We start from the raw sequence: 109,364 nt of genomic DNA on the forward strand, positions 1-109,364 counted from the left end.
AGGGGGAGAAGCTGCCGTCGATGCGGCCCAGCCGGATGAGGCCGCGTGACCATCGGTATCCGGCATGGAAGAAGGCAAGATTGCCCCAGGGGGCATAATAGCAAAGATCTCCCGGCTGCTCGTTGCCGAATGGGCCGCTGCCGTCTTCGATGAGCTTGCGCGGCAGGACGCTGATCTTCTCGTTGTCGGCATAGTTGTCGATGGTCAGGTCGCGAAGCGGCAACATGGATGCGAAGTCGCGGGCGGACGGATTGTCCTCCAGCGTTGCTGTCATCACCTGTTCGCCGAATGCGATGCGCACCTTCATGGCGATTGCTCCCTGTGCCCTTGTTTGCCTCATGTGCGCGAGTGGCGCGGTCGCTGCCATAACCAACGCCGCCCGCAGGGCTGCCCGGCGCGTGAGGTGGCGCAATGTCATGCTGCATTCCTTTCATGATCATGCGCGGCGGCGGCTGCGGCAATGGCCGAGCCGAGCAGCAGGATGGCCGCGAGCGCGAAGGCGCTCCACCATCCGAGCGCATCGAACAGCAGGCCACCGACTGCGGCACCGAGCGTGATGGCGAGCTGGATGATGGCGACCTGCAGGCCGCCACCGGCTTCGGCATCGTCACGCAGGGTTCGGCTCAACCAGGTGCCCCAGCCAACGGGCGCGGCGGTGCCGAAGAAGCCCCAGCCGGTCAGCAGGGCCGCAACCGCGATGGAGGAAGAGCCGAAAGCCACCATCCCCGCCGCCAGGAGCGCCATGACGAGCGGGATGGCGATGACGAGGCTGTAGAGCCGCCTTGTCAGCAGATGGCCGATGGTCCAGGTGCCGGCAACGCCTGCCAGCCCCATGACAAGCAGAAGCAAGGAGAGCGCCGAAACGCTGACGCCGGTGACGATTTCGAGGAAGGGGCGCAGATAGGTGAAGAGGGCGAACTGGCCCATGAAGAGCAGGAAGATCGAAGCCATGCCGAGCGCCACCTGCCGGCGCTTGAGGAGCGTGAAGACATTGCCCGGCCGCTTGCGGCCTCGCGGTGGCAAGGAGGGCATACCGATCCATTGCCAGACGAGGGCCAGCAAGGCTAGCGGCACGACGAGGAAGAAGGCGCCACGCCAGCCGACAAGGTCGCCGAGCAGGCTGCCGAGCGGCGCTGAAATGGTGGCGGCGATAGCATTGCCGGCATTGATCATCGCCAATCCTTTGGGAACGGCCTGTTCCGGCACCAGCCGCATGACGATGGCGGTCGACATCGACCAGAAGCCGCCGATGGCGATGCCGAGCAAGGCGCGGCCGATCATCAGCACCGCATAGGTGGGCGCGACGGTGACGATCAGGCCGGAAAGGACCAGCAGCAGCGAGAAGGCAAGCAGCACGTGCTTGCGGTCGATGTGCTTGACCAGATCGGCGACGAACAGGCTGGTGACGACGGCGAAAAAGCCGGAAACCGATATCGCCTGGCCGGCTCGGCCTTCGGTAATGCCGAGATCACCGGCAATCGGCGTCAGCAGGCTGACGGGCATGAATTCGGAAGCGATGAGGACGGCGACGCACAGCGCCATCGAAAACACCGCCCCCCATGCCGCCTGGGGCTTCAAGAGGTGATCGTCATAGATTGCTTCCATCGGCATCTGTCTTCCACGGGATATCGGGCTGGCGTGAAACCACGCAGCGTTTGTCGCCGGGAGAGTTAGCATCGTATGATTGTCAGAATTAGCGGTGTTAATTCGCTTGAACTTATCGACTGAGGCCATAAATCGGGTTAGGCATGCGCCTTCATCGGGAGCTTCTGATGCGCGAGAATTTCAACGATCTTCTGTGGTTTCTGGTGGTGGCCGAGGAGCGCAGCTTCACGAAAGCCGCGGCCAAGATCGGCATCACCCAGTCGACGTTGAGCCATACGATCAAGCGGCTGGAAACCCGGATGGGGCTGCGGCTTCTGGCGCGCACGACGCGCAGCGTTTCCACGACGGAAGCCGGGGAACGGCTGCGCCAGTCGCTGGCTCCGCGCATCGCCGAAATCGAAACCGACATCGCGGCGCTGACCGCCTTTCGCGACAAGCCCTCCGGAACGGTGCGTCTTACCCTTTCCGACCATGCGCATGACTATCTCGTCTGGCCGAAGTTGCGGACGGTTCTTGCCGATTATCCCGATCTCAAGGTCGAGTTCAGTCGCGACAACGGTTTCCGCAACATCGTCGAGGACGGTTTCGATGCAGGTGTGCGGCTCGGCGAGACCGTCGAGAAGGACATGGTGGCGGTGCGCATCGGTCCAGATTGGCGGCTGGTTGCCGTCGGTGCGCCGGCCTATTTTGCGGCGCGCGGCCTTCCGCAGACGCCGCAGGATCTGGTGCAGCATACGTGCATCTGCCTGCGCCTGACCACGGCCGGGGGTCTCTATGCCTGGGAATTCCAGAGGGATGGGCGCGATATCCGCATGCGCGTCGATGGCCAGCTCACCTTCAACTCGACCCTTCCCATGGTCGAAGCCGCCATCGCCGGTTACGGCATCGCCTATGTGCCGGAAGATATCGTGGCCGAGCATATCACGGCCGGCCGTTTGCTGACCGTTCTGGACGACTGGTCGCCACCCTTTGCCGGGTACTATCTCTACTATCCGAGCCGGCGGCAGAATGCCCCGGCTTTCAGAATCGTGCTCGATGCGTTGCGAGACCGTGAGATGCGACGCTAGCTTCCCGGATATATTGTTTCCAGGCGTCGGCCGCACCTCGCATCACGATATGTTTCAATGGGGAACGAGGGGGCCGCGTGCCAGTTAGCCTTTCGCACATCAGGAACCAAGGAGAAGCATGATGCCGAACCAAGGCGGAACGCACGAACAGCATGTGAAGGCTGGTCAACAGAGCCACAAGAAGGGTGACCAGACACGCGAGGCGTCCGACAAGCGCGATCAAGACGACAGCGGTCGCGGCGCGAAGGGCAATTTTGCGCAGGACCGCGAAAAGGCCTCGGAAGCCGGTCGCAAGGGTGGCAAGCATTAATCCAGGGGCAGCCCGCCGCCATGTGCGGCGGTCTTTCCATCGTCGCAATCCTTCAAGACGGGCGCCATCGCCGTGCCAGCACGGCTGTGTCGCAAAGCCGGCGCTATGCCCTTTGCCCGGCCATCGGGACTTCAACCCCGCATCTTCGTCGGAATTTCTTGATCTGGAACGGGCGTCACGTCCGGAGCCTCTTCCGGAACCACGTCCGGCCCCGGCTCTTCGATCGGGCGCTCGGGCACATCGGGCAGGGAATCCGGTGGTTGTTCCTCTGGAACTTCCACCGGCCGCTTCGGATCTTTCGGATCATCGATCATTCGGGTCTCCCTGACGTGGCTCGAACTGCCGTTTGAATGTCGCACCGCCGGCCATGACGTGAACCCTTCGGCTGTTGACGGAGCGGCTTTCGGTTGGCGGCTTTTGTTCGCATGCTCAGCTTGCCTCGCCGGGATAGGGCTGCGCCTTGAAAAGGCGGGCGGCGTGCACCGTGTTGCGCGCGACGAGGTCGAGCGTGGCGCGCACGACCTCGGGTATGTCCTTCAGATCGACGAAATTGACCGAGCCCATCGCTTCGCCGACCCAATAGGTCACGGCATTGGCGGGAATGGTGAAGCCGACATCGTTCAGCGCCTGGAAAAGCTCGGCCGAGACGTGATGCGCGCCATCCTCGTTGCCGACCACGGCGACGGCGGCGACCCGGCCGTAGGACACCATGCGGCCCTCATCGTCCTTTTCTTCCAGAAAGGCGTCCATGCGTTCCAAGGCGCGCTTGCAGACGCTTGACGGCTGGCCCATCCAGATCGGCGTTCCCATGATGAGGATGTCGGCATCGAGGATCTTGCGGCGGATGCCGGGCCAGTCGTCGCCGTTGCCTTCGTCCGAGGTAACGCCGGGCTTGATATCGTAATCGGCCAGTTGCAGAAAGTCGGTGCTGACTCCAAGCGGTTCCATCGCAGCGGCGAGCAGCTTCAGCATGCGATCGGTAGAGGATGAATCCTCGGCACGCCTTGTCTTGAGAGTGCAGTTAAGCGCCAGCGCTGTCAGGGTCATGGTCGTCTCACACGGTTGGTGTCGCATGCCCAACCGCTTCACCTGCCGATTGTTCCCGCGCCCATACACCTGCGGGAGCGCGCCGCCGCATATTCTTCGGCCGGCGGCGAGCAGGACTATCGCGGTGCGGGATCCCGGCTTGCGTTGCGCGCGGCGAAGTAAGCGGCGAGCGCCGCAATGTCCTCATCCTCGAGATTGGCGGCGGCCTGCGTCATCAAAGCCCTGAAAGGGCCGCCGCCGCGCGTCTTTCCGACAAAAAGCCGCAACTGATTGGCGAGGTAGGCTTCAGCCTGGCCGGAAAGATGCGGATAGGCGGGATTTGCATCGGCCTTGTCGTGACAGGAGAGACAGGCCGGGATGCGTCGCTCGGGATCGCCTTTCACGGCGAGCGTTTCACCACGCCGGGCGAGGGGACTTTGCACCGTCGACGGGAGGATTGCCGCCGACAGGTTCGCGAAGTGGCGGGCGAGCTTTCGACGTTCAACCCCGCTCAAACCCTGAATTGCCACGGCCATCGTGCCGCTCGGCCGGGTTCCGCTCCCGTAGGCCTCGAGGGCCTGCTCGAGATAGCGTGCCGATTGCCCGGCCAGACCCGGAACGAGGCTCTCGACATCAAGGCGCGCCGGCATATGGCAACCATTGCAGGTTTCAAGCACCTCGTCCGTTGCCGTCGATTGCGTGGCCGCATAACCCGCCAGGGCGCGGTAGCCCTTCGCATCGAGATCGCGGTAGCGGCGCAGGAACGCGACCATGGCCCAGGCTTCGTCCTCGCGATCGGCTACCGGCCAGGCTGGCATGCCGGTAAACCGGATGCCATGCTGCACGATCTGGAAAAGCTCGGCGTCCGTCCAGGTGGCGATCTTGTCTTTCAGGTCTGGCGGCGCGGGCAGCATCCGGCCGACGCTTTCGGGCCGGGCCAGGGCCGGTGAACCGTGGCAGATGGCGCAGCCCGCCTCGAAATGACCCGCCGCCATCGGCAGCATGCCCTCGGTGAAGACTGGCGCCTTCGCGCCGAGCGCGGCGGTGCGCACCGACGACCGCATGACCCAATGCAGAAACCAGTCGGTCGCCTTCCAGTGGCCGGTGCTGGCACTGACACCGATAAGCCCCGACCAGGCGAGAAGAAATGCGCCCAGCACCCCGGCAAGAAGAAGGCCGACAAAATGTTTCCAGCCGATCAGCATCGTCGCTTCTCCACGGCAAGCCCATCGCCGTCGCGCAGGACACCGGCAAGAAGCAGGACACCGCCGAGAAGATAGACGATCGATCCGACCATCAGCATGACGACACCGCCGATCTGCTGGTCGGCGGCCGCTGGCAGGGATATGCCGAAACAGGTCACCTCGCCGCCGCCGTAGAGCGGGCGTGGCGCGAGCGCCAGCAGAACGCCGAGCAGCGTCATATGCATGGAGGTGAACAGCAGGCCGATCGTCCCGGCAAGGCGGCCCTCGTTCGGGCGGAAGCAGGCCTGCCAGAGCAGGATGCCGGCAACCAGGAAACTCGCCTGTTCGACGAGGGAGAGGGCTATGCTCGCCTCGGCGATGGCTCTCAGCGCCGGCAGGTGCCAGAACCAGACGACCGCAAGTTCGACGAGCGAGGCCAGCATGGGTGTCATTCCGACCCTGTCCGGCAGGTCGAACACCGTACCGCGCAGGCCATAGGCGATGAGCGGCGCTGCAATCGCGACGATCCCCATATGGACGATCATGTGGGCCGTGAACGAACCGCCACCGAAGCTCATGAGCAGGATCGCGCCGAGCGCCGCGAGCAGGAGGAAACCGAGGATGCGGGCAAGACGCTTCATGGCTGGCAAGCCCCGATGAACACGAGCGGCACGGCGACGAAGAGCACCGCCACGAAGCTGAGGCCGGAGAGGAGGAGGGTCGCGAAACCCTGGAAGAGCAGGCGGTCCCTGCGTGTCGGCTCGTCATGCGGCGGATCGCCGGAGCCGAAGCCCCATTGCCGCCAGGCGAGATAGGCCGAGAGCGCAATGCCGGTGAGGGCGGCGACGGTGATCATGCCGAGGACAAGGCGCGTCGTCCCGAGGGAGGCGGCGGCGTCCGCCTTTGCGCAATGGACGGCGGCGGTGATGTAGCAGGCGAGGAAATGCAGCGCCCAGATGGTCGGTGCGGTAAAGAGGGTCCAGAGACTTTCGATTTCCTTCGGGATCAGGCGCATGGGCGTCACCTCAATTCCGGAAAGAGGCCGAGGACGCCGAAGGACGTGACCGCCGTGACGACGAGGAAATGCCAGTAGAGCACGACATTGCGCAGGTCCATGTCATGGTGGCCGTCCATCCGGCCGGCAAGGCTGCGCGCCAGACAATAGAGTTGCATGACGATACCGACGCCGCCATGCACCACAGTCCAGAGCGTGACGACCCAGACGATGGCGGGGTAGACATGGACGGTCGGGTCCATGCCGGCAAAATACGGTCCGGCGAGACCGGCGCACCCAGCCATGAGCGTCAGCAGCAGGGAGGCGAGGAGCGACAGGCGGGTGAGCGATGAGCGGTCGCGTCCATTGGCCCGTCGCGCCAGCAGCATGGCGAACCAGGCCAGCGTGAAGAGACCGGCGGCAGCCAGAGGCCAGACCATGCCGGGGCCGGCCTGGCCGCCGGTGAAATCGTCATGGATGGTCCAGTAGAAGAAGTAGCCGAACATCAGGCTTGCATAGGCGGTGCCGTCGCCGGCCATGGTGATGAACATCGCCCACCAGCCGACCGACTGTGGCCCGGAGCTGTAGAGCGGCAGCGTCTTGCCGAGGCCGACATCGCGCATTTCTTCCCGGGGTATGACGGCGGTGCCCGTCCAGAGCCAGGCGACGATGGCGGCAAGCGTCATCACGGCGGAGGCGGCCGTCATGATCCACCAATGGAAGGTGAGCGCGATGAAGACGCCGCCGAGCGAGAACGCGGCGAGGATGCTCAGAACGGACGTCCCGCCGACACGCAGGCATTGAATGGGCTCGGCATCGAGTACGGAGGTGATGAGCGTTTCGCGCGCGCCGTCCTTCGTATCGGGCAGATAGTAGCGGCCGGCCTTGATGCCATCGGTGAGGCCCGGCTGGTCCCAGATCGGATAGCGGCTCTCGATGATGGGGATGGAGCGTACGCCCCACTTCTCCTCCGGTTCGCTGATCCATTCCAGCGTGCCGGCGTTCCACGGATTCTGCTCGCCTTTCGGCTGGCGATGCTTGGGTCTCAGCACGTCGACGACCACAATGGCGATGCCGGCGGCGAAGACGAAGGCACCGATGGTGGAGATGAGGTTGAACCAGTCCCAGCCGATATCGGCGGGATAGGTGAAGACCCGCCGCGGCATGCCGCGCAGCCCCGCGAGGTGCATCGGGAAGAAGGCGATGTTGAAGCCGGAGAACATCAGCCAGAAGGCGATCTTGCCGAAGCGGTCGGAGAGTTTGCGCGCGTTGAGCAGCGGATAATAGTAGTAGATGCCGGCGACGACAGGGAAAAGCATGCCGCCGATCAGCACGTAATGCAGATGGGCGACGACGAAATAGGTGTCGTGTGCCTGCCAGTCGAAGGGGACGAGCGCCACCATGACGCCCGTCAGACCTCCGATGACGAAGATCGCAAGCCCGCCCGCGCCGAACAGCATGGGCACGGAAAAGATGACGCGGCCGGCAAGCATGGTTGCGATGAAGACGAAGATCTGCACGCCGGTCGGGATCGCCACGGCCTCGGAGGCGGCCGAGAAGAAGGCGAGGGAAATCTGCGGCAGACCTGTCGTGAACATGTGGTGCACCCACAGGCCGAAGCTGAGAAAGCCGGTGCCGACGGCGGCAAGCACGATCCAGGAATAGCCGACGATGGGGCGCTGCGCGAAGGTCGGCACGATCATCGCCATCAGCGCGATGGCCGGCAGGAAGATGATGTAGACCTCCGGGTGGCCGAAGATCCAGAAGAGATGCTGCCAGAGCAGCGGATCGCCGCCGCGTGCCGCGTCGAAGAACGGCCAGCCGAACATCCGCTCCATTTCGAACAGGATGTCGCCGGCGATCAGCGGCGGAAAGGCGAAGAGGATCATGCCCGCGACGATGAGAAGATACCAGGCGAAGAGCGGCATCATGTTGATGCGCATGCCGGGCGCGCGGCACTTCATGATGCCGACGATCAATTCCACCGCGGCGGCGATGGAGGCGACCTCGATGAAGGACAGACCGAGCAGCCAGATATCGGCGCCGATGCCCGAATATTCCTTGTCGGTGGCGAGCGGCGGATACATGAACCACCCCGTATTGGGGGCCGCGCCGAAGAAGATGGAGCCGCAGACGAACACGCCGCCGAGCGCGAAGCTCCAGAATCCGAAGGCGGAAAGGCGAGGAAAGGGAAGTTCCCGCGCGCCGAGCATCGAGGGCAGGAGGAAGATCGCCACCGCCTCGAAGATCGGCACGGCGAACAGGAACATCATGACGGTGCCGTGCAGCGTGAAGGCCTGGTTGAAGGTATCGGCCGAGAGGAAATCGTTATCGGGAACGGCGAGCTGCACGCGCACCAGAAGGGCCAGCACTCCGGCAAACAGCATGAAGAGGAAGGCGGCCGAGCCGTACCACAGCCCGATCTCGGTATTGTTGACCGAGGTCCAGTAGCGCCAGCCGGAGGGCGTGCGCCAGACGTCGCGGAGTTCGGCCTCCTGCGCCTTGCGCTCTTCGACGGAAAGCTCGGCCGCGTCGGTCATTTGAGCCCCGCAAGATAGTCGGCGATAGCAGCGATCTCCCTTTCGGCAAGCATGTCGAAGGCCGGCATTTTCGCGCCGGGCTTGACGGCGCCCGGATTGCGAATGAAGCGCGTGACGTTTTCGGCCGTGTTGGCAAGTGCGCCGGCGCCGACCGTCTGACGCTGGCCGAAGAGGGTCAGATCCGGGCCCAGGCTTGCGGCCGGTGTCGTTCCTCGTATGCCATGACAGCCGGCACAGCCGTGGAACGCAAAAAGCCGCTCGCCTTCGCGCCCGCCGGCGCCGTTGCCGAGCGCCTGCGCGCGCCGCCACGCCAGGTAGTCGGCAGGCTCCATGACAATGACCGAAAAGGCCATCAGCGCGTGAGACGTGCCGCAGAATTCGGCGCAGGGCGCGCGGTAGACACCCGTCCTTGTCGGCAGCAAGGACGATATGTTCGTGCGGCCCGGGATCATGTCCATCTTCCCGCCGAGCACCGGAATCCAGAAGGAATGAATGACATCGGCCGCCTTGAGCGCGAAGGCGGTCCGCTCGCCCGCAGGAAGACGCAATTCGTTCGCCGTCTCGAAGGCGGGTGTGCCGTCGGCGGCCGGATAGCGGATACGCCACCAGAATTGTTCGCCGGTCACCTCGATCATGCCCTGTTCCGGCGCCTGCTGCGCGAACCACGGGCGGATCACCGGCATCAGCCACACGGCATAGGTAAGGAGCGCCAGCAACACGGCGACGGGAAAGGCGACGCCGCCGAGCAGGATCAACCGGCCTGCCTGCTCCTCGGTCCATGGCGTTTCCCGGCGTCTCGCCGCGTGAAGAAGCAAGCCGACGACCGCGAACCACACCAATGCGCCGCCAAGCACCATGACGAGAAGAAGCTGGTCGATCGCAGCCGCCTCCTCACCGGCGGGAGCAAGTGCCGACTGAATGCCGGAACAGCCGCTCAACGGCACCAGCAATATGGGGATGGCGCGCCGGGAAATTGCTCTCGCTCCTGTGGATCTCCTCAAGCGATATGGCCCGCTTTTGTGGGCCGGCAAGGGTGCATCGGCGATCCTGTCGTGCGGCGATCGCGCCTTGAGCGAAATCCCTCCAGGGTCCTGGTCGCGGAACATTCCATCGGCTGGCGCGTAAGGTGAGAGTCCCAACGCAAGAGATCCAGACCGCAACAGATCCAAACCCATGGCTTTTGAGAACACAGCGCCCGTGACCCCCTGCCTGATGCGCGCCGCCTACCGGTTCTTCGCGTCTTTTCCCGTCGCCTGCTTCTTCCTGACCGTTCTGACGGACGTGACCTATTGGCAGACGACGAATTTGCTGTGGCTCCATTTTTCCGAATGGCTGCTTCTTGCCGGGCTTGTCTTCGGCTGTTTCGCCTTCGTCATTGCCATCTTCGTTCTCGTCTTCTGGAAGGAAGGTCCGTCATGGGCCGCGCTCCTCGGCGGGGTCTTCGTGCTTGCGGCGGCGGCGTTGAACAGCTTCATCCACACGGCCGACGGATGGACGGCCGTCGTCCCCTACGGCCTGGCGACATCGATCGCGACCGTGGTGGCAATGCTGGCGACCGCCTGGTTGGGCCGTAAGGAGGTTCGTCATGTCTAGGCGCGCAGTTCTCCTCGCGGCGCTTGTGCTTGCCGGATGCGGCGGCAGCGACGATTTCGATGCCGCGCACCAGACAGGCCCCGACCCGGTGCTGCCGGAACCGTCGCAAAGCCTGTGGCCGGACCTGAAGGTGGCGTCGGTCGTCGGATGGAAGGACGGGGAGACGCCGGACGTGCCGGAAGGCCTCACTGTTACGGCCTATGCCAGGGACCTCGCCAATCCGCGCACCGTGCACACGCTTCCCAACGGCGACGTTCTGGTCGTGCAATCGAAAGCGCCCGAGGGCAAGCCGTTGAACCGGCCCAAGGATATCATCCGCGGCTGGATCATGGCGATGGCGGCCGGCGGCGGCGGAGGGAGCGGCGAGACGAACCGCATCACGCTTTTGCGCGATACGAATCGTGACGGCGTGGTCGACGAGCGCCGCGATCTCCTGGCGGACTTGAATTCGCCGTTCGGCGTCGCGTGGCATGACGGCACGCTCTATGTCGCGGCGGCCGACGCCGTCCTTGCCTATCCCTACGACCTCGGCGGCGGCGCGATCACGGCAAAGCCGAAGGTTTTGACGCCGCTTCCCGGCGGGCCGATCAATCATCATTGGACGAAGGATCTCGCCCTCAGTCCCGACGCACGCTTCCTCTTCGTGTCCGTCGGCTCGAATTCCAATGCGGGCGAGCGAGGCATCGAGGCCGAGAAGGGGCGCGCCGCCATCTGGCAGGTCGACCGGCAGACCGGCGCCGCCAAGGTCTTCGCCTCCGGGCTGCGCAATCCCAACGGTCTCAATTTTCACCCGCAGACAGGAGCGCTCTGGACGGTCGTCAATGAGCGCGACGAGCTCGGCCCCGATCTCGTTCCCGACTATCTCACCTCGGTGAAAGAGGGCGGCTTCTACGGCTGGCCGTGGAGCTATTACGGCCAGCATGTCGACCCGCGCGTTTATCCGCAGCGCCCGGACATGGTCGAGCGGGCGATCGTGCCGGACTATGCGCTTTCCAGCCATGTCGCGGCCCTCGGCCTTGCCTTCACCAACGATTCCGCCATGCCGGCGCCTCTGCGCGACGGGGCCTTTGTCGGCAATCGCGGCAGCTGGAATCGCAATGCATTCAACGGCTACAAGGTCATCTTCGTCCCCTTCACCAACGGGCGTCCGTCAGGCGCCGCCCAGGATGTCGTCACCGGTTTCCTGGCAGGAGACGAGGCCCGCGGCCGGCCGGTCGGCCTTGCCATGGACGGAACGGGAGCCCTGCTCATCGCCGACGATGCCGGCAACACCGTCTGGCGCGTCGCAGCCGCCGACGGTTCCACGACGGCGCAGCCGCTTTCGACGGACAGGGTTTCGGCCACCACCGACAATGACGGAACGTCCGCCAAACCGCCGGAGGGCGAGCCTCGCGAAGCCTCTCCCGACGACGGATCCTCAACGCCCGCCCAGACCGATATCGCCCCCGCGGTTTCGCCGGAAGACGGACAGTAGGCGGCACATTCGACAGGAGCGCACAATGTTCATCGTTCTGGGAGCGACGGGCCATATCGGGTCCGAGCTCGTCCAAAACCTCGATGCGGCCGGCAAGAAGGTCATCGCGGTCGTGCACGACGCCGGCAAGGCCGGGGACATTCGCACCGCGAGTGTCGAGCCGGTCGTTCTCGATGTCAGCGATTCCGCACGGTTGCACGATCTCTTTCGACAGGGCCACCGCGCCTTTCTGCTGAACCCGCCGGCCGACCCGGGCGGCGACACGGATGCCGTGGAAACGGCGACCGCGCGCGCCATCACGGAGGCCCTGCATGGTTCGGACCTCGAAAAGATCGTCGTCGCCTCGACCTATGGCGCTCAACCGGGGCAGGGCATCGGCGACCTGTCCGTGCTCTTCGACTTCGAGCGGCAAGCCGAGGCAAGCGGCATTCCCACCGCGATAAACCGTGCGGCCTATTACTACACCAATTTCGACATGCTGCTCGCGTCAGCAAGGGAGGGTGTGCTGCAGACACCCTTTCCGCGCGACATGCGCCTGCCGATGGTTTCGCCCGTGGACATCGCCAAAGCGGCGGCCAGCCGGCTTCTCTCCGAGCCCGTTGACGTCGGCATACACTATGTCGAAGGGCCGCACCGATACACGTTCGAGGATGTCGCAGTTGCCTTCTCGGCTGTCCTTGGTCGTCCGGTCCGGCTGGAGACCATCCCACGCGAGAAATGGGAGGAAAGCTTTCGCGCCGCAGGTTTCTCGTCCGAGGCGGCCCGCGCCTATGCGCGGATGACCGCAACGACGGTCGATGGTCCCCAAGCGCCGGCCGATCCCTGGCGCGGTGACGTCACGCTTCTGGACCATCTCGGAAATTTGAGCGGCACGTAGCCAGCCCGGCTTTCGGCACCCCGCCATCAAAGCACGTTCGTCCGGGAACTTCTGAGGCGAATGCGGGTTCTCACAAGGTCGAGATAGGGAGGCTATTATGAAAAAGATCATGCTTATCGCCTGCGTCGGGTTATCGCTCGCCGCCTGCACGGCAACAGAACGAGGGGCCGGTGTCGGTGCCGCGACGGGCGCCGTGGTCGGCGGCGTTGCGACGGGCAACGTCCGTGGCGCAGCCGTTGGAGCGGCGGTCGGCGGCGTCGCCGGGGCGCTGATCGGCAATGTCGCGGATCAGCCCGGACGCTGCTACTACAGGGACCAGTACGGCAACAGATACGTCGACCGTTGCTAGCCCGAACCTGAGGGCATAGGCCCCGGCTGCCGTGCCGGGGTCAGGCCTGTATGTCGACCTATGCCGTTTTACCTCTTTCCGTCATCACAATCGATCGGCGCGGCCCCTCGGTTTCAGGTGCGCGCCCCGAGGGAACATCTCCAGCGGCACCGAGTTCGACACTCAAACCCGTCTAGATGGAGACCGAGATGCCCGAGACCGATGCGCGCCGTCCTCTGCCGCCGCAACCGGCGCAGGAGCAATCCCCACCCGGTTTGACAGGCGCGATGAAACCGCTTCCGGACCACGGCGAGGAGACCTATGTCGGGGCGGAACGACTGAAAGGGAAGGTGGCGCTGATCACCGGCGCCGATTCCGGCATTGGCCGGGCCGTCGCCATCGCCTTTGCGCGCGAAGGGGCCGACATCGCGATTTCCTATTTGAGCGAAGACCAGGACGCCAATGAGACCGCGCGCTGGGTTGAGCAAGCGGGACGCAAGGCCGTCGTCCTTCCCGGCGATATAACAAGCGAGGACCATTGCCGTCATCTCGTGCGGCAGTGTCTCGAGAACTTCGGCCAGCTCGACATTCTCGTGAACAATGCCGCCTTTCAACGCACCTACGCGGATATCGGCGATATCAGCACGGAGGAATGGGACCGGACATTCCGGACCAATATCTATGCGCCGTTCTTCCTGGCCCGCGCGGCCATTCCAACCATGAAGCCCGGCAGCGCCATCATCAACACGACCTCGATCCAGTCGCGTCAGCCTTCGCCCCATCTTCTTGCCTATGCGGCGACGAAGGGCGCGATTTCGAACTTCACTGCGGGCCTGGCCGAAATGGTCGCGGACAAGGGCATCCGTGTGAACGCCGTCGCGCCGGGGCCGATCTGGACACCCCTTATTCCCTCCACTATGCCGCCCGACAAAACGAAGGATTTCGGCAAGCAATCCCTCATCGGCCGCGCCGGCCAGCCGGCCGAACTGGCGGGAGCGTTCGTTCTGCTTGCCTCCGACCTCGGCAGCTACATGACCGGTGCGGTGATCCCCGTAACGGGCGGCGAGATCATGATCTGAGAAGAAGAGATGACCGATATACGCAAACACGGTTTCGAGAGCGATGCGCAATGGCGCGAATATCTGCAGGAGATCGAGGAGACGGCGCGGCCCGTCGGCGTTCCGCCGGCGAGCGATCAGGGGGTGCTCGATGATCTGGCGGCGCTACGCGCCGAAGTCGCGGCCTTGCGCCAACGGATAAGAATCCGGCATCATCGTGAACGGATGGCGCGGTGGCAACGCATCGTCGGTGCGACGGCCTTTCTTTTGCTTGTCGCCGCCGCCGGCAGATGAGAAGAGCCCCGGCAAGGCCGGGGCTTGCTTTTCGCTTTCAGGGAAGCTTGACCGAAGGTTCCCGCGCCCAGACCCGCAACGTGCCGAGGCTTTTCAGGAAACGCGCGACCGCGTCGGGTCCATCGATTTCAACCGTTCCCTCGTCCAGCATGTCGGCGGCGCCGGCCTTTTCCAGAAGCGCAAAGGCGGGTTTGGTATAGCCGATGAACTTGCAATGGGCGAAGGCATCCGCAACGAAATCGCGCGCGGCCGCTTCCTTGAGGAGATCGCTTGCGCCTTCCTCCGATGCCAGCACAACCACCGCGTCGTAGAGGACGGAAGGACCGCCGTCGATCATCTGCTGAGCGGCGAGCGGCTTGCCGCCGGACAGGGTCACGCCGCCGACCTTCGGGGCAATGACCTCGATCACGGCTTTCTCCTTCTCGATGCCCGCCGCAAGAGCCTTGAAGAGCGTGCTGTCCGCGCCGTCGGTGATGAGCACGCCGAGCTTGCGCCCCTCGAAGCGTTTCGGTCCGCGTTCGATGATGCTGAGAGCCGGAGATGGTTCGAGATCCTGGCGCGTTTCCACCGCCGCATCGGCCGGTTTCGGCATGGCGTTGATGCCGAGAGCGATCGCGACCTTGTTCGCCAGCGTCTCGTCGATGTTGAGGAGATGGGAGACCATGCGTTCGCGGATAACGGGGGTTTCCACCTTGCTCAGCTCGAAGGTCAAGGCCATGGCGATATGGCGCTGTTCGGGTGGCGTCTGGCTGATATAGAACTGGCGCGCCTGGCTGTAATGATCGGCAAAGCTCTCCGGCCGCAGGCGCACCTTTTCGCCGCTCTCCTCCGACTTGAAATGCCGGTATCCCGCGAGAGGCGCTTCGCGCGGTCCTTCGCCCCAGGAGTTCGGCTGATAGTTCACGCGGCCTGACGGATTGCGCATCGCCATATGGCCGTCCTGCTGGAAATGCGCGAAGGGACACTTCGGCGCGTTGATCGGCAGGTGGGTGAAATTCGTGCTGCCGAGACGCTTTATCTGCGTGTCGAGATAGGAGAAGTTGCGGCCTTGAAGCAAGGGGTCGTTGCTGAAGTCGATACCGGGCGGCACGTTCTGTGTCATGAAGGCGACCTGCTCGGTTTCGGCGAAGAAATTGTCCGGCATGCGATCGAGAACGAGGCGGCCGACGGGTGTCGGGGGGAGCACCTCCTCCGGAATGATCTTGGTCGGATCCAGCACGTCGAAGTCGAAACTGTCGGCGAAATCCTGATCGAAGAGTTGAACCTGCAATTCCCATTCCGGGAAATTGCCGGACTGGATGGCCTGCCAGAGATCGCGGCGGTGAAAGTCGGGATCCGCGCCGTTGATCTTCACGGCCTCGTTCCAGGCGACGGATTGCAGGCCGAGCTTCGGCTTCCAGTGGAACTTCACGAAGGTCGACTCGTCCCTTGCATTGACGAAGCGGAACGTATGCACCCCGAACCCTTCCATGAAACGGAAGGAGCGCGGGATGGCGCGGTCCGACATGACCCACATGATCATGTGCATGCTCTCGGGCGTCAGGCTGATGAAGTCCCAGAAATTGTCATGCGCGGACTGGGCCTGCGGAAAGGCACGGTCCGGCTCGGGCTTCACGGCGTGAATGATGTCGGGGAACTTGATGGCATCCTGAATGAAGAAAACCGGGATGTTGTTGCCGACGAGGTCCCAGTTGCCTTCCTTCGTATAGATCTTCACGGCAAATCCACGCACGTCACGGGCAAGGTCGAACGAGCCCTTGCTGCCGGCGACGGTGGAGAAACGCACGAAGGCGGGTGTCTTCTCGCCGGCGCGCTGGAAAAGGTCGGCGCGTGTATAGGCCGCGAGCGATTCATAGGTCTCGAAATAGCCATGGGCGCCATAGCCGCGAGCATGCACAACCCGCTCGGGGATGCGTTCGTGGTCGAAGTGGAAGATCTTTTCGCGAAAGTGGAAGTCTTCGATGAGGGCTGGTCCACGTGCTCCGACGCGCAGTGTGTTCTGATCGTCCGCGACGGGTGCGCCTTGTGCCGTCGTCAGGACGGAGTGACCGTCTTCGGCAATCTGATGCAGTTCGCCGCCGGCGCCGCGCTGGAGTTTTTGATCGTGCACGGAAGCCTCTTCCATCCTGGTGATGGGGCTCGCTTTCTTGGCCATGGAAATCTCCTGGGAAGTGTTGCACTCCCCTAACCGGAAACCTCCTGCCTTGTTCCCAGGCGGGCCTGCCGTCCGTGTGCCGGAGCAGTCGAGCAGGCCGGCATCGCGTGAAATGCGATACCGGCCTCGTGTTCTATCGGTTCTTATCGGAGCGTTTGCCTTCAGCCGAAGTCGTCGGCTCCACATGCTGCTTCACTGTGGATGTATTCGTGGCCGAGACGGGATCTGAAGCAGGAAACGTGTCCTCCAACCCCTTTTGAAGCTTGCCCTTGGCATCGGCGCCTGCCTGACGCGCCTGTTCCTCATGCAGGGACCGTACGGCCGGCGATTCAGTTCGGTGTCCCATATTTCCTGTCTCCTTCGTTCCGCGGACGCTTGGTTTCGTTGGCTTCAGGATGTGTGCCGTCGGAAACGCTGCCGGGATGGGGGTCCGAGACATCGCGATCCGATGCCTGAGACTTCGATGCTGGGGAGGAGGGCGCCTTTTGACGGCCAGCCGTTTTGTCGGCGTTTCCTGGGTCGTTTTTCATGGTTGCCGCCTCATGACCGGTCGGGCTGTTCGTCGTCGAAACCGACGTCCCAGTCCTTTTGCCGCTTCTTGCCCGGTGGTGTTCGGTTTGCCGTGGCATCCTCGGAGCCGGTGATGACGGTCGGCTTTGCGCTGGCGACACCGTCGGCCTTGCGGTCAGCCTGGGACGGGGCGAACGCTCCGGTCTTTTCGCGCTTATTCTCCATCGCGGCGTTCCTTCACTTTCAAGGCGTCGGACGGGCGATTGCGTTCCGGATCATTGTTCGTTTCGCCGGCGGCGTCACGCGCGCGGTCGGGATCGTCCCTGGCCGGAAGATAGCCGCGAGGCCGGCTCTCTTCAGGGCCTTCCCAGCGGGGGGATTGGTCGGTCGTGCCGGGTGCGCCGTCCCGGGGTTTGTCGATACCCATGTCGGATCTCCTTTCGAGACCCTAACCCGTCCGCCCCCCGCGATGTTCCATCATCCCGCCGGGACGGGAAGCGCGCGCTTGTGAGCGCTCGACCTGTAGGCCGCGAGGATCCGCTCGGCCGCTGCCGGCGCGATGGACCGCCCCTCCAGGAAGTCGTCGATCTGGTCATAGGTCACGCCGTAGACGTCTTCGTCGGGTCGCAGCGGTGCATCGGATTCGAGATCGGCCGTCGGCACTTTCCAGACGAGGTGGTCCGGTGCACCGAGCGCGGCGGCCACGGCGCGGACCCGTCTCTTGTTGAGGCCGGCAAGCGGAAGGACATCGGCGGCGCCGTCACCGAACTTGGTGTAGAAGCCCATAAGCGCCTCGGCGGCGTGATCGGTTCCGATGACGATGCCGGATGCGGTTCCGGCAATCGCATATTGCGCCACCATTCTCTGGCGTGCCTTCACGTTTCCGAGGATGAAGTGATGGCGCGGGCCCGGATCGATGCCGCCGGCAAGGACGGCGGCCATCAGGCTGTCGGCCGCCGGCTTGATGTCCACCGTGAGAACGCGATCGGGGTCGATGGCGGCGACCGCGGCGGCCGCGTCGTGTTCGTCCGCCTGGACCCCATAGGGCAGGCGAACAGCAATGAAGGTGGCGGCGTGCCCGTCCTCGCGAAGCTCCCGCACGGCGCGCTGGGCCAGGAGGCCGGCTGTGAGGGAATCGACGCCGCCACTGATGCCCAGCACATAGGCCGCCTGGCGGCTCTCGAGGAGATAGGTTTTCAGAAACGTGACACGTTTGTTGATTTCATGCATGGCATCGAAATCGGGTTGAACCCCGAGAGCCCTGATGATCGCAGACTGTTCCATCACTTCCCATCTCTCCATGACGTCTGTTTGGACATTGCCTATCCTCCCGTTTTGGAATGGGGCGCTGCAACTGGTTTCGACTCCGGCGAGCCGCGAAAGCGCAGAAAAATCGAGAGGACCACGAGAACGGCTGTGGACAGGAACTCCGATTGCCAGTTCTGGAAGGATTCGAACCAGAACTCTGCGCTTCCGGCATGCTGCCAGATCGTCGGCGGAGGAGTGCCGTGGCTCAGCGCCGCGACGGCCTCGGCGGCCGCGCTGTGCTGAAGGTGAAGCGCAAAACTCAGAAGGAAGAGGACAAAAAGGGCGATTCCGAGGGAATAGGCATAGAGGCTGGCCGAAAGGCCCCCGAGCCGGACGGGCAGCGGCGCATCCGGGTCGCCGCGATGGGAGGCAGGATCCTCGTCCTGTTCCGCGCTGGCGTCCGGATCCCTGGATTCGGCCGAACCCCGCTGGAAGAGGAAAGCCGTCAGCGCGACATAGGCCGACATCTGCAGAAATTCGCTTTCCCAGTTTTCGAAGAGGGCGGACAGGAAATGCCCGCTGGTCAGGTAAGCTGTCAGGGACACGGCGGGCTGGTGGTGTTGCACCAATTCGTCATTGTAGACGGAGATCCCCGTCATCAGCATACCCGTCAGGGTCACAATCGTGGCGACAATCAGCACGATCGTCAGACCGTTATCTCTCAAAACCTTCATTTTCCGAAACTCCGCACACGGTCCCGCCCGTCAGAAACCCGTCGTAACGGGCAATGTTCCCAGGGCTATGTGTCGGGAAACGCAGTGAAACCGTAGCCGTCGACAGGGCGTGGAACATCGGGCCGATGCGGAAGTTGTTGCTCCACGCGCAAGACGCGTTCACGACATGAAGGAGATTTCAAAATGGGTCGCGGTATTCTTCTCTGGCTCCTGGGCATTCCCCTGCCGATCGTCATCCTGCTTGTCCTGTTCATGCGATAGGAGGCGGGGATGGCTAGTTACACGACGGGCGTTTCCGACGTCGGCATCGAATCCAATGTTCCCGCCCTGGCATGGGGACCCGTCATCGGCGGCGCGATCGCAGCCTCGGCGATAACGCTCATTCTCCTCCTGCTCGGTTCCGGCGTCGGGCTCACCATGGTCTCGCCCTGGTCTGGGGAGAGCGCTTCGTTCACGACGGTCAGCGTGACCGCCGCCATCTGGTTCGTCATCGTTCAGTGGCTGTCCTCGGCGCTCGGGGGCTATCTCACCGGACGGTTGCGCACGAAATGGGCGGGTGTTCATACCGATGAAGTGTTCTTCCGGGACACCGCGCACGGGTTTATGAGTTGGGCGCTGGCGACTGTCGTCGTGGCCGGGCTTGCAGGATCGGCCTTCACTTCGCTGGTCGGAAGCGGCGTGCAGGCGGCTTCGTCCGTTGCTGCGACGGCGACCGTCGGCGCCACGGCGGCCGCAGCCGGTAGCGACGAGGCTCCCGATCTTGCAACGGGGTACTTTACGGACCTGCTTCTTCGCCCCCAGGACGCGGCAGCAAGGGCGCAGTCGGACGACGCGGCCGCTACCGCCGAAGTGTCGCGTATCCTGATGCAGGGCGCGGCCAACGGAGAAGTTCCGGAAGCCGATCGCGCCTATGTCGCGACCATCGTCGCTTCCCGCGCCGGCATTCCCCAGGAAGAGGCCCGGGCGCGCGTGGACCAGGTGCTTCAGCAGATCGAGGACGCGAAGAATGCAGCCCTTCAGGCCGCCGATGAGGCGCGGAAATCGGCCGCCACGGTTGCGTTGCTCGGTGCGCTGTCCTTGCTGGTCGGCGCGTTCATCGCGTCCGCCGCGGCCGCACTCGGTGGCCGGCAACGCGACGATGACGAAGCGGCCCTGATCGTGCGCGCGTGAGCGCCAACCGGCTGAGCCAGTACGCCCGGCTTCGCCTTTTTAAGGAAACAACAGGCGCTGTCGGCGCCTGTTGTCGTCATGTCCATGACCTGGCGCGCGGGCATGTCCGGCTCCGAATGCGCAGGGGCTCTAAGGAACATCGTCAGGGGTCTCCGGTTAGCGCATGCGCGATTTCGTAACCGGAATTCTTCAAATGCGCGACAACGCGCTTCGCGTTTCGCACCCCGCAAAAACGGCCCATATGCAGGGCAGGGCGCAGAATGCTCTCAGGCAACTGGGGCCGGGCCTAGTCACAGGCGCGGCCAATGACGATCCTAGCGTTATTGCAAGTCTCCGTGTTCCCGTCGCGAACCCGGGATCGGGGGCATTGTTCCTGTCACGCGCGCTGCTTCCGCCGCGCCTCTCATTCTCACCGTCTGGCAGGCGTCGTCGCTCATCCGATCCCGTCTGTGCTTCATGTTCGATCCTCCTCGAACTGCTCGGCTCCCTGGATCGGGGAGAGCCATGCTTCGCGGCGCTTGATCCAAAGTTCGTAGGTTGGGAGAAGAGGTGTTGGCGCATGGTCGAGAATTCCAAGCTTGATCTCCGCCTCGTGCTCGTCCACGGAGAACAACCGCGATCCGCATCGCGGGCAAAATCGGCGGCCTTGGAACTCGGCCGTTTCGCCTGAAAATCGGAAGCGGCTTGCGGGCCATATGCCATAGAAGGTGAAAGCGGAGCCGCTTTCCTTCCGGCAATCCATGCAATGGCAGATGCCTATGCGAAGTGGGTCGCCATGGACCGATAGCCGGACCTGTTGACAAAGACATTGCCCGGACAAAGTCGTCATCGGTATCTCCTCCGCGGTAGCACCGTCTCGCGCACGTCGCGGTCGTTCACGAGGCATCGATTTATGTGCGATGGGCCCGGCCGGTGGATCTTTGCCGCCGATCGAGCGCTGTGGTCAGCGCCGCGACGATCTCTTCATCGCGAAATGGCTTCTGGATGACGGCGAGAGCACCGTCAAAGCCGTCCTGGAGCGCGCTGGCGTCTCCTGTCACGAAAATCACGTCGATGCCGAACCTGTCGACCAAGCGGCGGGCAAGCAAACGCCCGCTGTTGCCGTCGGCAAGCCCCAGATCGACCAGCGCGATGTCCGCGCTGGGAGCATATGCGAGCGCCTGTTCGACGGTTGAAACCGGTCCCAGCCGTTCGTGTCCCTGCTCCTCGACAATGGCCTCCAGGAGAGAGGCGATGAGAAATTCATCTTCAACGATCAGAACGCGCATGGTTCGGCCTCCTTCAGGGGCAATCTAGGTCGCGGACAGGGCCGGTCAACGGTTGAGCCGGATGGCGCATATCCCGCACGTCCCGGCTCCCGGCTGGCCGGATATCGAGCGAGAACGCCCGGTGATCCGGTCAGTCGGAGCGATGGTCCAGGATGGCGCGAACCTTTCTCGCCAGTTCCTCGACAGTGAAAGGCTTCGAGAGGAGTTGCGTATGCGGGTCGAGGACCCCGTTGTGGACGATGGCGTTTCGCGTGTACCCGGTCGTGTAGAGAACCGGAACGGCAAGGCCTTTCTGGCGCAGACGGTCGACCAGTTCCCGGCCGGACATGCCTGGCATGACGACGTCGGTGAAGAGGAGCGAAATGGGCTGACCTTCCTCGATGAGGCGCAGCGCATGTGCCGCATCGACCGCTTCAACGACGGTGTATCCCAGCTCCCGCAGCGCATCCGTCGAGATCGCGCGGACGCGCGGGTCATCCTCAACGACCATGACCACCTCGTTGGCGTAACCGGGCAGCGGTTGCTGCGTCCGGTCCTGCTCAACGATGTGCGCGGCAACGCCGTGGTGTCGCGGCAGATAGACTTTCATCGTGGTGCCGACGCCGGGCTCGGAGTAAATCTTGACCTCTCCGCCGGACTGACGCACGAAACCATAGACCTGGCTGAGGCCGAGGCCTGTGCCTTTTCCGACGTCCTTCGTGGTGAAGAACGGATCGAAGGCCTGGGCCATCACGGTTTCGTTCATGCCAACGCCGGTGTCGGTAACCGCAATCAGAACGAACTGCCCGCTTTGCAGGCCCGCTTCCTTCGCGTAGCGGTCGTCGACATAGGCATTCGACGTCTCGATCGTCAGCCGGCCCCCGGTGGGCATGGCGTCGCGCGCATTGACGCACAGATTGAGGATCGTGCTTTCCAGTTGGGCAGCATCCGCATTGATCTGCCAAACGCCCGCAGCCAGCACCGTTTCCAGTGCAATCGTCTCGCCGAGCGTTCTTGCAAGCAGATCGCTCATCCCCCCAACCATGCGATTGGGATCGAGCGGCTGGGGAGACAGGGGTTGCCGTCGCGAAAAGGCGAGGAGCCGTTGTGTGAGGGTTGCGGCGCGGTGCGCCGCCTCCGCGGCTCCGTCCACGAACCGGCCGACATCCGTATCGCCGCGCGCAAGGCGCCGTTGCAACATGCCCAGTCCGCCGATGATGACGGCCAGCATGTTGTTGAAGTCGTGGGCGATGCCGCCGGTGAGCTGGCCAACAGCTTCCATCTTCTGGGCCTGGCGCAACTGTGCCTCTGCTCTCGCACGCTCGGCCACCTCCTCGGCCACCCTCTGTTCGAGGGTGGCGTTCAGCAGCGTAAGCTCTTCCTCCGCACGCCGACGCTGTGCGAGTTCGACCTGGGCGGCCTGGAACAGTCGCGCATTGTCGATTGCGGTGGCCGCATGACCCGCGATGCCCAACAGAGCGGTCTCGTGTTCCCTGGCAAAGCGGCCCGTTTCCTTGTGGCCGAAGAACAGGCCGCCGAGCACCTCGCCTGACCGCGAGATGACGGGGACGGCAAGGTAGGATCGGACGGGCAAATGCCCGGCCGGCATACCCTTGCGAGGGCTGTTCCGCCCATAACGCGGGTCCTGCAAGATGTCGTCCGAGCGCACGACGCCCTCGCCGAGGAACGTGGGCTTGAAGACGTCGGTTGCCCTTGGCATCGGATAGTTTTCGAAAGCGCTGCGCGGCGCACCCGACAGCGAATAGAGCATGTAGCTCCCGCCCTCGTTATCGAGCACGTTGTAGAAGAAAGCCCCGAACTCGGCGCCGGAAAGTTCCACGCCTGTGTCGGTCACCGTCTGCACGATCTTCTCGAGATCCAGCTCGGCCGCAATGGCGGCGCCGGTGTCGTTCATGATCTTCAGATGGCGCTCGGCCTTCTTCTGCGCGGTGATGTCGCGAACCGTGCCGACGAAGCGAACGTCGCCGTCCCGGGCGGTGACGACGTCACCGTTCGCGGCTATCCAGCGTTCGATATGGTCGTGAAGTCCGATGGTCCTGTATTCGATGTTGAACGGCTGGGATGCGGCACCGGATACCGCGTCGAGGACCGCCGCATTCGCTCGTTCGCGGTCGTCAGGATGAAGCCCGGCGAGGAAGCTGGTTTCGTAGGAAATCTCGGCGTCCGGCGGCAATCCGAACAGCGCCTTGCAGCGCGTATCCCATGTCAGCCGCCTCGAGGCGACGTCATAGTCCCAGATCCCGATCGATGCGGCATCGGTGGCGAGCTTCAGGCGTTCGGCCGCTTCGTCCGCCGTTTGCCCGGCGCGGACTCGTTCGATATGGGCCCAGGAGCGCTCCGTCACCTCCGTGAGGATCGCGAGCTCCGAAAGCGTCCAGCTATGGGGCTCCTTGTGGTGAATCGCCATCAAAGCCGTCAGGCGGCCGAGCTTGACGAGCGGCATGCAGATCGTGGCGGCAATGCCGATTGCCTGAAACGTCGCGGCTGCTTCGGCCGGCAGTTCGACGCGATTGTCATTGATGACAAGCGGCCTGCCGGCATGAAGGTCATCGACGGCCCGCGTGCCGAAGGCTGCAAGACTGTAGTATCCCCTGATGCTGGGGGATCCTTGCGCGCTCCAATCGCCCCGGATTGTGAAGTGATCCTGATCGGGTTCCATGTCCGCATAGGCGCAGACGGAAACAGCCAGATATTCGCCCAGCATGCTCGTGGTGATCGCCAGGATTTCGTCGGCGTCGGCACTCGAGGCCGTCGCCTTCGTCAGCCTGTCGAGAAAACGCAGCCGCGCCTCGCTGTCTACGAGGCGCCGCATGTCCGCAGACAGCGTGGTACCGGAAAGCGGATGGTCGTCATCGATATGCACCTGGAAGAACCTCGCCGCCTGTTGATGATGCGACCATACGATATGCACGCGCATGCGCACTGAAAAAGCGCGCCCGATCCGTCCGACCAGGCGGCTGCAGCATCAGGCGCTCATGCGGGGCGGTATTGGCGGTCCGGAGCGATGCCACGCCGGGGGCATGGATTCGACGGCCATGCCCGCCTCCAGGCAAGCGGCAACGAAGGCCTCCCGGGCGACAGCGACGGGGACCTGGCGCGCGAGTGCGCCACGGCACTTTTCGCAGGCGCGTTCATAGCGCTCACCATGGCGAAGCGGCCATTCGTTTTCCAGAAAATCGAGGGTGTCGTTCACGCTGTCGAAGGTGCGGCCAAGACCGCTGGACAGGCGTACATGCAGGGGCGTGGAAAAGAATATGTCAGCCGGCATCGAAATCCTCCTTTCAAGAGCCATCTGGCGCGTTTCGATATGGGCTTCACCTGGAATGTTTCAAGGGCGCGGCGAAGCTTCGATCCGCCGCGCGATGGCGCCCCAAATCGATGCTTCGGGCGCCCCTTGAGAATCCGGCGGTTCCGTACGATGCCGATCACTTCTCAGGGAGCGCGCGATATGGCCACCACTTTCAGACCGAGCCGGGATCGGTTTCGGTGTCGCCGGTTTTTGCGTCCATCACATCGTCCCGGTTAAGATGGAGCGCATCGCCCGGCGCGCCCTCCCGATCGTATTTCCGACTGGCGATGGTTTCCAGCAGCGCACGGTTTCGCTTGAGCAAGCCGACCGGGCTGCCCGGCGCGGTGTCGAGCATTTGCAGCGTGCTGGCATAGACGTAGATGTCGATGATGGTTCCTTCGGGTGTCAGCATCGGCCAGAACAACCCGAGTTCCTTCGGTACCGAAGCACCGTCTTTCCTTTTGAGAGGCATTTCGTTTCCTGCTTGCATTGCCGTCTGTCGACGAGACAAGGATCAGCGGGGGCTGTCCAGGTCTCGCCGGCTCATCCGTTTGAAACCAGATGAACGGCGGCGATTTGGAGCGCTGAGACCGGAAGTCAACCGATCCGTCGGCAATTCCCGGCGCCCAGGCATTGTTATGCTGTGGACAAGCGCCGATCCTCGCCTTCTGGCGCTTCGCGCCGGATGACAGCGCCGGATGACAGGGGGAGGATCGGCCGTTAGCGAGGAGAATCACAATGACAACGACCAACGAGATTGCCGAGAAAATCGCCGCCGATCATGGGATCACCAAAGCGCAGAGCAAGACCATCGTCGAGGCGGTGCTTGCCCAGATCACCGCAGCGGCTGTCGCCGGCGCGGAAACGTCGCTTCCCGGCTTTGGCAAGTTCAAGGTGAAAGACGTGCCCGCGCGTGAGGCCAGAAACCCTGCGACCGGCGCAACGATCAAGGTGGCGGCGGCGAAGAAGGTGACATTTACGCCGGCGAAGTCCCTCAAGGACATGCTCAACAAATAGCCATCGCGGACCCTTGCCGCGCTTGAGCCGCCTTTCTCCGACAGGATGGGTGAGATCATGAGCGACGATGACCGGATCGACGATGACAGGATTGACGATGACAGGGACGGCGCCGCGCGCGCCGCCGTCTCGTTTCCGTTCGATCGGATGACCGTTCAGCGGTTCCGGCAGACGTTTCCCCGGGCACGCTGGAGCGACCGGCAGCGGGCCTGGATTGTGCCGGGCAAGACCGCGCGCAGGCGTATCGACCGCTGGCTGGCGCTGGAAGAGGCGCGCGTCGATCCCTTTGCCGCGGACAAGGGCAGGGATGCCTATGCGTTCGAACCGATCCTCAGCCCCTATCTCAACGTCGACGACGATGGCTTCCGCATAAAGACGCCCTATTCGCGAAAGCTGGTTGAGGAGATCCGTCAAATTCCGTTCGCGCGCTGGGACGGCGACAGCAAGGTCTGGCGGATCCCGTTTGCGTCCTATGACGCGCTGGTCGACCATTGGCAGACCATAGAGGCCGAAGCTCGGTACAGCGAACCGCACGAGCGGGCGAGACGCGCCGCCGCGCGCAAGGGCACGGACGAGGAGAGAGCAACGCGGCGTCGCGTGGCTGAGCGCCGGCGCCGCCGCCTTCCGCTTCCCGTTGGCGATCTCCCGCCGACGGATCGGCCCATTGCCACGGCAGCTTATGGCATCCTTGTTCTGGACGAGATCACGGGGGAGGTCGTCGAGACGGAAGACCTTGCCGATCTTTACCCCGATCTCGTCGGTGACCATGTCTGGGGGATATGGCGCACGCCCTCCCTGGAGGAGTTGGTACAGACCTGGCCATCGAGAGTGGCAGACGGAGACCCACAACGTCAGCGCGGCTGGTGGCTGCCGACGCTGGAAGAGTTGCGTGAAGCGCGCCGAACCGCGCGCTCGCGGGAGCAAAGAGCCGCGCGATTGTCATCGCCTTGATGGGCCCCGGGCCCTTGCCAAAGACGTGACAAGCAAGGGCTCTCCCGACGTCTCGTTACCGTTTGGCCTGCGCGGCGAGGCTTAACGTCCCTTTTCGTTTTGGGATTTCGCCATGCTTGCGTGGCGGTGCACCAGTTTCCAGCCATCATCCGTTCGGCGGAAGACTTCGGTAATGCGCAGTTTCATATCCTGCTGCTTGCCATTCAGCTCGACGCTTGCGTGCTGATAGCCGGTCCAGAAGGCGAGATCTCCGGACGCGCCGTGGTCTCTGACGTCGAAATGCGTCTTGCCGTTCGGTCCGAAGGCGCGTGCACCTTCGATATTGACTCTGAGCACATTCTCTGCCCCCTCGGTCAACCCGCCGCCGGGATCGAAGAAGGTCGCAGGCCCCGATCTCTGCGAGATCGCTTCCAGGGGCCGGGCGTTTCCCGTCGTGTAGGCACCTGCGGCGGCCTCGCGCGTCCGCATGAAAGTGTCGAAGTCATCCTGCATGGTCGGTCTCCTTTCGAGGGGACAACCATGCGCGGATGGACAAGTTCCAGACAGGGCCACTGTCCTTGGCCGCCGTCCGCGCCTCCCTGGAATTACAGGCAGGCGAACCCGTCAGGCCGATGAATGAAGCGATGTGCCAAGACCGGCTCTGTGTTGCCGCAGGCTTTAGCCTGGCAGACGCTTCCTGTTCGACAGTTTCCGGGCCGGTCCTTCATACGGCCGTTACGCGCAAATGATTGATCTGCACGCGGGCCGAGAGCCGGGCAATGAGAACAGCCAGGGGAACCGCTCCTTGGAAACGTCATCTGACATGAAAGCCGGAACCTAAATAAGCATGGCGGCATTTATGTGCAGGAGGAAAGGCAATGCAATCTCGCTTGCTCATGGATTGGCCGGCAGGTGTCGCCATCAACCTCGATACGATCGGTGGACCCTTCATCGTGGAATCGACGCGCGAGGCGGCAATCCTGCTGATGGATCATTGGCCCGTTGAGCAGGGGCGTGCATTCCTTCACGCCCTGGATCTGTGCGCGGAGGCGCTGGAGGACGAAGCGCCGGCGAACGAGGCGCGCCTTGCCTTTGTTGCGGCAGCAGAGGAAGCTCACATTCTGGTGCGGCTCCACTGATTGCGCGGCCATCGCTGCGTATCGCTGCCGTCGTTTGGGCAAAAGGCGTGGGATGACCGGCGCGGAACCCGGGAGAAATTGCCGCCGCTCACCACTTGTGATCGGGATCGGTCAGAAAGGGCGGGATCTCGGCGTCGTCTCCCGCTGCAGCCTGCAACAGTTCGATGCAGCGTCTACGCTCGTCTTCTATGCCCTCGATGATCATCAGGACAGGGTCTTTCTGGCCGCTGGCAAGGTGGCGCGCAGCAATGCTCCACGCCATGCGCTCCGTGCTTGATGCAAAAATACCCGACCGATTCTCCAAGGGTTCCTCCGTACCATGATGTGGCCGCGTAAGATGCCTTGGGGTCCTTGTGCGAAAGTTGCCTGCGTCATCCGTCGGCAGGGGCGCACGCCGACATCCCACTCCTTCGGCCATTGCGCAATCCGGTCCGCGGGTTCCGTGAGAGAGGCAGGCCCAGCCAAATGACGAAGGGCGCTCGACCCTTTCGGGGAGCGCCCTTCCAACCCGGACGACTACGAACGCGCGACGGAGCACCATCGCTGCAGGCAGTCATCGATGACGGGCAGTGAGCGATAAATGGGGAGAGGGCATCGGGAATGCAAGATCGTCCATGTTCTCTCGTCTTTGAACGGGGAGATCTGTCTGAACAGGCAAACCCAGGCACGCATCGCAAATGCCGCAGCCGTCATCGTCCATCGGCTGATCCGCTCGTTCGCAGCAAAGGCAAATGACCGGACAGTCCTTGCGCCTGTCCGGCACAAGGATTTCCATGGCATCATCCGATACGACATTGATGACGAATTCCTTCATCGGCCGGTTCTCCGTTGACCCCCGCGTGAAGAGATAAGAGCCGCGGTGCGCTTTGCAATGGCGACCCTTGCGGAGGGCGCGGAACGGAATCTGTGGCGCGGGCGCGCACGCTTGATCGGGCGCGGCGGCCTTGCTGCACCGATCCGGCATAAGAGAGTGGCAACGGTGATGGCGGCCAATCCGTTTGGACTTGCCGTTTCCTCGCAGCAGAATTTCGCCTTAGGCGCGGTTCTCGCCGTTTCAAAGGCGGGGCGCTAAGACATGCTTGGGGAGTGGTTTGTCTCCCGCAGTTGCCGCACGGGAGATCGCATGCCGAGAGGGTCTCCGGCATGGCAAGAGAGGCAGACGTTCAGCTGGCTCTTCAACGCTCCAATGGCGGTGAGCCGGCAAGTCTACCCTTGAATTCGTGGGCGGCGGCGGCAAGTTGCCACCGCACGCCAGATCGCCTGATTAGATCGCGCGAACGTTTTCGGCCTTCGACTTGCCGGTCTTGCGGTCCTGGCCGAGGTCATAGCTGACCTTCGAGCCGTCCCGCAGGGGACCACCCGACTGAACACCCGAGACATGGACGAAGACATCCTGCCCGCCATCGTCGGGCGTGATGAACCCAAAACCCTTGTCCTGATTGAAAAACTTTACGGTGCCCGTCGCCATGTGATCCTCGTGAATAGAGCGGCACTGTGCCGCCGGCGGGAGCATATTCGTCGTGAAGCGTGTGCGCAACCGGGCATTTGCGCCGAAATGGGCCGATGACCAGCAAATTTCCACGAATTTCCTTCTCGAAACGCCGGCGCGTTGCCGAAAATATGATGTCCTCGGCGCGGCCACCATGATACGAGGCCTCCAAACAACGTAACGAGACATCCCGATGCTTCCCTGGCTCCACCTTGATCGCGCGACCATTCCCGGCGATGGCGGAGAGCTGCGCCTGAAGCAGCGCGGGAGCGAATTCTCCATCATGCTCGGTTCGACGGAGCTCATGAACAGCCGGTTGAGCGGCTCGGAAGAGGCGCTGGCGACCTTGAGCTGCGAGCGGATCGCAGGCCGGAAAAGTCCGAGCATGCTCATCGGCGGCCTCGGCATGGGGTTTACCCTGCGGGCCGCTCTCGGCGCGCTGCCTGACGATGCCCGTGTCGTCGTTGCCGAACTCGTTCCGGCGGTCGTCGAATGGGGGCGCGGACCTTTGGCGGACCTTCACGGCGGGACCCTCGACGACCCGCGCGTCGAGATCCATGTCGGCGACGTCGGTGCGCTCATCCGATCGAGGAAGGCCGCCTATGATGCGATCCTGCTCGATGTCGACAACGGCCCCGATGGACTGACGCGCGCGTCCAACGACGGCTTATACAGCCACGACGGGCTTCGGGCCGCCAAGTCCGCACTGCGCCCAAATGGCGTGCTTGCCGTCTGGTCCTCCGCACCGGACCGTGGCTTCACGCGTCGATTGCACGAGACCGGTTTTGCCACGGACGAAATCAGCGTGCGCGCCAGCAGCAGGAACAGCGGCGCCCGTCATGTCTTGTGGATGGCGACCAGGCGCTGACGGTATGCCATGACATCAACATCGAGATCGCTCCGAGTTGCCGCGACCTGCCCATCACCCGGACAATCCGGTCAGACCTCGGATCTGACCCTACCACACGCATCAATCCTGTTCCCGCTGCGCGGGACATTACTGGAAGACGACACCTGCCGATGAACGCGACGACTGCAACTGCCTCCGAAGGAGGCGATCGTGAAAAAGCCTGGCTGAAGATCATCTCCGTCTATCGCCAGCCCCATACCGGCCGAAGCGCGTTCGAGCTCGCCGTCACGCTGGTCCCGTTTGCCCTGCTGTGGGCCGGCGCCTGGGCCTCGATGCGTTTCGGCTTCTGGCCGGGCATGATCCTCATCGTCCCGGCAGCGGGATTTCTTCTGCGTCTCTTCATGCTGCAGCACGACTGCGGCCATGGCTCCTTCTTCGGCCGGCGCCGCCTGGATGACTGGACGGGACGGGCAATCGGCGTTCTGACATTGACGCCCTATGATTACTGGCGCCGTGCGCATGCCGAGCATCATGCTTCGGCCGGCAATCTCGACGAACGGGGCGTCGGCGACATCACGACGCTCACCGTCGCGGAATATGCGATGTCGACGCCCTGGCAGCGGTTCGGCTACCGCTTCTACCGCCATCCGCTCGTCATGTTCGGCATCGGTCCCGCCTGGGTCTTTCTCTTCAAGCAGAGATTGCCGTTCGGCATGATGCGGTCCGGCGCGCTGCCATGGGTCTCGACCATGGCGACGAATGCCGCCATTGCGGTCCTCGCCGTCCTGCTCGTCTGGCTGGTCGGTCTTGTTCCGTTTCTCACGATCCATCTGCCGATCGTGCTTCTCGCCGGCACGGCGGGCGTCTGGCTGTTTTATGTCCAGCACCAGTTCGAGGACACACATTGGTCGAAGCCGCCGGAATGGACGTTCCAGTATGCGGCCATGCACGGCGCCTCGCACTACGATCTGCCCGCTCCCCTGCGCTGGATAACCGGCAATATCGGGATGCACCATATCCACCATCTCTCGAGCCGTGTTCCTTTCTACAGGCTTCCGGAGGTTCTGCGCGACTACCCCGAACTGGCGGACCTGGGCCGGATCACGATCCGGCAGAGCCTTGGCTGCGTGAAGCTCATTCTCTGGGATGAAGCGTCACAACAACTGGTGTCGCTGCGGGAAGCTGCGAAGCGTGCACCGTTTACGGCCAGCGCAAGCGAACCTGATGGGCAAGTCTCCTATAGCTGACCGGCGTGCCGGGCGCGGTGTCTTGCTCGACAGGCCGCCGGGAAAGAGCCACAACCGGACAACCACGAAGGAATCGACAATGGCAACGACACCCCGAAGACCTGCCAATCCAAAGGACGCCGCCGAGGCGCTGTTCAAGCCGATGAAGAAAGCGGCCGCGCCGGCGGTCGAACGGCGCGCGATCCCGAACGTCAAGGAACTCGTCTCGTTGAAAATCGATAGCGATGTCCTGGCGCATTTTCAGGCGGACGGACCCGGATGGCAGGATCGCATCAACGATGTCCTGCGGGCCGCGATGAAGCAGTCGCTCTGATTTTTGCCTTGTGATGCCATGATCGCCCGTGCCCAGCGGCATGAGCCGGCGAAGCCGCTGGTATTCGAGTGCCAGGATCGCGGTCATTGCAGACGCCAGGCCACAGAAACGGCGCCTTTGCTGGGGATGTTTTGCGCTCACGAGGGAGACGCAAGATGAAAAGCTACCTTCCGTACATCATCGGCGCCTTCGCCGGAGTGCTGATAGCGATTGTCCTCTCGAACCTGCTCGATCTCACGGGGACACCTCAACTGGCGCTGTTTGCAGGTTTGCCTGTCCTGGGTGGCGCTTTGTCGGAACGTTTCGCCCAGCGTTCCGCGGGAAAATCCTGACCTTCAGACCGGGACACCCCTCGCAGCGTGTCGGAGCGGAAGTCCCATGCCCTCAGCGGCAGCGACCTTTCCAGTCCAACGGTTAAGTGCGGGAGACGTGGCCTGACGATACAAGATTTTCAGATATTCCTTCCATTTTTTCCAAAACCAAAAATATTTTCAGCGAATTTCCGTTGATTTTTCAGCGGATTCTTTCGGCTTTTCCGTTATTGTTTTTGATGTCTGGGGCGATTTTCCTTGTATTCGCGCGAGAAAAACATATCTTTCACCCATCGAACCTTGTTTGCGACCTTTGTCTCTGCCTTTTCGGCCCGGTCAGATTTCCTATCATCGTCGATTTACACGCGCTCATTTCGGGCGTTTTTCTCCATGCGATTGAAAGGATATCGTTATGAATTCAGGCACAGTTAAGTGGTTCAACAGCACCAAGGGTTTCGGCTTCATTCAGCCTGACGACGGTTCGACCGACGTCTTCGTGCATGTCTCCGCCGTCGAGCGGGCAGGCATGGGCGCGCTGAACGAAGGACAGAAGGTCAGCTATGACATCGTCCGTGACCGCAAGTCCGGCAAGAATGCGGCTGACAACCTGCGCGCCGCCTAAGGAATAATCGCTCATTCCCGCTGACCACGGATGTACTGGCAGCGGTGAAGGCGAGCGATGGGAGAGGTCGGGTTAGCGCCCGGCCTTTTTGTTTCCGTCAACAGGGCGTCGAACCAGGGAGTTCACCATGAACCGAGCAGTCTACGCCGTCGGCGACACGGTCAGGCTCAAGCCGAACATCTTGCGCACAGACGCGGATTCGACGTGTCGGATTGTCGGTGTTCTGCCGTCCGACCACGGTGAAGTTCAATACCGTGTTCGCATCGGCAATGAGATGTTCGAACGCCGGATTCTCGCCAGCGACATCGATATGTCAGACGTTAAAGTGCCTCAACCCGTCGGCAAAGCGCCATCGAGCGCTGGTCGTAACGAACCGTGGTTGAAGCCGTCCAGCATTCGCATCAAGAGATAATTTAACGCGGCTTGCACGCCGCCATGAAGGGACAGATTTTGCAAGTTCTCGTTCGGGACAACAATGTCGATCAGGCTCTCCGAGTTCTCAAGAAAAAGATGCAGCGCGAAGGGCTGTTCCGGGAGATGAAAGCGCGCAGCGCTTATGAAAAACCTTCGGAGAAGAGGGCCCGCGAGAAGGCTGACGCCATTCGGCGCGCCCGTAAACTCGCGCGCAAGAAAGCCCAACGGGAGGGGTTGATCGCGGCACCCAAGAAGAAGCCCGCTTTCGGCGGCGGCCGGTAAGGACAAGAGCAACCGAGGGCGACCCGATGACGGCGACAAAGCAGAATTTTTTCAAGCCGACGAAGGTCAGCGCGGAACAGAAGGCAGCGGATACGAACTCCGCTGCGCGCGGCATTATCGAGCAGGAAGCGACCCTCCGGGACAAGAAAACCGAGAGGCTTCGTGCCCTGCGCCTTGCGAAGGAAGCGGCCGATCCCGCGCCGCTTCCGAAAAAGCGGACGAAAAAGACAGACTAGGGCGCTTGGCACGGGCGTCAGTCCTGCGGATCGTCGATGCGAAGAAGATCCGTTTGCCGGGGCCTGCGCGGTGAAAACCAGGCAACGAATGTTGCCGTTAATCGCTATCTGCCGAGCCGCTGCAGCCGTCCCATCAACCGTGCGCTCGATGCCGTGACACGTGGCCGAGACCGGCTTGTGATCGGGCGACGGGTAAGCACCGGAATTTCCATCGAACCGTTTCTCCCGGCGCTCTTTGGTGTATCGTCATTCTGTGCTAAAACAGCTTCTTCTAAACAGAATGGCTTGCTGAGGATCGTGCCGCATGCGCGGCGAAGGAGGCAGTGATGTTGGAAGCAAAGGTCGTTGACGCTGCAACCATAAAGAACGCCATAGAGACACGCGACGGGCGCGCCTTGGCGGCATTTTACGCCGAAGACGCGTCGATACGCATTATCGACAAGCAAAATCCGCCCAGTCGGCCACGGGAACTGGCGGGAAAGACTGCAATCTCGGCTTTTTGGGACGATGTCTGCAGCCGGGATATGGAGCACAAGGTCGATGCGACCGTCGACAGCGGCAATCGCATCGCCCTTACCGAGACATGCGCCTATCCGGACGGCACCCGTGTGTTCTGTGCCGCCATGATCGATATCGCCGACGGACATATCGTTCGTCAGACGATGATCCAGGCATGGGACGAATAGGACGGCAACAGACCCGCCGGCCAAACGCGAAAATGCGTATGGATGACAGGACCCGCGCCTATTGCCGGTGCAGCACGATCTTGCTCGTCACGATGGCCTTGCCAGACGCGGGGTCTTTGTCCGTCGTCGTCAGCGTAAGGCCGCGAGAACCTGATTTCGTCAGGGATAGCTGGGCGTTGCGGTCGCCGTTGATGTCCTTTGCCCATCGGATTGCAAGGTTCAAGGCATTGCCGCTTCGCTTGCCCGAGAGCGTTGCCGGCCCGGAGCCGGCGCCGATATACGTGCCCTTGTAGGAACCGCCACGGCGCGTAAGGTCGGCATCAACCGACCGTGAGACGACGACGAGGCCCCGGCACGTCCCATTGAGCGAAAGCGAGTCAGCGGTTGCCGTGGATTGAAAGCGGCAGGTCACGTTGATCGGACCGCGATTGGTGCGCAGCCTCACCTGCCCCTTGCCTTCGTACTGTCCTTCCAGCGACGTGAGAAACTGTTCTTCGCTGGCTGTTGCCGGGTGAGCCTGCGTAAGCGCCAGGCCGCCGGCCAGAATGGCGAGAGAGATGCATTTCATGATCCGCTCCTTCGACATGATGGAGCGGTAAGGCGCCGGAGGGGAGGGAAGTTCCGTCGCGCGCGCCGCAGAAGTGCGCGCCGCTCCCTCCAACGCCAGCGTTTTGTCGGCAATGCATCAACACGCTGTGTCGGTCCGGCCTGGGGTTCCGCGCGTTGCCTGGCCAGCGCGAAGGACGGCCATGGCCGTGCCGTCCTCCGCAGGTTGGCATTTCATCCAATCCTTTATCAGCGCGGGACATGGCTCGAGCCTTGACCATCCAGTTAGCCCTCCCGATTGCGCCGATCAAACAAATGCTTGCCGGCGGGTGGCATCGGGTTTGTCCGTTCCACCGGGTGGCGTTCGCCCGTTCGCGGCCTCTTGTTTCCACCGTCCGGAACGCCATATTGCGGCTGAGATGAATGGAGACGCAGGCATGAGCGGTGGTGAGATCAAGCGGCCTGAAGAGGTTGTTGGTTACTGGTGCGAGACGCTGACGGCGAAGGACTGGTGGCAGTCGACACCGGCCCTCGACACGCATGTCCATGAGCGGTTTGCCGCGACGCATCTTGCGCTTTCGCGCCATATCGGCCCGGAATGGCGGGCAACGCCCGAGGCGCGGCTGGCGGCGATCATCGTGCTCGATCAGTTTCCCCGCAACATGTACCGCGCGTCGCCCATGGCCTTCGCGACCGACTGGATTGCGCGGCAGGAGGCGCGGCTGGCGCTGGAGGCGGGGGCGGACAAGCTGGTGGACTATGGTCGGCGGCACTTCTTCTACATGCCGTTCGAGCATTCGGAGGATCTTGCGGATCAGGATCTCTCCGTTTCCCTCTTCGAAGCGCATGGGGACGAGATGTATCTGGACTATGCCGTCCGTCACCGGGACGTCATCGCGGATTACGGTCGCTTCCCCCATCGCAATGCCTATCTCGGCCGCCCCTCGACGCCGGCGGAAGAAGCCTATCTTGCCGAACCGGGCGCCGGATTCTAGGGGCGTCCGGCTTTCAGCGGGTGCTGGTTCGAACGACGATTGATCCAGCGACTGGCAATTCGGTTTAAAATGGCCGCAATCATGGCTAGAAGAGTGCGGAATCGCCTGGTGGCGGTGCGTCTGTTTCTGTTCAGCGAGGCTGGCCTTTGCCGATCTTCCGTCTTCTCTCGGTCTTCTTCACGGTTCTCCTGCTCGCAGCCTCGCCGGTGCTCGCCCAGGCGGAGACGGCGCCGGCTTCCGAAACCACGACGCAGTTGCAGCAGGCCAATGCCGACCTCGACCGGGCGGGCGGGCAGCTCAATGCGATCCGCGAGCAGGTGGACAAATACAAGGACGACGATGCCCGCCTTGTCGACCTGAAGGTGCAGGCCGAAGCGTTGAACCGGTCGATCCTTGCCATCTCCGTTGCGACCCGGCCGCGGCTCGACGCCATCAAGGCGCGTCAGACCGAATTGGGCGACCCGCCGGCAGACGGTGCGCCGCCGGAGGCGGACGTGGTCGTCCAGGAGCGCAAGAAGCTCGCCACGGAGCGTAACGAGATCAACGCGCTGACCGGAGAGGCGGAAAATCTCTCCATCGAGGCGACGAAGCTTTCCAATCGCGTCACGGAAATCCGGCGGCAGCTCTTCACCGATGCGATCCTGAAGCGCACCGAGATCACCCCCGAGCTCTTCACGGAGGCGAGCGGCGCTATCGCCAAGGAAACGCAGACGCTGGGCCGCACCGTGACGGCGTGGCTGCAGTTCGTCTGGAAGTTCAAGCGCATGCAGCTTCTGGGCGCTGTCGCACTGTCGCTGATGGCGGCGCTCGTGCTGCTCTCCGGCAGCTACCGGCTGTTCTCTCCCTATATCACCCGCGTCGCGCAGCAGGAAAAACCGCACTATATCACGCGCCTCTCGGTCGCCTTCTGGTCGACGATCCTGCCGACCATGGCGGCGGCCGCCTTTGCCGGCGCGAGCTATTTCTTCCTCGACGCGTTCAAGGTGCTGCGCACGGATATCGCACCCATCGTGGCCATTGCGCTCGGCGTCGTCGTGGCGGTGTCCTTCGTGGCGCAGCTTGCCAATGCGGTGCTGTCGCCCGCTGACGGGCATTGGCGGCTGGTGCGCGTGTCGGATCGCGGCGCGCGGCGCCTGTGGCTGCTGATCGTCAGCATGGCCATGGTCAATGCCGCGGACTATTTCCTCGGCACGATCAGCGAGGTGCTCGGCTCACCGGTCGTTCTGACCGTGGTCAAGAGCTTCTGTGCCTCGATCATCATCGGCGTCCTGCTTGTCATTACCGCTTTCATCAAGCCGGTCCTGCATCAGGGCGAGTTGCCGGATGCGCCGGGCCGCCCCTGGCCGCGCTCGATCTTCGTGCTTCTGATCCTCACCGGCCTCGGCCTCATCTTCGCGTCCCTGCTCGGCTATGTCGGCATGGCGCGGTTCGTCGCCACGCAGATTGTCGTGACAGGCGCGGCGATCGTGACGATGTATATCGGCTTCCTCTCGGGACGCGCGGTCTCGGCGACGAACGCTTTTGCGGAAACAGGGGTCGGCAAGCGGCTGGAGGCCCGGTTCGGCCTCAGCCAGGTGACGCTCGATCAGGTGGGCCTTGCAGCCGGTCTTGCGATCTATCTCCTGATTTTCGTCTGCTTCGTGCCGCTCATCCTGATGCAATGGGGCTTCCAGTTCGCCGAGATCGAATCCTGGGCGTATCGCATCTTCACGGAAATCCGCATCGGCAGCATCACCATTTCGCTGGTCGGCATCCTCGCCGGCGTCGCGCTCTTCGCCCTCGGTCTCGTCGTCACGCGCTGGTTCCAGAAATGGGTGGACGGCAATGTGCTGGCGCGCAGCCAGGTCGATGCGGGTGTGCGCAACTCCGTGCGCACGGCGGTAGGCTATGCGGGCGTGGCGCTTGCCGGCCTCGTCGGCATTTCGGCGGCGGGCATCAATCTTTCCAGCCTCGCGCTTGTCGCCGGTGCCCTCTCGCTCGGTATCGGTTTCGGCCTCCAGAACATCGTGTCGAACTTCGTTTCGGGCCTCATCCTGCTTGCCGAGCGGCCGTTCAAGGTGGGCGACTGGGTGGTGGCGGGGACGACAGAAGGCTTCGTGCGCCGGATCTCTGTGCGTGCCACGGAGATCGAGACCTTCCAGCGCCAGACGGTGATCGTGCCGAACTCCGTGCTCATCAACGGCCAGGTCGGCAACTGGACCCATCGCAACAAGCTCGGCCGCGTCGAGATCGCGATCAGCGTGCATGCCAGCAACGATCCGCTGCAGGTTCGCGACATCCTCACCGAAGTGGTGCGCGGCCAGCAGGGGCTGTTGCGCAATCCCGAGCCGACCGTGGTCTTCCAGGCCTTCTCGTCGACGACGCTCGACTTCGAGATCCGCGCCTTCCTTGCCGATATCCTGAACGGCACGGGCGTGAAATCGGAACTGCGCGCCGCCATTCTGGAACGCTTCCGTGCCGAGGAGATCGCCATCGGAGCGCCCGCGGCGGCCGAGGTGCCGATCAAGATCTCGCCCGAGGGCGCAGAACTGCTCACCGTTCTTCTCGAACAGGCGACGGAAAAGGTGCGCCCGAAAGCGCCGCGCAAGCGCGGCAAGCCGGACGAAGACACGCCCGAGACCTGACGGCCCGCCAGGTTTCCGGCACATGAATGCCGCATTCACGCTGCATTCAGCCGCCCCCTCATAAAACACATGCAAATCCCATCGGGGAACGGTAGTGTTCCACCAGGGCTTTGAAGAGGGCGGCGCTGCGGCGCCGGGTGAAGATGAAGCGAATGATCATGATGCTTCTCGTGTCGGCTGCGGTGTCCGCTCCGGCCATGGCTGCCTCGGTGACCAACAAGGACGCCGACACGCAGGTTCTCGTCATCGTCGAGGGCGGCAACCGCGCCGAAGTCGCACTGGAGCCGGGCTCGACCGAGACCATCTGCCCCTCCGGCTGTTTCGTCACCCTGCCGAATGGCGACCGTATCGCCCTGAACGGCGGCGAAGAGGTCGAAATCGAAGGCGGTGCCGCCTCGGTCAAGTAAGCTTCCGACGAATGCCGGCGCGGCAAGAAAAGCCGCGTCGTTTGACTTTCGTCGCAAGGTTGCCGGCCACGGCCCGGCAATTGTTGCTGCCCGCGTTTTCATGCCCTCTAAATTTAACGCTTTTGCAAAGGGTTGTGGCTACCCCTTAACTTTGGGGAAAGTTCATACCACGAAGGCATATCATGGCGTTTATCGGCATTTCCGGGATGCAGTATTCCGGCGCGTCTCTCTCGCATCACCGTATTCTTGTTGCCGAAGACTCCAATGTCTTCACCTCCATGATCTCCAAGCGGCTGAAGGAGCTTTTCGACCTCGATGTCGAGATTTGCCGCAGCTTCGAGGAACTTGAACTTGCCTATGACAAGTCAAGCGAGAAGATCACGCTGGCGATCTCCAACATCAACCTGCCGGGCGCGGAAAACGGCGAGGCGCTGAACTATCTCGTCGACCTCTCCATTCCGACGATCGTCTTTACCGGCACGTTCCAGCAGACGACGCGCGACCAGCTGCTCTCCAAGGAGATCGTCGACTATATCCTCAAGGACAATGTCTTCGCGGTCGACATGCTGGCGGAATCGGTCTGCCGCTTCCTCACCAACCATCAGCACCATGTCCTGATCGTCGATGACAGCGCGACGGCGCGGGCCCTGCTTTCCACGCGTCTCAAGCGCTATAATTTCCGCGTCAGTGTCGCCGAGAACGGCTCGAGCGCGCTCGCGCTGCTGAAGGATCATCCGGATATCGGCCTGATGATCACCGACTACAACATGCCTGACATCGACGGCTTCGAGCTGACGCGGCGCATCCGCGGCACGCGCGGCTCGCACCAGCTACGCATCATCGGCGTGTCCTCCTCCACCGACCGCCTGCTCTCGGCGCGGTTCCTCAAGGCCGGCGGCAACGATTTCATCATGCGGCCGTTCATCGACGAGGAGTTCTACTGCCGCGTGAACCAGAACCTCGACACGCTGACCCAGATCCGCACGGCCCAGCAGCGCCTGAGCGCCTGAGGCGGCGCGCGGACGATCCACCCAGTTCTGTCCCTTACGTTACGTGAGATATTTCCCGGAGAATTAACCACTTGGTAAAACCGGTGGTTTGTAATGCGCGCAAACGGGAACTTCATCTAGGGTACTGGACGACGTGGGAGTGGATACCAATCCGCAGCGAGGGCCTGCATTCCTGCGCCATTCCGGCCAGCAGGTTTTGCTCGTGGAAGACTCGCGCATGTTTTCCACGGCGCTCAAGTACCGTCTGGAAAAAGAGCTCGGCGTCACCGTCACCCATTGCCCCAGCATGGCGGCGGTGCGGGCGATCTTCCAGGCCGATGCGCCGGAATTCTCGCTCGCCGTTCTCGATCTCAATCTGCCGGATGCGCCCAATTGCGAGGCGCTCGACTATGTGATCTCCAAGGGCATCGCGCCGCTGGTGTTCACCGGCTCGTTCAGCGATGCCACGCGCGACCATATCCTGGCGAAGAACGTGCTGGATTACGTCGTCAAGGACAGCCCGGCCGCCATGCAGCAGCTCGTGCTTGCCGTCGACCGCATCCTGACGAGCGGCAAGACCCAGGTGCTCGTCGTCGATTCCGATCCGGAAAGCCTGCAGCAGCAGATCAATCTCATCGCCAAGCAGCGTTTCCAGATCATCGCGGTGGAAAGCGGCGCGGCGGCGCTCGATGCCCTCGACAGCCATGCCGGGATCGACATGGTCGTCGCCGACCTCGATCTTGCCGACATGGACGGCTTTGCGCTGCTGTCCGAAATCCGCCAGCGGCATGGCGACGACACGGTGCGCGTCGTCGGTCTTTCGACCTCGGACGACCGCATGGTGGCCGCCCGCTTCCTGCGGGCCGGCGGAGACGAATACATTCAGAAACCCTTCCTCGTCGAAGAGTTCAACAGCCGGATCTTCCACGTCGCGGCGATCCAGAAGCGCGTGCAGTCGCTGCACCGCATTGCCGCGCGGGACTACCTTACCGACATCTACAATCGCCGCTACTTCTTCGAGACGGGGCCGCGACTGGTGGATCAGGCGCTGCGCCGCGGGGAGGCCATGTCGATCGCCATCCTCGACATCGACCATTTCAAGCGTCTCAACGACACCTACGGCCATGAGGTCGGCGACGTCGTGCTGAAGGCCGTTTCCCGGCGTCTCAAGCACCGGGTGGATGGACGTCATCTGCTCGCGCGCCTCGGCGGCGAGGAATTCGGCATCATCTTCAACGGCCTGGCGCTGGACGATGCGCTGGATTACTGCGAGCGGCTGCGCGAAGATCTCGCGGCCCATCCGATCAATGCGGACGGAGAGGCGCTGACCATCACCGTTTCCGCGGGCCTTGCCGCCATTTCGGAGCGGGAAACCTTCGACAATTATCTCAATGCCGCCGACCAGTTCCTCTACATGGCCAAACATGCCGGCCGGAACCGCGTCTTCTCCGAGCTGTCGCTGGTGAGCGCGCTGGCAAGCTAGGGGTATTACTCGACGCCGAAGCGATGTCGCTTCGGCTGGATATGCTCAAAAAGCCCCGCCGGCGACGGCGGGGCTTTCGTCTCGAGGGTTGTCAGCGGGCGATGGCCGAAAGCGTCAGCTTGCGCTCTGCGCGTTCCTGCTGGGGCGAACGGTTGTAGAGTTCGCGGTAGCACTTGGAGAAGTGCGAGGCGGACACGAAGCCGCAGGCGACGGCCACTTCCACGACCGGCATGGAAGACTGCACCAGCAGGTGCCGCGCGCGGTCGAGGCGGATTTCGAGATAGTAGCGGGCAGGCGAGCGGCCCATCTCCTGGCGGAACAGGCGCTCGATCTGGCGGCGCGAGAGATCGGCGCTGTCGGCGATCTCCAGAAGCGACAGCGGCTCTGCGAGGTTCTTTTCCATGAGTTCGATGATCGACAGAACCTTGGCGTTCTGCACGCCAAGGCGCGCGCGCAGCGGCAGGCGCTGGCGGTCGTGCGGCCCGCGCACGCGGTCGGTGAGAGCCTGTTCGCAGACGCGGTTGACGAGGTTTTCGCCGAAATCCTGGTCGATGAGGTTCAGCATCATGTCGAGCGAGGCGGTGCCGCCGGCACAGGTATAGATGTTGCTGTCGATTTCGTAGAGATCGGCATAAACGTCGGCCTGCGGGAAGGCCTCGGCAAAGCCCGGCAGGTTTTCCCAGTGGATGGCGCAGCGCTTGCCGGACAGGAGGCCCGCCTGGGCGAGCACATGGGCGCCCGTACAGAGCGAGCCGACCGCGATGCCGCGGTTATAGACTTCGCGCAGCCAGGCGTTGACCGACTTGTTGGAGAAATCCTCGACATAGATGCCGGAACAGACCAGCACCATGGAGGGACGGTTCTCGCCGCCGAGATACTTGCGCTCGTCGGCGAGCGAGGAGTTGACCTCGATGCCGATGCCGCTGGAGGAAAGCACCTGCTGGCCGTCCGTGGAGGCGAGGCGCCAGGTATAGGCTTCATAGCCGAGCATGCGGTTGGCGATGCGCAGCGTCTCGATGGCCGCCGAAAAGGGCAGCATGGAGAAGTTGGGCACGAGGAAGAAGACCAGAGAACGCTTCTTGACGTTTTGCTTGTTCATCGGGATGTCCATGCTGAGGGGGCGGATGTCGCAATCGTCGCAGGCGAAACGGCCGTCGCGCTAGCATTTTTGCGACGGAGAAAAGGATGGTTGCGACTGATGTATCGGATGCATCGTTGAAATGTCAGGGCCTTGCGGCGGAATTGCGGCTGGCCCACCTTCCTTGCACATTTGCGACCTTGCCGGCGGCAGCGTCAGATTGCGACAGCCGCATTCCGACACGCGTTCCGGTTTGACAAGGCGCTTCGGTCCCGCCAAAACGAACCGACTTGCGGGGAGGACGGCCATGCTGCCAGACGGATACTCTGACGTGCCGGCGGGAAAGCTCGCCGCCGTGGTCACCTGCCTGGAGATGCGGGCGGCGCCGGCGCCGCGTGGCGATCCCGCACAACCCGGCATCACGCTGGAACGCATCGAGCGGCCGGACATCACCTGGTATCGCGATCTCTACAGGCGCATCGGCGCCGACTGGCTCTGGTCGTCTCGCCTTTCTCCCGCCGACGAAGACCTTGCGGCGATTCTCCACCACCCGGATGTCGAGGTTTACGCGGTGATGGCGAATGGGCGCGGCGAGGGGCTCCTGGAACTCGACTTCCGTGCGGCGGGCGCCTGCGAACTCGCGTTTTTCGGCCTGACGACGGCGATCATCGGCAACGGGACGGGGCGGTGGTTGATGAACCGGGCGATTGCGCGCGCCTGGTCGCGGGAGGGTTCGGCCATCGGGCGCTTCTGGGTGCATACCTGCACGCTGGATTCGCCGCAGGCGCTCGGCTTCTACCTGCGCTCGGGCTTTGTGCCGGTGGAGCGTCAGGTCGAGGTTTTCGACGATCCGAGGCTGACGGGCGTGCTGCCGGAAACGGCCGCGCCGCATATTCCCATTCTGAGGCCCTAAAAGAAAACCGCCGGAGAGACTTTGAAGGTCAGCTCCGGCGGTGTCTGGCGTCGTCGTCTTTCGGCGGATTGCCGTTACAGGCGTCCGTCATCGCGTCGTCTTGTCGAACGAGCGGAAACCGATGTCCTTGCGCTGGTCGTAGGACAGGCTTTCGATTTCGCGTTCGACGCGGTAGCGGCGCCAAGCGGCGGCGATCCGCAGGGAGAGTTCACGCAGGATATGCGACAGGCTACCGGCATCGCGGGTGCTTGCTGCACGCCGGACCGGACGATGTTCCAATGCAATTGCCATTTCCAGGGTTCCTTTCGAGCTTGGGAGGAATCGAAAGGTCGCGACCTTGATCGTGACTATCTCGCACCCTCACGCATCAATCAAACGAATATATTTGATTGGATTGATCAGTTGTCTTCATGCTTCATAAGAGCAGGCCAGTTGATGTCCTGCTGCAGATAGTCCGGCAGTTGGGACAATTCTTCGGCCGTGTGGCGAACCGTGACGCGCCGCCGATGGGCTTCGATAGCGTCGCCCACGAAGCGCCGTATTGCGTAGTAGAATCCGTTTCCGCGGGCGAGAACGGCGAGATCGGCGCCGGTTTTGAACGATTTTAGCGTGTTCATGGCGTTTTTCCTTCCATTCGATTGCTTTGCAGATTGACTATCCGCCCATCTCGGTTTTCAATCAAACGAAATGAAGTGACGCTTTACTTCAGAATTTCTGATCCATGGAGGCAGGCAATGAATCTGCTGATGCGCCAGACGCTCCCCTTGCTGGAGCTCGATATCCTGAAAACATTCGTGGCGATTGCCGAGACCGGCAACTTCACCACGGCCGCCGAGACGGTCCATCGCACGCCGTCGGCCGTGTCCATGCAGATCAAGAAGCTGGAGGAGCTTCTGGGCTGCACGCTGTTCCGGCGCGATGCGCGCTCGGTGGTGCTGACCCATCATGGCGAGGTTCTGTTGTCCTATGCGCGACGGCTGATCGCGCTCAGCAACGAGGCGGTGTCGCGCTTCATGATGCCGGAAATGAACGGCGTCGTGCGACTCGGCGCGCCTGACGATGTCGGCGAACTCATCCTGCCGGAAGTGCTGCGCCGGTTTGCCGAGACCTATCCGTCAATCGCCGTCAATGTCTCCATCGAGAACAGCGCGAACCTGCGCCGTGCGGTCGCCGAACGCCGGCTGGATCTCGCGATCTTCAACGCGACGGACGGCACGATCCCTGTTCCCGGCGAAATCCTGCTCAAGGAGCAGCTCGTCTGGGCCGGCAAGAATTGCGGCACGGCGCACCTGAAAAACCCGCTGCCGGTCTCGGTGTGGGAAGAGGGCTGCATCTGGCGCGCCCGCGCGCTGGAGGAGCTGAGCCGGTCGGGCCGCGATTTCCGCGTCGCCTATTTCTGCGCCCATCATATGGGCCAGCGCGCGGCCATCCGCGCCGACCTTGCCGTCGCGCCGCTCGCCCGCTTCCTCGTCGGCGACGACATGGTGGCGCTCGGGGAGAAGGACGGCCTGCCGGATCTTGGCAGCTACCTTATCGGCCTTGTCGTCAGCGAGGAGGCGGAAACGCCGGCGCAGGCCGTCGCCGACTATATCCGCGCGGCCTTCGCCCGCATGGAGCGCCGGCCGATGGATATGCTGCAGGTCGCCTGCTGAGCAGGCGCCCCACTTATTCGTAGGTGTAGGAAGCGCACATTTCCGCATCGCTCTCCGGCGCATCCTCCGTCGAGAAGACGGCGACGACCGTTGCACTGTTGTCGCTCGTCGCCCAGGAGGCGACATAGGTCACCGGTGCGCCGCAGAGGTGGTTGCCGTTGAGCAGCACCGGGTCCTTCGGCTCGGCGACGCTGTAGACCGATGCGCCGGTGACGCGATTGCCGTCCACCACGAACGTATCGCCGATCAGCTGGTCGAAGGTAATCTGCTCGCCGTTCTCGAACGTGATGCCGAAATCGTCGAATTCGATGTCGCCGGTGATCGACATCGCCGTGTTGCTGATGGCCGCGTAGGTATCGGCGAAGGCCGGCGCGGCGAGGCCGAGGGAAAGGGCGAGAGCGAGAAGACGAAGCATGGAGAGATCCTTAGAGTTTGTCAGGGAAAAATGGGAACCGGTTTTCCCGAAAAGACAAACGAAAACAGAAGAATTTGGAGCATGTCTGGTTCAATCTGAACCTGACATGCTCTAGTAGCGGCGGCAGCTCATCGTACGGCTGCTTTCCGACGAGGAGAAGTCCAGCGCATCCGATGTGATCTGTGAAAGCGTGATATAGACCTCGTCGGAGAGGAAGAGCGTGTAGGACCCGTCCGAGCCTTCCTGGACCTCCTGCACGTCGAAACTCTCGTCGCCGATGCTGTAGACCGTCGAGGTGAAGACGAAGGGCGCGCCGTCGCATTCCCATTCGCCTGTGAAGGGATAGTCTTCCTCAGCCCGGGCATTGCCGCTGACGGCAAGAAGCAGGAGGCTGGCGGCGGCGAGGCGGGCAAGCGGCATGGCGGGGCTTTCCGATCCGGGAGAGAGGGGCTGCACGATCGATGGAATCGACGTGCGAGGTCCATATCCTATTCTCCCAGCATGCCGATAAACCGCCGGAAACAAAGCAGAATTCGTGAGGGTGGTTTACGGACATGGTAACCGCGGCCGAGGGCCGCGGCTATAATACCTATTCGCGGCTGCGCCGGCGGCGACGACCGCCCCCTTCGCCGCCGCCGTCATCGGCAAGCACCTTGCGCTCCGGCAGCGCGACGACCTTCGCCAGTTCCGGGAAGGCGTCCACCTTGTTCGGCATCGCCATGGCGTTGACGAAGAGCTGCTGGAAGTTCGGCTCGAGCGCGGTCTCGATCTTCTCGATGCGGGCGACGGTCTTCTCGATTTCGCGGCGGTGGTCGCGGTTGAGCAGCGCCATCAGCGCGCCGGTTCCGGCGGCATTGCCGACGGCCTTCACTTCGGCAAGATCGCAGTCCGGGATGAGGCCGAGCACCATGGCGTATTTCGGATCGATGAAGGAGCCGAAGGCGCCCGCGAAGCGGATCGTATCGACATGTTCGACGCCCTGCTTTTCCATCAGGAGCTTGATGCCGGCATAAAGCGCGGACTTGGCGAGCTGGATGGCGCGGATGTCGTTCTGCGTCACCGTGATGCGCGGTTCGCCGTCATGCAGCAGATAGGAGAAGGTGCGGCCGTTCTGCAGGATGCGCGCGCTGCGCTCGCCCATCGAGCCGTCGACCACGCCGTCCTCGGAGATGATGCCGGAGAGGTACATTTCCGCGACCACCTCGATGATGGCCGAACCGCAGATGCCGGTGACGCCGACGCTGGCGGCCGCTTCCGCGAAACCGTCCTCGTCGGACCACTTGTCGACGCCGATGACGCGGAAGCGCGGCTCCAGCGTGGCGGGATCGATGCGCACGCGCTCGATGGCGCCGGGGGCGGCGCGCTGGCCGGAGGAAATCTCCGCGCCTTCGAAGGCGGGACCGGTCGGCGAGGAGGCCGCCACGACGCGGTCCTTGTTGCCGAGCACGATTTCCGCGTTGGTGCCGACGTCGACGAGCAGCATCATGCGATCCTGCCGGTAGGGGCCTTCCGCCAGCGTCGCGCCCGCCGCATCCGCGCCGACATGGCCGGCGATGCAGGGCAGCGTATAGAGCCGCGCACCGCGGTTCACGTCGATGTCGAGCTCATGCGCCCAATATTGCAGCGCGCCGGAGACGGCGAGCGCAAAGGGCGCCTGGCCGAGTTCAGTCGGATCGATGCCGAGGAAGAGATGGTGCATGATGGGATTGGCGACGAACACCATGTCGAGAATGTCGTGCCGGTCGACCTCGCCCTCGGCGCAGACCTTGCCGATCAGGCCGTTGACCGCCTCGCGCACCGCCTTGGTCATGGCTTCCCGGCCGTCCGGGTTCATCATGACGTAGGAGACGCGGCTCATCAGGTCCTCGCCGAAGCGGATCTGCGGGTTCGACGTGCCCGAAGAGGCGACGATGCGGCCGGACAGCAGCGAGACGAGATGCATGGCGATGGTCGTCGAGCCGATATCGCAGGCAATGCCGTAGGCCTCGTTCTTGAGGCCGGGCCAGAGACCGACGATGAAGGGGCGCGAGGAATCCATGTCGCGGTGGATGGCGGCGGTCACGCCCCAGTTGCCCTTGCGCAGGATCGACTGCACCTGCGGGATGAGGTGCGGGGCGATGAGCAGGTCCTTCCAGCCCCAGTCCTTTTCCAGCATCACCTTCAGCCGGTCGAGATCGCCGAGGGGCTTGTGCATGTCGGGCTCGTCCACCTCGACATAGCAGAGCTGGATGGCGGCGTTGCGCTCGATGACGCGGTCCGTCGCGGCCTTGCGGACGACCTGCGCATTGATGACCGTATCCTGCGGCACGTCGACGACGAGGTCGCCGAGAATGAGCGCGGAGCAGGAGAGGCGGCGCCCGTCCGGCAGGCCACGGATCTTTTCGTAGCGCTCTTCCTTCGGGCCCTTTTCCGAGATGTGGTCGAGCGAGGAGATGATCTTGTGCTTGGCGAAGTTGCCTTCCTGCACCTCGATCTGACAGCGCCCGCAAGTGGCGCGCCCGCCGCAGACGCTTTCGACATAGACACCGAGCTTGCGTGCGGCTTCGAGCACGGGCGTTCCCACCGGGAAACGGCCGCGCTTGCCCGAGGGCATGAAGAGGACCAGCGGTTCCTTTGCCGAAGCTTCCGTCATATTGGTCTCCCTCTCGCCTTCAATGCGCATCGCTCGTACTCTCTCTTGCGGATAAATCCCCGCACCTAGCCCTTCTTGCCGGCGAGGCGGCGCACATTGCGGCGCACGCGTTTGCCGTAGGGCTTCAATGCGGCTTCGGAAACGGCGCGGGCCGTGGTCTCGGGCGTTGCCGCCGTCATCATGGCCTTTGCCAAAGCAAAATTGGCTGCCATGGCGCTTTCCGCCGCGGCAGCCATCTTCTCGGTGACCATTCGGGTCATTTCGGCGGTGTTCTGCGTCGAACCCGTCAGCGTCGCCATGCCCATCTCGTGGCAGCGCATGGCGATCACGAGGGGCGCCTCCAGCCAGAGGCTGAAGGCGTCGCGACGAAGCTGACGCCCGCCGGCCACGTTATTCGCGTGCCGCGCCGGCGCCGGCGCGGGCTGCACGACCACCGCGGCGACCACCACCGGCAGCCGGGGCTGCGGCGGCGGCAGCCGTCGCGCCGCCTTCGGCGGGCTTGTGGTCGCGGTAGGTCATGATCCAGTTGGTGCAGTTCGCGTCCGCGCCGTTCAGGACGTTGGCGGCGCGCACGGCTTCCATTTCCTGCGGGCGGCAGGGGTTCATGATGGCGGACGTCATGCCGGCGCCGATGACCATCGGGATGAAGCCGGCATTGATGCCGTGGCGGTGCGGCAGGCCGAAGGAGATGTTCGACAGGCCGCAGGTCGTGTTGACCTTGAGTTCGTTGCGCAGGCGATAGAGAAGCTGGAAGACCTGGCGGCCGGCGTCGCCCAGCGCGCCGATCGGCATGACGAGCGGGTCGACGACGATGTCGTGCGGCTTGATGCCATGGTCCATGGCGCGCTCGACGATCTTCTTGGCGACGGCGAAGCGCACGTCCGGATCCATGGAGATGCCGGTCTCGTCGTTGGAGATGGCGACGACCGGAACGTCGTACTTCTTGACGAGCGGCAGGATGGCCTCGAGCTTTTCTTCCTCACCCGTGACGGAGTTCACCAGCGGGCGGCCCTTGGCGACCTTCAGGCCGGCCTCGATGGCGGCGGTGACGGAGGAGTCGATCGCGAGCGGGATGTCGACGAGGCCCTGGACGATCTCCAGCGTCTGGACGAGCAGGCCCGGTTCGGTCTCGTTCGGGTTGACCGAGGTCACGCCCGCATTGATGTCGAGCATCGTGGCGCCGGCGGCGACCTGTTCCAGTGCGTCCTTGATGACGGTCTCGAAGTTGCCGGCCTGCATTTCCGCGGCCAGCTTCTTGCGGCCGGTCGGGTTGATGCGTTCGCCGATAACGCAGAAGGGCTGGTCGAAACCGATGACGATTTCGCGGGTGGCCGAGGCGACGATGGTGCGTGTCATGAAGGATCCTCTGGGGCAGGGCGCTGGTTCTGGTCTAGCGCGCGATTTCCGGTGTTACAAGCGGCAAGCCGGCGTCAGGCCGGCGCGCCTTCAATGGGGGTGATGGGCGGCTTTTTCCGCCATTTGCTGCTGGTCCTGCTCCTGGCCGTTGCGCGCCGCCTCGATGCGCTCGGCAACGAGCTGGTCCACAGGGTTCGGCTCGCGCTTCCAGGGCTGGCGGCCCTTGAGGACGCCGGAATCATGCACCATTTCCGCGACATATTCTTCCTGGCGGTAGGCCATGACGTGAATGCCGGAAACGCCCTCGATCTCCTTCACCTCGTTGATGATGTCGATGCAGAGCTGCTTGCCTTCCTTCTTCTGGTCCTGGGCGCCTTCCAGGCGCTTGATGACCGCGTCGGGAATGTGGATGCCGGGCACGTTGGAACGGATCCACTTGGCCGTCTTGGCGGAGGCCATCGGGCCGACGCCGACGAGGATGTAGCACTTCTCGTGCAGGCCGAGGTCGCGCACCTTCTTCATGTATTCCCGGAACATCGGCACGTCGAAGCAGTACTGGCTCTGCACGAACTGCGCGCCGGCCTCGATCTTCTTGGCAAGGCGATAGGGGCGGAAGTCGTAGGGCGGGGCGAAGGGGTTGATCGCCGCACCGAGGAAGACCTTCGGCGGCGTCGTCAGCTTGCGGCCCGACAGGAACTTGGAATTGTCGCGCATGATGCGCACGGTTTCGAGCAGCGACATGCAGTCGAGGTCGAAGACCGGCTTTGCGCCCGGTTGATCGCCGGCCTGCACGCCGTCGCCGGTGAGGCACATGATGTTGCACACGCCCATGGCGGCCGCACCCAGGACGTCGCCCTGGATGGCGATGCGGTTCTTGTCGCGGCAGGCGATCTGCATGATCGGCGCATAGCCCATGCGGGTCAGCAGCGCGCAGATGCCGACGGAGGACATGTGGCAGTTGGCGCCGGAGGCGTCGACCGCGTTGATGCCGTCCACCCAGCCGTCGAAGATCGCGGCGCGCTCGTAGACGTCTTCCGGGTTGGCGCTGTCAGGCGGGTTGAGTTCCGTCGTGACGGCGAATTCGCCGCGGCGCAGGACGCGCTCCAGGCGGCCGAGCGAGGAGTGGCCGGGAAGCGGATCGAGCGGCAGGTGGACGCCGAGCGGGTTTTCGTCGAGATGCGCCATGCGTCAAGCATCCTTTCCGGCGGAGGCGGCGGCTTCCTTGGCCGCGGCGGCTTCGGCCGTCACGCGCAGCCAGGAGGAGGTTTCCCGCAGTGACTGGTTCACCGGCTTCTGCACGTTCATGATGGCGTTCCCGTTGGACATGTTCTGCGAGCCCTTCCACGCCTGGACCCAGACGCAGGGCATGTCCGGTTCCACTTCGCAATTGCCGTTGGCGCGCACGCCGCCGCAGGGGCCGTTGCGAAGCTGCTTGGGACAGTTCATCGGGCAGGACATGCCCGTGGAGGACAGCGCGCACTGGCCGCACATGCGACAGTCGAAGAGAAAGCCCTTCACATGACGCTCGACGAAGGTGATCGGCCGCTCCACGCGCTGGTAGCCGAAGAGCTTCCAGACCGGGTGCAGCAGCAGGAAGGCCTCGGCGAAGCGATTGTAGAACCACTCGAAGAAGCGCGAATTGCGCACGGCCCATAGGCGGATGGTGTATTTGTGGCGCGAGCGGCGGCTCGGAGAGACGCCGGCCGGCGTGAAGGCGCCGGTGGCGGCCTTCTTGGCGGGCGCGGCATTGCCGGGTTTCTGGACGGCGTCAGCCATTGTCGCGGCCTCCGGCCTTCACGAGGGCGACGAGGCGTTCGCGGTCATAGGCGGCTTCCAGTTCGGCGGCGGCCCTGTCGGCTTCCGCCTCGAGGTCGTCGGAGACCGGCACCGGATCGGCCTTGCGCCACTCGGCGAGATAGTCGTCCGTCTCGGCGGCGCCGGTGCGCATGGCGCACATGTCGATCGCTTCGGTAAAGCGCAGCGACAGCTCCCGCTTGGCGTTCGTACGGCCCTTCTTGATGATGACCTGGGCGGGAATGTCCCGCCAGTAGACGATGATGCGGTCTGCCATGTCAAAATTCTCCTCGCCCTGACAATGCTTTCTGGCCGCGTCGCGGGCTTCACTCGCCACGACTGCCCCATGCTCAAAAACGACGCGGGATTTTCCGTCCCCGGGGATTTACCAGATGCCGCGGGTCACGCCGTTCCAGAGCCAGGTCCAGATCGGCGGATGATACCATTGCCGCGAGGGCCCGGCTATTTTCAAAGGCTTGAGGTTGCCGGTAACGGCATCCCGCAGGCTTTCGACGATGATGCCGGTCGCCGCCGCCGTCTGGAGTAGCGGATAGGTGTGCATCGTGTCGCGTTTGGATGGTTTCAGTCTTATCTGGTGAAGCACGCCGCCCGTATCGACGCCGGCATCGACGAGGTGCACCGTCGTGCCGAAATTCGCCTCGTCCGCCAGGACGCGCGACCAGTAGCCGCCCTGCAGGCCGCGATATTGCGGATTGATGCCGGCATGGAGGTTGAGCACCGGGCAGGCGACCGCCGCGAGCGTTTCGGCCTTCAGCATGCGCGTGCTGACGAGGAGAAGGGCGGCAGGCCTGATCTCGCCCATCACCGTCACGAATTCCGCGCTGTTGGCGGAGGGAACGGCGATACGGCGAATTGTCGAATCTCTCCGGTCGTTTGCGCCGAACTCCTCAAGGATTTCCGCAATGCGCGCCGTGGTGAAGCGCTTGCCGTATTTCGAGACCACCATGGTCGCTAGCTGCCCCAAGGCCTGCAGCCAGCCGAGCTTCTTCGCCCGACGCCGGATGAAGAGCTTCTTCGATTCGGGCTGTTCCTCGATGACCACGAGATCCGGAAAGGCGGCCTTGACGGCATTGACGACGATTTCGGGATTCTGGCCGGGCTGGATCAGCATGGCGATAGTCGGAGACGTCATTGCGTGGCCCTGTCCGTTCGCGTTCGCCCCGGCCACCTGTTTCTCCCGGAAGCGGAGAAAACGGGCGTGGGGCATTCGAGCCGCACTGTTACGCAAGACGCTTATCGCCGCCTTAAGGCAGCGCGAAAATCCAGCGGAAAGGGATGATTATGCCTTCAGCAGTTCCGCCGTCAGGTCGCCATAGCCGGTGAAACGGTATTCATAGGCAAGACCGAGATAATCCGCCGCTTCCCTGGCCTTCTGTTGCAGGCCCTCATCCTCGACCTGCGAGAGATAGACGAGCTTGGTGTAGTTGCCGAAATACATGTCCTTGAGCTGCGGATGCCGGTCGAGGCCGAGAGGCTCGATGACGAAGGCGCGGAACTGGCGGGCGAGAAAATCGGTGAGGAAGAAGGAGGTGACGTCGTCGTCCTTCGCCGCGAAGGCCTCGTTGCCGGCGAAGAAGGAATAACAGTGCGGCCCGGCGATGCGCTCGACGCCCTCGCGCTCGCAGAGCCGGTCGAGCAGGCCGCCCGTGCCGCAATCCGCATAGCCGACGAAGATGCGCGTGAACCCTTCCGCCCGTGCTTCGGCAATCGCCTGCTCGACGCCGGGCGCGATCTTTTCGGGATGGGCGTGCCAGATGGCGGGAAGACAGAGGAGGTCAATGTGTTCCAGCCCGTTCGCCTGGCGAATGGCGAGGACTTCGCGTGCAATGGCGCCGCAGGCGATGATGCGGACTTTTTCCGCGTTCGCGCGTTCCCCTTTGGGACTTGCTGCTCTAACTTCCGAATCGATGTCATTCATGAGGAGGATCCTGTCATGACCGCGAAACATATTGCCCGTCTCGGCGTCATGCTTGCCGCGCTCGTCGTGCTGAGCGCCTGCGGAAACACCATTCGCGGCGTAGGCCGGGATACGGCCAATGCCGTGGACGCAACCCAGGACGCCGGACGTCGGGTCGCACGGTCCGTCAACTGACAGATCATAGTCGAAGGGCGCCGGTGCAAGACCGGCGCCCTTCTTAATTTCAGCCGGCAAGCATGTTGTGCTTGCGCTTCATGAATTCCTTGGCCGTTTCCACCGCCACGGCCGCGTCGCGGCAGTAGGCATCGGCGCCGACGGCCTTGCCGAATTCCTCGTTCAGCGGCGCGCCGCCGACGAGAACGACGTAGTCGTCGCGCAGGCCCTTTTCCTTCATCGTGTCGATGACGACCTTCATGTAGGGCATGGTGGTCGTCAGCAGGGCGGACATGCCGAGAATGTCGGGCTGTTCGCGCTCGATGGCTTCGAGGTAGTTCTCGACCGGGTTGTTGATGCCGAGGTCGATGACGTCGAAACCAGCGCCTTCCATCATCATGCCGACGAGGTTCTTGCCGATGTCGTGGATGTCGCCCTTGACGGTGCCGATGACCATCTTGCCCTGCTTCGGCGCGCCGGTGGCGGCAAGCAGCGGACGCAGGATCGCCATGCCGGCCTTCATCGCATTGGCCGAAAGCAGAACTTCCGGAACGAAGAGAATGCCGTCGCGGAAGTCGACGCCGACGATGCGCATGCCTTCGACGAGAGCCTGGGTGAGAACGTCATAGGGTGCCCAGCCGCGCTCGAGCAGGATGTTCGTGCCCTCTTCGATCTCTTCCTTGAGGCCGTCGTAGAGGTCGTCGTGCATCTGCTGCACAAGCTCTTCGTCGGAGAGATCGGCGAGAATGATTTCGTCGTCAGACATGTTGGTTCCTCGTCTCCATTGGCACTGCGGTCGCAGGTTCGTCGTACAAGGAATATCCTTCCTCTTGCGCGAACCTGATTTTGAAAGCGACGTCGCATACAGCGAAAAGCGACCCGCCGAACGCTTGTTTCCTCCTTACTCCGTAAAGCCGTGAATTGACAGTGCAAACAGGAGAAGAGCGCTACGATGTCCGTCGCAATCCCGCTATAGTCCTTGCGGCATCGGTATCCAGCGTGCGCCACCGCTTGGCGCATTGAGAACCGCCCTCTACCGGCGGCTTGCTAGCATAGGAAAAGAGGCGTGTTCGGGCGCCGTAAGAACAAGACGAAAAGGGGCCCTCGGGCACCGGAACTAACCAAGGAAAGACGGATCATGAGCGACGATATCCAGCAGGTGGCAGGCGAAGGCGGTGGTCGCCGTTCGCGTGAGGGTCGCGGCGCGGCCGCACGGCGCGCATCGCGCACCGGGGGCGGTCCGGGCCCGTCGCTGCCCTACATCACCCGCAAGATCAAGGAATACGAGGTCCTCGACGAAGAAGGCCTGTCGCTGATCGAGCGCAATGCCGACCGGGTTCTGGAAGAGATCGGCATCGAATTCCGCGAAGACCCGGAAGCCCTTGCCCTGTGGAAGGAAGCCGGCGCGGACGTGCGCGGCGAGCGCGTGCATTTCCCCAAGGGACTTTGCCGCGAACTGCTGAAGACCGCCCCGTCCGAGTTCACCTGGCATGCCCGCAATCCCGAGCGCAGCGTGCATATCGGCGGCAAGGCCACCGTCTTCGTGCCGGTCTACGGCCCGCCCTTCGTGCGCGACCTCGACGGCAACCGCCGCTATGCGACGATCGAGGACTTCCGCAATTTCGTGAAGCTCGCCTATATGGCGCCTTCCATGCATTCCTCGGGCGGCACGGTCTGCGAGCCGGTGGACGTTCCGGTGAACAAGCGTCACCTGGACATGGTCTACACCCACCTGAAATATTCCGACAAGCCGTTCATGGGTTCCGTCACCGCGCCGGAACGCGCGGAAGACTCCATCGCCATGGCAAAGATCGTGTTCGGCGACGAATTCGTCGAAAACAACACGGTCATGATGAACCTGATCAACGCCAACTCGCCGATGGTCTTCGACGAGACCATGGTGGGCGCGCTCAAGGTCTATGCCCGCCATAACCAGGCCTGCGTCGTCTCGCCGTTCATCCTGTCGGGCGCCATGAGCCCGGTCACGGTCGCCGGCACGCTGACGCAGATTCTCGCCGAAGTTCTCGCCGGCGCCTCCTTCACCCAGCTCATCCGCAAGGGTGCGCCGGTTCTGTTCGGCACCTTCGCGGCCTCGATCTCCATGCAGTCGGGCGCGCCGACCTTCGGTTCGCCGGAGCCCTCCCTCGTCTCCTACGGCGCGGCCCAGCTCGCCCGCCGTCTCGGCATCCCGTTCCGTACCGGCGGTTCGCTCTGTGGTTCGAAGATCCCGGACGCGCAGGCCGCCCACGAATCGGCCAACACGCTGAACATGACGCTGCTCGCCGGCACCAACTTCGTGCTGCACGCCGCCGGCTGGCTGGAAGGCGGCCTCGTCGCCTCCTACGAGAAGTTCATGATCGACCAGGACCAGCTCGGCATGCAGCAGAAGTTCGCCGAGGGCATCGACCTCTCGGAGAATGCCCAGGCGCTCGACGCCATCCGCGAAGTCGGCCCTGGCAGCCACTATCTCGGCTGCGCCCATACCCAGGCCAACTTCCAGACCGCCTTCTACCGCTCGCCGCTCGCCGACAACAACTCGTTCGAGCAGTGGGAAATCGAAGGCCAGAAGCGCATCGAGGACCGCGCCAACGCGCTTTGCCGCACCTGGCTGGAAAGCTACGAGGCACCCTATCTCGATCCGTCCATCGACGACGCCCTGCTCGCCTTCATCAAGGGGCGCAAGGACTCGATGCCGGACGCCTTCACCTGAAAGGGTCCCGATCGCGCCAGGGAGCAAGGCGGAGCGACGCGGGTGGCGGACATGATTCAGAAGGAAGTCTGGCGCCCGCATTATGAACTCAAGGGGGACGTGACCAAGTGAGGCCGCGTCGCCCCGCGTTTGAAGAAATCCGTGCGGCTCTTGAGCCGCACGGTCTTTTTTTGCGCGGCTTCGTGAATTTCTCCGAGGGCGAAGCCGCCCCGCTTCTGGCGGACGGTCGTCCTGCCGCCAGCGTCCTTCTCGTCGGCAATATCGGCAGCGCCTTCTGGCCGGCCTTCACCCGCTGGCGTGCGGCGCAGCCGGATCGCGGCGGCACCGACCCGCTCGACACTTGGTCGAAGACTGTTCTCCGCCCGATTGCGGACGCGCAGACCGCCACCGCCTGGTTCCCTTCCGACCCGCCCTGGCAGCCCTTCCAGCAATGGGCCATGCGCGCGGAAGGCCTGAAAGCCTCGCCGCTCGGCATCCTCATCCATCCCGTCTACGGTCTTTGGCACGGCTATCGCGGCGCGCTCGGTTTTGCGGAGAGGATCGATGCGGCGCTCCCGGACATGCAACCGCATCCCTGTAACCGCTGTCCCGACAAGCCATGCCTGACGGCCTGTCCGGCGGCGGCGGTGCGCGCGGAGGCCTTCGATGCCGCCGCCTGCCGCGCCCATCTGCGCATGCCCGAAGGGCAGGGCGGCTGCATGGCCTCCGGCTGTCTTGCCCGCGCCGCCTGTCCCGTTGGCACCGCCTACCGCTATAACGACGCCCAGCTCCGCTTTCACATGGCTGCCCTGTCGCTTTGACCTTTCCGTGGGAATCGCTGCTAAATTCGCCGCATTGCGCGTGGAGCCAAGGGGCATGCGGCCTTTTCTGTTTTTCCCAATCCTGTTTTTCGCCTTTGCCTTGCGGAGCGTTGCCATGGCCGAACCGCCGAAATGCGCCGAGATCGAGCATCTGTCGGGCCGCTACACCGTCTGCACCTTCGATCCGGGCAAGGAGACGATCCGGCTCTATGGCGCGAAGACGCTCGGCACGGCCGGCGCGACCTACGATCAGCTCAACACCCATCTGCTGCGCAACGGCCAGCACATGTCCTTCGCCATGAACGGCGGTATGTACCATCCCGACTACGGGCCGGTGGGGCTTCTGGTGGAAGAGGGCAGGCAAACGGGCGTGCTCAACAGGGGCGATGCGTTCGGCAATTTCTTCATGAAGCCGAACGGGGTGTTCTGGGTGGGGGACGGCAAGGCAGGCGTGATGGAGACGGAGGCCTATGCGAAGGCCGGTCTTGCGCCCGTCGCGGCGACGCAGTCCGGGCCGATGCTCGTCATCGACGGGACGATCCATCCGCGCTTCCTGCCCGACGCCACCAGCCTGCAGATCCGCAATGGCGTCGGCATCCTGCCGGACGGGCGCGTCGCCTTCGCGATTTCCAACGATCCGGTTCGTTTCCACGATTTCGCGACGCTTTTCCGCGACCGGCTGCAATGCCGCAATGCGCTCTTTCTCGACGGCAGCATTTCCAGCCTCTATTCCCCGGAAATCCGGCGCCATGACCGGGACGCCGTCATGGGCACGATCATCGCCGTCGTGAAAAATCTGCCCTGGTGAGAAATTTTTTCAACCGTCACCAAAGGATCGCCGCCTGACGCACGTCTGAAGGGATAGTGCACGCAATCGGGATGGACCCGTGGAAACAGAACTCGTCGAGAAGGCGGCTTTGGGAGACCGGCAGGCATTCGCCGCGCTGGTCGAAAGCCGCTATGATTTCATTCATGCCGTTGCCTGGCGATGGTGTGGCGACCGGCAGGATGCCGAGGACGTGGCGCAGGAGGTGTGCATACGCCTTGCCGGCGCCATCCGCGGTTTCAAGGGCGCGAGCCGCTTCGGCACCTGGCTCTATACGGTGACGCTGAATGCCGCCCGCGACCAGATGCGCAAACGCCGCCGGGCCGAATGGCGCGATGCGGCCTATCTGCGCGAGAAGGCGGTGCTGGAAGGCACGGCCGGCGAGGAGAACAACGAAGAGCTTTGGCAGGCCGTGCGCCAGCTTCCGGACAAGCAGCGCGACGCGGTGCTGCTGATCTACGGCGAAGGCCTCAGCCATGCCGCCGCCGCCGAGGTGCTCGGCTGCGCCGAAACGACGATTTCCTGGCATGTGCACGAGGCCCGCAAGCGCCTGAAGGTGCTGCTGCGCGATGCCGCCGCGTGACGGAAGGATAGACCGATGACCGATCTCGACCTCGAAAAACTCGCCCGCCGCGCGGCCCCGGCCGCCGACGCCTCGGCGCGCGCCCAGGCGCTTGCCGCCGCCATGCAGACCTTCGACGATGCGGAAAAAAATGTGGATGCACCCCAAGGTTCGACCGATGGCGGGCGTCGAAGCTCCATCTTCAACTGGATATGGAGTCCCATCATGAACCGCAGACTTCTCGCCGGCTCGGCCCTTGCCACGCTGCTCGTCGTGCCCGTCGCCGGCCTCGTCACCTATGAACTGGTGCGCAACGGCACGGTGCCGCTGACAAGCGAAACGCAGGTCGTGGCAAAGCCCTCCGAGCAGCAGGACCGGCGTGCCGGCGGCCAGGATGAAAAGAAGAAGGAGGCGGCCAATACGGGTGAGCTCGCCGCGCTTCAGGAGGCCGAGCAGGCGCGGGCGCGGCAATCGGCGGAAGCTGCCGCCAGCGCCAAGGCCGCCGCAGACAGCGAACAGAACGCGCTGGCCGCCGAGCCGCTTGCCGAGATCCGGGCGGACGACGCCCTTGCCGCCGCGCCGGACGCATTCTCGCTCGGCGGCGCCGTCGCGACGGAGGAGCTGAGCCGCGCCGTCGTGCAGCCTTCGGGCGTTGCCGACAGCCTTGCGATGCCGGTGCCGGAAGAGGACCGCGAGCGCTTTGCCTCCGCCGATCCGAACCCCGTGAAGAGCGTCGCCACCGATCCGGTCTCGACCTTCTCGGCCGATGTCGACACGGCCTCCTATTCCTATGTGCGCCGGTCGCTGCTCGGCGGCAGCCTGCCGGATGCGGAGGCGGTGCGGGTCGAGGAGATGGTCAACTACTTCCCCTATGACTGGAAGGGGCCGGAGACGGCGGAGAAGCCGTTCAACGCCACCGTCACCGTCATGCCGACGCCGTGGAACAAGGACACGGAGCTTCTGCATATCGGCATCAAGGGTTTCGACAAGGTGCCGGCGCAGCAGCCTTCGGCCAACCTCGTCTTCCTTATCGACGTCTCCGGCTCGATGGACGAGGCCGACAAGCTGCCGCTCCTGAAAAGCGCCTTCCGGCTCTTGGTCGGCAAGCTGAAGGATACGGACACGGTGTCCATCGTCACCTATGCCGGCGAGGCCGGCGTGGTGCTGGAGCCGACGCAGGCGAAGGAACGGGAAAAGATTCTCGACGCCATCGACAATCTCCAGCCCGGTGGCTCGACGGCCGGGGCGGAGGGCATCGAGACGGCCTACAAGCTGGCGCAGAAGGCGTTCAAGACGGATGGCGTCAACCGCGTCATGCTGGCGACGGACGGCGATTTCAATGTCGGCCCGGCCAGCGACGAGGATCTCAAGCGCATCATCGAGGAGCGCCGCAAGAGCGGCATCTTCCTCTCGGTGCTCGGCTTCGGTCGCGGCGACTACAATGACGGCATGATGCAGACGCTGGCGCAGAACGGCAACGGCACGGCCGCCTATATCGATACGCTCGCCGAGGCGCAGAAGGCGCTGGTGGAGGAGGCGGGCGCCTCGCTCTTCCCCATCGCCAAGGACGTGAAGTTTCAGATCGAGTTCAATCCGGAGCGCATCGCCGAGTACCGCCTGATCGGCTACGAGACCCGCATTCTCAACCGCGAGGATTTCAACAACGACAAGGTGGATGCCGGCGATATCGGGTCCGGCCATCGCGTTACCGCCATCTACGAGGTGACGCCGAAGGGCAGCCCCGCGGTGCTGAACGATCCGCTGCGCTACGGCAAGGGCGAAGCGGCCGAGGCCGCGGCGACGGGCAGTTCGGAACTCGCCTTCCTCAAGATGCGCTGGAAGAAGCCGGATGGCGACACGAGCGAGCTCGTGACGATGCCGGTGACGGACGCCAATGCGGTTGCCGATGTGGATGCGGCGTCCAATGACATCCGCTTCTCCGTCGCCGTCGCGGCCTTCGGGCAGAAGCTCAAGGGTGTTTCCGCCTTGCAGGATTATGCCTACGGCTCGATCCTCGGCCTTGCGGAAGCCACCAGGGGCAACGATCCCTTCGGCTACCGGGCGGAGTTCCTGAAGCTCGTTCAACTGGCCGGCGGGCTTTCGGGCGGGAAGTGAGGCGATTGCGCCTCATGGGCCCCATTGTTGACCCTTCTCCCCGTGCGCGGGGAGAAGGGTTCACGCCGCCGGCTTCTCCCATCCTTTGCCGAAAGAAGCCAATGCGTCATCCGCTTCGCCCTGTCGGCGAAGCGTCGGGGGCGGCAGCCGGATGAGGGGCGCGGTCCAGCGCCTTTCCTTCGTTCGGGGCAGCGCCTCGCAGAAAGGCCTGCCCGCCTCGACGAGGTCGAGCCCCGCATCGCGCAGCAGCCGCCTGTCCTTGCGTGCGACAAGCATCTGCAGGGCTGCCCGCTCCGCCCGCTTTTGTCGATAACGCTTCATCCTCTCCAGCACTCTTGTGAAAATACCCATGGCCGTCGCCTTTCATGCCTTTTGCACAGCCAAGCAAAGCTCTAGACATTTCACAAACGAATAGCGATGATGGCAGGCATCAGAAAAAGCGATGACGCCATGTATCCGCCGCTTGAAAGCGATCTCCTTCGAATCTTCGTGGCCGTAGCGCAGGCCGGCAACGTCACGCATGCGGGTGAAAAGCTCGGGCGGACGCAATCGGCCGTCAGCATGCAGGTGCGCAAGCTGGAGGAGGCGGTGGGCATGGCGCTGTTCGAGCGCGGTCCGCGCGGGGTCGCCTTGACGGTGGAGGGCATGCGGCTTCTGCCTTATGCGCGGCGCATCGTGGGGCTGGTCGACGAGACGACCGCCGCCATGCGCACCTTGCCGCTGGATGGCCCGGTGCGGGTGGGCATTCCGGAGGAATACAATCAGACGGTCCTTCCCAATGCGCTCGCCGCTTTCGCCGAGACCCATCCGGGCGCGGAGGTGACGGTGTTCTGCGGTTATACGGCCCAGCAGATGGAAGCCCTGGAAGCGGACGAACTCGACCTTGCGATCATCTTCGAGTGGGATGGCGGGATTTCCGGCGAGCTCCTGGCGATCGACCCGACAGTATGGGCGACGTCCGTGACGCACAATCTGCATCTGGAACGCCCGGTGCCGGTGGCGTTTTACCGCCGGTCGGTCTGGTGCCGGGAATTTGCCCAGCGCTCGCTGGAGCGCCATGCGATACCCTACCGCGTCGCCTTTACCAGCGACACCAGCGGCGGGCTGCGCTCGGCGGTCGCAAGCGGGCTCGCCATCGCGCCGCTTGCCCGCAGCAACATTCCGCCCGGCGCCCGGGAACTGACGGCCGCCGACGGGTTCTCGCTGGTCGATTCCTCGCGTGTCGTGCTCAAGCGCAATCCGCGCCGGGGCGGGCCGGCGATCGAGGGCATGGCGGATATGATCCGAAAATCCTTCGGGCCGCTGATCCTTCCGGACGATCAGGCCTTCGGATAGGCCCGTTCGAGACCGCCGGAGCGGACAAGACCGGTGCGGAACGCGCCATAGGCGGCGTGCTGGCTGGAGCGGGCGGTTTCCATGAGGCGCATCTGCAACCGCTTGGGCGCGGCATTACCGAGCCATTCGCCGAGCTTTTCCAGCTTCAGCGTGTTGAGGAAGCTGGCGCCGGCGGCGCGGTTCAGTGCAAGGTCCAGGCCTTCCATCAGGTTCTCGTCCTGCTGTGGATTTTCCATCAGCAGACCGAGATAGGCCTGATCCGCCTCGCCGAGCGCGGCAAGCTTGTCGGCCACGGTGTCCCGGTCCGGAAAGGCTGCAAGTTCGGCGCTCATGTCGTCCCCCAGAGAATCGCGTTTCCTTTGGATAGGATGCCCGGCAGGGGCTCGCAAGCGTGCGGTTCTTGTTTAGATTTAAAATCCAATATTGACAAAATGTCCATATTTGGATTGTGTGCCGGCATGTTCGATCCTGCAAATGCCGACATGCTGCTCCGTCAGCACGCTGCGACGGCGGCGGCCATCTCGACCCTGCTTTACCCCCATGCCGAAATCGTTCTGCACGATCTCGAAACGGGGCTGATCGCCGGCATCTGGAACGCCTTTTCCGGCCGCAAGCCGGGCATGGAATCGCTCGTCGAAGACGAACTCGATGAGGCCGGAGAGGGCGGCGTCTACGGCCCCTACGAGAAGACCGGCGAGGACGGACGGCGGCTGAAATCCGTGACGGCGGTGCTTCGGGACGGGCAGGGCCAGGCGGTCGGGCTTTTCTGCATCAACATGGACGTCTCGCATTTCGATGCCGCGGCGAAGGTTCTGGCCGCCTTCACCGGCGCGCCGGCGCCCCGGCCGCCGTCGCTCTTTACCGGCGACTGGCGTGAAGAGATCAACACGGCGCTGCACGATTGGCTGCGCGCCCATGGGCTCGCGCTGACAGCGCTTCGCAAGGGCGACCGGGTGGCGCTCGTCGCCGCGCTGGATGCGCGCGGCCTCTTCCAGACCCGCAACGCCGCCGATCATCTCGCCGGTCTCATCGGCGCCTCGCGCGCCTCGATCTACAATTATCTCGCCGATGCCCGGCGCCAGAACCAGAAGGACAAGACCTCGTGACCACGCTGCCGGATTTCCGCCTCGAAACCCATTTCTCGCGCTGGGAGTTCAAGGCGCGTCACCATATGACGGCGAGCGATGCCGAGACGATGACCATGTCCGAGCTTCTCGCCCTGGCGGGCCCCGAGGATCGCGAGGCCTGGGAGCGCGTTTCCCTCGGCTATACCGAGACCTGGGGCGCGCCGGCGCTGCGCGAAACCATCGCCTCGACCTACGACACCCTGTCGGGTGCGGCTATCCTCACCTTCGCCGGGGCGGAGGAGGGGCTTTACTGCGCCATGCTGGCGCTGCTCGCGCCTGGCGACCATGCCATCGTCACCGTGCCGAACTACCAGTCGATGGAGACCATGCCCGTCACCATCGCGGGCAATGTCACGGGCGTCGCGCTGCGCCCGGAAAACCGCTGGCAGCTCGATCTCGATGACGTGCGCACGGCCCTCCGGCCGGAAACGAAGGTGATCGCCGTCAATTTCCCGAACAACCCGACCGGCGCCATCGCCGATCAGGATATCTTCCGCGGCCTCGTCGACCTTTGCGCCGAGCGCGGCATCCATCTCTTTTCCGACGAGGTCTATCGCGGGCTGGAGATCGATGCGGCAAGGCGGCTGCCGCAGGCGGCGGATCTGTTCGACAAGGGCGTTTCCCTGAACGTGATGTCCAAGGCCTACGGTCTGCCGGGTCTGCGCATCGGCTGGATCGCCAGCCGCGACCATGCGCTGCTCGAACGCATGGAGAAGATGAAGCACTATCTTTCCATCTGCAATGCGCGGCCCTCCGAGGTCCTGGCCGGCATCGCCATCAAGGCCCGCGAGACGATTTTCGCCCGCAATCGCGCGCTCTGCGCGGAGAATGCGGAAAAGCTCGGCGCCTTCTTTGCCGATTACCCGCACCTTTACGACTGGCGCGCGCCGGACGGCGGCTGCGTCGCCTTCACGCGCTATCTCGGCAAGGACGGCGTCGAGGAACATTGCCGCCGGCTGGTGGAGGAAAAGGGGGTGTTGCTCCTTCCCTCCGGCCTCTTCGTCTCGGATCTCCTGCCGGTGCCGACGGACCGGTTCCGTGTCGGCATCGGGCGCCGCAACATCGATGCGGGGCTTGCCGCCTGGCGGGCCTTCCTGGCGGACGGCTGAGCGTTCAGGCCGTCTTGCGGGTAAGCTTTTCGCGCAGGCTGTCGAGATCGTCCACGAACCAGATGGAGCGGCCCTTGTTCGTCTCCCGCACGAAATCGCGCAGCGCCTTGCTGCCTTCCAGCAGCGAGGCGATATCGCCGACGATGGCGCAACGCAGGTGATAGTTGACGAACTTCTGGAAGACGGTGCCGGCGAGGCGCGTCTCCAGCCGCAGGAAGTCCGCCCCGAGACGTTCGACCGGGATGACGACGAGGTCCGCTTCGACCGAGAAGGCGTCGCCGATGACGTCGTTGCCATCGGCTTCCGTTGCGATCGACGGCCCCTGCGGGGGCAGCAGCAGCACCTTCAGGCCTGCGATCTCGGTCTTTTCCATCGGGTCTTCTCCTCTTGTGGCGCCAGAGCGTTTCCAGTGAAATCCGGTGCATCGGAAATCCGCTCGCTTTTTGTTCTTGCCGCACCATCCGACGCCGAAGTGGTGCGGCTTCGGCTGGAAATGCTTCTAGTTCCCTTGCAGGACGTCGGTCGCCTTGTGGCCGTCATCGACGCCGTCGATCAGCATGACGTCGCCGTCCGAATTGCGGGTCCGCAGCGGCAGGATGGCGCGGTAGGCGGGCGAATCGTACCAATCCTCCGCAGCCTTGCGGTCGGGAAACGACAGCATGATGATGTCGCTCGAAAATGTCCCTTCCAGCACGCGCCTGTTGCCGGCGCCATGCAGCACGAACCTGCCGCCAAAAGGCGCCATTGTCGCGTCGATGGCCTCCAGATAGGCGACGATATCCGCTCCCATGGTGACGTTGCGAAGGTGGGCGAGGGCGTAGGTGGTCATCGGGTTTCTCCCTGTCGCGATTGCATTGACCGAAACCTACCGTTGCCCGCGCGGTGGATCGATTACCTTGCAGGTAAGGCCGGCGCCTACGCAGACAGAAAAGCCGCCCGCGGCGCTGGCCGGGGCGGCTGATTTTTTCGCCGTGATGGCGGGGTGTCAGCTCCGGCGGCGGCTGCCGCGCTCGCGGGCGGGGGCTGCGGCGCTTTCGTCGGCGGTCTTGTTGCGCAGCGGGCCGATCTTTTCGATGATCGTTTCGAGCGTCGGGCGCTCGCGCTTTTCGTGGGCGTCCAGCGCCACGCGCATGGCGGCGAGGTGCTCGCAGGACGTGCCGCAGCAGCCGCCGATGATGCGCGCGCCGGCATCGCGGGCGAGGCGGGCATATTCGGCCATCAGCGGCGGCGTGCCGGAATAATAGATTTCCGCGCCACGATATTCCGGGATGCCGCAATTGCCCTTGACCACGACGGTCGCGGACGGGTCTGCGCCGGTCATGTCGAGCAGCGAGGAGAGGATGTCGGACGCGCCGACGCCGCAATTCGCGCCGACCACGAGCGGGCCTGCGCCGATATCGCCGGCAACGCCGTGGATGTCGCGCGGATGCAGGCCCATCATGGTCTTGCCGGCGGTGTCGAACGAGCCGGTATAGACGAAGGGCATGGCAAGCCTGGTGGCGGCTTCCGCGGCGGCGCGGATTTCCTCCGGCGAGGACATGGTCTCGATCCAGGCGACATCGGCGCCGCCGGCCTTCAGGCCTTCGATCTGCTCGGCGAAAGCGGCAACGGCGTCGTCATAGGTGAGTGCGCCGAGCGGGACCAGCAGTTCGCCCGTCGGGCCGACCGAACCGGCGACGATGACCTTGCGCGGCGCCTTGTCGGCGACGGCGCGGGCGATCTCGGCCGCCTTCTTGTTGAGGTCGAAGACGCGATCCTGCGCATGGTGCAGCTTCAGCCGGTGGCGGGTGCCGCCGAACGTGTTGGTGAGGATGATGTCTGCGCCGGCATCGACGAAGTCCTGGTGCAGCTTCGTGATGTTCTCCGGCTTCGCCTCGTTCCACAGTTCCGGCGCTTCGCCGGCTTCCAGGCCCATGGCGAAGAGCGAGGTGCCGGTTGCGCCATCGGCAAGCAGGAAGGGCTTTTCGGCAAGAAGCTGGGCAAGCGGGTTCGTCGCGGTCATGGATCCATCCTTTGTTTGACACATCATATAAAGATTTCTTTATGTGATTGCAACGATGCTTTGCCTGCAAAAGAAAAGGGCGCCCGAAAGGCGCCCTCGCTGTCGGTTGGCAGGAGAAGGTTCAGGCTGCCTTCGCCTCATGGCTGGTATGCGTCACCATGGCGGAGATGATGGCGCTGAGGCTGAGCGCGCCGATCGGCCGGCCGGCCTCGTCCACCACATGGGCGAGCGTCTGGTTGGCGGCCGTCATGGCGCGGGCGGCCATTTCGAGCACCGTGCCGGTGGCGATCGGCATTCCCTCGGGGTTGCCGGAAAGCGGCGCCATGATCGTCTCGACATTCACCACGCGGCCACGGTTCACCTCCTTGACGAAGGCGGTGATGTATTCATCGGCCGGATTGAGCACGATTTCCTGGCCCGTGCCCTGCTGCACCACCATGCCGTCGCGCAGGATGGCGATCTTGTCGCCGAGGCGCAGCGCCTCGTCGAGGTCGTGCGTGATGAAGACGACGGTCTTCTTCAGCTCTTTCTGGAGATCGAGCAGCACGGTCTGCATGTCGACGCGGATCAGCGGGTCGAGCGCCGAATAGGCTTCGTCCATCAGAAGGATGTCGGCATCGTTGGTGAGCGCCCGGGCGAGGCCCACGCGCTGCTGCATGCCGCCCGAAAGCTGGTTCGGATAGTGGTTCTCGAAGCCTTCGAGGCCGACGCGGGCAATCCACTGCTTGGCGCGCTTTTCCCGCTCCGCCTGAGCGACCCCCTGGATTTCGAGGCCATAGACGGTGTTTTCCAGAACCGTGCGATGCGGCAGCAGCGCGAATTTCTGGAACACCATCGCCGTCTTGTGGCGGCGGAATTCACGCAGGTCGTTCTCGTTCATCCGACAGACGTCGACGCCGTCATAGAGCACCTCGCCGGCGGTCGGGTCGATCAGCCGGTTGATGTGGCGGATCAGCGTCGACTTGCCGGAGCCGGACAGGCCCATCACCACCATGATGCCGCCGGCGGGCATGGAGATGTTGATGTCGCGCAGACCCAGCACATGGCCATATTTCTGGTTCAGTTCGGCCTTGCCCAGGCCGTTCTTGACCGCATCGACATAGTCGCCGCCGCGGGGACCGAAGATCTTGTAGAGATTGCGGACCTCGATTGCATGACTAACCATGAATTACCTCCGAATGCTTCTGCAGCCGCCTGCCATATGCCTGGCTGGTGCGGTCGAAAATGATGGCGATGGCCACGAGCGCGAACCCGTTGAGGAACCCGACCGTGAAGAACTGGTTGTTGATGGCCTGGAGCACGTTCTTGCCGAGCCCGCCAACGCCGACCATCGAGGCGACCACGACCATCGCCAGCGACATCATGATCGTCTGGTTGATGCCGGCCATGATGGTGGGCAGCGCCAGCGGCATCTGCACGTTCTTCAGCTTCTGCCAGCCGGAGGAGCCGAAGGCGTCGGCTGCTTCCAGCACCTCCTTGTCGACGAGGCGGATGCCGAGATTGGTGAGGCGGATCATCGGCGGGACGGCATAGATGACGACCGCGATGAGGCCCGGCACCTTGCCGATGCCGAAGATCATGACGACGGGAATGAGATAGACGAAGCTCGGCATCGTCTGCATCACGTCGAGGATCGGGTTGACGAAGGACTGCACCCGGTCGGACCGGGCCATGAGAATGCCGATCGGAATGCCGATCACGATCGCGATCAGAGTACAGACCGTCACCATGGCGAGCGTCACCATGGTGTCGTTCCAAAGGCCCATGAGACCGATGGCGAACATGGAGACGGCGGTGCCGATGGTGATCCTGATGTTGCGGCTGCCGAAATAGACGATCGCCAGCATGAGGATCAGGATGATCGGCCAGGGCGAACTGACGAACAGCCGTTCGAGATAGTTCAGAAACCATTGCAATGGCTGCACCATTGCATCGATGGCATTCACATAACTTCTGACGAGGCTCTTGAAGCCGTCGTCGATGGTCTTTCGCGCCGCGCGGACGCTGACGTCACTGAAGGCTGGAAACTTGCAAAGAAAGACCGGCAACAATTCGCATAGGCCTGCCATCCTCATCCCCTCTTTCTACCGGAAGTTATTGTTCTGCATCGCAATATAATTGTGTTGCATTGCGAAGCGGAACGGTGCGCACAGGGATATTCTTGTTCTGGTTTCCCGGCTTGCAGTTCGTCATCGCACGAACTGCAGCTTGATACTGTGCTGTTTGCGACCTCTGCAGTTTCTTGGATGGCGTCGGGCGGCGCCCGCGCCTCGTTCAGGTCGCAAGAGGTGCCGGCAGCCGGGGAGGGCTGCCGGCCCTGTTCCTGTCAGAGAGCGGCCTTGACCTTCTCGGCGACCTCGGGGCTGACCCACTTGGTCCACATGTCCGGATAGGTTTCGAGGAAGTGCTTTGCCGCGTCCTCGTTCGTGCCCTGGTTCTCGTCCATCCAGGCGAGGACCTTGCCGACCGTGCCGTTGTCCCACTGGCGGGTCTTCATGTAGTCCATGGCGACGCCGGCCTTTTCGGAGAAGGCCTTGGTCACGACGGTGAAGACGTCGGAGGTCGGATAGGAATTGACCTTCGGGGTCGGGCAGTCCGGCACCGCGGTGCAGGCATCCCAGTCGGCCTTGTCGTGGTCAACGCCGAAGGACAGCTTGGTCATCTCGTACTTGCCGAGAATGGCGGTCGGCGCCCAGTAGTAGCCGAGCCAGCCGCTCTTCTTTTCGAAAGCGTTGGCGATCGAGCCGTCGAGGCCGGCCGCCGATCCCGTGTCGACGAGCGTGAAGCCGGACTTGTCGGCATCGAGCGCGCGATAGAGGTTGTCCGTCGAGACCTGGCAGTTCCAGCCCGATGGGCAGTTGTGTACGGCGCCCTTGGATGCGTCTTCCGGCGCGGGGAAGAGTTCGGGATGCTTCAGCGCGTCCTGCACCGTCTTGATGTCGGGATGCGCGTCGGCGAGGAACTTCGGAATCCACCAGCCTTCGACGCCGCCTTCCGACAGGAGAGGCGCGAGCTGGATGAGGCGGCCTTCGGCAATCGCCGCGTCGAGCGGCGTGCGCACGGCGTTCACCCACATTTCGGGCGCCACGTCCGGCTCGCCCTTTTCGTTCATGGAGGTGAAGGTCGGCATGGTGTCGCCCGTCACCAGCGTGACGGTGCAGCCATAGCCGTTTTCGAGGATGAGCTTGTCGACATGCGCGGCGACGCCGGCCGAAGCCCAGTTCATTTCGGCGATCGAGACTTCCCCGCATTCTGCCGCCTGGGCAGAACCGGCAAAGCCATAGAGGCCGGCGGCGAGGATGGTGGAAGCAAGGAGCTTCTTCATAAGGTTAAGACCTCCCAAGTCTTGAGATGCAGCGTTCACCCCGGAAGGCAGCGCAGGTTACTGCGTTATCCCGGCTGCCCGAAAGTTTTGCGACAGACATGGAGGTTCGATGCCAGGTGAGGCGAGCCAATCCCCCTGCTGCAGTAGCGCCGAGTCCCTTTTTCTTGCTTGCCGACGGAACCCTGTCGCCGGCAGCATGTGTTCGTGCGCTACATAAGCAAGCCTACGGGTTCCTATTGAGAAATCAACCTCCTGCGCGGCCGAAGGGGTGTTCGCGGGCACTTGCCGGCGGGCAAACGTCTGGAAATCCGGCTATCCTGCGGTAGAAATTTTGGGCGTTTGCTCGCATCAGGGCAAATGTCCGTGCCGTGGTTCGACCGCTGTGGCGCCATGGTCGCCGAAAGCGGACATATCCTGTTCCGAATGCGTCGATTTCGCCGTCAGAAAAATAATCCAGATTTTTTCCAAAAAAATTCGCGATTCATCTTTGCTTAAGCTCCCGATAACGGTCCGGTAAGGATGTGCCGCTATTGCTTTTGTCACGGCGGGGGACACCGCCGCCCGCTCCGGAAAGGTATTGCGTACCGGGGTGCCTGGGCTCCGACGTGTTTTTGTCGGACGCCGCCATGCGTATTTTGGCAAGCCGTGCATCACCGCAAGGGATGCACGGCTTTCGCCGTTTCAGGGCCCGGAAAGACAACGAAGAAATAGACAATAAAAAACGTCGCCTCCCGGAGAGAGGCGACGCTTGATGCGGGCAGGACCTGACGTCTCGCCCGAAAGATCAGCCGACGTTGCGCGTGCGGATGAAGCCGAGCGGGCCGAGCGGGGCGTCCATGACGACGTTGCGCACGCGGGACTGGCTCTTGGGGGCTTCGCCGTTCCAGGCGATCTGTACGAAGTTCGGCTTGCTGAAGATGAACAGCATGGTCTTTGTCCTTGAAACCCGAAGCCACGCGCCTCGGCTGTGTGATGGTGTTGATATAGGCTTCTTCACCGCAAAAACCATGGTCGTTCACGGCGCAATATGTCGCAAAAGGAATAGCATGACAGCCATGCCGTTCTTGCATGGCGGCGTGTTGCCAAAAAGCCGGGCGGCCGCGCAGGAATTGCGGCAAGATTGCGGTAAATCAGGGCTTTTCGGCGGCAGACGGGAATGCTAGGAGGGCCACATGACCAGAACGATCATGCTGCAGGGCACCGGCTCGGATGTCGGAAAAACGGTATTGGTGGCGGGCCTCTGCCGCATCGCGGCCAATCGCGGGCTGAAGGTGCGTCCCTTCAAGCCGCAGAACATGTCGAACAATGCCGCCGTTTCCGCCGATGGCGGGGAGATCGGCCGCGCCCAGTGGCTGCAGTCTCTCGCCGCCCGGGTGCCGTCCTCGGTGCATATGAACCCGGTGCTGCTGAAGCCGCAATCGGATGTCGGCAGCCAGATCATCGTTCAGGGAAAGGTCTTCGGCCAGGCCAAGGGACGGGACTACCAGGCGCTCAAGCCGAAATTGATGGGGGCGGTGCTGGAAAGCTTCGCGACCGTCTCCGACGGCGCCGATCTCGTCGTCGTCGAAGGGGCGGGCTCTCCGGCGGAAATCAACCTCAGGGCCGGCGACATCGCCAATATGGGTTTTGCGACGCGCGCGGGCGTGCCCGTCGTGCTTGTCGGCGATATCGACCGCGGCGGTGTCATCGCCTCGCTGGTCGGCACCCATGCCATCCTGCCGGAAGAAGACCGGCGCATGGTCACGGGCTATCTCATCAACAAGTTTCGCGGCGACGTCACCCTGTTCGACAGCGGAATTTCAGAAATCGGCCGCTTCACCGGCTGGCCCTGTTTCGGCGTCGTGCCGTGGCTGAAGCAGGCCGCCCGGCTGCCGGCGGAGGATTCCGTCGTGCTCGAGCGACTTGCCAAAGGCGGCGGCGGGGCGCTGAAGGTCGCCGTGCCGGTGCTGCCGCGCATCGCCAATTTCGACGATCTCGATCCGTTGAAGGCCGAGCCGCAGGTCGACCTCGTCTTCGTCAGGGCCGGCGAACCCTTGCCGGCGGACGCAGGTCTTGTCGTGCTGCCCGGCTCGAAGTCCACGATCTCGGACCTCAGGGATTTCCGCGCCGCCGGCTGGGATCGCGACCTTGCGCTCCACATGCGCCGCGGCGGCCGGGTCATCGGCATCTGCGGCGGCTACCAGATGCTCGGGCGGCGCGTTACCGATCCGCTCGGCATCGAAGGCAGCGAGCGGGCGGTGGACGGTCTCGGCCTGCTCGAGGTGGAGACGGAAATGGCGCCGGAAAAGACCGTGCGCAACAGCGTGGCCCGTTCCCTGCAATATGATGTGCCGCTGGAGGGCTATGAAATCCATCTGGGGCGCACCACGGGGCCGGATGCGATGCGCCCCGCCGTCACGATCGATGGCCGGGCCGACGGCGCGGTCTCGGCCGATGGCCGCGTGATGGGCACCTATCTGCACGGCCTGCTTTCGAGCGATGCCTACCGGGCGCGGCTGCTTGCCGATTTCGGCATTGCGGGCGGCGGCTTCGATTATCGCGCCAGCGTCGATGCGGCGCTGGACGGGGTTGCGGCGGAGCTGGAGGCGGTGCTGGATCGCCGCTGGCTCGACGGCCTTTTAGGTGCTTCTGATTAAACCGGCCTCCTGAAACGTACAGCCATCGGGTTCCTTCGCCGCCGATCTGCCGCACCAAAGTTGCGCCAGAATTCGGTGCGAGGAGTGACGGAAATCCGCCCGCTCGCCGGGCGCTGACGCCTTCGCGCGATCCGAAAGGGTGAAATACATGGGTTCTGGACCTCTCGCACGATCCGTTCTGGCCAGCCTGGTCGGGCTGTCGCTCGCCGGCCTTCCGGCGGCCAGCTTCGCCCAGACGGCCAAGGAAGCCACCAGCGCGGGAAAGCGCTGGGAGGAAGAATTCTCCCTCTGGCAGAAAGTCTCCTCCGGCAGCGATGTCGCGCAGTATGAAGGCTATCTGAAGCAATATCCCAACGGCACCTTCGCCTCGATGGCGCGCCTGCGCATCGCCGAACTGCAAGCCGCCGGCAAGACGAAATCGGCGACGGCCTCCACGGATGACGCGGCCGCCAAGGCCAAGGCGGAAGAAGCGGCAGCCGCCGAGACGAAAAAAGCCGAGGAAGAGGCGAAGGCCGCGGCGGAAGCCAGGAAGGCGGAGGAGGCGCGAAAGGCCGCCGAGGCGAAAAAGGCCGAAGAGGCGCAGAAGGCCGCCGAAGCGGAAAAGGCCAAGGCCGCGGCGGAAGCCGCGCGGCTGAAGGCCGAAGCGGATGCGAAGAAGGCCGAGGAAGAGGCTGCCGCGCGCAAGCTTGCTGCGGAAAAGGCGGCGGCGGAAGAAAAGGCGAAAGCCGAGGCGGCCGCCGCGGAAAAGGCCAGGGCCGAAGCCGCTGCGGCGGAAAAGGCGAAGGCCGAGGAAGCGGCTCGCCTCAAAGCGGAGGCGGACAAGAAGCAGGCCGCCGAGGCGGCGCGCCTGAAGGCTGAAGCCGATGCCGCCGCCGAAAAGGCCAAGGCGGAGGAAGCCGCCCGCCTGAAGGCGGAGACCGACCGCAAGAAGGCCGAGGAAGCGGCCGCCGCCGAGAAGGCGCGCGCCGAGCAGGAGGCGCTTGCCCGCCGCGAAGCTGAAGCCAAGCGTATCGAGGCGGAGAAGGCCGCTGCTGCCGAGAAGGCGCGGATAGAAGAGGAAGCCGCCGCGGCCCGCAAGCTCGCCGAGGAAAAGGCTGCGGAAGTCGAGCGGCTGAAGGCCGAGGCCGCCAAGGCTGCGGCGGATGCCGAGGCGAAGGCCTCGGAAGCCGCCCGTCTGGCCAAGGAAGCGGAGAAGCGTGCGCAAGAGGCTGAAGCCGCCAAGAAGCAGGCCGGCGAAGCCGTCACCGCGTCGGGCGAGGCCCAGGGCACGGTGAAGGACAATCGCGGCCTTGCCGTCGACGGGACCGTCGTGGACAAGCAGGAGGAAGAGACCTTCCAGAAGGCGGTGCTCGCCGGCTCGGAGAAGGCCTACCGCGCCTATATCGCCCAGTATCCGAACGGCCGGTACGTCAAGGAGGCCCGCACACGTCTCGCCGCCCTTGCCACCGTCGCCAAGCCGAAGCAGGAAACCGATGCTGAAGCGGAAGCGGAAACGCCGGCCACGGCCGAAACCGAACGCAAGACTGCCGAAGAGCCGGTCGTCGATCCGCGCGAAGCCTATCTCGGCCGCGTCATGCGGGCCGAGGCGCAGCGCTGGCTGAGCATGCTCGGCTTCAACACCTATGGCGCGGACGGCGTCTTCGGCCCGCGCACCCGCTCGGCGATCGCCGCCTGGCAGGGATCGTCCGGGTACCGCGCCGACGGCTATCTCTCGCGCCAGCAATACCGCGCGTTGCGGGATGCCGCGCAATATGCCGAGGCCCGTCAGCATCGCCAGCGCCGCTACGAGCGTGACTACGACGTGCTTGAGGGTCCCGTCGACGGCTATTACGACGGCCCGTACTATCGCGACGAGAACTATTACAACGGCCAGGGCGGTGTGGTGATCATTCCCGGCTATTGAGCCGGGTCATTGCGATTGCGACGGCTGGACGACGGTTTCAGCACAGGTGATGGCGCTGCCGGTCGATTGACTTGTCGGGGGCAGAAGCATAATCATCCCTAGTATTGGATGGTTCCTTGGTCCGGAAACGGACTGGGGAGTAAATGGGAATGTGACGCGGTGGACCCAATTAGGGCGCTGCAATCACGGCCGACCCCGCGACTGTAGAGTAGCGAGGGACGCCCATCCGGCAGGAGGAAGGCTTGGGAGGAGGCAATCGTGCCGCAACCCGCAGGCTGACAACCGGCCGGAAAAGCCACTGGGTGGCATTGCGATAAACCAAGGCCGGACGCCTCTCGATCTACGAATCGTCCACCTTTCGCAATGCCGCGGCCCGGGAAGGCGAGGGCGACCCGCAGGTGCCGAGCACCGGACGCTGCGAGCCAGGAGACCTGCCAACCGATGAGGGCATATCGCCCGACCTGGGGAGGTTTCCCCACTGCCTGCACGGAGGTTGTCATGGCTGTTTCCGCTACGTCTTCTGTTACCCTTTCCGCCAACGATCGTCTCGTCGCCGGCGTTTTCGCTCTCCTCATCGGCGCCTTCCTCGTGTTCGGCGCTGGTCTTGCGAATTCGGCCGTCCTGCACGACACGGCACACGATACGCGTCACTCCTACGGCTTCCCCTGCCACTAAGGAGCTCCTGACATGATCGTTCGTTATCTCCTGGCCGCCCTGGTGGCCGGGCTGTTCTCCGGCGTGCTCATGACAGCCGCCCAGGAGGCCCGAGTCGTGCCGTTGATTCTGCACGCCGAAGAGTTCGAAGGCGAAGCCGCGCCGGCAGGCGAGGGCACCACGCCCGCGACCGACGACGCCGCGCAGACGCAGGAGCATTCCTCGCTCGGCGCCGCCATCCTTAACGTCGCCGCCTATCTGTCGCCGGTTTCCGTGGCCTATGCCCATGAGGGCGAGAATCACGAAGAGGGTGGCATCATGTTCGGCATGAGCCGCTTCTCCGGCACGCTCATGGCCAATCTCGTGACGGGCGCCGGCTTCGCGCTGCTGCTCGCCGGTTTCAGCCTCGTTTCGGGCCATCCGATCACGGTTGCGAACGGGGCGCTGTGGGGCGCTGCGGGCTGGCTTGCCGTACATATGCTGCCGGCCATCGGCCTGCCGCCGGAACTGCCGGGCTTCCCGGCCGCCGATCTCACCCAGCGCCAGATCTGGTGGGTCGCGACCGTCGCCCTGTCGGCCGGGGGCCTCTATCTCCTGGTCCTCAAGCCGAATATCGTCGCCAAGATCGCCGGCATCGTGCTGATTGCCGCGCCCCAGGTCTATGGTGCGCCGCAGCCGAGCGACATTTCCAGCAACGTTCCTGCCGTTCTCGGCGCGGAATTTGCCGTCGCCGCGCTTGCCACGACGCTGTTCTTCTGGATCGTGCTCGGCCTTTCGCTGGGTTTTGCCAACGAGAAGATCGCCAAGGCTGCCTGATATGATCACGACATCGCCCGGAGCCGTCCTGGTTCTGGGCGGTGCGCGTTCCGGAAAATCCGCTTTCGCCGAGGGGCTGGTCGCCGAGACCGGCCTTTCGCGTCATTACATCGCCACCGGCCGGGCCTGGGACGAGGAGATGCGACAGCGCATCGCCAAACACCGGGAGGATCGCGGAAAAGGCTGGGAAACGCACGAGGAACCGCTTGCGCTGGCCGAACGCATCGCCGATGTGGCACGCGAGGACCGCGCGGTCCTGATCGATTGCCTGACGCTCTGGGTCACGAACCTGATGCTGGAGGAGCGCGACATCGCGCGGGAATTCGAGGGTCTCTTGCGGGCCATCAAGGACGCCCCCGGCCGTCTGGTCTTCGTGTCGAACGAGGTCGGCCTCGGCATCGTGCCGGAAAATCGCATGGCGCGCGAATTTCGCGACCATGCCGGGCGGCTGCACCAGAAGGTGGCGGCCCTCGTACCGGAAGTCTATTTTATCGCGGCCGGACTGCCGCTGAAAATGAAGGGTTGAGCCATGCTGCAACAGAAAATCCCCGCCACCGTCATCACCGGCTTCCTCGGTGCGGGCAAGACGACGATGATCCGCAACCTGCTGCAGAACGCCGGCGGCAAGCGCATCGCGCTCATCATCAACGAATTCGGCGACCTCGGCGTCGATGGCGACGTGCTGAAGGGCTGCGGCGCGGAAGCCTGCAGCGAGGACGATATCATCGAGCTCACCAACGGCTGCATCTGCTGCACCGTCGCCGACGATTTCATTCCGACCATGTCGAAACTCCTGGAGCGGGAGAACCGTCCGGACCATATCGTCATCGAGACCTCCGGCCTTGCCCTGCCGCAGCCGCTCGTCGCCGCCTTCAACTGGCCGGAAATCAAGACGCAGGTGACGGTCGATGGCGTCATCACCGTGGTGGACAGCGCCGCCGTCGCCGCCGGCCGCTTTGCCGACGACCATGACAAGGTGGACGCGCTGCGCGTCGAGGACGAGAACCTCGACCATCAAAGCCCCCTGGAGGAACTGTTCGAGGACCAGCTCACCGCCGCCGACCTCATCGTTCTCAACAAGACCGACCTTATCGACGCCGCCGGCCTTCAGACCGTGCGCGACGAGGTTGCTTCCCGCATCGCCCGCAAGCCGTCGATGATCGAGGCGAAGAACGGCGAAGTCGCCGCCGCCGTGCTGCTCGGCCTCGGCGTCGGCACCGAGGACGACATCGCCAACCGCAAGTCGCATCACGAACTGGAGCATGAAAACGGCGAAGAGCACGATCACGACGAGTTCGACAGCTTCGTCGTCGAACTGCCTGCCGTCGCCGATCCGGCCGCCTTCATCGAGCGCCTGAAGGGCGTCATCGCCGCGCATGACGTGCTGCGCCTGAAGGGTTTCGCCGACGTGCCCGGCAAGCCGCTGCGCCTGCTCATCCAGGCCGTCGGCACCCGCATCGATCACTATTTCGAGCGCGCCTGGGCGGCCGGCGAAACGCGCGGCACCCGCCTCGTCGTCATCGGCCTGCACGACATGGACGAAGCGGCCGTGCGCGCCGCCATCGCAGCGGCCGTGTGATTTCGGCATGAGCATGCGGCGGTTCTTCTCTTCGGGGCATCGTGCGGGGCTGGGGCATTCCCGCTCCACCGGCACGGCACGCCATGAAAGGGGAGGCGCTGCATGCATCTCCTGCTAGCCCAGAAGGGCACCATCGCCGACGGCAAGGAGGCGATCGACCTCGGCCAGACGCCGGGCGACGTGCTGTTTCTCTCGGCTGCCGACACGGAACTTGCCGCCATCGCCGCCGCGCACCGCGCGCGCGGCGCGAAGACGCGCCTGCGCCTTGCCAGCCTTGCCACCCTGTCGCATCCGATGTCGGTCGATACCTATGTCGAGCGCACGGTTCGCCACGCCAGGCTCATCGTCATTCGCGCCCTCGGCGGTGCGAGCTACTTCCGCTACGTGCTGGAGGCCCTGCTGGCGACGGCGGCGACAAACGGCATCATGCTCGTGGCGCTTCCCGGCGACGACCGTCCGGACGAGGGCCTTCTGCCGTTCAACCGCATCGACGCGCAAGACCGCGAGCGTCTCTGGGCCTATCTCAACGAAGGCGGGGCGGAAAACGCCGACCGCTTCCTTGCCCATGCCGATGCGCTGGTCTTCGGCGGCGAAAAGCCGGCGGCCGCGACGCCGCTGGACAAGGCCGGCATCTGGTGGCCGGGGCGCGGCGTCATCGATATCGAGACATGGCGGCAGCTGGCAGAAGAGGCCGTTCCAGCCGCGCAATCCCCAACCGCCGCCCTCTGCTTCTATCGCGCCTATGTCCAGAGCGGCGAGACGCGCCCCGTCGAAATGCTGATCGAGGCGCTGGCCGCCGAGGGCGTGCGCGCCCTGCCGCTCTTCGTCTCCAGCCTCAAGGACCCGGCCTCCATCGAGATCGTGCGCGCCGCCTTCGCAGACATCTGGCCCGAGGTCGTGCTGAATGCCACGAGCTTTGCCGTCTCGGCGCCTGGCGCCGGCCGCAAGCCGACCGTGCTGGACGAAACCGGGGCGCCGGTGCTGCAGATCATCTTCTCCGGCACCTCGCGCGAGGCCTGGGCGGCGTCGGGCCAGGGGCTGACGGCGCGCGACCTCGGCATGAACGTCTCCCTGCCGGAAGTCGACGGGCGCGTGCTTGCCCGCGCCGTCTCCTTCAAGGCCGCCGCGCGCTATGACGAGGGCGTGGAGACGAACATCGTCAGCCTCGATCCCGTCGAGGACCGTATCCGCTTTTCCGCGCGCCTTGCCGGCGGCTGGGCGCGGCTTCGCCGTGCGTCCCCGGTCGAGCGACGCATCGCCGTCGTCATGGCGAACTATCCGAACCGTGATGGCCGCCTCGGCAACGGCGTCGGCCTCGACACGCCGGCCGGCACGATGGAAGTCCTGCGCGCCATGGCGGCGGAGAACTATCGTGTCTGCGACCTGCCGGAGGACGGCGACGCGCTGATCGCTCATCTGATGGCCGGTCCGACCAATGCCGCAAACGACGGCCGGGAAATCCGCGAGACGCTTTCCCTCAAGGATTACAAGGCCTTCTTCTCTACGCTTCCGAAGGCGATTCAGGATGAGGTGACGGCACGCTGGGGCAGGCCGGAAGACGATCCCTTCGTCGCGGGCGATGTCTTCGCCCTGCCGCTCGCCCGTTTCGGCGAGACGCTGGTCGGCATCCAGCCGGCGCGCGGCTACAATATCGATCCGAAGGACACCTACCATTCGCCGGACCTCGTGCCGCCGCACGGCTATCTTGCCTTCTACGCCTTCCTCCGTGCGCATTACGGCGCCCATGCCATCGTGCATATGGGCAAGCATGGCAATCTCGAATGGCTGCCGGGCAAGGCGCTGGCCCTGTCGGAAACCTGCTATCCCGAAGCCGTGTTCGGCCCCGTGCCGCACCTCTATCCCTTCATCGTCAACGATCCGGGCGAGGGCACGCAGGCCAAGCGCCGCTCTGCCGCCGTCATCATCGACCACCTGACGCCGCCCTTGACGCGCGCCGAGACCTACGGCCCGCTGAAGGACCTCGAAGCGCTGGTCGACGAATATTACGATGCCTCCGGCGGTGACCCGCGTCGCATCAAGCTGCTGTCGAAGCAGATCCTCGATCTCGTGCGCGATATCGGCCTCGACCGGGACGCGGGCATCGCCAAGTCCGACGGCGAGGAAACGGCGCTGCAGAAGCTCGACGCCTATCTCTGCGACCTCAAGGAAATGCAGATCCGCGACGGCCTGCATGTCTTCGGCGTCTCGCCCGAGGGCCGGCTTCTCACCGACCTGACGCTGGCCCTGGCGCGCGTGCCGCGCGGCCTTGGCGAAGGCGGCGAGGCGAGCCTGCAGCGGGCGATTGCACTGGACGTGCTGGGAAGCGATGGCCGCTCCTCTGCCCTGCCGCTCTCCCCCCCTGAGGGGGAGATGGCCGGCAGGCCGGAGGAGAGGAGCACACGGTTCGTCTTCGACCCGCTCGACTGCATTGCCTCCGATCCCTGGACCGGCCCGTGTCCGGACATTCTCGCCACGCAGTCCGAAGCGCCCTGGCGCAGCAAGGGCGATACGGTGGAGCGCATCGAGCTTCTGGCGGCACGGCTGGTGGATGGCTCGCTCGCCTGCCCGGAAAGCTGGCAGCGGACGCGCGTCGTGCTCGATACGATCGACACGACCATTCGCCCCGCCATCGCCGCCTGCGGTCCGGCGGAGATCGCGGCGCTGATGCGCGGCCTCGACGGGCGCTTCATCGAACCCGGCCCCTCCGGCGCGCCGACGCGCGGGCGGCCGGACGTGCTGCCGACCGGGCGCAACTTCTATTCCGTCGACAGCCGCGCCGTGCCGACCCCGGCGGCCTGGGAACTCGGCAGGAAATCCGCCGAACTGCTCGTCACCCGCTATGCGCAGGATCACGGCGAATGGCCGACCTCCTTCGGCATCACCGCCTGGGGCACGTCCAACATGCGCACCGGCGGCGACGATATCGCCCAGGCCATGGCGCTGATCGGCGTCAAGCCGACCTGGGACATGGCGTCCCGCCGCGTCACCGGCTTCGAGATCATTCCGCCCGCCGTGCTGCGCCATCCCCGCGTCGACGTCACGCTCCGGATCTCCGGCTTCTTCCGCGATGCCTTCCCCGAACAGATCGCGCTGTTCGACCGTGCCGTGCGGGCCGTCGGCGCGCTTGACGAGGACGATGCGGACAATCCCATCGCCGCCCGCATGCGGGCCGAAGCACGGGCGCTTGCCGCCAAAGGCGCTTCCGAGGAGGACGCGGCCCGGCAGGCCGGTTTCCGCATCTTCGGCGCGAAATCCGGCGGCTATGGCGCGGGCCTGCAGACGATGATGGACGAGGGCCTGTGGAACGAGCGCGGCGATCTTGCCGAGGCCTGGCTTGCCTGGGGCGCGCATGCCTATGACGGGGCGGGCGACGGCGTGCCGATGCGCGAGCGGCTCGAGGCACGCATGAAGAGCCTTCAGGCCGTGGTGCAGAACCAGGACAGCCGCGAGCACGACCTGCTCGATAGCGACGAATATTACCAGTTCGAGGGCGGCATGGCCGCCGCCGCCGAGCACCTTTCCGGCAAGCAGCCCGTCGTCTATCACAACGACCTGTCGCGGCCGGAAAAGCCGGTCGTGCGCACGCTCGAAGACGAGATCGGCCGCGTCGTGCGCGCCCGCGTCGTCAATCCGAAATGGATCGAGGGCGTCATGCGGCACGGCTACAAGGGCGCCTTCGAGATCGCCGCGACGGTCGATTTCATGTTCGCCTTCGCCGCGACGACCGGGGCGGTAAAGGACCATCACTTCGAGGCGGCCTACCAGGCCTATGTGCTGGATGAGCGGGTGCGCGATTTCCTGCGCGAGAAGAACCCCGCCGCGCTGGCCGAGATGGCCGCGCGTTTCGCCGAAGCCATCGACCGGCGCCTCTGGACGCCGCGCTCGAATTCCGCGCGCTATGAACTGGACATGCTGGGCGCCCGCAAGGCGTCCTGAACGGGAAGGAAACGACGATGACCGAGAACCATGACGAAACCGCCGGCATGAGCGAAGCCGAGCTTGCCCGCCATTCGGAGAAGATGGCCAAGAAGAAGCAGGCACGCGAGAAGATCATGGCGACGAAGACCGACGAGAAGGGCCTCGTCATCGTCCATACCGGCAAGGGCAAGGGCAAGTCGACCGCCGGCTTCGGAATGATCTTCCGCCACATCGCGCACAAGAAGCCCTGCGCCGTCGTTCAGTTCATCAAGGGCGCGATGGTGACGGGCGAGCGCGACCTCATCGAGGCGCATTTCGCCGATCTCTGCCAGTTCTTCACGCTTGGCGAGGGGTTCACCTGGGAAACGCAGGACCGCGCCCGCGACGTGGCGATGGCGCAGAAGGCCTGGGAAAAGGCGAAGGACCTGATCCGCGACGAGCGCAACTCCATGGTGCTGCTCGACGAGATCAACATCGCGCTGCGCTACGACTATATCGACGTGCAGGAGGTCATCGATTTCCTGAGGAACGAAAAGCCCTACATGACCCATGTCGTGCTGACCGGCCGCAACGCCAAGGAAGAGCTGATCGAGATCGCCGACCTTGCCACCGAGATGGAACTGCTGAAGCACCCGTTCCGCTCGGGCATCAAGGCGCAGCAGGGCGTGGAATACTGAGAGGCTGTTCTTTCATCCGCTGACGGCCCTTTCTCCCCGCAGGCGCGGGGAGGATTGCGGCGGGCCGGCGAGGGGCACCTGCCTCCTACCAGCCGAGCCAGACGCGGATCGGATGGCTCGGATCCGCCATCAGGCGAATGGCAAGCGCGATCGAGGTGATCACGAGCAGCGGCTTGATGAGCTTCGCGCCGCTCTTCATCGCCACGCGCGAGCCGGCCTGCGCGCCGAGGAACTGGCCGACGCCCATGGCGAGGCCCACCTTCCACAGAATGACACCGTAGAACACGAAGACGACGAAGGCGCCGACATTGGAGCCGAAGTTGAGGAACTTCGTGTGCGCCGTCGCCTTGAGGATGCCGAAGCCGGCAAGCGTCACGAAGGCCAGCATGAAGAACGAGCCCGTGCCCGGGCCGAACACGCCGTCATAGAGGCCGATCATGGGAACCAAGGTGACGGTGAACAGGAACGTGCTCATGCGGCGGTGTTTGTCGACATCGCCGATATTCGGCTTCAGCCCGAAATAGAGCGCGATCGCCACCAGCAGGAAGGGCAGCATGATCTTCAGCACGTCGCCGGGAACGACCGTCGCCAGAAAGGCGCCGATCACCGAGCCGCCGGCGGCCAGCAGGGCCATCGGCAATTGTTCGCGCAGGTTCACATGGCCGGCGCGCGCATAGGCCAGCGTCGCCGAGCCGGAGCCGAAGAGCGATTGCAGTTTGTTCGTGCCGAGCGTTTCCAGGGGTGGAATGCCGGCGAGCAGCATGGCGGGAATGGTGATCATGCCGCCGCCGCCCGCAATCGAATCGATGAAGCTGGCAACAAAGGCGGTGAGGAACAGCAGGAACAGGACGTGAAAGGCGATATCGGCCAAGGCGGGACTCGGGGAAAGCAAGAAAGGAAAGCATGTCGTTCTGTCAGACTGTGCGACAAAAGCAAAGCCCGCGCCCTTGCGCGCAAAGCGCAACGCAGATCAAACAGGGATCGTGCCGCCGTCTAGGATGCGGCGGCAGAACGAGAGGTGCCAGATGGTGGACAGGACCGTGACGGACAGGACAGCGGCGGAGCAGGCGGGTTTCGATCCCGGCCTCGAGCGGAAGCTTTGCGCGGGCATCGAGGCTGGCCTTCTGCGCGATGTGCACTGTGTGCTCGTCAGCCGTGGCGGCCGGCTTGTCCTGGAGCATTATCGCGAAGCGCCGGACGAAAGCTGGGGCGCGTCGCTCGGCACGGTGGCCTTCGACACCGAGACCTTGCATGACCTGCGTTCCGTCACGAAAAGCGTCACCAGCCTGCTCTATGGTATCGCGCTCGACCGCGGCCTCGTGCCGCCGCCCGAAGCATCGCTCCTGGCGCAGTTTCTCGAATATCCGGATCTTGCGGCAGAGCCGGCGCGAGCCAAGCTGACCATCGGCCATGCGCTCACCATGACGCTGGGCCTCGAATGGGACGAATATCGGTCCTATGCCGATCCGCTGAACAGCGAGATCGCCATGGAGAACGCACCGGACCGCTACCGCTTCGCGCTCGAGCAGCCCATCGTCGCGGAACCGGGCACGCGCTGGGTCTATTCGGGCGGTGCGACGGCGCTGGTGGGGGCGATCATCGAGCGCGGCACCGGCCGGCGCATCGAGGATTTTGCTCGCGAGGCGCTGTTCGAACCGCTCGGCATCAAGACTTTCGAATGGCTGCGCGGATCGGACGGCGTGTCCTCGCCGGCTTCCGGCCTGCGCCTGACCGCCCCCGATCTTCTGCGGATCGGCCGGCTGGTGCTGGAAGGCGGCCTCAGCGAAGGGCGGCAGGTCGTTTCGCCGCAATGGATTGCGTCCACCCGCGCACCGCTGGTCTCGACCGATGACGGGCTCGGCTACGGTTATTTCTGGTTCCATGGCGAGGCGCCGGCGCTCGGCGCGGCGCGGCCCTGGCTTGCCGGTTTCGGCAATGGCGGCCAGCGGCTCTGGCTGCTGCCGGACCTCGATATCGCCTGCGTCATCTTTTCCGGCAACTACAATGCCCCGGACGCCTGGGTCTCGCCGACGCGCATCTGGCGCGAGATCGTGCTGGCCAATCTCGTCGCTGCGTGAGGCGTGCCGCATCCGGCGCGTTCCATGCCGCAATCCGGTTTGACCGGCCTCTCCCCCTCCGGTACTAAGGGCAAGCGACGGTGCCCGCGAGCGGGCCGAGCGGTGTCCGGTGCGGCCGACCCAGAGGGGCTTCATCCGGAACCGTCGGAAACGGCAAGGCCGGGCCTTTCGCGTGGAATTTTCGAGAGACTCCCATGCGCGCTGAGGCCCCATCCCCCGATACCGGACGACGATCGCTCGTCATCGGTCTCGGCTGCGAGCGCGGCACGCCGGCTGCCGAACTCCTCGATCTCGCCCTCTCCATCGTTGTCGATCCGCGGCAAGTCGCCTTTGTCGCGACGCTGGACATGCGTGCGCAAGAGCCGGCCATGCATGCCGTCGCGCGGCATTTCGCCGTGCCGCTCGTGACGTTCCCGGCCGCGCGGCTGGAGGCCGAGACGCCGCGTCTTGCCAATCCCTCCGATCTCGTCTTCGCCCATACCGGCTGCCACGGCGTTGCCGAGGCCGCCGCGCTGGCGCAGGCGGGCGCGGGCGGACGGCTGATCGTCGAGAAGACGAAATCCGCCCATGCCACCGTGGCCATGGCGGAATCTTTTCAAAGCCTTGCCGCCCTTTCTTCCGAAGGCGATTCCGCGTCTTCGCATACTGATTCAAGCCGGGAGCACGCCTGATGCACGCCCTGTTCTCCGCCCTTCCGTCCATGGAAAAAGGCACTGTCTGGCTTGTCGGCGCAGGGCCGGGCGATCCGGGTCTCCTCACGCTGCACGCCGCCAATGCGCTGCAGCAGGCCGACGTGATCGTGCATGACGCACTGGTCAATGCCGATTGCCTGTCGCTTGCGCGGCCGGGCGCGGTGCTGGAATTTGCCGGCAAGCGCGGCGGCAAGCCGTCGCACAAGCAGCGCGACATCTCGCTGCGGCTGGTGGAGCTTGCCCGTGCTGGCCACCGCGTGCTGCGGCTGAAGGGCGGCGATCCCTTCGTCTTCGGCCGCGGCGGCGAGGAGGCGCTGACGCTGATCGAGCACGGCATTCCCTTCCGCATCGTGCCGGGCATCACCGCCGGCATCGGCGGGTTGGCCTATGCCGGCATCCCCGTGACGCATCGCGAGGTCAACCACGCCGTCACCTTCCTCACCGGTCATGATTCCTCCGGCCTCGTGCCGGACCGCATCCACTGGGAAGGTATCGCCAAGGGCTCGCCCGTCATCGTCATGTATATGGCGATGAAGCATATCGGCCAGATCGCCGCCAATCTCATCGCGGGTGGCCGCTCCCCGGACGAGCCCGTCGCCTTCGTCTGTAATGCCGCAACGCCCGATCAGTCGGTGCTGGAAACGACGCTGTCGCGCGCCGAGGCCGATGTCGAGGCCGCCGGCATCGAGCCGCCCGCCATCGTCGTCGTCGGCGAGGTGGTGCGCCTGCGCGCTTCGCTCGACTGGCTGGGCGCGCTGAAGGACGGCCGCAGGCTTGTCCCTGATCCCTTCGGCCCGCGCGAGCGGAAGGATCCGGCATGAGCGGACTGCTCATCGCCGCGCCGTCCTCCGGCTCGGGCAAGACGACGGTGACGCTCGGCCTTGCGCGCGCATTGGCCGACGCCGGCGTGGCGCTCGTCTCGGGCAAGGCAGGCCCCGATTATATCGATCCGGCCTTCCATGCCGCCGCCAGCCGAAAGCCCTGCCTCAACTACGATCCCTGGGCGATGCGCCCGGAACTGATCCGCGCCAATGCCGCGTTGCAGGCAGAGGCCGGGGACTTCCTTCTGGTGGAGGCCATGATGGGCCTCTTCGACGGCGCGGCCGACGGCACCGGCGCGCCGGCCGACCTTGCCGCGACGCTCGGCCTGCCGGTGGTTCTGGTGGTCGATTGCAGCCGCATGTCGCAGTCCGTCGCCGCGCTGGTGAAGGGCTACACGGATTTCCGCGGGGATATTCACGTGGCCGGCGTCATCCTCAACAAGGTCGGCAGCGACCGGCATGAGGCCATGCTGTGCACCGCCCTGGCGGCGAGCGGCATCGAGATTCTCGGCGTGCTGCGCAGCGATTCGATGCTCGCCCTGCCGGAGCGCCATCTCGGCCTCGTGCAGGCCGGCGAACATGGTACGCTGGAGACCTTCATCGCCCACGCGGCGGAGGTCGTGACGCGCTGCTGTGCGCTCGACCGCCTGATCGCTGTCGCCGGGACGCGTCCTGCCTTGCCGTCCATGCCGCCCGCATCGCGCCTGTCGCCGCTCGGCCAGCGCATCGCCATTGCGCGGGATCAGGCCTTCGCCTTCACCTACGAGCATCTGATGGCCGGCTGGCGGGCGGCGGGTGCTGAGCTTTCGTTCTTCTCGCCGCTGGCGGACGAGGCGCCGTCCGCGGATGCCGATGCCGTCTACCTGCCCGGCGGCTATCCCGAGCTGCATGCCGCGACCCTTGCCAATGCCGGCCGTTTCCGCCTAGGCATGCAGGATGCGGCGCGCCGGGGGGCACGCATCTATGGCGAATGCGGGGGCTACATGACTCTGGGGGACGGTCTGGTTGCGGCGGATGGATCCCGTTACGGCATGCTCGGTCTCCTGCCGCTCGTTACCAGCTTCGCCGCCCGCCGCCGCCATCTCGGTTATCGCCGCGTCATGCCGCTGGCGGGGTCCGGCTTTGCAACGCCGATGACGGCGCATGAATTCCACTACTCCACGGTCATGGAGGAGGGGGCGGCGGACCGCCTCTTCGCCGTCACGGATGCGATGGGCGAGGACCTCGGCGAGGCCGGGCTGCGCCGGGGCGTGGTCAGCGGCTCCTACATGCACCTCATCGACCTTGCGCCGGAGGCGGCATGAGCGCGCCGCGCATCGTCCATGGCGGCGGCATCGCCGCCGCTGCCGCGCGCTTCGGTGGCCGGCCTGAGGATTGGCTGGACCTTTCCACCGGCATCAATCCCAATCCCGTCGCCATTCCCGCGGTCGATATCGCTGCCTGGCATCGCCTGCCGGACCGGCACCGGCAGGATGCCGCCCGGGCGGCTGCCGCGCGGTATTACAACACGCCGAAGGCCTTGCCGCTGCCCGTTCCCGGCACGCAGTCCGTCATCCAGCTCCTGCCGCGTCTCGTCGCTGCCGGTCGCCGCGCTGCTGTGCTCGTTCCGACCTATGGTGAATATGCCCGGGTGCTTGGCAATGCCGACATCGCGGTGGATCGCATCGACAGTCTTGACGGCGTCACCGAGGCCCATGGCCTCGTCGTCGTCGTCAACCCGAACAATCCCGACGGCCGTCTGTTCTCGCGGGATGACCTGCTCGCCCTTCACGCCCGCGTTCACGCACAGGGCGGTCTCCTCGTCGTCGACGAGGCCTTCGGCGACATGCGCCCGGACGGCTGCATTGCGCCGCTCGCCGGCGATGGCATGCCCGGCCTGCTCGTCTTCCGCTCCTTCGGCAAGTTCTTCGGCCTTGCCGGCCTGCGTCTCGGTTTCGTCGCGGGCGAGGCGGCGGTGCTCGACTGCATCGAGGACGGGCTCGGCCCCTGGGCCGTTTCCGGCCCGGCGCTGACCATCGCCACGACACTCATGGCGGGCGACACCGGCGCCATCCGCCGGGACATCGCGCTGCGCAAGGCCGCGCTCGATCGGGTGCTGTCCTCTGCCGGTCTTTCGATCCTCGGCGGCACGGATCTTTTCTCGCTGGTCGATCATGAGGACGCCGCTGCCCTGCAGGAAGGGCTTTGCCGCCATCACATCCTGGTGCGCCCGTTCGACTACAATGCCCGCTGGCTGCGCTTCGGCCTTGCGCCCGATGCGGCGGGCGACGCCCGGCTGGCTGCGGCGCTTGTCGCGACAAGGGGCGGGTAATATGGCAGAGACGCTGCTCATCCTCTTCCTTGCGCTCGTGCTGGATCGTCTCGTCGGTGACCCGGATGCACTGTGGCGGCGCGTGCCGCATCCCGTCGTGCTGTTCGGCAAGGCGATCGGCGTGATCGACCGCCTCTTCAACGAAAAGCGCCTTTCGGCCGAAACCAAGCGCTTCAATGGCGCGGCCGGCATTGCCGGCCTGCTCGCCGCCAGCGTCTTCCTCGGCTTCCTGCTGCACCGGGTCCTTGCACCGCTCGGCATCGTCGGCGCGCTGGTCGAGACGGTTATCGTCGCCATCTTCCTTGCGCAGAAGAGCCTCCACGATCACGTTCTTGCTGTCTCCACCGGTCTCAAGCAGGGCGGCATCGAGGGCGGGCGGCAGGCCGTGTCGATGATCGTCGGGCGCGATCCGGCGACGCTGGACGAGCCGGCGATCTGCCGGGCCGGCATCGAGAGCCTTGCCGAGAATTTCTCCGACGGCGTCGTCGCCCCGGCGCTCTGGTATGCGGTGTTCGGCCTGCCGGGCCTCTTCGCCTACAAGATGCTGAACACGGCCGATTCGATGATCGGCCACAAGAATGCGAAATATCTCGACTTCGGCTGGGCGTCCGCCCGGCTGGACGATCTCGCCAACTGGCCGGCGGCCCGGCTGTCCATCCTGTTCCTCGCCGCCGGCGCATGGTTGGCGAAGGGCAGGGCGGCTGCGCGCCTTGCGGTCGGCACGGCGCTGCGGGATGCGGGCCTGCACCGTTCGCCCAATTCCGGCTGGCCGGAAGCGGCGATGGCCGGCGCGCTCGGCATCGGCCTTGCCGGTCCCCGCATCTATGGCGGCACGCGGGTCGACGAGCCGATGATGAATGCCAGCGGCCGCACCGTTGCGACTGTCGCGGACATCGACCTTTCGCTTCGTATCTTTTCCTATGCCTGCGCTGCTCTTGCCGCCGCGGTATTGATGGCAGCACTTCCGGCCGCTTTGCTTTGAGCGCCGGAGCAGCCGGTCACTAAATTTTTACGCCTTAACTTCGTTTTCTTTTCGCCACCCCCGTCAATATTGCGGAAGGCTGAAACGTCTATATTCTGTCTCGCTGTGAGACATGGCGTTGAAGCCATGCGCAATCGAATAGAGGGGAAGTCATGCGTACCTTATTTGCGACCACGGTCGCATTCCTTCTTGTCCTGTTTCAGACCGAGGCTGCACTGTCCGCGAATCTGGTCGCGCAGGTCAGTCTTTCTTCGCAAACCATGACCGTTACTCAGAATGGTATCGTAAAACATCGCTGGTCGGTGTCGACGGGCCGCAAGGGCTACGGCACGCCGACGGGGAGCTGGTCGGCGAAGTGGGCCTCGCGTAACCACCGTTCGCGCAAGTACAACAACGCGCCGATGCCCTTCGCGATCTTCTTCAAGGGCGGATATGCGGTGCATGCGACCTACGAGACCAAGCGTCTCGGCCGTCCGGCGTCCCATGGCTGCGTGCGGCTGTCGCCGAACAATGCGGCGACCTTCTACCAGCTGGCGAACCGCAATGGGCTCTCCAACACGCGCATCGTCATCACGCGGTAACTCAGTCGTTGCCGGCGTAGCGCATCAGCCGGTCCATGTCGGGAACGGTGACATGCCGGTTGTTCTCGATGCGGATGACGTTTTCCTTGCGCAGCTTGGTGAACTGCCGGCTGACGGTCTCGATCGTCAGCCCAAGGAAATCGGCGATATCGGCGCGTGACAGCGGCAGGTCGAATGTCGACATGTCGACGCTCTCGGGGTCGATATGGGTGGCGATGAGATAGAGGAAGCTCGCCACCTTCTCCTGCGCGGTCTTGCGGCCGAGCGTCAGCATCCAGTCGCGTGCCTCGTCCAGTTCCTTCAGCGCCTGACGGTGCAGCTTGTGTTCCAGTTCCGGCGTCTTCTTGACGAGACGGTCGAGCACGTTGCGCGGGAAGTTGCAGACTTCGCTTTCGGTCGCGGCTTCCGCGGTGATCGCGCTTTCTTCGAGGAAGGGGCGGCCGAGGAAGTCGGGGGCGAACTGCAGGCCGACGATCTGCTGGCGGCCGTCCGCCATCACCTTCGTCAGCTTCACGACGCCGCGCATGATGTTGGAATAGTTGACGATGGTCTCGCCCTGGCCGATCACCTCGGCACCCGTGTCCAGCCGATGGCGGACGGAGTGCTTGTTCAACTCCGTGAGCTGTTCGGCCGTCAGCGCGCCGCACACGCCGCCATGGCGCGCCTCGCAGGCACGGCAGACCAGCGGAATGTCGGAATTATGGATATCCTGGCGGCGAACTTCCATATCGGTTCTTCCTTTCGCCTGGCGGCTGACGGCGCAACAATGCCGTGCTACCGCACGTAGGCATGAACATAAAGCGTGCCGCCTCGCGGCAAAATAGCGCTTCCTGACTATTGTCAAATCCTAGCGCACCCGTTCGGGCTTTCACTTGATCAAAATCAAATGGCGACGATCGTTTCGGGTTTATTTGCCTTGCGAGCAAGGAGACACCCATGCAGGACGCACTCGTCGAACGCCTTTCATCGCCGGTTCCGCGCTATACCAGCTATCCGACAGCCCCGCATTTCAACGAAGGTATCGGTGCCGAGGCCTATGCGGATTGTCTTGGAAAGCTCGGGCGTGCGAATCGCCTGTCGCTTTACGCGCATATTCCCTATTGCGACCGCCTCTGCTGGTTCTGTGCCTGTCACACCAAGCAGACGCTGCGCTACGAGCCCGTCGAGGCCTATCTGAAGGGGCTTCATGCCGAGATCGCCGCCATCGGCAGCCGCGTGTCGCGCGATGCCCCCGTGACGGCGCTGCATTTCGGCGGCGGTTCGCCGACCCTGCTGCGACCGGACGACATGATCGCGCTGAAGGCCCGTCTCGAAGCGGGCTTCACCTTCGCCACTGACGCGGAAATCTCCGTCGAGATGGATCCGAACGATCTCGACGAGGCCCGTCACGACGCACTGGCCGCCATCGGCATGACCCGCGCCAGTCTCGGCATCCAGGACTTCGATCCGAAGGTGCAGGCGGCGATCAACCGCATCCAGACCTTCGAGCAGACGCGCGGCGTGGTGGAGGCGGCGCGGGCGCGGGGCGTGCGCTCGGTCAATTGCGACATTCTCTACGGCCTGCCGTACCAGACGATGGAAACCCTCGCGGAGACCGTGCACGCCGTCATTTCCCTCATGCCCGACCGCATCGCGCTTTTCGGCTATGCGCACGTGCCGTGGATGAAGAAGCACCAGACGATGATCGACGAGGCGGCGCTGCCGGGTATCGTCGCGCGTTTCGCCCAGATGGCGATGGCGGCGGAGATGCTGGTCGCCGCCGGCTATAAGGCCGTCGGCATCGACCATTTCGCCCTTCCGGCCGACCGGCTCGCGGTCGCTGCCCGCAGCGGCACGCTGCGCCGCAATTTCCAGGGCTATACGGACGACCAGGCCGATGCCCTGATCGGCCTCGGTGCGTCGGCCATCGGCCAGCTGCCGGAGGGCTATTTCCAGAACATGCCGGCGACGGGCGAATACCTGCGCCGGGCGGAGGAGGGTGGTCTTGCGGTGGTACGCGGTTACGCGCTGACCGGGGAGGACCGCGCCCGCGCCTTCGTCATCGAGAAGGTCATGTGCGATTTCGGCTTTTCCTTTGCCGATCTCTCCGCCCGGCACCCGGCCTTCGCGCCGCTGATCAAGGGCGAGGCCATCGGCTTTGCCGCAGCCGACCGGGACGGTCTTTGCCGCATCGAGGACGGCCGCTTTTTCCTGACGGCGACCGGCCGGCCGTTCGCACGCACCGTCGCGGCGGTCTTCGACGCGCACCTTGCGAGCGGGCGCGGGCGGCATTCCATCGCGGTGTGAGGCGGGCTCGAGCCCTGTTGCGCGCGCAACACAGCTTCGCGCATCATGCAGGGCCCTCATCAACCCCATTGGCAATCGCATCGGATTTCCATATAGGATCGCCCAACTATAGATTCATGAGGTATGGGCGTGACTGCTACATTCGACAAGGTTGCCGACATCATTGCTGAGACGAGCGAGATCGATCGCGAGACGATTACGCCGGACAGCCACACGATCGACGATCTCGGCATCGACAGCCTGGACTTCCTCGACATCGTTTTCGCGATCGACAAGGAATTCGGCATCAAGATTCCGCTGGAAAAGTGGACGCAGGACGTCAACGAAGGCAAGGTTGCGACGGAAGAGTACTTCGTCCTGAAGAACCTCTGCGCCAAGATTGACGAACTGCGGGCTGCCAAGGCCTGATACACCGCGCCCGGCCGTCCCTGACGGCGCTGTTCCGGACGATCCCGGTGCAAGGGGCTATCGGCCTGCCGTCTCGGCAGGCCTTTTCGATTTTCGGCGGAGGCACTATCCGATGCTGCTAGAATATTTCCAGATGATCGACCGGGTGGAAACCGTCGATGGCGCGCGCCGCACGCTCAAGGCCCGCTCCGTCGTGCCGTCGAAGAGCCCGGTCTTCGAGGGCCATTTCCCCGGCATGCCGCTCGTCCCGGGCGTGCTGCTCATCGAAACGATGGCGCAGGCCTCGGGTTTCCTGGTGCTGGCCGCCTCCGATTTCGCCGCCATGCCCTTCCTGATGAGCGTCGACGGCGCGAAGATGCGCACCTTCGTCGAACCTGACGCGGTGCTCGACATCGAGGCCGTGCTGGAGCATGACGGATCGGGCTATGCCGTGACGAAGGCGAAGATTTCGTCGGCCGGCAAGAAGGTGTGCGACGCGCAGCTGAAGCTGCGCACCATGCCGTTTGCCGAAGTGCCGCTCGCCGATATCGTGCGCAAGCGCGCCGGCGAGGTGGGTTTGTTCGAGGCGCTGGCAGCGTCTGCTGAAGGGAAGTGAGCATGGCGAACAACGATGTGGTCATCACCGGCGTCGGCATCGTCACCTGTCACGGTGTCGGCGCGGCGGCGCATGTGGAAATCCTCGGTGCGGCAAAGGCCCCGGAACTGAAGATCGAGACGGAGCGCTTCGCGCCCTATCCGGTCCATCCGATGCCGGAGATCGACTGGAACCAGCAGATCGCCAAGCGCGGCGACCAGCGCCAGATGGAAAACTGGCAGCGCCTCGGCGTCTTCGCCGCCGGTCTTGCGCTCGATGACGCCGGTTTCAAGGACGATGCGGATGCCTGCGGCACGATGGACATGATCGTGGCGGCCGGCGGCGGCGAGCGCGATATCGCCGTCGATTCGCTGATCGTCGACGAGGGCCTGAAGCGCAACGACCGCGAACAGCTTCTGAACGAAAAGCTGACGACGGAACTGCGTCCGACGCTCTTCCTCGCCCAGCTTTCCAACCTGCTCGCCGGCAACATTTCCATCGTGCACAAGGTCACCGGTTCTTCCCGCACCTTCATGGGCGAGGAAGCCGCCGGTATCAGCGCGGTCGAGACGGCCTTCCATCGCATCCGCTCCGGCCAGTCGACGCACACGCTCGTCGGCAGCGCGCTCGTCGCCGAGCGTCAGGACGTCATCCTGCTTTACGAAGCCCTCGGCGCGCATGCGACGGGCGGCTGGACGCCGCTCTGGTCGCGCGACGAAAACGCCGGCGGCGGCATCATCACCGGCACGGCCGCCGCTTTCCTGATCCTGGAATCCCGTGCCCATGCCGAGGCCCGCGGCGCCCGCATCTACGCGACCATCGACGCCATCGGCGGCGACCGCGGCCCGCGCGGCGAGGGCAAGCTGGAAGCCCGGCTGGAGCGCCTTTCCGAAGGCGCGGAGGCCGGCGACAAGACGGTCGTCTTCTCTGGCGCCTCCGGTGCACATGAGGCAACGGCGCGCGAGAAGACCTGGCTTGACAAGCGTTTCGCCGGCAGCGCGGTGCGCGGCTACAGCGCCGCCATCGGCCAGGCGCTCGAAGCGCAGTTCCCGCTCGGTCTTGCGCTTGCCGCGCTGACGCTGGGTTCCGGCGTCACGGTGGCTCCGTTCGATGCGGCTGCCGAAGGTGCCATGGGCGCACCCGCCGCCACAGCCGTCGTCACGACGGTCGGTCATTCGCGCGGCGAAGGCGTCGCTATCCTAGTCGCAGAGAAGTGAGGTTCCGGCCATGACGAAAGCCGCTTACAGGGATCATCTCGGTCGCCCCATCGTCGCCGTCACCGGCATGGGCGTCGTTACCTCGTTGGGGCAGGGGCTCAAGGACAACTGGGCCGCGCTCACCGGCGGCGTCTCGGGCATCCACGGCATCACCCGCTTCCCGGTCGACGGGCTCAACACCCGCATTTCCGGCACGGTCGATTTCATCGAGGTGCCGGTCGAAAACCCGGTCGAGCGTTCCTATGCCTATGCCCGCGAGACGACGGACGAGGCGCTGGCGCAGGCCGGCCTTTCCAGCGATTTCGGTGGACCGCTCTTCCTGGCCGCGCCGCCGATCGAGCCGGACTGGCGCGACCGCTTCGCGCTCGCCGACCGCGCGCCGGCCTCGCAGCGCCCGGGCGATGCCTATGACCGTTTCCTCTCCGTCCTGCGCGGCAAGCCGGAACCGGCGCTGCACGAGGCCTGGGCCTTCGGCTCCATCTCCGAGCGCCTGTCCGACCGTTACGGCACGCGCGGCCTGCCGGTGACGCTGTCGACCGCCTGCGCGTCCGGCGCGACGGCCATCCAGCTCGGCGTCGAGGCGATCCGCCAGGGGCGCACCGACCGCGCGCTCACCGTGGGTACGGACGGCTCGGTGACGGCCGAGGCGCTGATCCGCTTCGCGCTGCTCTCGGCGCTCTCGACCCAGAACGACCCGCCGACCAAGGCGTCCAAGCCGTTCAGCAAGGATCGCGACGGCTTCGTCATCGCCGAAGGCGCGGCGACGCTCGTGCTGGAATCGCTGGAATCGGCCATTGCCCGCGGCGCCAGAGTGCTCGGCATCCTCAAGGGCTGCGGCGAGAAGGCCGATCATTTCCACCGCACGCGCTCCTCGCCGGACGGCGGCCCCGCCATCGCGACGATCCGCGCGGCGCTGGAAGATGCCGGCATCGACGAGAGCGGCATCGGCTACATCAACGCCCACGGCACCTCGACGCCGGAAAACGACAAGATGGAATATCTCTCCATGTCGACCGTCTTCGGCGACAAGCTGGCGGGCATTCCGGTCTCCTCCAACAAGTCGATGATCGGCCATACGCTGACGGCGGCCGGTGCTGTCGAGGCGGTGTTCTCGATCCAGACCATGCTGACCGGCACCCTGCCGCCGACCATCAACCACCAGACCCCCGACCCGACGATCCAGCTGGACGTCGTGCCGAATGTGAAGCGCGACAAGCAGGTCACCGCCGTCCTGTCGAACTCCTTCGGCTTCGGCGGCCAGAACGCCAGCCTTGTCATGACGGCCGAACCCGCCTAAGCGGCGGGCCTGACCTCGTTTATACGGAAGAACACCATGCGCGCCCTGCAGCTCCTCGACGATCGCAAGCTGGAAATCACCGACATTCCGGAACCGGAAGCCCCCGGCCCGGGCGAGGTGACGCTGCGCGTCAAGGCCGTCGCCCTCAACCATATCGACGTCTGGGGCTGGCGCGGCATGGCGTTTGCCAAGCGCAAGATGCCGCTGGTCATCGGCGCGGAGGCCGCCGGCGTCGTCGAAACGCTCGGCCCGGGCGTTTCCAACGTGCTGCCCGGCCAGCTCGTCTCCATCTACGGCGCGCGCACCTGCGGCCTCTGCAAGCCCTGCCGCGAAGGCCGCGACAATCTCTGCGAACATGTCGGCGGCGTGCACGGCTTCCATCTCGACGGCTTCGCGCAGGAGAAGGTCAACCTTCCGGCGCGCCTGCTGGTTCCGGCACCGCCCGGCGTCGATGCCGTCGGCGCGGCCCTGGCGCCCGTCACCTTCGGCACGGTCGAGCACATGCTGTTCGACAATGCCAAGCTCGAATCCGGCGAGACGATCCTCGTCCATGCCGGCGGCTCGGGCATCGGCACGGCGGCGATCCAGCTTGCCAAGAAGATCGGCTGCACGGTCATCACCACGGTCGGCTCGAACGACAAGATCGAGAAGGCCAAGGCGCTCGGCGCCGACCATGTCATCAACTACCGCGAAGACCGTTTCGAGGGCGTGGTGCGCAAGCTGACCAAGAAGAAGGGCGTCGACGTCGTCTTCGAACATGTCGGCAAGGACACCTGGGCGGGCTCCATGCTCTGCCTCAAGCGCGGCGGCCGCCTCGTCACCTGCGGCTCCACCTCCGGCGTTTCCACCGACATGAACCTGATGATGCTGTTCCAGCAACAGCTGAAGCTGCTCGGCTCCTTCGGCTGCCGCATCGAGAACATGGCCAATGCCATGCAGAAGATGGCGCGCGGCATCGTGCATCCGGTCATCGACACGGAAGTCACCTTCGACGGCATTGCCACGGCGCTCGAGCGCATGGAATCGCGCCAGATCTTCGGCAAGATCGTCCTGAAGCTGGATTGATCCCCGTGAAGATGATCGTCACACGCCTCGTCCTGGCGCTGAGGAACACGAAGCAATGGCTGGTGGCGCAGTTCGCCTTCGGCCTGCTCAACTTCCTCAAGCTGCTGCCGGCGGACGGTGCGATCAACTTCGCCGATCGCATGGCGCGCTGGGTCGGCCCCAAGACGGGCCGTCACAAGCTGACGCTCACCAATCTGCGCAACGCATTCCCGGAAAAGTCCGAGGCCGAGATCGAAGCCATCGCGCTCGACGCCTGGGGCAATATGGGCCGGCTCGCCGCCGAATATGTCTTCCTCGACCGTCTTTTCGATTTCGATCCGGAAAAGACGGCGCCGGGCCGCATCGAGGTCTCCGGCATTCCGCTCTTCGTGGACCTGCGCGACAACCCGCGGCCCTTCATCGTCTTCACCGCCCATACCGGCAATTTCGAACTGCTGCCCGTTGCCGGCGCGGCCTTCGGTCTCGATGTGACGGTGCTGTTCCGCCCGCCGAACAATCCCTATGTCGCCGACAAGGTGTTCGAATTCCGTCGGGCGCGCATGGGCCAGCTCGTCCCGTCCCATGCCGGTTCCTCCTTCACGCTTGCCCGCAAGCTGGAGGCGGGCGGGCCGGTCGGCGTGCTGGTCGACCAGAAGTTCTCCAAGGGCCTGCACACGAAGTTCTTCGGCCGCGACGTGCAGACCAATCCGCTGCTTGCCAAGCTGGTGCGCCAGTTCAATTGCGAGGTCTATCCGGCCCGCTGCATCCGCCTGCCGGGCAATCGCTACCGGCTGGAGCTGGAACCGGCGATGGAGATCCCCCGCAAGGCGAATGGCGCCGTGGATGTCGAGGCGACGGCGCAGTTGCTCAACGACAAGGTGGAGCAATGGGTGCGGGAATATCCCGGCCAATGGCTGTGGTATCACGACCGCTGGAATATCAAGCGCAGCCTAATTACTTGAGCGCTTACATTTCTTCTTTCAGCTTTCAAATATGAATACGTTCAATCTTCCCCAATTATGCGACTTTTGTCGTATGGGGGGTTTGACATCCTCTCGTTCGCTGTTACCTTTTGCTAATGTAAGCGCTTTGGGACGCGGAATTTGGGAGGGAATGATCAAACGCTATCTTTATTTCTGAACATATTAAATAGTGTGGTGATACGATTGCTGTAGTTTTCAGCAATTCAGGGAGCAAGAATTGAAAGCTCTTGTAGAGTTGTTCTGGTTTAAGTATTCGCAACTCCAGCATGCAATAAAGACTGGAAATGAGAAGCTCATTTCCATGCTGGACAGGGAAATCGAACCGGCCCTTGCGGCCGTGTTGCAGAAGGAGGCCAAGGATGTCTCCGAACTCCGCACCCAGTTCCAACTCGTGGTGGATCTCCTTCGGGAAGAATCGGAAGACAAGGCCTGCGTGCTCCGGCAGGCGCATCATTTCAAACACTTGCTGGACCGCTATTTCGGCACCGAGGAGGCTGCGCGTTCGTTCGGCCTGAGCCCGCCGAACGATCTGCGGCCCTTGACCGCGCCGCGTGTGGTGGAAGACGGGCTGCTCAACGAGGCGATCCTCGACAGCCTGCCGGACCGCGTGGCCGTGATCACGACGGATTACCGCTACCTCTATTCCAACCCGCTGAATGCCGAGCGTTTCAGTGAGAAGCCGATCGATCTCGTGGGGCGTCATGTGGTCGAGTTCATCGGCATGCCGCGTTTCGAGAGCCGCGTGAAGCGGCATCTCGACCGCTGCTTTGCGGGGGAGGTGGTCGAATACGACTATATTTCCTCGCGCCGCGGCAACGCCATCACGCGCTGCCGCATGACACCCTGCCAGTCGGCCACCGGCAGCGTGCTCGGCGCCATCCTCGTGCTGCAGGAACTGACCGAGCTGCGCGACCCGATGGCGGCATAGACGCCTGGCGCTTTCCAGCCGAAGCGGGAAGACAGGGAACCGTTCCGCAGACCCTGAACTCGCCTGACGTGCCCTAGGACGCCAGGCGCGTCTCGCGCAGCATGAACTGCTGCTCGAAGGCGATATGGCGACGGATCGACTCGAAGAAGCCGCGGAGCATGTAGCCCGCGGCTTCCGCGTTTACGGTCCCGTCGCCGATGCCAAGCCGCGTGAGCGTGTCGGTCAGCTCCTCCGCGAAGCATTCGTCCTCGACATGCTCGAACTTCAGCCGGGCGATGGCCTCAGCCAGTTCCTCGTCGCCGGAGCCCTTGATCTCCAGCATCGGGAAGAGGGCTTCCTCCTCGTACCGGTGAATGCCGTTGATCAGCGGGATCAGCGACTTGGCGGCATAGATGCATTTCTGCCGGTTGATGTTCGCCGGCAGGCTGTCGGCGATTTCCTCCAGCGCCGCGCAGAGCGTCAGCTGGGCGTCATGGGCCCTTTTCAGCCATTCGAGCGAAACGGCGTCCGTCGGGCGATCCGAGAGCAACCGGGCGATGCCTGTGTAATCCGTCATGTTCTGCTTCCTCGTTTGGGAAGAGCCGCGGGCGCTGCGACACGCGGCTGCGTCAACCTGTCTCTTGATGCCGCCAGCTTCCGTGCGTCGCCTTGATCCATGTCAAGGATGCTGGCGGGCGCATCTGCGAAGGCTCAGTCGAGCGCAAGGGCCGATTCCGCGCGGGAACCGGTCACTGCGGGAAATTGACGAGTTGGGGGATGCCAACGATGAAATATGTAACGGAAACGATCGTCCTGGCCGTGGGGGCGTTCATCGCCCTTCTCGGCGCGGCCTTTGCCCAGGACCGGCTCTTCGAGGCCCATATGTGGGTCCTCTTCTTCGTGCTGCTGGCCGGCACGCTTGTCATGGTGCGGCGCGTCTCCTTCGCGCCGGCCGGACCCGCTCCGTCCGCGGTGGATGACGGCGGCTATTTCGACGAGGTCGTCAAATACGGCGTCATCGCCACCGTGTTCTGGGGCGTCGTCGGCTTCCTGGTCGGCGTCTTCGTCGCAGCCCAGCTCGCTTTCCCCGATCTCAACATCGAGCCCTGGCTGAACTTCGGTCGCACGCGCCCGCTGCACACCTCCGCCGTGATCTTCGCCTTCGGCGGTAACGCGCTGATCGCCACGTCCTTCTATGTCGTGCAGCGCACCTCGCGCGCCCGTCTCTTCGGCGGCAATCTCGGCTGGTTCGTGTTCTGGGGCTACCAGCTCTTCATCGTCATGGCCGCCACCGGCTATCTGCTCGGCATCACGCAGGGCAGGGAATATGCCGAGCCGGAATGGTATGTCGACCTGTGGCTGACCGTCGTCTGGGTCGCCTATCTGATCGCCTTCCTCGGCACGATCATGACGCGCAAGGAGCCGCACATCTATGTGGCGAACTGGTTCTATCTCGCCTTCATCGTCACCATCGCCATGCTGCATATCGTCAACAACCTGGCGGTGCCCGCCTCGTTCCTCGGCGTGAAGAGCTACTCGGCCTTCTCGGGCGTGCAGGATGCGCTGACGCAATGGTGGTACGGCCACAATGCCGTGGGCTTCTTCCTGACGGCCGGCTTCCTCGGGATGATGTACTACTTCATCCCGAAGCAGGTGAACCGTCCGGTCTATTCCTACCGCCTGTCGATCATCCACTTCTGGGCCCTGATCTTCATGTATATCTGGGCCGGCCCGCACCACCTGCACTATACGGCGCTGCCCGACTGGGCGCAGACGCTCGGCATGGTCTTCTCGGTCATGCTGTGGATGCCCTCCTGGGGCGGCATGATCAACGGCCTGATGACGCTCTCGGGCGCCTGGGACAAGATCCGCACCGACCCGATCGTGCGCATGATGGTCATGGCCGTCGCCTTCTACGGCATGGCGACCTTCGAGGGCCCGATGATGTCGATCAAGTCGGTCAACTCGCTCAGCCACTATACGGACTGGACCATCGGCCACGTGCATTCGGGCGCGCTCGGCTGGAACGGCCTCATCACCTTCGGCGCGGTCTACTTCCTCGTCCCGAAGCTGTGGAAGCGCGAACGGCTCTACTCGATCCGCATGGTCAACTGGCACTTCTGGCTCGCCACGCTCGGCATCGTCGTCTACGCGGCCGTCATGTGGGTCGCCGGCATCCAGCAGGGCCTGATGTGGCGCGAATACGACGAGCAGGGCTTCCTGGTCTACTCGTTCGCCGAAACGGTCGCGGCCATGTTCCCCTACTACGTGCTGCGCGCCGTCGGCGGCGGGCTGTTCCTCCTGGGGGCACTCATCATGGCCTACAACGTGACCATGACAATCCTCGGCTACCAGCGTGACGAGGCCCCGATCCCGGGCGCCGCGCCCGCGCTCCAGCCGGCCGAATAGGAGGGGACACGATGTCCATTCTTGATAAACACGCCATCCTCGAACGCAACGCGACGCTTCTCCTCGTCGGCTCGCTGCTTGTCGTCTCCATCGGCGGCATCGTCGAGATCGCCCCGCTGTTCTACCTGGAAAACACCATCGAGAAGGTGGAGGGCATGCGGCCTTATTCGCCGCTGGAGCTTGCCGGTCGCGACATCTATGTCCGCGAGGGCTGCTACGTCTGTCACAGCCAGATGATCCGGCCGTTCCGCGACGAGGTGGAACGCTACGGGCATTATTCGCTGGCGGCGGAATCGATGTACGACCATCCGTTCCAATGGGGTTCGAAGCGCACGGGGCCGGACCTTGCCCGCGTCGGTGACCGCTACTCCAACGAGTGGCACGTCCAGCACCTGATCGAGCCGCGCTCGGTCGTGCCGGAATCGGTGATGCCGAGCTACGCCTTCCTCAAGGAGACGCCAGTCGATGTGAAGAACATCACGATGCATCTGGAAGCCAACCGCAAGGTCGGCGTTCCCTATACGGACGAGATGATCGCCAATGCCGCGGCCGACATGAAGGCGCAGGCCGATCCGAATGCCGACACGTCCGGCGTCGAGGGCCGCTACCCGAAGGCCAAGCTCGGCGACTTCGACGGCGACCCCGCCAAGCTCACCGAAATGGATGCGCTGGTCGCCTATCTGCAGATGCTCGGCACGCTGGTGGATTTCTCCACCTATGACGACGCCGCCGGTTACCGCTGAGGAGGCCGCCATGGAAACCTATACCGCCATGCGCCACTTCGCCGACAGCTGGGGCCTGCTCGCCATGACGCTGTTCTTTGCGGCTGTCGTTCTCTTCACCCTTCGCCCCGGCGCCCGCAAGGCCGCCGAACGGGCGGCTGAAATCCCTCTCAAGGAGGACTGATCATGGCCGAGAAACACATCGATGAAATCTCGGGCGTCGAAACCACCGGCCACGAATGGGACGGCATCCGCGAACTGAACAACCCGATGCCGCGCTGGTGGGTCTGGTCGTTCTACGCCACCATCCTCTGGGCCATCGGCTACGCCATTGCCTTCCCGGCCTGGCCGATGATCACGGATGCGACGAAGGGCGTGCTCGGCTGGTCGAGCCGCGCCAATGTCGCCGCCGAACTGGCGAGCGCCAAGCAGGCCCAATCGGGCTTCCTCGACAGGATCGCCTCGTCGTCGCTGCAGGACATCATGGCCGATCCGCAACTCTCGCAGTTCGCGATCGCCGGCGGCGCATCGGCCTTCAAGGTCAACTGTGCGCAGTGCCATGGTTCGGGCGCGGCCGGTGCGGCCGGCTTCCCCAACCTCAACGACGACGACTGGGTCTGGGGCGGCACGGTGGACGACATCTACCAGACCATCGCCCACGGCATCCGCCATCCGGGCGACGAGGAGACCCGCACGTCGGAAATGCCGGCCTATGGCGATATCCTCCAGCCGGAGGAAATCAAGCAGGTCGCGGCCTATGTCGTCAGCCTGACGGGCACGCCGTTGGATGTCGCCCTGGTCGAGCCCGGCAAGCAGATCTTCGCCGACAACTGCGCGGCCTGCCATGGCGAGGACGCCAAGGGCAATCGCGAGATGGGCGCTCCGAACCTTGCCGACGCCATCTGGCTGAAGGGCGAGGGCGAGGCTGCCATCGCCGCGCAGGTCCGCTCGCCCAAGCACGGCGTCATGCCGGCCTGGCTGCCCCGCCTCGGCGATCCCGCCGTCAAACAGCTTGCCGTCTTCGTGCATTCGCTGGGCGGCGGCGAATAAACGCACCTGCCGGATGACAAAGCAGAAGGCCGCGGGTTTCCGCGGCCTTTTCGTTTCGTTTGGAGGAGAAGGTCTCCGTTTCAGGCGACGACCGTATTGCGTCCCGCGGATTTGGCGCGATAGAGGTTGCGGTCGGAGGCCGCGAGCGCTTCGGCCGGATCGAAGCGTGGCGCGCAGTGGAAGGCGCCGATGCTGACGCCAAGGGCGATACGGGTCCCGGCGGGCGTGTCGAGGTCGATGGCTTCCACCGCCTCGCGGATCGTCTGGGAATGGGCGAGCATGCGTTCGGGCGAAGCTTCATGCAGGAAGACGGCGAATTCCTCGCCGCCGAGCCGGCCGGCAAGATCGTTTTCCCGTGACAGGCTGGCAAGGACGGTGCCGATCACGTTCAGCGCCGCATCGCCCGTCGCATGGCCGAAGCGGTCGTTGACCGACTTGAAGTGATCGACATCGAGGAAGAGCAGGCCGCCATGCACGCCGGCGCGGCTGCGTGCGTCGAGGTCGGCAAGGAAGGCCGCGCGATTGAGCAGGCCGGTCAGCGCGTCGCGCCGGGCCTGATGCTGCAGCCGTGTATAGGCTTCGGCAAGGTCGTCCCGGGTCCGGGCGAGCGCGCTATTGGCAAGGCGCAACCGCTCCGCCTGCCAGAAATGCAGCAGCGAGGCGGGAATGGAAACGGCGATGGGGCAGGCGATCGTCATGACGAGCCCGGCGCCCGCCACCTTGCCGCCAAGCATGGGCACGAAAGCGAAGCTGATCAGCAGCGAGGCCACAACCGAGAGCGCCGCCACCGCCAATGTCTTGCCGAAAATCCTGACCATCGAACGAGCCCGCGCCTGTTGAACCGCGGGCCCTGACTAGAAGCGTCTGATTGAAAAAGCCTGAATTCTCTCGGTAAAACCCGCGCCAACTCTCAAATTGACGTTACGGCAGGCATTTACCGGTCGGACCAGACCGCAAGCTCGTATCCATCGGGATCGGCGAACTGGAAACGACGGCCGCCGGGGAAGGCGAAGATCGGCTTGACGACCGTGCCGCCCGCCTTTTCCACGCGGGCCAGCGCGTCTTCGAGATCGTCGGCGAAGAGGATGACGAGCGGTCCGCCTTTCGCGCTCACCGGCGCCAGCGTCGTGAACCCGCCGGTAAGGCGGCCGTCCTGGAACTCGCAATACTCCGGACCGTAATCGGTGAAGGTCCAGCCGAAGGCGTCGCCGTAGAAGGCCTTGGCGCTGGCGATATCCGCCACGTTGAATTCGATATAGTCGATCTTGCGATCCGCGCCTCTGCTGCTCATGCCGTCGTCTCCTTGCCTTGCATCGGTGTCTTCCATCAGTCTTGCCAGGGTTTCGAGATCGCGCGCCACGTGGGCGGCGTCCGATTCGAAGGCCGCATCGTCCATATCCGGTTGCCGCAGCAGCGTGAACATTACTTCGGTGCCGTCACCGTTGGGCACGACGCGCAGCGCGTTCTCCACCACGAGGCCGTCCGGGAATGTCACCGTGTGGTCCATCACGCCGAAATCGTTCGGCGGGGCAAAGCGCACCCGTACGTTTCCGACCGGACCGCCATCGGCAATCCAGTCGTCGCCATCAGGAACAAGGCCTGCCGCAAGGCCCGAGGCCCAGAGCGGCATGTTTTCCGGCCGGGCGGCGAAGGCATAGACCGCGCGCCAGTCGCGCTGGATGGTCCTGTGAACGATGCGGGCGGTGAGGGTGGTCATGGGCGTCTCCTTTGACACGACCATAGGCGATCGCGCGCCGGTGTCTTGGACGAAACGGACAGTCAGCCGCGCATCTGGCGCAGGATTTCACCGGGCGTCAGGCTCGTCAGCGCCAGCACGTCGCGGTTCATGTGCGCCTGGTCGGCAAAGCCGCTGTCGGCGGCAAGACCGGCAAGCGTGTTCTCGCGATGCGCCATGCGGCCGAGGAGCGTCTGGAAGCGGAGGATGCGGGAAAGCGTCTTCGGGCCATAGCCGAATTCGGCGGTGCTCAGGCGCCGCAGGGTGCGTTCCGTCAGGCCCATCTCGAGGGCGATGGCGTCGGCCGGCAGGCGTGCGCTCAGCGCGTGCAGGGCGGCCACATTCGGCCGCACCGCCGGCAGGTCTCGCATTTCCATCGCGAAGGCGGCCTGCAGATGCTTCAGGCGCTGGAGCGGATCGCCGAGGGCAAGCATCCGGTCATGCTGCGCGCCGAAGCTGCCGGGCAGGATATCGCCGAGCGCGACGACCGTGCCGGTAAGCTGGTCGAGGTCGCAGCGCAGCAGAGAACGGGCGATCCCGGGCCGCAGGCGCAGACCGAGAATCACCTGCCCCGACCGGAGGCGCGGATAGGCCGCGACGCGGTCCGGTCCGGCGAGGAGAAAGCCGCCTTCCGTCCAGAGCAGATCGACGCAGCCGTCCGGCACGACGGCGACGCGCGCGGTAGGGGGACTGTCGGGGGCGCGGTGCATCCAGACACAGCGAACCGCCCCGGAAATCGCCGGGGAAACGGCGAACTCACGGTAGTCGCCATAGCGTTTCGCCAGGATGGTTTCCGTCATCGCGTCCTTCCGTGCGGCAACCCGCCACGCCCTGTCTTGCTGAAAACTTGACGTAGATCAACGATAGCCGCCCTTGTTGGCGTCATTGTGCCGGCACAACGACACGTGCGGCCGGGCCTATGCAACAGAATTCCACCACCATCTACAATTCCATCGAACGCCACGAGGCGGAAGCCGTCAATTCGGCGAAGGTGCGCAAGCCGCTCTACGAGAAGCGCAAGAAGATCTTCCCGAAGCGGGCGGAAGGTCGCTTCCGGCAGTTCAAGTGGCTGGTGATGCTGATCACGCTCGGCATCTATTACCTGACGCCGTGGATCCGCTGGGACCGCGGCCCACATGCGCCGGACCAGGCCGTGCTGGTCGATCTCGCCGGCCGCCGCTTCTATTTCTTCTTCATCGAGATCTGGCCGCAGGAATTCTTCTTCGTGGCGGGCCTGCTGGTCATGGCGGGGTTTGGCCTCTTCCTCGTCACTTCGGCGGTGGGACGCGCCTGGTGCGGCTATGCCTGTCCGCAAACCGTCTGGGTCGATCTCTTCCTCGTCGTGGAACGGGCCATCGAGGGCGACCGCAATGCGCGCATGAAGCTCGATGCCGGCCCATGGACCTTCGACAAGATCTGGAAGCGCGTCAGCAAGCATGTCACCTGGCTGGTGATCGCGGTGGCGACCGGCGGCGCCTGGATCTTCTATTTCGCCGATGCGCCGAGCCTGCTGATCGATTTCGCCACGCTGCAGGCCCCGCCCGTCGCCTATATCACCGTCGCCATCCTCACCGCCACGACCTACATTTTCGGCGGCCTGATGCGCGAGCAGGTCTGCACCTATATGTGCCCCTGGCCGCGCATCCAGGCAGCGATGCTGGACGAAAGCTCGCTGGTCGTCACCTATAACGACTGGCGCGGCGAGCCGCGCACCCGTCATGCCAAGAAGGCCATCGCCGCCGGCGAGAGCGTCGGCGACTGCGTCGACTGCAATGCCTGCGTCGTCGTCTGTCCCATGGGCATCGACATCAGGGACGGCCAGCAACTCGAATGCATCACCTGCGCGCTCTGCATCGATGCCTGCGACAATGTCATGGACAAGCTCGGCAAGGAGCGCGGTCTCATCGCCTATGCGACGCTGTCGGACTATTCGAGCAACATGGCGCTGGCGACGGCCGGTGCCACGGTGCCGGTGGATCCGAAGCGCGTGCGCGATGCCGAGGGCCGTTTCGACGACAGGGTCAAGCATTTCAACTGGCGCATCATCTTCCGTCCGCGCACGCTGTTCTATTTCGGCGTCTGGTCGCTGGCGGGGCTGGCGCTGCTCTTCGCGCTGCTGTCGCGCGACCGGCTGGACCTCAACGTCATCCACGACCGCAACCCGCAGTTCGTCGTCGAATCGGATGGCTCGATCCGCAATGGTTATGCGGTGAAGCTGCTCAACATGATCCCCGAGCCCCGTGTCATCACCGTCTCCATCGAGGGCATGCCGGGCGCGACCATGAAGGTCGTCGGCCATGACGGCGCAGACGGCCGCAGCGTCGACGTGCCGGTCGATCCGGACAAGGTGACGGCGCTGCGTGTCTTCGTCACCCTGCCCAGGGATCGGCTTGCGGAGGCCGCCGAAGGTTTCCAGATTGTCGCCGAGGACCGGCAGGGCCACGAGCGCGACGTCTATTCCGCCAACTTTAACACGCCGGGAGCAAAGTGATGGCCGCAGAACGCAGACAACAGGGCTTCGTCTTCACCGGCTGGCACATGCTGGGCGTCATGGTGCTGTTCTTCGGCACGATCATCACGGTCAACCTCATCATGGCCTGGAACGCCTCGCACAGCTGGAGTGGCCTCGTGGTGCAGAACACCTATGTCGCCAGCCAGCAGTTCAACGGCAAGGTCGCGGAAGCCAAGGCGCTTGCCGCGAGCGGCATCGAGGGCAGCCTCACCATCGAAGGCGGTCGCATCGCCTATCGCGTGGTCGATGCCAAGGGCGCGCCGCTGATTGCCGACGATGTCTCGGCGGTCTTCAAGCGCCCGGTGGACGAGCGCGAGGACTTCACGCTGGCGCTGAAGCCGGCCGGGCAGGGGCTCTTTACCGCCGAGCGCGACATTGCGCGCGGCCAGTGGATCGTCGACATCGCGACGAAACGCGACGGCGTGAAGGTGTTCCACCAGACGGTTCGCACTGTCGTTGCGGGAGGCGTGCAATGAGCTGCTGCGCCCCCGGTACGGAAGGCGTCGTCGAGGCGGAGCGCGCCCGGCAGGCGCTGCCCTCCTCGGAAGAACTGATGCTGGCCAGCCGCCCGGTGGGCGAGGGGCTGCGCCAGAGCGATCTCAGCGTGCCCGGCGTTCATTGCGGCGCCTGCATCACGACGGTCGAGGGTGCGCTGAACGCGCTGCCCGAAGTGGCGCGCGCCCGCGTCAATCTCTCCACGCGCCGCGTCTCCGTGGTGTGGAGGGAAGACGTGGACGGACGGCGTACGGGCCCGCAGGCCATCGCCGCCGCCATCCGCGCCACCGGCTACGACACCCATCTCTTCTCGCTCGCCGCCGAAGGAGACGATGCGCTGCGCAACCAGCTCATCCGCGCCGTGGCCGTGGCGGGGTTCGCCGCCACCAACATCATGCTGCTGTCGGTCTCGGTCTGGTCCGGCGCGGAGGCAGCGACGCGCGACCTCTTCCACTGGATCTCCGCCTTCATCGCGGGGCCCACGCTGATCTATGCCGGCCGCTTCTTCTACCAGTCCGCCTGGAATGCGGTGCGCCACGGCCGCACCAACATGGACGTGCCGATCGCGCTCGCCATCACGCTGTCCTATGCCGTATCGCTGTGGGAGACGCTGCACAGCGCCGAGCATGCCTGGTTCGATGCGACGGTCAGCCTGCTGTTCTTCCTCCTCATCGGCCGCACGCTCGACCACGTCATGCGTGACCGCGCCCGCTCGGCCATCACGGGCCTTGCGCGCCTTTCACCGCGCGGGGCCATGGTCGTGCGGCCGGATGGCACGCGGGACTATCGCCCCGTCGAGGAGATCGCCGTCGGCGAACATCTGTCCATCGCCGCCGGCGAGCGCATTCCCGTCGACTGCCGGGTTCTGGCGGGCGCCAGCGACATCGACCGCTCCATCGTCAATGGCGAGAGCGATCCGCTGGCCGCAGGGCCGGGTACGCGGCTGGAAGCGGGCGCGATGAACCTCACCGGCTCGCTCACCGTCGAAGCTGTCGCCACCGCGCGCAATTCGTTCCTGTCGGAAGTCATCGGCCTCATGGAGGCGGCCGAGGGCGGCCGGGCGCGCTATCGCCGCATCGCCGACCGCGCCGCGCAGATCTATTCGCCCGCCGTGCACCTTCTGGCGTTTGCCTCCTTCCTGGGCTGGGGCTTCTACGATGGCGACTGGAAGCATGCCATGCTGGTCGCCATTGCCGTGCTGATCATCACCTGCCCCTGCGCGCTCGGCCTTGCCGTGCCGGTGGTGCAGGTCGTTGCGGCCGGGCGTCTCTTTGCCGGCGGCGTCATGGTCAAGGATGGCTCCGCCATGGAGCGCCTCGCCGAGATCGACACCGCCGTTTTCGACAAGACCGGCACGCTGACGCTGGGCAAGCCGCGCCTCGTCGAGCGGGAAACGGTCAATCGTGCGCATCTGGCGCTTGCCGCCGCGCTCGCCCCCCATTCGCGCCATCCGCTTTCGATGGCGCTGGTCGGGGCGAATGCCGGCCCGTCGCCTGTCATCGAGGCGGTCACGGAAGTCGCCGGCGGCGGTCTCGAAGCCGCCACGCCGCAAGGCCTGCTCCGGCTCGGCAATTGCACCTTCGCCTGCGGCAATGCCGCGACCGGTGACGACGTGCATGGCCTGTCGGAGGTCGTGCTGACGCGGGACGGCACGGTGCTGGAAACCTTCCGCTTCGAGGATGCGCTGCGCGCCGGCGCGGTGGAAGCCGTCACGGCGCTGAGACAGGACGATGTCGAGATGGCCATTCTGTCGGGTGACCGTGCGCCTGCCGTCGCCCGCATTGCAGGCCTGCTCGGCATCGGTCGCTGGCGGGCCGCGCTCTCGCCGCGCGGCAAGACCGAGGCGGTCGCCGAACGCGCGGCCGCGGGCCACCGGGTCCTCATGGTCGGCGACGGCATCAACGATGCGCCGGCGCTTGCCGCCGCCCATGTCTCCATGGCGCCCGCCACGGCCGCGGATGTCGGCCGGCAGGCGGCGGATTTCGTCTTCCTGCACGAGAGCCTCGAGGCGGTGCCCTTTGCCCATGAGACCGCGTGCCGCGCCGGTCGTCTGATACGGCAGAATTTCGCCCTCGCCATCGGCTATAACGTCATCGCCGTACCGGTCGCCATTCTCGGCCATGCCACGCCGCTGATCGCCGCTGTCGCCATGTCCACGTCCTCGATCATCGTGGTGGTGAACTCGCTACGCCTGCGCGGAAGGCTGCCTGCCTTTGCAGTCCGCGCGGCGGACGAGGCCCGTCCGGTCAACCCGCTGGTGCAAGCCGCATGAACACGCTGATCTTCCTCATTCCCATCGCGCTCTTCCTTGGCGCGCTCGGCCTCGGCGCCTTTCTCTGGTCGCTGAAAAGCGGCCAGTACGACGATGTCGAGGGGGCTGCCTGGCGGGTGCTGGACGATGGCGACGACCGGCCATCCCGTTGATTTCGAGCGGTTCTAAAATGGACCGTCCGGCAAAGAATTCCTTGTCGTAAATCGATTTGAATGCCAAAACACCACGGCTGGAGCCGAGGCTCCACAGGCTCTTCTCGCGCGGCGATTCCGGCATCGGTCCGGCAGGCATCCCCCGCCGCGCCATCCTACGGAGGTACTATCGTGGCACAGGCGGAAATCGGGCTAATCGGTCTCGGCGTGATGGGGTCGAACCTTGCGCTCAACATTGCCGAAAAGGGCAACACGATCGCGGTCTTCAACCGCACGGTCGCGCGCACGAAGGAATTCTACGAGGAAGCCGGCGATCTCAAGGGCCAGATCGTGCCCTGCGACACGATCGAGGAATTCGTCGCCGCCATCCGCCCACCGCGGCCGATCATCATCATGATCCAGGCCGGCGCCGCGGTCGACCAGCAGATGGAACTGCTGCGTCCCTATCTCGAAAAGAACGACATCATGATCGATGCGGGCAACGCGAATTTCCGCGACACGATGCG

General features: G+C 64.3%; 122 protein-coding genes, 1 pseudogene and 1 riboswitch (2 of these 124 cut by a window edge). Of the genes and pseudogenes, 69 read left to right on the plus strand and 54 right to left on the minus strand.

Translation table 11 applies throughout. The features are described from left to right. A protein-coding gene (locus tag V8U06_RS02210; RefSeq protein ID WP_427139317.1) for a cyclophilin-like fold protein crosses the window boundary here: on the minus strand, nt 1–418 show its 5' portion. 47 nt of this gene lie to the left of the window's left edge; only the first 418 of its 465 coding nucleotides appear in the window; the start codon lies at nt 416–418; its stop codon lies beyond the left edge, outside the window. Beyond that, nucleotides 415–1,605 carry an MFS transporter gene (locus tag V8U06_RS02215; RefSeq protein ID WP_427139573.1) on the minus strand — a complete coding sequence of 397 codons (1,191 nt, stop codon included), beginning with the start codon at nt 1,603–1,605 and terminating at the stop codon, nt 415–417. Before V8U06_RS02215 ends, V8U06_RS02210 begins: the two co-directional genes overlap by 4 nt. Nucleotides 1,606–1,769: 164 nt before the next feature. On the opposite strand from V8U06_RS02215, the gene V8U06_RS02220 reads away from it, so the two are divergent. Then, nucleotides 1,770–2,672 (plus strand): LysR family transcriptional regulator, encoded by a 903-nt coding sequence (locus V8U06_RS02220; RefSeq protein ID WP_427139574.1) that lies wholly within the window; start codon nt 1,770–1,772, stop codon nt 2,670–2,672. Nucleotides 2,673–2,790: 118 nt separating this feature from the next. Further along, nucleotides 2,791–2,982, plus strand: a complete 192-nt coding sequence (locus V8U06_RS02225; RefSeq protein WP_427139318.1) for a KGG domain-containing protein — start codon at nt 2,791–2,793, stop codon at nt 2,980–2,982. 131 nt (nt 2,983–3,113) lie between these two features. On the opposite strand, the gene V8U06_RS02230 is transcribed toward V8U06_RS02225, so the two are convergent. The 7 genes from V8U06_RS02230 to V8U06_RS02260 all read right to left on the minus strand — a co-directional run bounded on the left by V8U06_RS02230 (nt 3,114) and on the right by V8U06_RS02260 (nt 9,832). Next, nucleotides 3,114–3,296 carry a hypothetical protein gene (locus V8U06_RS02230; RefSeq protein WP_427139319.1) on the minus strand — a complete coding sequence of 61 codons (183 nt, stop codon included), beginning with the start codon at nt 3,294–3,296 and terminating at the stop codon, nt 3,114–3,116. Between the two features lie 115 nt (nt 3,297–3,411). Next, nucleotides 3,412–4,029, minus strand: a complete 618-nt coding sequence (locus V8U06_RS02235) for a flavodoxin family protein (RefSeq protein ID WP_427139320.1) — start codon at nt 4,027–4,029, stop codon at nt 3,412–3,414. A 116-nt stretch (nt 4,030–4,145) separates the two neighbouring features. Further along, nucleotides 4,146–5,213: a c-type cytochrome gene (locus tag V8U06_RS02240; protein ID WP_427139321.1), complete on the minus strand. Its 1,068-nt coding sequence runs from the start codon at nt 5,211–5,213 to the stop codon at nt 4,146–4,148. Then, entirely contained in the window at nt 5,207–5,833 is a 627-nt protein-coding gene (locus tag V8U06_RS02245) for a cytochrome c oxidase assembly protein (RefSeq protein ID WP_427139322.1), read from the minus strand. Before V8U06_RS02245 ends, V8U06_RS02240 begins: the two co-directional genes overlap by 7 nt. Beyond that, nucleotides 5,830–6,207: a hypothetical protein gene (locus V8U06_RS02250; RefSeq protein ID WP_427139323.1), complete on the minus strand. Its 378-nt coding sequence runs from the start codon at nt 6,205–6,207 to the stop codon at nt 5,830–5,832. Before V8U06_RS02250 ends, V8U06_RS02245 begins: the two co-directional genes overlap by 4 nt. Nucleotides 6,208–6,212: 5 nt before the next feature. Further along, the gene (gene ctaD, locus V8U06_RS02255) at nt 6,213–8,726 is read right to left on the minus strand and encodes a cytochrome c oxidase subunit I (RefSeq protein ID WP_427139324.1); all 2,514 of its coding nucleotides are present in this window, start codon (nt 8,724–8,726) and stop codon (nt 6,213–6,215) included. Next, complete coding sequence (locus V8U06_RS02260) at nt 8,723–9,832, minus strand: cytochrome c oxidase subunit II (RefSeq protein ID WP_427139325.1); 1,110 nt, start codon at nt 9,830–9,832, stop codon at nt 8,723–8,725. The genes ctaD and V8U06_RS02260 overlap by 4 nt, the downstream gene beginning before the upstream one ends. 67 nt (nt 9,833–9,899) lie before the next feature. Here V8U06_RS02260 and V8U06_RS02265 point away from each other — a divergent pair, with 67 nt between their 5' ends. The 6 genes from V8U06_RS02265 (at nt 9,900) to V8U06_RS02290 (ending at nt 14,350) form a co-directional block, all read left to right on the plus strand. Further along, nucleotides 9,900–10,319, plus strand: coding sequence for a DUF2231 domain-containing protein (locus tag V8U06_RS02265; RefSeq protein WP_427139326.1), 420 nt, complete (start codon nt 9,900–9,902; stop codon nt 10,317–10,319). Then, nucleotides 10,312–11,793 (plus strand): PQQ-dependent sugar dehydrogenase, encoded by a 1,482-nt coding sequence (locus V8U06_RS02270; protein ID WP_427139327.1) that lies wholly within the window; start codon nt 10,312–10,314, stop codon nt 11,791–11,793. The genes V8U06_RS02265 and V8U06_RS02270 overlap by 8 nt, the downstream gene beginning before the upstream one ends. 25 nt (nt 11,794–11,818) lie before the next feature. Continuing rightward, nucleotides 11,819–12,670 carry an NmrA family NAD(P)-binding protein gene (locus V8U06_RS02275; protein WP_427139328.1) on the plus strand — a complete coding sequence of 284 codons (852 nt, stop codon included), beginning with the start codon at nt 11,819–11,821 and terminating at the stop codon, nt 12,668–12,670. Nucleotides 12,671–12,767: 97 nt separating this feature from the next. Then, nucleotides 12,768–13,019: a glycine zipper domain-containing protein gene (locus tag V8U06_RS02280; RefSeq protein WP_427139329.1), complete on the plus strand. Its 252-nt coding sequence runs from the start codon at nt 12,768–12,770 to the stop codon at nt 13,017–13,019. A 188-nt stretch (nt 13,020–13,207) separates the two neighbouring features. After that, the gene (locus V8U06_RS02285; RefSeq protein WP_427139330.1) at nt 13,208–14,077 is read left to right on the plus strand and encodes an SDR family oxidoreductase; all 870 of its coding nucleotides are present in this window, start codon (nt 13,208–13,210) and stop codon (nt 14,075–14,077) included. A 9-nt stretch (nt 14,078–14,086) separates the two neighbouring features. After that, nucleotides 14,087–14,350, plus strand: a complete 264-nt coding sequence (locus V8U06_RS02290) for a hypothetical protein (protein WP_427139331.1) — start codon at nt 14,087–14,089, stop codon at nt 14,348–14,350. A gap of 37 nt (nt 14,351–14,387) precedes the next feature. Here V8U06_RS02290 and V8U06_RS02295 read toward each other — a convergent pair whose 3' ends face one another. The 5 genes from V8U06_RS02295 to V8U06_RS02315 form a co-directional block, all read right to left on the minus strand. Beyond that, nucleotides 14,388–16,505, minus strand: a complete 2,118-nt coding sequence (locus V8U06_RS02295) for a catalase (protein ID WP_427139332.1) — start codon at nt 16,503–16,505, stop codon at nt 14,388–14,390. Between the two features lie 540 nt (nt 16,506–17,045). Next, nucleotides 17,046–17,240 carry a hypothetical protein gene (locus V8U06_RS02300; RefSeq protein WP_314089229.1) on the minus strand — a complete coding sequence of 65 codons (195 nt, stop codon included), beginning with the start codon at nt 17,238–17,240 and terminating at the stop codon, nt 17,046–17,048. Next, nucleotides 17,230–17,442, minus strand: coding sequence for a hypothetical protein (locus tag V8U06_RS02305; protein WP_427139333.1), 213 nt, complete (start codon nt 17,440–17,442; stop codon nt 17,230–17,232). The genes V8U06_RS02300 and V8U06_RS02305 overlap by 11 nt, the downstream gene beginning before the upstream one ends. Nucleotides 17,443–17,492: 50 nt before the next feature. Beyond that, the gene (gene nadE, locus V8U06_RS02310; RefSeq protein ID WP_427139334.1) at nt 17,493–18,299 is read right to left on the minus strand and encodes an ammonia-dependent NAD(+) synthetase; all 807 of its coding nucleotides are present in this window, start codon (nt 18,297–18,299) and stop codon (nt 17,493–17,495) included. A 38-nt stretch (nt 18,300–18,337) separates the two neighbouring features. After that, entirely contained in the window at nt 18,338–18,997 is a 660-nt protein-coding gene (locus V8U06_RS02315; protein WP_427139335.1) for a DUF6766 family protein, read from the minus strand. Between the two features lie 270 nt (nt 18,998–19,267). On the opposite strand from V8U06_RS02315, the gene V8U06_RS02320 reads away from it, so the two are divergent. Then, nucleotides 19,268–20,167, plus strand: coding sequence for a hypothetical protein (locus V8U06_RS02320; protein ID WP_427139336.1), 900 nt, complete (start codon nt 19,268–19,270; stop codon nt 20,165–20,167). 454 nt (nt 20,168–20,621) lie between these two features. On the opposite strand, the gene V8U06_RS02325 is transcribed toward V8U06_RS02320, so the two are convergent. The 5 genes from V8U06_RS02325 to V8U06_RS02345 form a co-directional block, all read right to left on the minus strand. Next, nucleotides 20,622–20,996 carry a GFA family protein gene (locus tag V8U06_RS02325; RefSeq protein WP_427139337.1) on the minus strand — a complete coding sequence of 125 codons (375 nt, stop codon included), beginning with the start codon at nt 20,994–20,996 and terminating at the stop codon, nt 20,622–20,624. A 61-nt stretch (nt 20,997–21,057) separates the two neighbouring features. Further along, complete coding sequence (locus V8U06_RS02330) at nt 21,058–21,435, minus strand: response regulator (protein ID WP_427139338.1); 378 nt, start codon at nt 21,433–21,435, stop codon at nt 21,058–21,060. A gap of 130 nt (nt 21,436–21,565) precedes the next feature. Further along, nucleotides 21,566–24,298 (minus strand): GAF domain-containing protein, encoded by a 2,733-nt coding sequence (locus tag V8U06_RS02335; protein ID WP_427139339.1) that lies wholly within the window; start codon nt 24,296–24,298, stop codon nt 21,566–21,568. Nucleotides 24,299–24,400: 102 nt separating this feature from the next. Then, nucleotides 24,401–24,703, minus strand: a complete 303-nt coding sequence (locus tag V8U06_RS02340; RefSeq protein WP_427139340.1) for a DUF982 domain-containing protein — start codon at nt 24,701–24,703, stop codon at nt 24,401–24,403. Between the two features lie 193 nt (nt 24,704–24,896). Further along, a complete protein-coding gene (locus tag V8U06_RS02345; protein ID WP_427139341.1) occupies nt 24,897–25,196 on the minus strand; it encodes a hypothetical protein in 300 nt (99 codons plus the stop codon). A 266-nt stretch (nt 25,197–25,462) separates the two neighbouring features. On the opposite strand from V8U06_RS02345, the gene V8U06_RS02350 reads away from it, so the two are divergent. After that, nucleotides 25,463–25,741, plus strand: a complete 279-nt coding sequence (locus V8U06_RS02350) for an HU family DNA-binding protein (protein ID WP_427139342.1) — start codon at nt 25,463–25,465, stop codon at nt 25,739–25,741. A 57-nt stretch (nt 25,742–25,798) separates the two neighbouring features. After that, nucleotides 25,799–26,692 (plus strand): hypothetical protein, encoded by an 894-nt coding sequence (locus V8U06_RS02355; protein ID WP_427139343.1) that lies wholly within the window; start codon nt 25,799–25,801, stop codon nt 26,690–26,692. Between the two features lie 81 nt (nt 26,693–26,773). On the opposite strand, the gene V8U06_RS02360 is transcribed toward V8U06_RS02355, so the two are convergent. Continuing rightward, a complete protein-coding gene (locus tag V8U06_RS02360) occupies nt 26,774–27,184 on the minus strand; it encodes a YybH family protein (protein ID WP_427139344.1) in 411 nt (136 codons plus the stop codon). Between the two features lie 365 nt (nt 27,185–27,549). Between V8U06_RS02360 and V8U06_RS02365 the strand changes: the two genes are divergently transcribed. Further along, nucleotides 27,550–27,810, plus strand: a complete 261-nt coding sequence (locus tag V8U06_RS02365; RefSeq protein WP_427139345.1) for a DUF982 domain-containing protein — start codon at nt 27,550–27,552, stop codon at nt 27,808–27,810. An 88-nt stretch (nt 27,811–27,898) separates the two neighbouring features. Here V8U06_RS02365 and V8U06_RS02370 read toward each other — a convergent pair whose 3' ends face one another. The 3 genes from V8U06_RS02370 to V8U06_RS02380 form a co-directional block, all read right to left on the minus strand. Then, entirely contained in the window at nt 27,899–28,114 is a 216-nt protein-coding gene (locus V8U06_RS02370; RefSeq protein WP_427139346.1) for a hypothetical protein, read from the minus strand. 249 nt (nt 28,115–28,363) lie between these two features. Continuing rightward, entirely contained in the window at nt 28,364–28,624 is a 261-nt protein-coding gene (locus V8U06_RS02375) for a hypothetical protein (protein WP_427139347.1), read from the minus strand. Nucleotides 28,625–29,074: 450 nt separating this feature from the next. Then, a complete protein-coding gene (locus tag V8U06_RS02380; protein WP_226918658.1) occupies nt 29,075–29,278 on the minus strand; it encodes a cold-shock protein in 204 nt (67 codons plus the stop codon). Nucleotides 29,279–29,492: 214 nt separating this feature from the next. Here V8U06_RS02380 and V8U06_RS02385 point away from each other — a divergent pair, with 214 nt between their 5' ends. The 9 genes from V8U06_RS02385 (at nt 29,493) to V8U06_RS02425 (ending at nt 34,260) form a co-directional block, all read left to right on the plus strand. Next, the gene (locus V8U06_RS02385) at nt 29,493–30,167 is read left to right on the plus strand and encodes a spermidine synthase (protein ID WP_427139348.1); all 675 of its coding nucleotides are present in this window, start codon (nt 29,493–29,495) and stop codon (nt 30,165–30,167) included. Nucleotides 30,168–30,319: 152 nt separating this feature from the next. Beyond that, nucleotides 30,320–31,396 (plus strand): fatty acid desaturase, encoded by a 1,077-nt coding sequence (locus V8U06_RS02390; RefSeq protein WP_427139575.1) that lies wholly within the window; start codon nt 30,320–30,322, stop codon nt 31,394–31,396. Between the two features lie 79 nt (nt 31,397–31,475). Beyond that, a complete protein-coding gene (locus V8U06_RS02395) occupies nt 31,476–31,709 on the plus strand; it encodes a BrnA antitoxin family protein (RefSeq protein ID WP_427139576.1) in 234 nt (77 codons plus the stop codon). 155 nt (nt 31,710–31,864) lie between these two features. Continuing rightward, entirely contained in the window at nt 31,865–32,041 is a 177-nt protein-coding gene (locus tag V8U06_RS02400; protein WP_427139349.1) for a hypothetical protein, read from the plus strand. Nucleotides 32,042–32,432: 391 nt separating this feature from the next. Beyond that, on the plus strand, nt 32,433–32,642 hold the full coding sequence (locus V8U06_RS02405; protein ID WP_427139350.1) for a cold-shock protein: 210 nt from the start codon (nt 32,433–32,435) through the stop codon (nt 32,640–32,642). 127 nt (nt 32,643–32,769) lie between these two features. Further along, entirely contained in the window at nt 32,770–33,054 is a 285-nt protein-coding gene (locus tag V8U06_RS02410; RefSeq protein WP_427139351.1) for a cold-shock protein, read from the plus strand. 38 nt (nt 33,055–33,092) lie between these two features. Next, nucleotides 33,093–33,338 (plus strand): 30S ribosomal protein S21, encoded by a 246-nt coding sequence (rpsU, locus tag V8U06_RS02415; RefSeq protein ID WP_427139577.1) that lies wholly within the window; start codon nt 33,093–33,095, stop codon nt 33,336–33,338. 26 nt (nt 33,339–33,364) lie between these two features. Continuing rightward, nucleotides 33,365–33,574 carry a hypothetical protein gene (locus tag V8U06_RS02420; RefSeq protein ID WP_427139352.1) on the plus strand — a complete coding sequence of 70 codons (210 nt, stop codon included), beginning with the start codon at nt 33,365–33,367 and terminating at the stop codon, nt 33,572–33,574. A gap of 326 nt (nt 33,575–33,900) precedes the next feature. Then, on the plus strand, nt 33,901–34,260 hold the full coding sequence (locus V8U06_RS02425; RefSeq protein ID WP_427139353.1) for a nuclear transport factor 2 family protein: 360 nt from the start codon (nt 33,901–33,903) through the stop codon (nt 34,258–34,260). A 58-nt stretch (nt 34,261–34,318) separates the two neighbouring features. Here V8U06_RS02425 and V8U06_RS02430 read toward each other — a convergent pair whose 3' ends face one another. Further along, complete coding sequence (locus tag V8U06_RS02430; protein WP_427139354.1) at nt 34,319–34,828, minus strand: hypothetical protein; 510 nt, start codon at nt 34,826–34,828, stop codon at nt 34,319–34,321. A gap of 415 nt (nt 34,829–35,243) precedes the next feature. Between V8U06_RS02430 and V8U06_RS02435 the strand changes: the two genes are divergently transcribed. From V8U06_RS02435 to V8U06_RS02455, 5 genes are all read left to right on the plus strand, one after another. Further along, nucleotides 35,244–35,801 carry a DUF924 family protein gene (locus V8U06_RS02435; protein WP_427139355.1) on the plus strand — a complete coding sequence of 186 codons (558 nt, stop codon included), beginning with the start codon at nt 35,244–35,246 and terminating at the stop codon, nt 35,799–35,801. A gap of 146 nt (nt 35,802–35,947) precedes the next feature. Next, a complete protein-coding gene (locus tag V8U06_RS02440; RefSeq protein WP_427139356.1) occupies nt 35,948–38,425 on the plus strand; it encodes a mechanosensitive ion channel domain-containing protein in 2,478 nt (825 codons plus the stop codon). A gap of 143 nt (nt 38,426–38,568) precedes the next feature. Then, a complete protein-coding gene (locus tag V8U06_RS02445) occupies nt 38,569–38,832 on the plus strand; it encodes a hypothetical protein (protein ID WP_427139357.1) in 264 nt (87 codons plus the stop codon). Between the two features lie 182 nt (nt 38,833–39,014). Further along, nucleotides 39,015–39,842 (plus strand): response regulator, encoded by an 828-nt coding sequence (locus tag V8U06_RS02450; protein WP_226918672.1) that lies wholly within the window; start codon nt 39,015–39,017, stop codon nt 39,840–39,842. 139 nt (nt 39,843–39,981) lie between these two features. Then, nucleotides 39,982–41,304 (plus strand): GGDEF domain-containing response regulator, encoded by a 1,323-nt coding sequence (locus tag V8U06_RS02455; RefSeq protein ID WP_427139358.1) that lies wholly within the window; start codon nt 39,982–39,984, stop codon nt 41,302–41,304. A 91-nt stretch (nt 41,305–41,395) separates the two neighbouring features. Here V8U06_RS02455 and V8U06_RS02460 read toward each other — a convergent pair whose 3' ends face one another. Continuing rightward, nucleotides 41,396–42,403, minus strand: a complete 1,008-nt coding sequence (locus V8U06_RS02460; protein ID WP_427139359.1) for a GlxA family transcriptional regulator — start codon at nt 42,401–42,403, stop codon at nt 41,396–41,398. 286 nt (nt 42,404–42,689) lie between these two features. On the opposite strand from V8U06_RS02460, the gene V8U06_RS02465 reads away from it, so the two are divergent. Then, nucleotides 42,690–43,295: a GNAT family N-acetyltransferase gene (locus V8U06_RS02465; RefSeq protein WP_427139360.1), complete on the plus strand. Its 606-nt coding sequence runs from the start codon at nt 42,690–42,692 to the stop codon at nt 43,293–43,295. Nucleotides 43,296–43,382: 87 nt separating this feature from the next. On the opposite strand, the gene V8U06_RS02470 is transcribed toward V8U06_RS02465, so the two are convergent. Together V8U06_RS02470 and V8U06_RS02475 are read right to left on the minus strand one after the other, a co-directional pair. Further along, entirely contained in the window at nt 43,383–43,586 is a 204-nt protein-coding gene (locus V8U06_RS02470; RefSeq protein WP_427139361.1) for a hypothetical protein, read from the minus strand. 107 nt (nt 43,587–43,693) lie between these two features. Further along, complete coding sequence (locus tag V8U06_RS02475; protein WP_226918677.1) at nt 43,694–43,912, minus strand: hypothetical protein; 219 nt, start codon at nt 43,910–43,912, stop codon at nt 43,694–43,696. Between the two features lie 117 nt (nt 43,913–44,029). Here V8U06_RS02475 and V8U06_RS02480 point away from each other — a divergent pair, with 117 nt between their 5' ends. Continuing rightward, a complete protein-coding gene (locus V8U06_RS02480; RefSeq protein ID WP_427139362.1) occupies nt 44,030–44,947 on the plus strand; it encodes a LysR family transcriptional regulator in 918 nt (305 codons plus the stop codon). A 13-nt stretch (nt 44,948–44,960) separates the two neighbouring features. On the opposite strand, the gene V8U06_RS02485 is transcribed toward V8U06_RS02480, so the two are convergent. The 10 genes from V8U06_RS02485 to V8U06_RS02530 all read right to left on the minus strand — a co-directional run bounded on the left by V8U06_RS02485 (nt 44,961) and on the right by V8U06_RS02530 (nt 53,083). Further along, complete coding sequence (locus V8U06_RS02485; protein ID WP_427139363.1) at nt 44,961–45,362, minus strand: hypothetical protein; 402 nt, start codon at nt 45,360–45,362, stop codon at nt 44,961–44,963. Between the two features lie 111 nt (nt 45,363–45,473). After that, the gene (locus V8U06_RS02490; RefSeq protein WP_226918680.1) at nt 45,474–45,782 is read right to left on the minus strand and encodes a hypothetical protein; all 309 of its coding nucleotides are present in this window, start codon (nt 45,780–45,782) and stop codon (nt 45,474–45,476) included. Between the two features lie 169 nt (nt 45,783–45,951). Next, entirely contained in the window at nt 45,952–47,994 is a 2,043-nt protein-coding gene (locus V8U06_RS02495) for an ASKHA domain-containing protein (RefSeq protein WP_427139364.1), read from the minus strand. 65 nt (nt 47,995–48,059) lie between these two features. Next, on the minus strand, nt 48,060–48,383 hold the full coding sequence (locus V8U06_RS02500; protein ID WP_226918682.1) for a hypothetical protein: 324 nt from the start codon (nt 48,381–48,383) through the stop codon (nt 48,060–48,062). A 1-nt stretch (nt 48,384) separates the two neighbouring features. Beyond that, nucleotides 48,385–49,350: a methyltetrahydrofolate cobalamin methyltransferase gene (locus V8U06_RS02505; RefSeq protein WP_427139365.1), complete on the minus strand. Its 966-nt coding sequence runs from the start codon at nt 49,348–49,350 to the stop codon at nt 48,385–48,387. A gap of 90 nt (nt 49,351–49,440) precedes the next feature. Next, complete coding sequence (locus tag V8U06_RS02510) at nt 49,441–50,535, minus strand: methylenetetrahydrofolate reductase (protein ID WP_226918684.1); 1,095 nt, start codon at nt 50,533–50,535, stop codon at nt 49,441–49,443. Between the two features lie 3 nt (nt 50,536–50,538). Continuing rightward, complete coding sequence (locus V8U06_RS02515; RefSeq protein WP_226918685.1) at nt 50,539–51,126, minus strand: methylenetetrahydrofolate reductase C-terminal domain-containing protein; 588 nt, start codon at nt 51,124–51,126, stop codon at nt 50,539–50,541. After that, on the minus strand, nt 51,119–51,421 hold the full coding sequence (locus tag V8U06_RS02520; protein WP_226918686.1) for a virulence factor: 303 nt from the start codon (nt 51,419–51,421) through the stop codon (nt 51,119–51,121). Before V8U06_RS02520 ends, V8U06_RS02515 begins: the two co-directional genes overlap by 8 nt. A 108-nt stretch (nt 51,422–51,529) precedes the next feature. Next, nucleotides 51,530–52,297, minus strand: coding sequence for a formyl transferase (locus V8U06_RS02525; RefSeq protein ID WP_427139366.1), 768 nt, complete (start codon nt 52,295–52,297; stop codon nt 51,530–51,532). A 147-nt stretch (nt 52,298–52,444) separates the two neighbouring features. Continuing rightward, complete coding sequence (locus tag V8U06_RS02530; RefSeq protein ID WP_427139367.1) at nt 52,445–53,083, minus strand: DUF1638 domain-containing protein; 639 nt, start codon at nt 53,081–53,083, stop codon at nt 52,445–52,447. Nucleotides 53,084–53,131: 48 nt separating this feature from the next. On the opposite strand from V8U06_RS02530, the gene V8U06_RS02535 reads away from it, so the two are divergent. Further along, nucleotides 53,132–53,257, plus strand: a complete 126-nt coding sequence (locus V8U06_RS02535) for an entericidin (protein WP_427139578.1) — start codon at nt 53,132–53,134, stop codon at nt 53,255–53,257. A gap of 49 nt (nt 53,258–53,306) precedes the next feature. Here the strand turns inward: V8U06_RS02535 and V8U06_RS02540 are convergent, their stop codons facing one another. Continuing rightward, entirely contained in the window at nt 53,307–54,002 is a 696-nt protein-coding gene (locus tag V8U06_RS02540) for a corrinoid protein (protein ID WP_064330367.1), read from the minus strand. A 372-nt stretch (nt 54,003–54,374) separates the two neighbouring features. On the opposite strand from V8U06_RS02540, the gene V8U06_RS02545 reads away from it, so the two are divergent. The 5 genes from V8U06_RS02545 (at nt 54,375) to V8U06_RS02565 (ending at nt 60,249) form a co-directional block, all read left to right on the plus strand. After that, nucleotides 54,375–55,946 (plus strand): trimethylamine methyltransferase family protein, encoded by a 1,572-nt coding sequence (locus V8U06_RS02545; RefSeq protein WP_226918690.1) that lies wholly within the window; start codon nt 54,375–54,377, stop codon nt 55,944–55,946. Between the two features lie 107 nt (nt 55,947–56,053). Then, on the plus strand, nt 56,054–56,746 hold the full coding sequence (locus V8U06_RS02550; RefSeq protein WP_427139368.1) for a ferredoxin: 693 nt from the start codon (nt 56,054–56,056) through the stop codon (nt 56,744–56,746). Between the two features lie 115 nt (nt 56,747–56,861). After that, nucleotides 56,862–57,554: a phosphodiester glycosidase family protein gene (locus V8U06_RS02555; protein ID WP_427139369.1), complete on the plus strand. Its 693-nt coding sequence runs from the start codon at nt 56,862–56,864 to the stop codon at nt 57,552–57,554. Nucleotides 57,555–57,633: 79 nt separating this feature from the next. Then, complete coding sequence (locus V8U06_RS02560) at nt 57,634–58,155, plus strand: RNA polymerase sigma factor (protein WP_427139370.1); 522 nt, start codon at nt 57,634–57,636, stop codon at nt 58,153–58,155. Between the two features lie 15 nt (nt 58,156–58,170). Continuing rightward, nucleotides 58,171–60,249 carry a vWA domain-containing protein gene (locus tag V8U06_RS02565; RefSeq protein WP_427139371.1) on the plus strand — a complete coding sequence of 693 codons (2,079 nt, stop codon included), beginning with the start codon at nt 58,171–58,173 and terminating at the stop codon, nt 60,247–60,249. Between the two features lie 60 nt (nt 60,250–60,309). On the opposite strand, the gene V8U06_RS02570 is transcribed toward V8U06_RS02565, so the two are convergent. Next, nucleotides 60,310–60,600 (minus strand): hypothetical protein, encoded by a 291-nt coding sequence (locus tag V8U06_RS02570; protein WP_427139372.1) that lies wholly within the window; start codon nt 60,598–60,600, stop codon nt 60,310–60,312. A 99-nt stretch (nt 60,601–60,699) separates the two neighbouring features. On the opposite strand from V8U06_RS02570, the gene V8U06_RS02575 reads away from it, so the two are divergent. Next, entirely contained in the window at nt 60,700–61,584 is an 885-nt protein-coding gene (locus tag V8U06_RS02575; RefSeq protein ID WP_427139373.1) for a LysR family transcriptional regulator, read from the plus strand. Here V8U06_RS02575 and V8U06_RS02580 read toward each other — a convergent pair. Then, on the minus strand, nt 61,569–61,916 hold the full coding sequence (locus V8U06_RS02580; protein ID WP_427139374.1) for a hypothetical protein: 348 nt from the start codon (nt 61,914–61,916) through the stop codon (nt 61,569–61,571). The genes V8U06_RS02575 and V8U06_RS02580 overlap by 16 nt on opposite strands. 126 nt (nt 61,917–62,042) lie before the next feature. Here V8U06_RS02580 and V8U06_RS02585 point away from each other — a divergent pair, with 126 nt between their 5' ends. Both V8U06_RS02585 and V8U06_RS02590 read left to right on the plus strand, forming a co-directional pair. Then, nucleotides 62,043–62,690, plus strand: coding sequence for a helix-turn-helix transcriptional regulator (locus tag V8U06_RS02585; protein ID WP_427139375.1), 648 nt, complete (start codon nt 62,043–62,045; stop codon nt 62,688–62,690). Then, on the plus strand, nt 62,687–63,820 hold the full coding sequence (locus V8U06_RS02590; RefSeq protein ID WP_427139376.1) for an aminotransferase class I/II-fold pyridoxal phosphate-dependent enzyme: 1,134 nt from the start codon (nt 62,687–62,689) through the stop codon (nt 63,818–63,820). The genes V8U06_RS02585 and V8U06_RS02590 overlap by 4 nt, the downstream gene beginning before the upstream one ends. 4 nt (nt 63,821–63,824) lie before the next feature. Here V8U06_RS02590 and V8U06_RS02595 read toward each other — a convergent pair whose 3' ends face one another. The 7 genes from V8U06_RS02595 to V8U06_RS02625 form a co-directional block, all read right to left on the minus strand. Continuing rightward, on the minus strand, nt 63,825–64,193 hold the full coding sequence (locus tag V8U06_RS02595; protein ID WP_427139377.1) for a DUF4180 domain-containing protein: 369 nt from the start codon (nt 64,191–64,193) through the stop codon (nt 63,825–63,827). Nucleotides 64,194–64,319: 126 nt separating this feature from the next. After that, nucleotides 64,320–64,649, minus strand: a complete 330-nt coding sequence (locus tag V8U06_RS02600; RefSeq protein WP_427139378.1) for a DUF1330 domain-containing protein — start codon at nt 64,647–64,649, stop codon at nt 64,320–64,322. A 156-nt stretch (nt 64,650–64,805) separates the two neighbouring features. Beyond that, a complete protein-coding gene (gene bmt / locus V8U06_RS02605; RefSeq protein ID WP_427139379.1) occupies nt 64,806–65,822 on the minus strand; it encodes a betaine--homocysteine S-methyltransferase in 1,017 nt (338 codons plus the stop codon). A gap of 121 nt (nt 65,823–65,943) precedes the next feature. Beyond that, the gene (locus V8U06_RS02610; protein ID WP_226918703.1) at nt 65,944–66,987 is read right to left on the minus strand and encodes a quaternary amine ABC transporter ATP-binding protein; all 1,044 of its coding nucleotides are present in this window, start codon (nt 66,985–66,987) and stop codon (nt 65,944–65,946) included. Further along, nucleotides 66,980–67,891, minus strand: coding sequence for an ABC transporter permease (locus V8U06_RS02615; RefSeq protein ID WP_427139380.1), 912 nt, complete (start codon nt 67,889–67,891; stop codon nt 66,980–66,982). Before V8U06_RS02615 ends, V8U06_RS02610 begins: the two co-directional genes overlap by 8 nt. A gap of 257 nt (nt 67,892–68,148) precedes the next feature. After that, nucleotides 68,149–69,147 carry an ABC transporter substrate-binding protein gene (locus V8U06_RS02620; protein ID WP_226918705.1) on the minus strand — a complete coding sequence of 333 codons (999 nt, stop codon included), beginning with the start codon at nt 69,145–69,147 and terminating at the stop codon, nt 68,149–68,151. Nucleotides 69,148–69,931: 784 nt separating this feature from the next. Beyond that, nucleotides 69,932–70,075: a hypothetical protein gene (locus V8U06_RS02625; RefSeq protein ID WP_226918706.1), complete on the minus strand. Its 144-nt coding sequence runs from the start codon at nt 70,073–70,075 to the stop codon at nt 69,932–69,934. A gap of 244 nt (nt 70,076–70,319) precedes the next feature. On the opposite strand from V8U06_RS02625, the gene V8U06_RS02630 reads away from it, so the two are divergent. From V8U06_RS02630 to cobO, 8 genes are all read left to right on the plus strand, one after another. Beyond that, on the plus strand, nt 70,320–71,783 hold the full coding sequence (locus tag V8U06_RS02630; protein ID WP_427139381.1) for a cobyric acid synthase: 1,464 nt from the start codon (nt 70,320–70,322) through the stop codon (nt 71,781–71,783). 148 nt (nt 71,784–71,931) lie between these two features. Beyond that, nucleotides 71,932–73,686, plus strand: a complete 1,755-nt coding sequence (locus tag V8U06_RS02635; protein ID WP_427139382.1) for a peptidoglycan-binding domain-containing protein — start codon at nt 71,932–71,934, stop codon at nt 73,684–73,686. A gap of 92 nt (nt 73,687–73,778) precedes the next feature. Next, nucleotides 73,779–74,139: riboswitch (cobalamin riboswitch) on the plus strand. A gap of 45 nt (nt 74,140–74,184) precedes the next feature. After that, nucleotides 74,185–74,361, plus strand: coding sequence for a CbtB domain-containing protein (locus V8U06_RS02640; RefSeq protein ID WP_226918709.1), 177 nt, complete (start codon nt 74,185–74,187; stop codon nt 74,359–74,361). A 12-nt stretch (nt 74,362–74,373) separates the two neighbouring features. Next, the gene (locus tag V8U06_RS02645) at nt 74,374–75,156 is read left to right on the plus strand and encodes a CbtA family protein (protein ID WP_427139383.1); all 783 of its coding nucleotides are present in this window, start codon (nt 74,374–74,376) and stop codon (nt 75,154–75,156) included. Nucleotide 75,157: 1 nt separating this feature from the next. After that, a complete protein-coding gene (gene cobU, locus V8U06_RS02650) occupies nt 75,158–75,682 on the plus strand; it encodes a bifunctional adenosylcobinamide kinase/adenosylcobinamide-phosphate guanylyltransferase (protein ID WP_427139384.1) in 525 nt (174 codons plus the stop codon). A 3-nt stretch (nt 75,683–75,685) separates the two neighbouring features. Further along, nucleotides 75,686–76,735, plus strand: coding sequence for a cobalamin biosynthesis protein CobW (cobW, locus tag V8U06_RS02655; protein WP_427139385.1), 1,050 nt, complete (start codon nt 75,686–75,688; stop codon nt 76,733–76,735). Nucleotides 76,736–76,837: 102 nt separating this feature from the next. Then, nucleotides 76,838–80,671, plus strand: coding sequence for a cobaltochelatase subunit CobN (gene cobN / locus V8U06_RS02660; protein WP_427139386.1), 3,834 nt, complete (start codon nt 76,838–76,840; stop codon nt 80,669–80,671). A 17-nt stretch (nt 80,672–80,688) separates the two neighbouring features. Beyond that, nucleotides 80,689–81,330, plus strand: a complete 642-nt coding sequence (cobO, locus tag V8U06_RS02665; RefSeq protein ID WP_226918714.1) for a cob(I)yrinic acid a,c-diamide adenosyltransferase — start codon at nt 80,689–80,691, stop codon at nt 81,328–81,330. Nucleotides 81,331–81,415: 85 nt separating this feature from the next. Here the strand turns inward: cobO and V8U06_RS02670 are convergent, their stop codons facing one another. Beyond that, complete coding sequence (locus V8U06_RS02670; RefSeq protein WP_427139387.1) at nt 81,416–82,201, minus strand: TSUP family transporter; 786 nt, start codon at nt 82,199–82,201, stop codon at nt 81,416–81,418. Nucleotides 82,202–82,355: 154 nt separating this feature from the next. Here V8U06_RS02670 and V8U06_RS02675 point away from each other — a divergent pair, with 154 nt between their 5' ends. The 7 genes from V8U06_RS02675 (at nt 82,356) to V8U06_RS02705 (ending at nt 88,795) form a co-directional block, all read left to right on the plus strand. After that, the gene (locus V8U06_RS02675; RefSeq protein ID WP_427139388.1) at nt 82,356–83,408 is read left to right on the plus strand and encodes a serine hydrolase domain-containing protein; all 1,053 of its coding nucleotides are present in this window, start codon (nt 82,356–82,358) and stop codon (nt 83,406–83,408) included. A 194-nt stretch (nt 83,409–83,602) separates the two neighbouring features. Next, on the plus strand, nt 83,603–84,079 hold the full coding sequence (locus V8U06_RS02680; RefSeq protein ID WP_427139389.1) for a cobalamin biosynthesis protein: 477 nt from the start codon (nt 83,603–83,605) through the stop codon (nt 84,077–84,079). Next, nucleotides 84,079–84,921: a uroporphyrinogen-III C-methyltransferase gene (cobA, locus tag V8U06_RS02685; protein ID WP_427139390.1), complete on the plus strand. Its 843-nt coding sequence runs from the start codon at nt 84,079–84,081 to the stop codon at nt 84,919–84,921. Before V8U06_RS02680 ends, cobA begins: the two co-directional genes overlap by 1 nt. Continuing rightward, the gene (locus V8U06_RS02690; RefSeq protein WP_427139391.1) at nt 84,918–86,225 is read left to right on the plus strand and encodes a cobyrinate a,c-diamide synthase; all 1,308 of its coding nucleotides are present in this window, start codon (nt 84,918–84,920) and stop codon (nt 86,223–86,225) included. The genes cobA and V8U06_RS02690 overlap by 4 nt, the downstream gene beginning before the upstream one ends. Continuing rightward, nucleotides 86,222–87,232 carry a threonine-phosphate decarboxylase CobD gene (gene cobD / locus V8U06_RS02695; RefSeq protein ID WP_427139392.1) on the plus strand — a complete coding sequence of 337 codons (1,011 nt, stop codon included), beginning with the start codon at nt 86,222–86,224 and terminating at the stop codon, nt 87,230–87,232. Before V8U06_RS02690 ends, cobD begins: the two co-directional genes overlap by 4 nt. Before the next feature lies 1 nt (nt 87,233). Next, a complete protein-coding gene (gene cbiB, locus V8U06_RS02700; RefSeq protein WP_427139393.1) occupies nt 87,234–88,214 on the plus strand; it encodes an adenosylcobinamide-phosphate synthase CbiB in 981 nt (326 codons plus the stop codon). A 152-nt stretch (nt 88,215–88,366) separates the two neighbouring features. After that, entirely contained in the window at nt 88,367–88,795 is a 429-nt protein-coding gene (locus V8U06_RS02705; protein WP_226918722.1) for a L,D-transpeptidase, read from the plus strand. A gap of 1 nt (nt 88,796) precedes the next feature. On the opposite strand, the gene V8U06_RS02710 is transcribed toward V8U06_RS02705, so the two are convergent. Next, nucleotides 88,797–89,522, minus strand: a complete 726-nt coding sequence (locus V8U06_RS02710) for a Crp/Fnr family transcriptional regulator (RefSeq protein ID WP_226918723.1) — start codon at nt 89,520–89,522, stop codon at nt 88,797–88,799. A gap of 209 nt (nt 89,523–89,731) precedes the next feature. On the opposite strand from V8U06_RS02710, the gene hemN reads away from it, so the two are divergent. The 8 genes from hemN (at nt 89,732) to V8U06_RS02750 (ending at nt 97,532) form a co-directional block, all read left to right on the plus strand. Then, nucleotides 89,732–91,081 carry an oxygen-independent coproporphyrinogen III oxidase gene (gene hemN, locus V8U06_RS02715; RefSeq protein ID WP_427139394.1) on the plus strand — a complete coding sequence of 450 codons (1,350 nt, stop codon included), beginning with the start codon at nt 89,732–89,734 and terminating at the stop codon, nt 91,079–91,081. Nucleotides 91,082–91,204: 123 nt separating this feature from the next. Beyond that, on the plus strand, nt 91,205–91,489 hold the full coding sequence (locus V8U06_RS02720) for an acyl carrier protein (RefSeq protein WP_150129872.1): 285 nt from the start codon (nt 91,205–91,207) through the stop codon (nt 91,487–91,489). A 112-nt stretch (nt 91,490–91,601) separates the two neighbouring features. Further along, a complete protein-coding gene (locus V8U06_RS02725) occupies nt 91,602–92,084 on the plus strand; it encodes a 3-hydroxyacyl-ACP dehydratase FabZ family protein (RefSeq protein ID WP_226918725.1) in 483 nt (160 codons plus the stop codon). After that, complete coding sequence (locus tag V8U06_RS02730) at nt 92,081–93,280, plus strand: beta-ketoacyl-ACP synthase (RefSeq protein ID WP_427139395.1); 1,200 nt, start codon at nt 92,081–92,083, stop codon at nt 93,278–93,280. Before V8U06_RS02725 ends, V8U06_RS02730 begins: the two co-directional genes overlap by 4 nt. Nucleotides 93,281–93,290: 10 nt before the next feature. Then, on the plus strand, nt 93,291–94,577 hold the full coding sequence (locus tag V8U06_RS02735; RefSeq protein WP_427139396.1) for a beta-ketoacyl-ACP synthase: 1,287 nt from the start codon (nt 93,291–93,293) through the stop codon (nt 94,575–94,577). Between the two features lie 36 nt (nt 94,578–94,613). After that, nucleotides 94,614–95,642 (plus strand): zinc-binding dehydrogenase, encoded by a 1,029-nt coding sequence (locus V8U06_RS02740; protein WP_427139397.1) that lies wholly within the window; start codon nt 94,614–94,616, stop codon nt 95,640–95,642. An 11-nt stretch (nt 95,643–95,653) separates the two neighbouring features. Continuing rightward, a complete protein-coding gene (locus tag V8U06_RS02745; protein WP_226921855.1) occupies nt 95,654–96,583 on the plus strand; it encodes a lipid A biosynthesis lauroyl acyltransferase in 930 nt (309 codons plus the stop codon). A 322-nt stretch (nt 96,584–96,905) separates the two neighbouring features. Next, entirely contained in the window at nt 96,906–97,532 is a 627-nt protein-coding gene (locus V8U06_RS02750; protein WP_226918729.1) for a PAS domain-containing protein, read from the plus strand. A gap of 73 nt (nt 97,533–97,605) precedes the next feature. Here V8U06_RS02750 and V8U06_RS02755 read toward each other — a convergent pair whose 3' ends face one another. Then, nucleotides 97,606–98,088, minus strand: a complete 483-nt coding sequence (locus V8U06_RS02755; RefSeq protein ID WP_226918730.1) for a hemerythrin domain-containing protein — start codon at nt 98,086–98,088, stop codon at nt 97,606–97,608. A 209-nt stretch (nt 98,089–98,297) separates the two neighbouring features. Between V8U06_RS02755 and ccoN the strand changes: the two genes are divergently transcribed. From ccoN to ccoP, 4 genes are read left to right on the plus strand one after another with little or no spacing between them, the layout of a single operon-like run. After that, a complete protein-coding gene (gene ccoN, locus V8U06_RS02760) occupies nt 98,298–99,920 on the plus strand; it encodes a cytochrome-c oxidase, cbb3-type subunit I (protein WP_427139398.1) in 1,623 nt (540 codons plus the stop codon). An 11-nt stretch (nt 99,921–99,931) separates the two neighbouring features. After that, the gene (gene ccoO, locus V8U06_RS02765; protein ID WP_226918731.1) at nt 99,932–100,663 is read left to right on the plus strand and encodes a cytochrome-c oxidase, cbb3-type subunit II; all 732 of its coding nucleotides are present in this window, start codon (nt 99,932–99,934) and stop codon (nt 100,661–100,663) included. 10 nt (nt 100,664–100,673) lie between these two features. After that, nucleotides 100,674–100,826 carry a cbb3-type cytochrome c oxidase subunit 3 gene (locus tag V8U06_RS02770; protein WP_226918732.1) on the plus strand — a complete coding sequence of 51 codons (153 nt, stop codon included), beginning with the start codon at nt 100,674–100,676 and terminating at the stop codon, nt 100,824–100,826. A 2-nt stretch (nt 100,827–100,828) separates the two neighbouring features. Further along, nucleotides 100,829–101,692, plus strand: a complete 864-nt coding sequence (gene ccoP / locus V8U06_RS02775) for a cytochrome-c oxidase, cbb3-type subunit III (RefSeq protein ID WP_427139399.1) — start codon at nt 100,829–100,831, stop codon at nt 101,690–101,692. 80 nt (nt 101,693–101,772) lie between these two features. On the opposite strand, the gene V8U06_RS02780 is transcribed toward ccoP, so the two are convergent. The 4 genes and pseudogenes from V8U06_RS02780 to V8U06_RS02795 all read right to left on the minus strand — a co-directional run bounded on the left by V8U06_RS02780 (nt 101,773) and on the right by V8U06_RS02795 (nt 104,227). Next, the gene (locus V8U06_RS02780) at nt 101,773–102,510 is read right to left on the minus strand and encodes a GGDEF domain-containing protein (protein ID WP_427139400.1); all 738 of its coding nucleotides are present in this window, start codon (nt 102,508–102,510) and stop codon (nt 101,773–101,775) included. Between the two features lie 116 nt (nt 102,511–102,626). Next, complete coding sequence (locus V8U06_RS02785; protein ID WP_427139579.1) at nt 102,627–102,983, minus strand: VOC family protein; 357 nt, start codon at nt 102,981–102,983, stop codon at nt 102,627–102,629. Between the two features lie 30 nt (nt 102,984–103,013). Beyond that, nucleotides 103,014–103,409 (minus strand): annotated as a pseudogene (locus V8U06_RS02790) (SRPBCC family protein); the annotation flags it as partial. A 62-nt stretch (nt 103,410–103,471) separates the two neighbouring features. Next, complete coding sequence (locus tag V8U06_RS02795) at nt 103,472–104,227, minus strand: helix-turn-helix domain-containing protein (RefSeq protein ID WP_427139401.1); 756 nt, start codon at nt 104,225–104,227, stop codon at nt 103,472–103,474. A 119-nt stretch (nt 104,228–104,346) separates the two neighbouring features. Between V8U06_RS02795 and ccoG the strand changes: the two genes are divergently transcribed. The 5 genes from ccoG to gndA all read left to right on the plus strand — a co-directional run. Next, on the plus strand, nt 104,347–105,918 hold the full coding sequence (gene ccoG / locus V8U06_RS02800; RefSeq protein ID WP_427139402.1) for a cytochrome c oxidase accessory protein CcoG: 1,572 nt from the start codon (nt 104,347–104,349) through the stop codon (nt 105,916–105,918). Then, nucleotides 105,918–106,415, plus strand: coding sequence for a FixH family protein (locus V8U06_RS02805; protein WP_226918737.1), 498 nt, complete (start codon nt 105,918–105,920; stop codon nt 106,413–106,415). Before ccoG ends, V8U06_RS02805 begins: the two co-directional genes overlap by 1 nt. Next, complete coding sequence (locus tag V8U06_RS02810) at nt 106,412–108,706, plus strand: heavy metal translocating P-type ATPase (RefSeq protein ID WP_427139403.1); 2,295 nt, start codon at nt 106,412–106,414, stop codon at nt 108,704–108,706. The genes V8U06_RS02805 and V8U06_RS02810 overlap by 4 nt, the downstream gene beginning before the upstream one ends. Then, nucleotides 108,703–108,858 (plus strand): cbb3-type cytochrome oxidase assembly protein CcoS, encoded by a 156-nt coding sequence (gene ccoS, locus V8U06_RS02815; protein ID WP_226918739.1) that lies wholly within the window; start codon nt 108,703–108,705, stop codon nt 108,856–108,858. Before V8U06_RS02810 ends, ccoS begins: the two co-directional genes overlap by 4 nt. 171 nt (nt 108,859–109,029) lie before the next feature. Then, nucleotides 109,030–109,364 carry the beginning of an NADP-dependent phosphogluconate dehydrogenase gene (gene gndA, locus V8U06_RS02820; protein ID WP_427139404.1) on the plus strand. It continues 1,096 nt past the right edge of the window, so only the first 335 of its 1,431 coding nucleotides appear in the window; it begins with the start codon at nt 109,030–109,032; the stop codon falls past the right edge of the window.

This window comes from Shinella sp. G-2, from assembly GCF_050172695.1.
Lineage (GTDB): Bacteria > Pseudomonadota > Alphaproteobacteria > Rhizobiales > Rhizobiaceae > Shinella.

Bases quoted from the DNA above. Each gene is read 5' to 3' on its own strand.
- V8U06_RS02215 (WP_427139573.1), bottom strand. From the start codon at position 1,605: ATGGAAGCAATCTATGACGATCACCTCTTGAAGCCCCAGGCGGCATGG.
- V8U06_RS02225 (WP_427139318.1), top strand. From the start codon at position 2,791: ATGATGCCGAACCAAGGCGGAACGCACGAACAGCATGTGAAGGCTGGT.
- V8U06_RS02230 (WP_427139319.1), bottom strand. From the start codon at position 3,296: ATGATCGATGATCCGAAAGATCCGAAGCGGCCGGTGGAAGTTCCAGAG.
- V8U06_RS02235 (WP_427139320.1), bottom strand. From the start codon at position 4,029: ATGACCCTGACAGCGCTGGCGCTTAACTGCACTCTCAAGACAAGGCGT.
- V8U06_RS02240 (WP_427139321.1), bottom strand. From the start codon at position 5,213: ATGCTGATCGGCTGGAAACATTTTGTCGGCCTTCTTCTTGCCGGGGTG.
- V8U06_RS02245 (WP_427139322.1), bottom strand. From the start codon at position 5,833: ATGAAGCGTCTTGCCCGCATCCTCGGTTTCCTCCTGCTCGCGGCGCTC.
- V8U06_RS02250 (WP_427139323.1), bottom strand. From the start codon at position 6,207: ATGCGCCTGATCCCGAAGGAAATCGAAAGTCTCTGGACCCTCTTTACC.
- ctaD (WP_427139324.1), bottom strand. From the start codon at position 8,726: ATGACCGACGCGGCCGAGCTTTCCGTCGAAGAGCGCAAGGCGCAGGAG.
- V8U06_RS02260 (WP_427139325.1), bottom strand. From the start codon at position 9,832: ATGTTCCGCGACCAGGACCCTGGAGGGATTTCGCTCAAGGCGCGATCG.
- V8U06_RS02265 (WP_427139326.1), top strand. From the start codon at position 9,900: ATGGCTTTTGAGAACACAGCGCCCGTGACCCCCTGCCTGATGCGCGCC.
- V8U06_RS02270 (WP_427139327.1), top strand. From the start codon at position 10,312: ATGTCTAGGCGCGCAGTTCTCCTCGCGGCGCTTGTGCTTGCCGGATGC.
- V8U06_RS02275 (WP_427139328.1), top strand. From the start codon at position 11,819: ATGTTCATCGTTCTGGGAGCGACGGGCCATATCGGGTCCGAGCTCGTC.
- V8U06_RS02280 (WP_427139329.1), top strand. From the start codon at position 12,768: ATGAAAAAGATCATGCTTATCGCCTGCGTCGGGTTATCGCTCGCCGCC.
- V8U06_RS02285 (WP_427139330.1), top strand. From the start codon at position 13,208: ATGCCCGAGACCGATGCGCGCCGTCCTCTGCCGCCGCAACCGGCGCAG.
- V8U06_RS02290 (WP_427139331.1), top strand. From the start codon at position 14,087: ATGACCGATATACGCAAACACGGTTTCGAGAGCGATGCGCAATGGCGC.
- V8U06_RS02295 (WP_427139332.1), bottom strand. From the start codon at position 16,505: ATGGCCAAGAAAGCGAGCCCCATCACCAGGATGGAAGAGGCTTCCGTG.
- V8U06_RS02300 (WP_314089229.1), bottom strand. From the start codon at position 17,240: ATGGAGAATAAGCGCGAAAAGACCGGAGCGTTCGCCCCGTCCCAGGCT.
- V8U06_RS02305 (WP_427139333.1), bottom strand. From the start codon at position 17,442: ATGGGTATCGACAAACCCCGGGACGGCGCACCCGGCACGACCGACCAA.
- nadE (WP_427139334.1), bottom strand. From the start codon at position 18,299: ATGGAACAGTCTGCGATCATCAGGGCTCTCGGGGTTCAACCCGATTTC.
- V8U06_RS02315 (WP_427139335.1), bottom strand. From the start codon at position 18,997: ATGAAGGTTTTGAGAGATAACGGTCTGACGATCGTGCTGATTGTCGCC.
- V8U06_RS02320 (WP_427139336.1), top strand. From the start codon at position 19,268: ATGGCTAGTTACACGACGGGCGTTTCCGACGTCGGCATCGAATCCAAT.
- V8U06_RS02325 (WP_427139337.1), bottom strand. From the start codon at position 20,996: ATGACGACTTTGTCCGGGCAATGTCTTTGTCAACAGGTCCGGCTATCG.
- V8U06_RS02330 (WP_427139338.1), bottom strand. From the start codon at position 21,435: ATGCGCGTTCTGATCGTTGAAGATGAATTTCTCATCGCCTCTCTCCTG.
- V8U06_RS02340 (WP_427139340.1), bottom strand. From the start codon at position 24,703: ATGCCGGCTGACATATTCTTTTCCACGCCCCTGCATGTACGCCTGTCC.
- V8U06_RS02345 (WP_427139341.1), bottom strand. From the start codon at position 25,196: ATGCCTCTCAAAAGGAAAGACGGTGCTTCGGTACCGAAGGAACTCGGG.
- V8U06_RS02350 (WP_427139342.1), top strand. From the start codon at position 25,463: ATGACAACGACCAACGAGATTGCCGAGAAAATCGCCGCCGATCATGGG.
- V8U06_RS02355 (WP_427139343.1), top strand. From the start codon at position 25,799: ATGAGCGACGATGACCGGATCGACGATGACAGGATTGACGATGACAGG.
- V8U06_RS02360 (WP_427139344.1), bottom strand. From the start codon at position 27,184: ATGCAGGATGACTTCGACACTTTCATGCGGACGCGCGAGGCCGCCGCA.
- V8U06_RS02365 (WP_427139345.1), top strand. From the start codon at position 27,550: ATGCAATCTCGCTTGCTCATGGATTGGCCGGCAGGTGTCGCCATCAAC.
- V8U06_RS02375 (WP_427139347.1), bottom strand. From the start codon at position 28,624: ATGAAGGAATTCGTCATCAATGTCGTATCGGATGATGCCATGGAAATC.
- V8U06_RS02380 (WP_226918658.1), bottom strand. From the start codon at position 29,278: ATGGCGACGGGCACCGTAAAGTTTTTCAATCAGGACAAGGGTTTTGGG.
- V8U06_RS02385 (WP_427139348.1), top strand. From the start codon at position 29,493: ATGCTTCCCTGGCTCCACCTTGATCGCGCGACCATTCCCGGCGATGGC.
- V8U06_RS02390 (WP_427139575.1), top strand. From the start codon at position 30,320: ATGAACGCGACGACTGCAACTGCCTCCGAAGGAGGCGATCGTGAAAAA.
- V8U06_RS02395 (WP_427139576.1), top strand. From the start codon at position 31,476: ATGGCAACGACACCCCGAAGACCTGCCAATCCAAAGGACGCCGCCGAG.
- V8U06_RS02400 (WP_427139349.1), top strand. From the start codon at position 31,865: ATGAAAAGCTACCTTCCGTACATCATCGGCGCCTTCGCCGGAGTGCTG.
- V8U06_RS02405 (WP_427139350.1), top strand. From the start codon at position 32,433: ATGAATTCAGGCACAGTTAAGTGGTTCAACAGCACCAAGGGTTTCGGC.
- V8U06_RS02410 (WP_427139351.1), top strand. From the start codon at position 32,770: ATGAACCGAGCAGTCTACGCCGTCGGCGACACGGTCAGGCTCAAGCCG.
- V8U06_RS02420 (WP_427139352.1), top strand. From the start codon at position 33,365: ATGACGGCGACAAAGCAGAATTTTTTCAAGCCGACGAAGGTCAGCGCG.
- V8U06_RS02425 (WP_427139353.1), top strand. From the start codon at position 33,901: ATGTTGGAAGCAAAGGTCGTTGACGCTGCAACCATAAAGAACGCCATA.
- V8U06_RS02430 (WP_427139354.1), bottom strand. From the start codon at position 34,828: ATGAAATGCATCTCTCTCGCCATTCTGGCCGGCGGCCTGGCGCTTACG.
- V8U06_RS02435 (WP_427139355.1), top strand. From the start codon at position 35,244: ATGAGCGGTGGTGAGATCAAGCGGCCTGAAGAGGTTGTTGGTTACTGG.
- V8U06_RS02445 (WP_427139357.1), top strand. From the start codon at position 38,569: ATGAAGCGAATGATCATGATGCTTCTCGTGTCGGCTGCGGTGTCCGCT.
- V8U06_RS02450 (WP_226918672.1), top strand. From the start codon at position 39,015: ATGGCGTTTATCGGCATTTCCGGGATGCAGTATTCCGGCGCGTCTCTC.
- V8U06_RS02460 (WP_427139359.1), bottom strand. From the start codon at position 42,403: ATGAACAAGCAAAACGTCAAGAAGCGTTCTCTGGTCTTCTTCCTCGTG.
- V8U06_RS02465 (WP_427139360.1), top strand. From the start codon at position 42,690: ATGCTGCCAGACGGATACTCTGACGTGCCGGCGGGAAAGCTCGCCGCC.
- V8U06_RS02470 (WP_427139361.1), bottom strand. From the start codon at position 43,586: ATGGCAATTGCATTGGAACATCGTCCGGTCCGGCGTGCAGCAAGCACC.
- V8U06_RS02475 (WP_226918677.1), bottom strand. From the start codon at position 43,912: ATGAACACGCTAAAATCGTTCAAAACCGGCGCCGATCTCGCCGTTCTC.
- V8U06_RS02480 (WP_427139362.1), top strand. From the start codon at position 44,030: ATGAATCTGCTGATGCGCCAGACGCTCCCCTTGCTGGAGCTCGATATC.
- V8U06_RS02485 (WP_427139363.1), bottom strand. From the start codon at position 45,362: ATGCTTCGTCTTCTCGCTCTCGCCCTTTCCCTCGGCCTCGCCGCGCCG.
- V8U06_RS02490 (WP_226918680.1), bottom strand. From the start codon at position 45,782: ATGCCGCTTGCCCGCCTCGCCGCCGCCAGCCTCCTGCTTCTTGCCGTC.
- V8U06_RS02495 (WP_427139364.1), bottom strand. From the start codon at position 47,994: ATGACGGAAGCTTCGGCAAAGGAACCGCTGGTCCTCTTCATGCCCTCG.
- V8U06_RS02505 (WP_427139365.1), bottom strand. From the start codon at position 49,350: ATGACACGCACCATCGTCGCCTCGGCCACCCGCGAAATCGTCATCGGT.
- V8U06_RS02510 (WP_226918684.1), bottom strand. From the start codon at position 50,535: ATGGCGCATCTCGACGAAAACCCGCTCGGCGTCCACCTGCCGCTCGAT.
- V8U06_RS02515 (WP_226918685.1), bottom strand. From the start codon at position 51,126: ATGGCTGACGCCGTCCAGAAACCCGGCAATGCCGCGCCCGCCAAGAAG.
- V8U06_RS02520 (WP_226918686.1), bottom strand. From the start codon at position 51,421: ATGGCAGACCGCATCATCGTCTACTGGCGGGACATTCCCGCCCAGGTC.
- V8U06_RS02525 (WP_427139366.1), bottom strand. From the start codon at position 52,297: ATGACGTCTCCGACTATCGCCATGCTGATCCAGCCCGGCCAGAATCCC.
- V8U06_RS02530 (WP_427139367.1), bottom strand. From the start codon at position 53,083: ATGAATGACATCGATTCGGAAGTTAGAGCAGCAAGTCCCAAAGGGGAA.
- V8U06_RS02535 (WP_427139578.1), top strand. From the start codon at position 53,132: ATGCTTGCCGCGCTCGTCGTGCTGAGCGCCTGCGGAAACACCATTCGC.
- V8U06_RS02540 (WP_064330367.1), bottom strand. From the start codon at position 54,002: ATGTCTGACGACGAAATCATTCTCGCCGATCTCTCCGACGAAGAGCTT.
- V8U06_RS02545 (WP_226918690.1), top strand. From the start codon at position 54,375: ATGAGCGACGATATCCAGCAGGTGGCAGGCGAAGGCGGTGGTCGCCGT.
- V8U06_RS02555 (WP_427139369.1), top strand. From the start codon at position 56,862: ATGGCCGAACCGCCGAAATGCGCCGAGATCGAGCATCTGTCGGGCCGC.
- V8U06_RS02565 (WP_427139371.1), top strand. From the start codon at position 58,171: ATGACCGATCTCGACCTCGAAAAACTCGCCCGCCGCGCGGCCCCGGCC.
- V8U06_RS02570 (WP_427139372.1), bottom strand. From the start codon at position 60,600: ATGGGTATTTTCACAAGAGTGCTGGAGAGGATGAAGCGTTATCGACAA.
- V8U06_RS02575 (WP_427139373.1), top strand. From the start codon at position 60,700: ATGTATCCGCCGCTTGAAAGCGATCTCCTTCGAATCTTCGTGGCCGTA.
- V8U06_RS02580 (WP_427139374.1), bottom strand. From the start codon at position 61,916: ATGAGCGCCGAACTTGCAGCCTTTCCGGACCGGGACACCGTGGCCGAC.
- V8U06_RS02585 (WP_427139375.1), top strand. From the start codon at position 62,043: ATGTTCGATCCTGCAAATGCCGACATGCTGCTCCGTCAGCACGCTGCG.
- V8U06_RS02595 (WP_427139377.1), bottom strand. From the start codon at position 64,193: ATGGAAAAGACCGAGATCGCAGGCCTGAAGGTGCTGCTGCTGCCCCCG.
- V8U06_RS02600 (WP_427139378.1), bottom strand. From the start codon at position 64,649: ATGACCACCTACGCCCTCGCCCACCTTCGCAACGTCACCATGGGAGCG.
- bmt (WP_427139379.1), bottom strand. From the start codon at position 65,822: ATGACCGCGACGAACCCGCTTGCCCAGCTTCTTGCCGAAAAGCCCTTC.
- V8U06_RS02610 (WP_226918703.1), bottom strand. From the start codon at position 66,987: ATGGTTAGTCATGCAATCGAGGTCCGCAATCTCTACAAGATCTTCGGT.
- V8U06_RS02615 (WP_427139380.1), bottom strand. From the start codon at position 67,891: ATGGCAGGCCTATGCGAATTGTTGCCGGTCTTTCTTTGCAAGTTTCCA.
- V8U06_RS02620 (WP_226918705.1), bottom strand. From the start codon at position 69,147: ATGAAGAAGCTCCTTGCTTCCACCATCCTCGCCGCCGGCCTCTATGGC.
- V8U06_RS02625 (WP_226918706.1), bottom strand. From the start codon at position 70,075: ATGCTGTTCATCTTCAGCAAGCCGAACTTCGTACAGATCGCCTGGAAC.
- V8U06_RS02630 (WP_427139381.1), top strand. From the start codon at position 70,320: ATGACCAGAACGATCATGCTGCAGGGCACCGGCTCGGATGTCGGAAAA.
- V8U06_RS02635 (WP_427139382.1), top strand. From the start codon at position 71,932: ATGGGTTCTGGACCTCTCGCACGATCCGTTCTGGCCAGCCTGGTCGGG.
- V8U06_RS02640 (WP_226918709.1), top strand. From the start codon at position 74,185: ATGGCTGTTTCCGCTACGTCTTCTGTTACCCTTTCCGCCAACGATCGT.
- V8U06_RS02645 (WP_427139383.1), top strand. From the start codon at position 74,374: ATGATCGTTCGTTATCTCCTGGCCGCCCTGGTGGCCGGGCTGTTCTCC.
- cobU (WP_427139384.1), top strand. From the start codon at position 75,158: ATGATCACGACATCGCCCGGAGCCGTCCTGGTTCTGGGCGGTGCGCGT.
- cobW (WP_427139385.1), top strand. From the start codon at position 75,686: ATGCTGCAACAGAAAATCCCCGCCACCGTCATCACCGGCTTCCTCGGT.
- cobN (WP_427139386.1), top strand. From the start codon at position 76,838: ATGCATCTCCTGCTAGCCCAGAAGGGCACCATCGCCGACGGCAAGGAG.
- cobO (WP_226918714.1), top strand. From the start codon at position 80,689: ATGACCGAGAACCATGACGAAACCGCCGGCATGAGCGAAGCCGAGCTT.
- V8U06_RS02675 (WP_427139388.1), top strand. From the start codon at position 82,356: ATGGTGGACAGGACCGTGACGGACAGGACAGCGGCGGAGCAGGCGGGT.
- V8U06_RS02680 (WP_427139389.1), top strand. From the start codon at position 83,603: ATGCGCGCTGAGGCCCCATCCCCCGATACCGGACGACGATCGCTCGTC.
- cobA (WP_427139390.1), top strand. From the start codon at position 84,079: ATGCACGCCCTGTTCTCCGCCCTTCCGTCCATGGAAAAAGGCACTGTC.
- V8U06_RS02690 (WP_427139391.1), top strand. From the start codon at position 84,918: ATGAGCGGACTGCTCATCGCCGCGCCGTCCTCCGGCTCGGGCAAGACG.
- cobD (WP_427139392.1), top strand. From the start codon at position 86,222: ATGAGCGCGCCGCGCATCGTCCATGGCGGCGGCATCGCCGCCGCTGCC.
- cbiB (WP_427139393.1), top strand. From the start codon at position 87,234: ATGGCAGAGACGCTGCTCATCCTCTTCCTTGCGCTCGTGCTGGATCGT.
- V8U06_RS02705 (WP_226918722.1), top strand. From the start codon at position 88,367: ATGCGTACCTTATTTGCGACCACGGTCGCATTCCTTCTTGTCCTGTTT.
- V8U06_RS02710 (WP_226918723.1), bottom strand. From the start codon at position 89,522: ATGGAAGTTCGCCGCCAGGATATCCATAATTCCGACATTCCGCTGGTC.
- hemN (WP_427139394.1), top strand. From the start codon at position 89,732: ATGCAGGACGCACTCGTCGAACGCCTTTCATCGCCGGTTCCGCGCTAT.
- V8U06_RS02720 (WP_150129872.1), top strand. From the start codon at position 91,205: ATGGGCGTGACTGCTACATTCGACAAGGTTGCCGACATCATTGCTGAG.
- V8U06_RS02725 (WP_226918725.1), top strand. From the start codon at position 91,602: ATGCTGCTAGAATATTTCCAGATGATCGACCGGGTGGAAACCGTCGAT.
- V8U06_RS02735 (WP_427139396.1), top strand. From the start codon at position 93,291: ATGACGAAAGCCGCTTACAGGGATCATCTCGGTCGCCCCATCGTCGCC.
- V8U06_RS02740 (WP_427139397.1), top strand. From the start codon at position 94,614: ATGCGCGCCCTGCAGCTCCTCGACGATCGCAAGCTGGAAATCACCGAC.
- V8U06_RS02745 (WP_226921855.1), top strand. From the start codon at position 95,654: ATGATCGTCACACGCCTCGTCCTGGCGCTGAGGAACACGAAGCAATGG.
- V8U06_RS02750 (WP_226918729.1), top strand. From the start codon at position 96,906: ATGCTGGACAGGGAAATCGAACCGGCCCTTGCGGCCGTGTTGCAGAAG.
- V8U06_RS02755 (WP_226918730.1), bottom strand. From the start codon at position 98,088: ATGACGGATTACACAGGCATCGCCCGGTTGCTCTCGGATCGCCCGACG.
- ccoN (WP_427139398.1), top strand. From the start codon at position 98,298: ATGAAATATGTAACGGAAACGATCGTCCTGGCCGTGGGGGCGTTCATC.
- ccoO (WP_226918731.1), top strand. From the start codon at position 99,932: ATGTCCATTCTTGATAAACACGCCATCCTCGAACGCAACGCGACGCTT.
- V8U06_RS02770 (WP_226918732.1), top strand. From the start codon at position 100,674: ATGGAAACCTATACCGCCATGCGCCACTTCGCCGACAGCTGGGGCCTG.
- ccoP (WP_427139399.1), top strand. From the start codon at position 100,829: ATGGCCGAGAAACACATCGATGAAATCTCGGGCGTCGAAACCACCGGC.
- V8U06_RS02780 (WP_427139400.1), bottom strand. From the start codon at position 102,510: ATGGTCAGGATTTTCGGCAAGACATTGGCGGTGGCGGCGCTCTCGGTT.
- V8U06_RS02785 (WP_427139579.1), bottom strand. From the start codon at position 102,983: ATGAGCAGCAGAGGCGCGGATCGCAAGATCGACTATATCGAATTCAAC.
- V8U06_RS02795 (WP_427139401.1), bottom strand. From the start codon at position 104,227: ATGACGGAAACCATCCTGGCGAAACGCTATGGCGACTACCGTGAGTTC.
- ccoG (WP_427139402.1), top strand. From the start codon at position 104,347: ATGCAACAGAATTCCACCACCATCTACAATTCCATCGAACGCCACGAG.
- V8U06_RS02805 (WP_226918737.1), top strand. From the start codon at position 105,918: ATGGCCGCAGAACGCAGACAACAGGGCTTCGTCTTCACCGGCTGGCAC.
- V8U06_RS02810 (WP_427139403.1), top strand. From the start codon at position 106,412: ATGAGCTGCTGCGCCCCCGGTACGGAAGGCGTCGTCGAGGCGGAGCGC.
- ccoS (WP_226918739.1), top strand. From the start codon at position 108,703: ATGAACACGCTGATCTTCCTCATTCCCATCGCGCTCTTCCTTGGCGCG.